Origin of the sequence: Pseudomonas sp. PS1(2021) (genome assembly GCF_020405165.1) — a bacterium.
Classification (GTDB): Bacteria; Pseudomonadota; Gammaproteobacteria; order Pseudomonadales; family Pseudomonadaceae; genus Pseudomonas; species Pseudomonas aeruginosa.
This window is the reverse complement of sequence record NZ_CP084484.1, coordinates 7,075,569-7,185,732: the sequence shown is the minus strand read 5'-3', so window position 1 is coordinate 7,185,732 and position 110,164 is coordinate 7,075,569. Positions and strand designations below refer to the sequence as shown.

113 protein-coding genes, 3 pseudogenes and 1 riboswitch (2 of these 117 only partly in view) are annotated in these 110,164 nt (G+C 67.7%); of the genes and pseudogenes, 59 read left to right on the top strand and 57 right to left on the bottom strand.

The genetic code is table 11. The annotated features are described in order from the left end of the window. Positions 1 to 549, top strand: partial view of a CDF family cation-efflux transporter FieF gene (gene fieF, locus LE197_RS34065; protein WP_003093118.1) — the 3' portion only. Its footprint begins 348 nt before the window's first position; only the last 549 of its 897 coding nucleotides appear in the window; its start codon lies off the left edge, out of view; its stop codon occupies positions 547 to 549. Here the strand turns inward: fieF and LE197_RS34060 are convergent. After that, entirely contained in the window at positions 542 to 1,225 is a 684-nt protein-coding gene (locus tag LE197_RS34060) for a DUF6515 family protein (protein WP_196752366.1), read from the bottom strand. The two genes, fieF and LE197_RS34060, sit on opposite strands and share 8 nt — an antisense overlap. 447 nt (positions 1,226 to 1,672) lie before the next feature. On the opposite strand from LE197_RS34060, the gene LE197_RS34055 reads away from it, so the two are divergent. From LE197_RS34055 to LE197_RS34045, 3 genes are all read left to right on the top strand, one after another. Continuing rightward, the gene (locus tag LE197_RS34055; RefSeq protein WP_073666591.1) at positions 1,673 to 2,182 is read left to right on the top strand and encodes an Lrp/AsnC family transcriptional regulator; all 510 of its coding nucleotides are present in this window, start codon (positions 1,673 to 1,675) and stop codon (positions 2,180 to 2,182) included. Positions 2,183 to 2,383: 201 nt separating this feature from the next. Then, entirely contained in the window at positions 2,384 to 2,593 is a 210-nt protein-coding gene (locus LE197_RS34050; protein WP_003093125.1) for a DUF2788 domain-containing protein, read from the top strand. Between the two features lie 100 nt (positions 2,594 to 2,693). Continuing rightward, entirely contained in the window at positions 2,694 to 3,086 is a 393-nt protein-coding gene (locus LE197_RS34045) for a globin (RefSeq protein WP_003093127.1), read from the top strand. A 33-nt stretch (positions 3,087 to 3,119) separates the two neighbouring features. Here the strand turns inward: LE197_RS34045 and LE197_RS34040 are convergent, their stop codons facing one another. Further along, positions 3,120 to 3,689: a pseudouridine synthase gene (locus LE197_RS34040; protein ID WP_003114324.1), complete on the bottom strand. Its 570-nt coding sequence runs from the start codon at positions 3,687 to 3,689 to the stop codon at positions 3,120 to 3,122. A gap of 138 nt (positions 3,690 to 3,827) precedes the next feature. Here LE197_RS34040 and LE197_RS34035 point away from each other — a divergent pair, with 138 nt between their 5' ends. Further along, positions 3,828 to 4,913 carry an MBL fold metallo-hydrolase gene (locus tag LE197_RS34035; RefSeq protein WP_023097235.1) on the top strand — a complete coding sequence of 362 codons (1,086 nt, stop codon included), beginning with the start codon at positions 3,828 to 3,830 and terminating at the stop codon, positions 4,911 to 4,913. Here the strand turns inward: LE197_RS34035 and LE197_RS34030 are convergent. From LE197_RS34030 to ladS, 6 genes are all read right to left on the bottom strand, one after another. Then, the gene (locus LE197_RS34030) at positions 4,871 to 5,437 is read right to left on the bottom strand and encodes an SEC-C metal-binding domain-containing protein (protein ID WP_003161869.1); all 567 of its coding nucleotides are present in this window, start codon (positions 5,435 to 5,437) and stop codon (positions 4,871 to 4,873) included. The genes LE197_RS34035 and LE197_RS34030 overlap by 43 nt on opposite strands. Positions 5,438 to 5,587: 150 nt before the next feature. Then, positions 5,588 to 7,087 carry an AMP nucleosidase gene (amn, locus tag LE197_RS34025; RefSeq protein WP_003119204.1) on the bottom strand — a complete coding sequence of 500 codons (1,500 nt, stop codon included), beginning with the start codon at positions 7,085 to 7,087 and terminating at the stop codon, positions 5,588 to 5,590. Positions 7,088 to 7,141: 54 nt separating this feature from the next. Beyond that, positions 7,142 to 7,573 carry a PaaI family thioesterase gene (locus LE197_RS34020; protein WP_003093139.1) on the bottom strand — a complete coding sequence of 144 codons (432 nt, stop codon included), beginning with the start codon at positions 7,571 to 7,573 and terminating at the stop codon, positions 7,142 to 7,144. A gap of 11 nt (positions 7,574 to 7,584) precedes the next feature. After that, positions 7,585 to 9,234 (bottom strand): acyl-CoA dehydrogenase family protein, encoded by a 1,650-nt coding sequence (locus LE197_RS34015; protein WP_003119203.1) that lies wholly within the window; start codon positions 9,232 to 9,234, stop codon positions 7,585 to 7,587. Next, positions 9,231 to 9,878: a TetR/AcrR family transcriptional regulator gene (locus LE197_RS34010; protein WP_226033801.1), complete on the bottom strand. Its 648-nt coding sequence runs from the start codon at positions 9,876 to 9,878 to the stop codon at positions 9,231 to 9,233. The genes LE197_RS34015 and LE197_RS34010 overlap by 4 nt, the downstream gene beginning before the upstream one ends. A gap of 105 nt (positions 9,879 to 9,983) precedes the next feature. Beyond that, the gene (gene ladS, locus LE197_RS34005; protein ID WP_073666592.1) at positions 9,984 to 12,371 is read right to left on the bottom strand and encodes a hybrid sensor histidine kinase/response regulator LadS; all 2,388 of its coding nucleotides are present in this window, start codon (positions 12,369 to 12,371) and stop codon (positions 9,984 to 9,986) included. A 210-nt stretch (positions 12,372 to 12,581) separates the two neighbouring features. On the opposite strand from ladS, the gene LE197_RS34000 reads away from it, so the two are divergent. The 4 genes from LE197_RS34000 to LE197_RS33985 all read left to right on the top strand — a co-directional run bounded on the left by LE197_RS34000 (position 12,582) and on the right by LE197_RS33985 (position 16,097). After that, positions 12,582 to 13,379, top strand: a complete 798-nt coding sequence (locus LE197_RS34000) for a hydroxymethylpyrimidine/phosphomethylpyrimidine kinase (protein WP_003100335.1) — start codon at positions 12,582 to 12,584, stop codon at positions 13,377 to 13,379. A 10-nt stretch (positions 13,380 to 13,389) separates the two neighbouring features. Next, on the top strand, positions 13,390 to 14,019 hold the full coding sequence (gene thiE / locus LE197_RS33995; protein ID WP_073666593.1) for a thiamine phosphate synthase: 630 nt from the start codon (positions 13,390 to 13,392) through the stop codon (positions 14,017 to 14,019). Between the two features lie 37 nt (positions 14,020 to 14,056). After that, positions 14,057 to 15,340 (top strand): glutamate-1-semialdehyde 2,1-aminomutase, encoded by a 1,284-nt coding sequence (hemL, locus tag LE197_RS33990; RefSeq protein WP_003093150.1) that lies wholly within the window; start codon positions 14,057 to 14,059, stop codon positions 15,338 to 15,340. 208 nt (positions 15,341 to 15,548) lie between these two features. Next, positions 15,549 to 16,097: a tetratricopeptide repeat protein gene (locus tag LE197_RS33985; RefSeq protein ID WP_003093155.1), complete on the top strand. Its 549-nt coding sequence runs from the start codon at positions 15,549 to 15,551 to the stop codon at positions 16,095 to 16,097. Positions 16,098 to 16,112: 15 nt separating this feature from the next. Here LE197_RS33985 and LE197_RS33980 read toward each other — a convergent pair whose 3' ends face one another. Continuing rightward, positions 16,113 to 16,445, bottom strand: coding sequence for a DUF1820 family protein (locus LE197_RS33980; protein ID WP_003093157.1), 333 nt, complete (start codon positions 16,443 to 16,445; stop codon positions 16,113 to 16,115). A 128-nt stretch (positions 16,446 to 16,573) separates the two neighbouring features. On the opposite strand from LE197_RS33980, the gene miaB reads away from it, so the two are divergent. The 5 genes from miaB to lnt all read left to right on the top strand — a co-directional run bounded on the left by miaB (position 16,574) and on the right by lnt (position 22,134). Beyond that, the gene (miaB, locus tag LE197_RS33975; protein ID WP_003093158.1) at positions 16,574 to 17,914 is read left to right on the top strand and encodes a tRNA (N6-isopentenyl adenosine(37)-C2)-methylthiotransferase MiaB; all 1,341 of its coding nucleotides are present in this window, start codon (positions 16,574 to 16,576) and stop codon (positions 17,912 to 17,914) included. A gap of 168 nt (positions 17,915 to 18,082) precedes the next feature. After that, positions 18,083 to 19,105, top strand: a complete 1,023-nt coding sequence (locus LE197_RS33970) for a PhoH family protein (protein ID WP_023111381.1) — start codon at positions 18,083 to 18,085, stop codon at positions 19,103 to 19,105. Further along, positions 19,095 to 19,577: an rRNA maturation RNase YbeY gene (ybeY, locus tag LE197_RS33965; protein WP_003093160.1), complete on the top strand. Its 483-nt coding sequence runs from the start codon at positions 19,095 to 19,097 to the stop codon at positions 19,575 to 19,577. The genes LE197_RS33970 and ybeY overlap by 11 nt, the downstream gene beginning before the upstream one ends. Continuing rightward, on the top strand, positions 19,574 to 20,413 hold the full coding sequence (locus LE197_RS33960; protein ID WP_003093161.1) for an HlyC/CorC family transporter: 840 nt from the start codon (positions 19,574 to 19,576) through the stop codon (positions 20,411 to 20,413). Before ybeY ends, LE197_RS33960 begins: the two co-directional genes overlap by 4 nt. Positions 20,414 to 20,598: 185 nt before the next feature. Continuing rightward, a complete protein-coding gene (gene lnt, locus LE197_RS33955; protein ID WP_003118259.1) occupies positions 20,599 to 22,134 on the top strand; it encodes an apolipoprotein N-acyltransferase in 1,536 nt (511 codons plus the stop codon). Positions 22,135 to 22,183: 49 nt separating this feature from the next. On the opposite strand, the gene LE197_RS33950 is transcribed toward lnt, so the two are convergent. After that, positions 22,184 to 22,945: a YdcF family protein gene (locus tag LE197_RS33950; protein ID WP_003093163.1), complete on the bottom strand. Its 762-nt coding sequence runs from the start codon at positions 22,943 to 22,945 to the stop codon at positions 22,184 to 22,186. Positions 22,946 to 23,017: 72 nt separating this feature from the next. Further along, positions 23,018 to 23,449 (bottom strand): hypothetical protein, encoded by a 432-nt coding sequence (locus tag LE197_RS33945; RefSeq protein WP_003161864.1) that lies wholly within the window; start codon positions 23,447 to 23,449, stop codon positions 23,018 to 23,020. A gap of 170 nt (positions 23,450 to 23,619) precedes the next feature. Here LE197_RS33945 and leuS point away from each other — a divergent pair, with 170 nt between their 5' ends. The 4 genes from leuS (at position 23,620) to arfA (ending at position 28,250) form a co-directional block, all read left to right on the top strand. Further along, the gene (gene leuS / locus LE197_RS33940; RefSeq protein WP_003100324.1) at positions 23,620 to 26,241 is read left to right on the top strand and encodes a leucine--tRNA ligase; all 2,622 of its coding nucleotides are present in this window, start codon (positions 23,620 to 23,622) and stop codon (positions 26,239 to 26,241) included. 66 nt (positions 26,242 to 26,307) lie between these two features. After that, positions 26,308 to 26,931: an LPS assembly lipoprotein LptE gene (gene lptE, locus LE197_RS33935; protein WP_003100322.1), complete on the top strand. Its 624-nt coding sequence runs from the start codon at positions 26,308 to 26,310 to the stop codon at positions 26,929 to 26,931. A gap of 37 nt (positions 26,932 to 26,968) precedes the next feature. Further along, positions 26,969 to 28,006 carry a DNA polymerase III subunit delta gene (gene holA / locus LE197_RS33930; RefSeq protein WP_003093168.1) on the top strand — a complete coding sequence of 346 codons (1,038 nt, stop codon included), beginning with the start codon at positions 26,969 to 26,971 and terminating at the stop codon, positions 28,004 to 28,006. 91 nt (positions 28,007 to 28,097) lie between these two features. Beyond that, positions 28,098 to 28,250, top strand: a complete 153-nt coding sequence (gene arfA, locus LE197_RS33925; RefSeq protein ID WP_003093169.1) for an alternative ribosome-rescue factor A — start codon at positions 28,098 to 28,100, stop codon at positions 28,248 to 28,250. 229 nt (positions 28,251 to 28,479) lie between these two features. Here arfA and LE197_RS33920 read toward each other — a convergent pair whose 3' ends face one another. Next, positions 28,480 to 28,689, bottom strand: coding sequence for a hypothetical protein (locus LE197_RS33920; protein ID WP_021205373.1), 210 nt, complete (start codon positions 28,687 to 28,689; stop codon positions 28,480 to 28,482). A gap of 136 nt (positions 28,690 to 28,825) precedes the next feature. Between LE197_RS33920 and LE197_RS33915 the strand changes: the two genes are divergently transcribed. Beyond that, the gene (locus tag LE197_RS33915; protein WP_003100318.1) at positions 28,826 to 30,172 is read left to right on the top strand and encodes a lytic murein transglycosylase; all 1,347 of its coding nucleotides are present in this window, start codon (positions 28,826 to 28,828) and stop codon (positions 30,170 to 30,172) included. A gap of 109 nt (positions 30,173 to 30,281) precedes the next feature. On the opposite strand, the pseudogene LE197_RS33910 reads toward LE197_RS33915, so the two are convergent. After that, a pseudogene (locus LE197_RS33910) lies at positions 30,282 to 31,171 on the bottom strand (alpha/beta fold hydrolase). A gap of 105 nt (positions 31,172 to 31,276) precedes the next feature. On the opposite strand from LE197_RS33910, the gene LE197_RS33905 reads away from it, so the two are divergent. Then, positions 31,277 to 32,170: a LysR family transcriptional regulator gene (locus LE197_RS33905; protein WP_003119197.1), complete on the top strand. Its 894-nt coding sequence runs from the start codon at positions 31,277 to 31,279 to the stop codon at positions 32,168 to 32,170. Between the two features lie 145 nt (positions 32,171 to 32,315). On the opposite strand, the gene lipA is transcribed toward LE197_RS33905, so the two are convergent. The 12 genes from lipA to LE197_RS33845 form a co-directional block, all read right to left on the bottom strand. Next, entirely contained in the window at positions 32,316 to 33,299 is a 984-nt protein-coding gene (gene lipA, locus LE197_RS33900; protein ID WP_003119196.1) for a lipoyl synthase, read from the bottom strand. Then, positions 33,296 to 33,949, bottom strand: a complete 654-nt coding sequence (lipB, locus tag LE197_RS33895) for a lipoyl(octanoyl) transferase LipB (RefSeq protein WP_003093177.1) — start codon at positions 33,947 to 33,949, stop codon at positions 33,296 to 33,298. The genes lipA and lipB overlap by 4 nt, the downstream gene beginning before the upstream one ends. Next, complete coding sequence (locus LE197_RS33890) at positions 33,949 to 34,230, bottom strand: DUF493 domain-containing protein (protein ID WP_003100311.1); 282 nt, start codon at positions 34,228 to 34,230, stop codon at positions 33,949 to 33,951. Before LE197_RS33890 ends, lipB begins: the two co-directional genes overlap by 1 nt. A gap of 70 nt (positions 34,231 to 34,300) precedes the next feature. Beyond that, positions 34,301 to 35,461, bottom strand: coding sequence for a D-alanyl-D-alanine carboxypeptidase family protein (locus tag LE197_RS33885; RefSeq protein WP_003093182.1), 1,161 nt, complete (start codon positions 35,459 to 35,461; stop codon positions 34,301 to 34,303). A gap of 65 nt (positions 35,462 to 35,526) precedes the next feature. Continuing rightward, entirely contained in the window at positions 35,527 to 36,555 is a 1,029-nt protein-coding gene (gene rlpA, locus LE197_RS33880; protein WP_003100310.1) for a septal ring lytic transglycosylase RlpA, read from the bottom strand. Next, positions 36,552 to 37,574, bottom strand: a complete 1,023-nt coding sequence (gene mltB / locus LE197_RS33875; protein ID WP_003132500.1) for a lytic murein transglycosylase B — start codon at positions 37,572 to 37,574, stop codon at positions 36,552 to 36,554. Before mltB ends, rlpA begins: the two co-directional genes overlap by 4 nt. 8 nt (positions 37,575 to 37,582) lie before the next feature. Continuing rightward, the gene (gene rodA / locus LE197_RS33870; protein ID WP_003114090.1) at positions 37,583 to 38,686 is read right to left on the bottom strand and encodes a rod shape-determining protein RodA; all 1,104 of its coding nucleotides are present in this window, start codon (positions 38,684 to 38,686) and stop codon (positions 37,583 to 37,585) included. Between the two features lie 31 nt (positions 38,687 to 38,717). Further along, a complete protein-coding gene (gene mrdA / locus LE197_RS33865; RefSeq protein WP_003093191.1) occupies positions 38,718 to 40,658 on the bottom strand; it encodes a penicillin-binding protein 2 in 1,941 nt (646 codons plus the stop codon). A 12-nt stretch (positions 40,659 to 40,670) separates the two neighbouring features. After that, complete coding sequence (gene rlmH, locus LE197_RS33860; RefSeq protein ID WP_003093193.1) at positions 40,671 to 41,138, bottom strand: 23S rRNA (pseudouridine(1915)-N(3))-methyltransferase RlmH; 468 nt, start codon at positions 41,136 to 41,138, stop codon at positions 40,671 to 40,673. A 7-nt stretch (positions 41,139 to 41,145) separates the two neighbouring features. After that, positions 41,146 to 41,502 (bottom strand): ribosome silencing factor, encoded by a 357-nt coding sequence (gene rsfS, locus LE197_RS33855; RefSeq protein WP_003100305.1) that lies wholly within the window; start codon positions 41,500 to 41,502, stop codon positions 41,146 to 41,148. Positions 41,503 to 41,524: 22 nt separating this feature from the next. Then, entirely contained in the window at positions 41,525 to 42,169 is a 645-nt protein-coding gene (gene nadD, locus LE197_RS33850; RefSeq protein WP_003093199.1) for a nicotinate-nucleotide adenylyltransferase, read from the bottom strand. Then, complete coding sequence (locus LE197_RS33845) at positions 42,169 to 43,434, bottom strand: glutamate-5-semialdehyde dehydrogenase (protein WP_003100303.1); 1,266 nt, start codon at positions 43,432 to 43,434, stop codon at positions 42,169 to 42,171. The genes nadD and LE197_RS33845 overlap by 1 nt, the downstream gene beginning before the upstream one ends. 297 nt (positions 43,435 to 43,731) lie before the next feature. On the opposite strand from LE197_RS33845, the gene LE197_RS33840 reads away from it, so the two are divergent. Next, positions 43,732 to 44,955 (top strand): alpha/beta fold hydrolase, encoded by a 1,224-nt coding sequence (locus LE197_RS33840; RefSeq protein ID WP_004365840.1) that lies wholly within the window; start codon positions 43,732 to 43,734, stop codon positions 44,953 to 44,955. A 7-nt stretch (positions 44,956 to 44,962) separates the two neighbouring features. On the opposite strand, the gene LE197_RS33835 is transcribed toward LE197_RS33840, so the two are convergent. Next, positions 44,963 to 45,820, bottom strand: coding sequence for a class I SAM-dependent methyltransferase (locus tag LE197_RS33835; RefSeq protein ID WP_003093206.1), 858 nt, complete (start codon positions 45,818 to 45,820; stop codon positions 44,963 to 44,965). A gap of 63 nt (positions 45,821 to 45,883) precedes the next feature. On the opposite strand from LE197_RS33835, the gene LE197_RS33830 reads away from it, so the two are divergent. Beyond that, on the top strand, positions 45,884 to 46,603 hold the full coding sequence (locus LE197_RS33830; protein ID WP_073666595.1) for a DNA-3-methyladenine glycosylase: 720 nt from the start codon (positions 45,884 to 45,886) through the stop codon (positions 46,601 to 46,603). Continuing rightward, positions 46,600 to 47,913, top strand: a complete 1,314-nt coding sequence (locus LE197_RS33825) for a bifunctional DedA family/phosphatase PAP2 family protein (RefSeq protein WP_003100297.1) — start codon at positions 46,600 to 46,602, stop codon at positions 47,911 to 47,913. Before LE197_RS33830 ends, LE197_RS33825 begins: the two co-directional genes overlap by 4 nt. 10 nt (positions 47,914 to 47,923) lie before the next feature. Here LE197_RS33825 and LE197_RS33820 read toward each other — a convergent pair whose 3' ends face one another. Genes LE197_RS33820 through LE197_RS33810 form a run of 3 tightly spaced genes read right to left on the bottom strand, consistent with a single transcriptional unit; the run spans position 47,924 to position 49,609 of the window. After that, positions 47,924 to 48,517, bottom strand: coding sequence for an LON peptidase substrate-binding domain-containing protein (locus LE197_RS33820; protein ID WP_003093212.1), 594 nt, complete (start codon positions 48,515 to 48,517; stop codon positions 47,924 to 47,926). Positions 48,518 to 48,536: 19 nt separating this feature from the next. Next, a complete protein-coding gene (locus LE197_RS33815) occupies positions 48,537 to 49,247 on the bottom strand; it encodes an LrgB family protein (protein WP_003093214.1) in 711 nt (236 codons plus the stop codon). After that, positions 49,247 to 49,609, bottom strand: coding sequence for a CidA/LrgA family protein (locus LE197_RS33810; protein ID WP_003100294.1), 363 nt, complete (start codon positions 49,607 to 49,609; stop codon positions 49,247 to 49,249). The genes LE197_RS33815 and LE197_RS33810 overlap by 1 nt, the downstream gene beginning before the upstream one ends. Before the next feature lie 193 nt (positions 49,610 to 49,802). Here LE197_RS33810 and LE197_RS33805 point away from each other — a divergent pair, with 193 nt between their 5' ends. The 3 genes from LE197_RS33805 (at position 49,803) to LE197_RS33795 (ending at position 52,875) form a co-directional block, all read left to right on the top strand. Further along, on the top strand, positions 49,803 to 50,258 hold the full coding sequence (locus tag LE197_RS33805) for a MaoC family dehydratase (protein WP_003093220.1): 456 nt from the start codon (positions 49,803 to 49,805) through the stop codon (positions 50,256 to 50,258). Between the two features lie 189 nt (positions 50,259 to 50,447). Then, a complete protein-coding gene (locus tag LE197_RS33800; RefSeq protein WP_196752404.1) occupies positions 50,448 to 52,187 on the top strand; it encodes a C13 family peptidase in 1,740 nt (579 codons plus the stop codon). Positions 52,188 to 52,233: 46 nt separating this feature from the next. Further along, complete coding sequence (locus tag LE197_RS33795) at positions 52,234 to 52,875, top strand: oxidoreductase (RefSeq protein WP_003100290.1); 642 nt, start codon at positions 52,234 to 52,236, stop codon at positions 52,873 to 52,875. A 19-nt stretch (positions 52,876 to 52,894) separates the two neighbouring features. On the opposite strand, the gene LE197_RS33790 is transcribed toward LE197_RS33795, so the two are convergent. The 4 genes from LE197_RS33790 to eatR form a co-directional block, all read right to left on the bottom strand. Beyond that, positions 52,895 to 53,188, bottom strand: coding sequence for a YceK/YidQ family lipoprotein (locus LE197_RS33790; RefSeq protein WP_023094415.1), 294 nt, complete (start codon positions 53,186 to 53,188; stop codon positions 52,895 to 52,897). After that, positions 53,172 to 53,801, bottom strand: coding sequence for a flavin prenyltransferase UbiX (gene ubiX, locus LE197_RS33785; RefSeq protein WP_003093227.1), 630 nt, complete (start codon positions 53,799 to 53,801; stop codon positions 53,172 to 53,174). Before ubiX ends, LE197_RS33790 begins: the two co-directional genes overlap by 17 nt. An 8-nt stretch (positions 53,802 to 53,809) precedes the next feature. Further along, the gene (gene mpl / locus LE197_RS33780; protein WP_003124067.1) at positions 53,810 to 55,165 is read right to left on the bottom strand and encodes a UDP-N-acetylmuramate:L-alanyl-gamma-D-glutamyl-meso-diaminopimelate ligase; all 1,356 of its coding nucleotides are present in this window, start codon (positions 55,163 to 55,165) and stop codon (positions 53,810 to 53,812) included. Between the two features lie 157 nt (positions 55,166 to 55,322). Next, positions 55,323 to 57,254 carry a sigma-54-dependent transcriptional regulator EatR gene (eatR, locus tag LE197_RS33775; protein WP_003119186.1) on the bottom strand — a complete coding sequence of 644 codons (1,932 nt, stop codon included), beginning with the start codon at positions 57,252 to 57,254 and terminating at the stop codon, positions 55,323 to 55,325. A 338-nt stretch (positions 57,255 to 57,592) separates the two neighbouring features. Here eatR and LE197_RS33770 point away from each other — a divergent pair, with 338 nt between their 5' ends. The 6 genes and pseudogenes from LE197_RS33770 to LE197_RS33745 all read left to right on the top strand — a co-directional run bounded on the left by LE197_RS33770 (position 57,593) and on the right by LE197_RS33745 (position 64,623). Then, positions 57,593 to 59,113, top strand: coding sequence for an aldehyde dehydrogenase family protein (locus LE197_RS33770; protein WP_003118247.1), 1,521 nt, complete (start codon positions 57,593 to 57,595; stop codon positions 59,111 to 59,113). A 209-nt stretch (positions 59,114 to 59,322) separates the two neighbouring features. Beyond that, positions 59,323 to 60,771 (top strand): ethanolamine permease, encoded by a 1,449-nt coding sequence (gene eat, locus LE197_RS33765; RefSeq protein WP_046638732.1) that lies wholly within the window; start codon positions 59,323 to 59,325, stop codon positions 60,769 to 60,771. A 58-nt stretch (positions 60,772 to 60,829) separates the two neighbouring features. Continuing rightward, positions 60,830 to 62,224 (top strand): annotated as a pseudogene (locus LE197_RS33760) (ethanolamine ammonia-lyase subunit EutB). Positions 62,225 to 62,234: 10 nt separating this feature from the next. Further along, entirely contained in the window at positions 62,235 to 63,056 is an 822-nt protein-coding gene (gene eutC, locus LE197_RS33755) for an ethanolamine ammonia-lyase subunit EutC (RefSeq protein ID WP_003114907.1), read from the top strand. Positions 63,057 to 63,218: 162 nt separating this feature from the next. After that, on the top strand, positions 63,219 to 63,680 hold the full coding sequence (locus LE197_RS33750) for a GNAT family N-acetyltransferase (RefSeq protein WP_003093235.1): 462 nt from the start codon (positions 63,219 to 63,221) through the stop codon (positions 63,678 to 63,680). Positions 63,681 to 63,729: 49 nt separating this feature from the next. Beyond that, on the top strand, positions 63,730 to 64,623 hold the full coding sequence (locus LE197_RS33745) for a substrate-binding periplasmic protein (protein ID WP_003102782.1): 894 nt from the start codon (positions 63,730 to 63,732) through the stop codon (positions 64,621 to 64,623). Here LE197_RS33745 and LE197_RS33740 read toward each other — a convergent pair. Then, positions 64,516 to 66,099 (bottom strand): protein kinase, encoded by a 1,584-nt coding sequence (locus LE197_RS33740; RefSeq protein ID WP_073668932.1) that lies wholly within the window; start codon positions 66,097 to 66,099, stop codon positions 64,516 to 64,518. The genes LE197_RS33745 and LE197_RS33740 overlap by 108 nt on opposite strands. Before the next feature lie 192 nt (positions 66,100 to 66,291). Between LE197_RS33740 and LE197_RS33735 the strand changes: the two genes are divergently transcribed. The 3 genes from LE197_RS33735 to ppa all read left to right on the top strand — a co-directional run bounded on the left by LE197_RS33735 (position 66,292) and on the right by ppa (position 68,397). Continuing rightward, complete coding sequence (locus LE197_RS33735) at positions 66,292 to 66,957, top strand: DedA family protein (RefSeq protein WP_003093241.1); 666 nt, start codon at positions 66,292 to 66,294, stop codon at positions 66,955 to 66,957. A 2-nt stretch (positions 66,958 to 66,959) separates the two neighbouring features. Beyond that, the gene (locus tag LE197_RS33730; RefSeq protein WP_003093244.1) at positions 66,960 to 67,790 is read left to right on the top strand and encodes a zinc-dependent peptidase; all 831 of its coding nucleotides are present in this window, start codon (positions 66,960 to 66,962) and stop codon (positions 67,788 to 67,790) included. Positions 67,791 to 67,869: 79 nt separating this feature from the next. Beyond that, a complete protein-coding gene (gene ppa / locus LE197_RS33725; RefSeq protein WP_003093248.1) occupies positions 67,870 to 68,397 on the top strand; it encodes an inorganic diphosphatase in 528 nt (175 codons plus the stop codon). 91 nt (positions 68,398 to 68,488) lie between these two features. Here the strand turns inward: ppa and LE197_RS33720 are convergent, their stop codons facing one another. Further along, positions 68,489 to 69,205: a response regulator transcription factor gene (locus LE197_RS33720; protein WP_003093250.1), complete on the bottom strand. Its 717-nt coding sequence runs from the start codon at positions 69,203 to 69,205 to the stop codon at positions 68,489 to 68,491. A gap of 194 nt (positions 69,206 to 69,399) precedes the next feature. Between LE197_RS33720 and mucE the strand changes: the two genes are divergently transcribed. From mucE to LE197_RS33680, 8 genes are all read left to right on the top strand, one after another. Next, a complete protein-coding gene (gene mucE / locus LE197_RS33715) occupies positions 69,400 to 69,669 on the top strand; it encodes a mucoid induction factor MucE (RefSeq protein WP_003093256.1) in 270 nt (89 codons plus the stop codon). A 346-nt stretch (positions 69,670 to 70,015) separates the two neighbouring features. Continuing rightward, positions 70,016 to 70,705 carry an aquaporin Z gene (aqpZ, locus tag LE197_RS33710; RefSeq protein ID WP_003102790.1) on the top strand — a complete coding sequence of 230 codons (690 nt, stop codon included), beginning with the start codon at positions 70,016 to 70,018 and terminating at the stop codon, positions 70,703 to 70,705. Between the two features lie 165 nt (positions 70,706 to 70,870). Further along, complete coding sequence (locus tag LE197_RS33705) at positions 70,871 to 71,872, top strand: FecR domain-containing protein (RefSeq protein WP_003110517.1); 1,002 nt, start codon at positions 70,871 to 70,873, stop codon at positions 71,870 to 71,872. 18 nt (positions 71,873 to 71,890) lie between these two features. Next, positions 71,891 to 74,191 carry a CHASE2 domain-containing protein gene (locus tag LE197_RS33700; RefSeq protein ID WP_023102854.1) on the top strand — a complete coding sequence of 767 codons (2,301 nt, stop codon included), beginning with the start codon at positions 71,891 to 71,893 and terminating at the stop codon, positions 74,189 to 74,191. Between the two features lie 404 nt (positions 74,192 to 74,595). Then, entirely contained in the window at positions 74,596 to 75,522 is a 927-nt protein-coding gene (locus LE197_RS33695) for an ABC transporter ATP-binding protein (RefSeq protein WP_003137646.1), read from the top strand. After that, positions 75,519 to 76,253, top strand: a complete 735-nt coding sequence (locus LE197_RS33690; protein WP_003093267.1) for an ABC transporter permease — start codon at positions 75,519 to 75,521, stop codon at positions 76,251 to 76,253. The genes LE197_RS33695 and LE197_RS33690 overlap by 4 nt, the downstream gene beginning before the upstream one ends. Positions 76,254 to 76,262: 9 nt before the next feature. Continuing rightward, positions 76,263 to 78,065 carry a GldG family protein gene (locus LE197_RS33685; RefSeq protein ID WP_048520790.1) on the top strand — a complete coding sequence of 601 codons (1,803 nt, stop codon included), beginning with the start codon at positions 76,263 to 76,265 and terminating at the stop codon, positions 78,063 to 78,065. A gap of 1 nt (position 78,066) precedes the next feature. Continuing rightward, complete coding sequence (locus LE197_RS33680) at positions 78,067 to 79,074, top strand: DUF4340 domain-containing protein (protein ID WP_112302782.1); 1,008 nt, start codon at positions 78,067 to 78,069, stop codon at positions 79,072 to 79,074. Positions 79,075 to 79,305: 231 nt separating this feature from the next. Here the strand turns inward: LE197_RS33680 and LE197_RS33675 are convergent, their stop codons facing one another. After that, positions 79,306 to 80,475, bottom strand: coding sequence for a mandelate racemase/muconate lactonizing enzyme family protein (locus LE197_RS33675; RefSeq protein WP_003121961.1), 1,170 nt, complete (start codon positions 80,473 to 80,475; stop codon positions 79,306 to 79,308). 157 nt (positions 80,476 to 80,632) lie between these two features. On the opposite strand from LE197_RS33675, the gene LE197_RS33670 reads away from it, so the two are divergent. From LE197_RS33670 to dxs, 3 genes are all read left to right on the top strand, one after another. Next, on the top strand, positions 80,633 to 80,875 hold the full coding sequence (locus tag LE197_RS33670; RefSeq protein ID WP_003093283.1) for an exodeoxyribonuclease VII small subunit: 243 nt from the start codon (positions 80,633 to 80,635) through the stop codon (positions 80,873 to 80,875). Next, entirely contained in the window at positions 80,872 to 81,759 is an 888-nt protein-coding gene (locus LE197_RS33665) for a polyprenyl synthetase family protein (protein ID WP_003093289.1), read from the top strand. The genes LE197_RS33670 and LE197_RS33665 overlap by 4 nt, the downstream gene beginning before the upstream one ends. Positions 81,760 to 81,867: 108 nt before the next feature. Continuing rightward, entirely contained in the window at positions 81,868 to 83,751 is a 1,884-nt protein-coding gene (dxs, locus tag LE197_RS33660) for a 1-deoxy-D-xylulose-5-phosphate synthase (protein ID WP_112302781.1), read from the top strand. Positions 83,752 to 83,874: 123 nt separating this feature from the next. On the opposite strand, the gene LE197_RS33655 is transcribed toward dxs, so the two are convergent. The 13 genes from LE197_RS33655 to nrdR form a co-directional block, all read right to left on the bottom strand. Next, positions 83,875 to 84,672, bottom strand: coding sequence for a cobalamin-binding protein (locus LE197_RS33655; RefSeq protein WP_003132405.1), 798 nt, complete (start codon positions 84,670 to 84,672; stop codon positions 83,875 to 83,877). After that, on the bottom strand, positions 84,672 to 85,091 hold the full coding sequence (locus tag LE197_RS33650) for a hypothetical protein (protein ID WP_003093296.1): 420 nt from the start codon (positions 85,089 to 85,091) through the stop codon (positions 84,672 to 84,674). The genes LE197_RS33655 and LE197_RS33650 overlap by 1 nt, the downstream gene beginning before the upstream one ends. Further along, positions 85,088 to 85,705, bottom strand: coding sequence for a GTP cyclohydrolase II (ribA, locus tag LE197_RS33645; protein ID WP_003110510.1), 618 nt, complete (start codon positions 85,703 to 85,705; stop codon positions 85,088 to 85,090). The genes LE197_RS33650 and ribA overlap by 4 nt, the downstream gene beginning before the upstream one ends. 130 nt (positions 85,706 to 85,835) lie before the next feature. Next, positions 85,836 to 86,480 carry a TIGR02281 family clan AA aspartic protease gene (locus LE197_RS33640; RefSeq protein ID WP_003102820.1) on the bottom strand — a complete coding sequence of 215 codons (645 nt, stop codon included), beginning with the start codon at positions 86,478 to 86,480 and terminating at the stop codon, positions 85,836 to 85,838. Positions 86,481 to 86,482: 2 nt separating this feature from the next. Continuing rightward, positions 86,483 to 87,229: a substrate-binding periplasmic protein gene (locus LE197_RS33635; protein WP_003102821.1), complete on the bottom strand. Its 747-nt coding sequence runs from the start codon at positions 87,227 to 87,229 to the stop codon at positions 86,483 to 86,485. 8 nt (positions 87,230 to 87,237) lie between these two features. Then, positions 87,238 to 87,753: a phosphatidylglycerophosphatase A gene (locus LE197_RS33630; RefSeq protein WP_003093304.1), complete on the bottom strand. Its 516-nt coding sequence runs from the start codon at positions 87,751 to 87,753 to the stop codon at positions 87,238 to 87,240. After that, positions 87,746 to 88,714, bottom strand: coding sequence for a thiamine-phosphate kinase (gene thiL, locus LE197_RS33625; protein WP_003113052.1), 969 nt, complete (start codon positions 88,712 to 88,714; stop codon positions 87,746 to 87,748). Before thiL ends, LE197_RS33630 begins: the two co-directional genes overlap by 8 nt. Before the next feature lie 18 nt (positions 88,715 to 88,732). After that, a complete protein-coding gene (gene nusB / locus LE197_RS33620) occupies positions 88,733 to 89,212 on the bottom strand; it encodes a transcription antitermination factor NusB (RefSeq protein ID WP_003093308.1) in 480 nt (159 codons plus the stop codon). Beyond that, positions 89,209 to 89,685: a 6,7-dimethyl-8-ribityllumazine synthase gene (ribE, locus tag LE197_RS33615; protein ID WP_003093311.1), complete on the bottom strand. Its 477-nt coding sequence runs from the start codon at positions 89,683 to 89,685 to the stop codon at positions 89,209 to 89,211. The genes nusB and ribE overlap by 4 nt, the downstream gene beginning before the upstream one ends. 117 nt (positions 89,686 to 89,802) lie before the next feature. Further along, positions 89,803 to 90,900, bottom strand: a complete 1,098-nt coding sequence (ribBA, locus tag LE197_RS33610) for a bifunctional 3,4-dihydroxy-2-butanone-4-phosphate synthase/GTP cyclohydrolase II (RefSeq protein ID WP_003093313.1) — start codon at positions 90,898 to 90,900, stop codon at positions 89,803 to 89,805. 26 nt (positions 90,901 to 90,926) lie between these two features. Beyond that, positions 90,927 to 91,586 (bottom strand): riboflavin synthase, encoded by a 660-nt coding sequence (locus LE197_RS33605; RefSeq protein WP_003093316.1) that lies wholly within the window; start codon positions 91,584 to 91,586, stop codon positions 90,927 to 90,929. 183 nt (positions 91,587 to 91,769) lie between these two features. Then, positions 91,770 to 91,932: riboswitch (FMN riboswitch) on the bottom strand. A gap of 81 nt (positions 91,933 to 92,013) precedes the next feature. Next, on the bottom strand, positions 92,014 to 93,135 hold the full coding sequence (ribD, locus tag LE197_RS33600; RefSeq protein ID WP_003107179.1) for a bifunctional diaminohydroxyphosphoribosylaminopyrimidine deaminase/5-amino-6-(5-phosphoribosylamino)uracil reductase RibD: 1,122 nt from the start codon (positions 93,133 to 93,135) through the stop codon (positions 92,014 to 92,016). After that, positions 93,132 to 93,596, bottom strand: a complete 465-nt coding sequence (nrdR, locus tag LE197_RS33595; RefSeq protein WP_003107181.1) for a transcriptional regulator NrdR — start codon at positions 93,594 to 93,596, stop codon at positions 93,132 to 93,134. Before nrdR ends, ribD begins: the two co-directional genes overlap by 4 nt. 185 nt (positions 93,597 to 93,781) lie before the next feature. Between nrdR and LE197_RS33590 the strand changes: the two genes are divergently transcribed. The 3 genes from LE197_RS33590 (at position 93,782) to trxA (ending at position 95,852) form a co-directional block, all read left to right on the top strand. Further along, a complete protein-coding gene (locus tag LE197_RS33590; protein ID WP_003113050.1) occupies positions 93,782 to 94,252 on the top strand; it encodes a YbaY family lipoprotein in 471 nt (156 codons plus the stop codon). Then, on the top strand, positions 94,249 to 94,911 hold the full coding sequence (locus LE197_RS33585) for a class I SAM-dependent methyltransferase (protein ID WP_003119123.1): 663 nt from the start codon (positions 94,249 to 94,251) through the stop codon (positions 94,909 to 94,911). Before LE197_RS33590 ends, LE197_RS33585 begins: the two co-directional genes overlap by 4 nt. 71 nt (positions 94,912 to 94,982) lie before the next feature. Then, complete coding sequence (trxA, locus tag LE197_RS33580; RefSeq protein ID WP_196752400.1) at positions 94,983 to 95,852, top strand: thioredoxin; 870 nt, start codon at positions 94,983 to 94,985, stop codon at positions 95,850 to 95,852. A 24-nt stretch (positions 95,853 to 95,876) separates the two neighbouring features. On the opposite strand, the gene LE197_RS33575 is transcribed toward trxA, so the two are convergent. After that, a complete protein-coding gene (locus LE197_RS33575; RefSeq protein ID WP_196752399.1) occupies positions 95,877 to 96,233 on the bottom strand; it encodes a hypothetical protein in 357 nt (118 codons plus the stop codon). Positions 96,234 to 96,365: 132 nt separating this feature from the next. On the opposite strand from LE197_RS33575, the gene LE197_RS33570 reads away from it, so the two are divergent. The 6 genes from LE197_RS33570 to LE197_RS33545 all read left to right on the top strand — a co-directional run bounded on the left by LE197_RS33570 (position 96,366) and on the right by LE197_RS33545 (position 100,839). After that, positions 96,366 to 96,956, top strand: a complete 591-nt coding sequence (locus LE197_RS33570; RefSeq protein WP_034077296.1) for a DUF2796 domain-containing protein — start codon at positions 96,366 to 96,368, stop codon at positions 96,954 to 96,956. An 88-nt stretch (positions 96,957 to 97,044) separates the two neighbouring features. Next, positions 97,045 to 97,749, top strand: coding sequence for an ABC transporter ATP-binding protein (locus LE197_RS33565; protein ID WP_003093325.1), 705 nt, complete (start codon positions 97,045 to 97,047; stop codon positions 97,747 to 97,749). Positions 97,750 to 97,751: 2 nt separating this feature from the next. Then, positions 97,752 to 99,017 carry an ABC transporter permease gene (locus LE197_RS33560; protein WP_004355513.1) on the top strand — a complete coding sequence of 422 codons (1,266 nt, stop codon included), beginning with the start codon at positions 97,752 to 97,754 and terminating at the stop codon, positions 99,015 to 99,017. 17 nt (positions 99,018 to 99,034) lie between these two features. Beyond that, positions 99,035 to 99,553 carry a DUF3299 domain-containing protein gene (locus tag LE197_RS33555; protein ID WP_003137628.1) on the top strand — a complete coding sequence of 173 codons (519 nt, stop codon included), beginning with the start codon at positions 99,035 to 99,037 and terminating at the stop codon, positions 99,551 to 99,553. A 147-nt stretch (positions 99,554 to 99,700) separates the two neighbouring features. Beyond that, complete coding sequence (oprG, locus tag LE197_RS33550; protein ID WP_003093337.1) at positions 99,701 to 100,399, top strand: outer membrane protein OprG; 699 nt, start codon at positions 99,701 to 99,703, stop codon at positions 100,397 to 100,399. 83 nt (positions 100,400 to 100,482) lie between these two features. Beyond that, on the top strand, positions 100,483 to 100,839 hold the full coding sequence (locus LE197_RS33545) for a SirB2 family protein (RefSeq protein WP_226033800.1): 357 nt from the start codon (positions 100,483 to 100,485) through the stop codon (positions 100,837 to 100,839). Here LE197_RS33545 and LE197_RS33540 read toward each other — a convergent pair whose 3' ends face one another. The 6 genes from LE197_RS33540 to LE197_RS33515 form a co-directional block, all read right to left on the bottom strand. Beyond that, positions 100,840 to 101,769 (bottom strand): NAD-dependent epimerase/dehydratase family protein, encoded by a 930-nt coding sequence (locus LE197_RS33540; RefSeq protein WP_003093339.1) that lies wholly within the window; start codon positions 101,767 to 101,769, stop codon positions 100,840 to 100,842. After that, positions 101,762 to 102,646, bottom strand: coding sequence for a dTDP-4-dehydrorhamnose reductase (locus tag LE197_RS33535; RefSeq protein ID WP_003113045.1), 885 nt, complete (start codon positions 102,644 to 102,646; stop codon positions 101,762 to 101,764). The genes LE197_RS33540 and LE197_RS33535 overlap by 8 nt, the downstream gene beginning before the upstream one ends. 268 nt (positions 102,647 to 102,914) lie before the next feature. Next, positions 102,915 to 103,865, bottom strand: coding sequence for a transcriptional regulator FeaR (feaR, locus tag LE197_RS33530; protein ID WP_003093343.1), 951 nt, complete (start codon positions 103,863 to 103,865; stop codon positions 102,915 to 102,917). 160 nt (positions 103,866 to 104,025) lie between these two features. Beyond that, positions 104,026 to 104,604 (bottom strand): DUF3156 family protein, encoded by a 579-nt coding sequence (locus LE197_RS33525; protein WP_003132379.1) that lies wholly within the window; start codon positions 104,602 to 104,604, stop codon positions 104,026 to 104,028. Beyond that, positions 104,579 to 106,069: an APC family permease gene (locus LE197_RS33520; RefSeq protein ID WP_017001906.1), complete on the bottom strand. Its 1,491-nt coding sequence runs from the start codon at positions 106,067 to 106,069 to the stop codon at positions 104,579 to 104,581. The genes LE197_RS33525 and LE197_RS33520 overlap by 26 nt, the downstream gene beginning before the upstream one ends. A gap of 168 nt (positions 106,070 to 106,237) precedes the next feature. Further along, positions 106,238 to 107,725, bottom strand: coding sequence for an aldehyde dehydrogenase family protein (locus LE197_RS33515; protein WP_023119498.1), 1,488 nt, complete (start codon positions 107,723 to 107,725; stop codon positions 106,238 to 106,240). 228 nt (positions 107,726 to 107,953) lie between these two features. Between LE197_RS33515 and LE197_RS33510 the strand changes: the two genes are divergently transcribed. Next, positions 107,954 to 108,622: a helix-turn-helix transcriptional regulator gene (locus tag LE197_RS33510; protein WP_014602497.1), complete on the top strand. Its 669-nt coding sequence runs from the start codon at positions 107,954 to 107,956 to the stop codon at positions 108,620 to 108,622. Here the strand turns inward: LE197_RS33510 and LE197_RS33505 are convergent. After that, a pseudogene (locus LE197_RS33505) lies at positions 108,619 to 108,915 on the bottom strand (hypothetical protein); the annotation flags it as partial. The gene LE197_RS33510 and the pseudogene LE197_RS33505 overlap by 4 nt on opposite strands. Before the next feature lie 132 nt (positions 108,916 to 109,047). Between LE197_RS33505 and LE197_RS33500 the strand changes: the two are divergent. The 3 genes from LE197_RS33500 to LE197_RS33490 all read left to right on the top strand — a co-directional run. Further along, positions 109,048 to 109,422 (top strand): hypothetical protein, encoded by a 375-nt coding sequence (locus LE197_RS33500; protein ID WP_073666640.1) that lies wholly within the window; start codon positions 109,048 to 109,050, stop codon positions 109,420 to 109,422. Next, a complete protein-coding gene (locus LE197_RS33495) occupies positions 109,419 to 109,625 on the top strand; it encodes a helix-turn-helix transcriptional regulator (protein ID WP_003093358.1) in 207 nt (68 codons plus the stop codon). Before LE197_RS33500 ends, LE197_RS33495 begins: the two co-directional genes overlap by 4 nt. Before the next feature lie 209 nt (positions 109,626 to 109,834). Further along, a protein-coding gene (locus LE197_RS33490) for a non-ribosomal peptide synthetase (RefSeq protein WP_073666641.1) crosses the window boundary here: on the top strand, positions 109,835 to 110,164 show its beginning. Its footprint extends 2,646 nt past the window's final position; the window shows 330 of its 2,976 coding nt (coding positions 1-330); it begins with the start codon at positions 109,835 to 109,837; its stop codon lies off the right edge, out of view.

Genomic DNA, 110,164 nt, shown 5'->3' with positions numbered 1-110,164 from the left:
ACCTGGGGCATCGCGGTGATGCTGCTGTCGCTGCTGCTCACGGCCCTTCTCCTAGCCTTCCAGACCCACGTCATCCGCCGCACCGGTTCCACCGCGATACGCGCCGACTCGCTGCACTACCGCTCGGACCTGCTGCTCAACGCCAGCATCCTCGTGGCACTGCTCCTGGCCCGCTACGGCTGGCCACAGAGCGACGGCCTGTTCGGCCTGGGCATCGCCCTGTACATCCTCTGGAGCGCCCTGCAGATCGCTCGCGAGTCGGTGTCGATCCTGATGGACCGGGAACTGCCTACCGACATCAGCGAGCGCATGCGCGAACTCGCCTGCAGCGTGCCGGGAGTGCTCGGCGCGCACGACGTGCGCACGCGGATCTCCGGCAACCACTGGTTCGTCCAGTTGCACCTCGAGCTGCCCGGCGAGCTGAGCCTGTCGGTGGCCCACGCCCTGACCGACCGCGCAGTGCTGGCGATCAAGCGCGAATACCCGAAGGCCGAGGTGCTGATCCATGCCGACCCGCAGGAAGTGGTCGGCAAGGAAACCGTCAGTTGACGCTGTAGCCGCGCCCGCTCAGGCAGGCGGCCATGGCCCGGCGGTAGCCGTTGGCGGCCTCGGCGGCCGGCGCGTAGGTCGCCCCCGCCGGGTCGAAGCCGCTCTCGCCCACCGCCCAGCGGTGGCACTCGTAGCGGTCGCGGCCCTGCTGGTCGGGCCCCTGGCCGCGCGCGGGGTAGGCCACCACGTCGTAGCTGGCGGCCGGCCCGCTGACCGGATAAACGGGTCCCGCTGCCCGCGGCGGCGGGCTGACCACTTCGTACTCGCGGGTGTCGGCATGCCACAGGTAGTAAGTGCCGGCGGCAAGGAAGTACAGCACGCTGCCCAGCCAGACCTGCTCCGCATAGGGCGGCAGGCTGCGGACGCGCACCCCGCGGGGCGGCACGACCAGCACATAGCGCGGGCCGTCGGGTCGGTACCAGTAGCCGTCGTCGAAGAAATACTCGCCGCCGCGATAGGGCACCCGCAGGTGTCCGCGCGGCAAGGCCTCCACCACCCGGCCCGGACGCCAGTCGGGATGCGGTCCCCAACTGCCGCCATGCGCTTCGCCGCGGCCAGGTCCCGGTTGTCCGTGGGCAACACCGCGCTCGCCGCCGGCTCCACCGCGTCCCCCTCGGCCGTCGTCGGCCTGCGCCTGGACGCACAGGCTCAGCGAGAGAGCGCCCACCCCGAGCATTCGCCACCATCCACCGTTCATCGTCTGCCTCGCCCCGGGCCTGGTCGCCCGGCCACGTTCGAATGATCCCGGGAACGACTTTCCGCCGTTTTCCGCCAAGGGTGGGTAAACGCCGGGTAAAGAATGGGTAAAAGCGCGGCACGGGCCGGATCGCGGGCAAAGAAAAAGGGAGGCCCGTCGACCTCCCTTCTGGGGTAACTGTCCTGGCTCGGCGCTGTTGGCGACGGCTCACCTCACTCCACCTTCTGGGCGGTGTGCAACCCGGAGGCCGGCGCAACCCTGTAGGGTCGGCGGCCACGGCTGGCCTGATTGGGCGAGCCGTGATGGACGAGATGTCCGGGCCGTGAATCTGGGTAAAAGAATACGTCGCCAGGCGCGACCAATGATTGCTAATATTGCTCACCAGAACCTTGATTGCGCAATAAATCACTCAAATTCACCTTGCCGATGGCAATCAACCTGAAAGAAATCCTCGCCATGAACAAACTCGACCGCTACGACCTGCGTATCCTCGAAGAACTCCAGCGCGACGCACGCATCTCCAACCAGGAACTGGCAGAACGGATAGGCCTGTCGCCATCGCCCTGTTCGCGACGGGTCAAGCAGCTCGAGGACGACGGCTACATCGTCCGCCAGGTAGCCTTGCTGGACCGCAAGAAGCTCGGCCTGAGCCTCACCGCCTTCGTCCTCATAGGCATGGACCGACACACCCCGGAACGCTTCGAACATTTTCAGGAAGTCATCGGCAAATGCCCGGAAGTGCTGGAGTGCAGCCTGGTCACCGGGATGGACGCGGACTACCAGTTGAAGATCGTGGTGCCGGACATGGACCATTACCAGAAACTCCTGCTGGGTACCCTGACGCGCATCGAGGGGGTCTCCAGCGTGCGCTCCAGCTTCGTCCTCAACCAGGTGCTGGCGAGTACCGAACTGCCGCTGGAGCACCTGCGCGATTGATCGTAGCGAGACCTGGGACATGACACGGAACAGGCGGCATGCCGTATAATCGGCAGCCTGTTTCAGTTGTCATGCCCGCGTGGCCCCCGCATATAAAGAGCAGCCTGCTCGTAGAACGATAAACGCCTTGCCCGCCCCCCATGGCACGCTCCGTCCGACCGCGAGCCGGACTTCGTTTGCTTGAAAATCCGGAGGTTGCCAATGGATCCCGAACTGTTCGAAGAGTGGATGATGACCGGTCTGGTGACCGTGCTTATCCTGTTCATGGCTTTCATCGTGTGGGACCTGGCGAAGAAGTCGAAAGCCGGCAAGTTCGGAACCCTGATCCTGTTCTTCGCCCTCGGCCTGGGCGTACTGGGCTTCATCATCAAGGGCCTGGTCATCGGCAGCCTCGAAGGCGCGGGCATGTAACCCCGGCGCCACGCGCGTCATCCAACCACTCGTAATCATCCGCCGGCCCCGGCCAACGGGGCCGGCTCGCCTTGCCATTGCCTAGAACAAGGGAGTCGCCATGAACGCCGCCGACCGCGTCATGCAGAGTTATGGACGCTGCTGTGCCAGCACCGGATTCTTCGATGATTTCTACCGGCATTTCCTTGCCAGTTCCCCGCAGATTCGCGCCAAGTTCGCCACCACCGACATGACTGCGCAGAAACACCTGCTGCGTGCCGGGATCATGAACCTGGTGATGTACGCCCGCGGCATGTCCGACAGCAAGCTGCGCGCCCTCGGCGCCAGCCATTCGCGCGCCGCGCTGGATATCCGCCCGGAACTCTACGACCTGTGGCTGGACGCCCTGCTGATGGCGGTCGCCGAGCACGACCGCGACTGCGACGCCGAGACCCGCGACGCCTGGCGCGACGTGATGGGTCGTGGCATCGCCGTGATCAAGTCGTACTACTGATCGTTCCGCGCCCGCTGGACGACGCCCCTCTCGTCAGTCCAGCCGCGCCGGCACTTCCCGCCATTCCCCGAGGCCCAGGCCATCCAGGCTCCAGGGGCCGATCCGCACCCGCACCAGCCGCAGCGTCGGCAAGCCCACCGCCGCCGTCATCCGCCGCACCTGGCGATTGCGCCCCTCGCGGATCACCAGTTCCAGCCAGTGGGTCGGCACCGACTTGCGAAAACGCACCGGCGGCACCCGCTCCCACAACGTCGGCTCATCCAGCAGACGCGCCTCGGCGGGCAGCGTCGGGCCGTCGTTGAGCGTCACGCCCTCGCGCAGGCGCCGCAATTGCTCCTCGTCCGGCGTACCTTCGACCTGCACCCAGTAGGTCTTCGGCAGCTTGTGCCGGGGGTCGGCGATGCGCGCCTGCAGGCGACCGTCGTTGGTCAGCAGCAACAGGCCCTCGCTGTCGCGGTCCAGGCGCCCGGCCGGATACACGCCCGGCACCGGGATGAAGTCCTTGAGGGTCGAACGCCCTTGCTCGTCGTTGAACTGGGTCAGTACGTCGAACGGCTTGTTGAACAGCAGCAGCTTCGGCTCGCTCGGCGGCGCCTTGGCCACCCGGCGTGGCGCAGGGCGGACGGGATGACGCGGGGAAGGACGCGGGGGACGGGACATGACTGGAAACGAGTTGGCTTGATCGGGGTACCGGGCGGCATGCTAGGTTGTCCGAGAGCCTGACCGCAAGAGCATCCCCTCATGCCCTCCCTGCGTCCCACCTGGCTGATCAGCCTGCTGACCCTGGCCGGCTGCGCTGGCAGCGCCTATCAGGGTCCGCCTTCGGACCATTTCGACGGCGAACGTTTCCGCAATATCCAGCCGACCGCGCACAAGAGCCTGCGCGACCTGCTCAAGTGGCAGTGGAACCGCCCGCCGCAACGCCCGTGGGTCGCCCTGCCGCCGACGGCAACGCCGCCAAGGGTGAACGAGCGCGCCCGCGGCGAAGAACTGCGGGTCACCTACATCAACCACGCCACCCTGCTGATCCAGCACCGCGGCCTGAACATCCTCACCGACCCGGTCTGGTCGCAACGGGTCAGCCCGCTCGCCTTCATCGGCCCGAAGCGCCACCATCCGCCCGGGTTGACGCTCGACCAGTTGCCACCGATCGACCTGGTGCTTGTGAGCCACAACCACTACGACCACCTCGACCTGGAAACCCTGCGCCAGCTCCACCGGCGCTGGCCGACGGCCAAGGTGGTCAGCGGCCTGGGCAACGCCGGGCTGATCCGCCAGACAGGTTTCGCCGACGTCGTGGAGATCGACTGGTGGCAGGCCGTGCCGCTGGGCGCTGGCCTGACGCTGCATGGCGTACCGGTGCAGCACTGGTCGTCGCGCACCCGCAGCGACACCAACCGCACGCTCTGGCTCGGCTTCGTCATCGACTCGCCGGACGGCCCGCTGCTGTTTCCCGGCGATACCGGGCTCGGCCCGGAGTTCGGGCTGATCCACCAGCGCTTCGGGGCGATGCGTTTCGCCGCCCTGCCGATCGGCGCCTACGAGCCGCGCTGGTTCATGCGCGACCACCACATGAATCCCGACGACGCGGTGCAGGCCCATCGCACGCTGCAGGCGCAGACCAGCATGGCCATCCACTTCGGTACCTTCAATCTCACCGACGAACAGCAGGACGACCCGCCCAAGGCGCTCCAGGCGGCGCTGCGCAGCCAAGGCGTGGACCCGGCGACCTTCGGCACGCCGAAACCCGGCGAGCAGTGGCGCGTCGCACCGCGCAACGTCGCTCAGGAGGCCGGGGCCACCAGGCGGGAGCAGCAGTTGCGGTAGCGCTTGCCGCTGCCGCACGGACAAGCCTGGTCGCCACGGCCGCCCAGGGCCAGCCAGCTTTCCAGGCGCGCGGCCATCCCGGCCAGGCGCTCGCGGGCCTCGTCGTCCAGGCCGGCGCGGGCCAGTTGGCGCCGCAGGCCGAGGTAGTCTTCCAGCAGGACATCGCGGCTGAGCGCCTGGTACTGGTCGGCCAGCGGCACGCCTTCGTAGCGCCGCTGCGGGTCGGCCAGGAAAGCGATGGCGCCCGCCTGCGGCAGGACATTCCACAGGTTGCCGCGCGGATCGCGCCAGCAAGCGCTGAAACGCGCGCGCAGGGCCAAGCCACGCCATTCTTCCAGGATCCAGCCATCGACCCGCTCGCCGCCGAGGGCCTCGACCGCCCGCCCGACCGAGAACCACGGTTCGCCGGCCAGGCTTTCCGGCATCGGCAACGGCGCTGCCACTTCCGGCGCGGCATCGGGCACCAGGCGGCGGGCGAAGCGACGGAGCGGGTTGCTGAGATGAGTGGGGGCGCTGAACGGCATGGGGCTCACATCGATGGCAGGCGTGGTCGTTCCGACCGGCAGAAGGCGCCGCGGTTCCACGCAGGGCGAAGGGCCATCATTGTAGGGCCTCGGCGCCGCGAGGCGTAGAAGCGCGCCGAGGTTTCCGCACGGAAACCGCGGCGCGTCCGATCAACGGAACGGCGGCTCGTCGAAACTTCGCAGCTTGCGCGAGTGCAGCGAGTTGAGCTGGCTGCGCAACAGGTCGAGGGCGGCGATGCCGATCCGCAGGTGCTGGTTCACCGCGCGCTCGTAGAAGGCGTTGGCCGAGCCGGGCAGCTTGATCTCGCTGTGCAGCGGCTTGTCCGAGACGCACAGCAACGTGCCGTAGGGCACCCGCAGGCGGTAGCCCTGGGCGGCGATGGTGCCGCTCTCCATGTCCACCGCGATGGCCCGCGCCAGGTTGATCAGTGGCCGCTCCTGGGCCCAGCGCAGCTCCCAGTTGCGGTCGTCGTAGGTGAGCACGGTGCCGGTGCGCAAGCGTCGCTTGAGCGACTCGCCGCGCTCGCCGGTGACTTCGGCGGCGGCTTCCTGCAAGGCGACCTGGACTTCGGCCAGCGCCGGGATCGGGATGTGCGGCGGCAGCGCGCGGTCGAGGATGCCGTCGCGGCGCATGTAGGCGTGCGCCAGTACGTAGTCGCCGATGGTCTGCGACTGCCGCAGGCCGCCGCAGTGGCCGATCATCAGCCAGCAATGCGGACGCAACACCGCCAGGTGGTCAGTGATGTTCTTCGCGTTGGACGGGCCGACCCCGATGTTGACCAGGGTGATGCCGTCGCCATCGGCGGCGATCAGGTGGTAGGCCGGCATCTGGTAGCGGTGCCAGACCACCCCGGCGACGATGGCGTTGGCCTCGCCTTCGTCCATCCCGCGTTCGATGATCACGTTGCCCGGCAGGACCATGCGCACGAAGCGCGGGTCCTCGCGCAGGCGGGTCAGGCCGAGGCGGATGAACTGGTCGACGTAGCGGTGGTAGTTGGTCAGCAGGATCCACGGCTGCACGTGGCGCCAGTCGCTGCCGGTGTAGTGCACCAGGCGGCGCAGGGAGAAGTCCACCCGCGCGGCGTCGAACAGCGCCAGCGGCAACTGGTCGGCGCGTTCCCATTCGTAGAGGCCGTCGGCGATGTCGTCGGAAGCGGCGGACAGGTCGGTGCTGGGGAACACCCGCGCCAGCTCGGCGGCGGTCACCCCGGAGCCGGCCAGCTCGTCGCCCTGCTCGACCACGTAGGGATAGGGGATGTCCTGTTGGCTCGGGCCGACCTGCACCTGCACGGTGAAATCGTCCATCAGCGGACGCAACTGTTCCAGCAGGTACTTGCGGAAGGCGTCGGGGTGGGTGACGGTGACGCTGTATTCGCCCGGCACCTGGACCTTGGCGTAGGCGCGGGTGGTGGACGGCACCTCGCCCTGGCAGCGGTAGCCGATGCGCAGTTGCGGGTAGTGGAAGTTCTGCCGCTCGGCCTCGCTTGGCTCGATGCGCTCCTTGATGTAGCGCTTGAGCGCCTGGCTCAGCGCCGCGGTGGCCTGGCGGTGCAGCTCGGCAAGACGGTCGACGGCCTCCTCGGCCGTGCGGGCGACGACGAACCCGTCGTCGGAATCGATACTCATGGTGGGCTTCCTGTCGGTTCGCATGGAAAACATCTTGCCTGTACCGACAGGAAAACACAGCGCTTTTCTCCCGTTACCTCATTCGGCCAGCGCCACCACCGCCATGGTCACGGTGGCCTTGCTGAACAGGTGCCGCCGACCGTCCCGCTCGGCGAACACCTCGGCCTCGACCACCGTCACCTGGCGCCCGGCCTTGAGCACCTCGGCGCGACACAACAGGCGCTGGCAAAGCGCCGGGCGCAACAGGTTGAGCTTGAACTCCAGGGTCAGCACCGTCTGCCCCTCCTCCACCAGGGTCGCGGCGGCGGCCCCGGCGGCATGGTCGGCCAGGGTCGCCTGGACCCCGGCATGGATGAAGCCGTTCTGCTGGGCGTGGCGGGGCAGGATGTCCAGCCCCGCTTCGACCCAACCCGGCCCGCAGTCCAGCGGACGGATGCCGAGGTCGCCGACGAAACTGGCCGCGGCGAAGCCCTGCTCGACCAGCTCCCGGTAGCGCGGATGCGCCTGCATCGCGACGCGCCTCAGGCCAGGTGCGGGGTGGCGCGAGCCAACAGCGCCTCGACCTCGACGCCGCGCGGCAGGGTGCCGTAGACCCGCCCGCCGTCCCCCAGGCGACTGCCGATGAAGGCGTCGGACACCGCGGAGTTGCCGGCTTCCAGCAACAGCTTGGCCTGCAGGGCGATCGCCACGTCCTCGGTGAGCTGGCGGGCGCGGTACTGGATGTCGGCGGTGTCGGCGAAGGCCGCCTTGAGGTTGCCGATGTGCGCGGCGAGACGGGCGTCGCCATGGCCGTCGCCCAGTTCGGCGAACAACGCGTCGAGCACCCCCGGCTCCTTCGACAGGGCACGCAGCACGTCCAGGCACTGCACGTTGCCGGAACCTTCCCAGATCGAGTTCACCGGGGCCTCGCGGTACAGCCGCGGCAGGATGGTTTCCTCGACGTAGCCGGCACCGCCCATGCATTCGGAGGCTTCGTTGATCATCGCCGGGGCACGCTTGCAGATCCAGTACTTGCCCACCGCGGTGACCAGGCGGGCGAACTTCTCCTCCTGCTCGTCGTGGCCACGGTCCAGGGCATGCCCCATGCGCAGGGTCAGGGCCAGCGCCGCCTCGCTTTCCAGGGCCAGGTCGGCGAGCACGTTCTGCATCAGCGGTTGCTCGGCCAGCACCCGCCCGCCGACCTTGCGGTAGGCACAGTGGTGGGCGGCCTGGGTCAACGCCTGACGCATCAGTGCGCTGGAGCCGATCATGCAGTCGAAGCGGGTCATGGCGACCATCTCGATGATGGTCGGCACGCCACGGCCCTCTTCGCCGACCATCCAGGCCAGGGCGCCGCGATACTCGATTTCGCTGGAGGCGTTCGACCAGTTGCCCAGCTTGTCCTTCAGGCGCTGGATGTAGAACTGGTTGCGGCTGCCGTCCGGCCGGTGGCGCGGCAGCAGAAAGCAGGTCAGGCCCTTGTCGGTGTAGGCCAGGGTGAGGAAGGCGTCGCACATCGGCGCCGAGCAGAACCACTTGTGCCCGACCAGTTCGTAGGCCTGCCCCGGCCCGGGAATCCCCACCGGGTAGGCCCGCGTGGTATTGGCCCGGACGTCGGTGCCGCCCTGCTTCTCGGTCATCGCCATGCCGATGGTGACGCCCGCCTTCTGCTCCATCGGCACGTTGCGCGGGTCGTACTCGCGGGAGAGGATCTTCGGCAGCCATTTCTCGGCCAGGTCCGCCTGCAGGCGAATCGCTGGCACGCTGGCGTAGGTCATGGTCAACGGGCAACCGGTGCCGGCCTCCGCCTGGCTGTGCAGGTAGGACAGCCCGGCCCGCGCCACCTGGGCGCCGGGGCGCGGGTCGGTCCAGGGCAGCGAGGGCAGTTCGTGTTCGATGGCGGCGCGCATCAGCTCGTGGTAGGCGGGGTGGAACTCCACCAGGTCGACGCGGTTGCCGTAGCGGTCGTGGCTATGGAACTCCGGCTTGTGCTGGTTGGCCAGGAAGCCGGCCGCCATCAGCGGGCCGCCGGCCAGCTCGCCGTAGCGCTGCAGGCGCTCCTCGGCCCAGCCGCCCTGGTAGCGACGCACCCACTCCTGGAGAGGCAGGTCGAGGCGGTAGAGGTTGGCACCATCCAGCGACGGTACCTGGTTGGTCACTTCGTGGGTTTCGGCGTACTGGTGCAGGTTCATGAGGGTTCCTCGCAGACAGGCGCGCCCACCGCGCGCAGGCAGAAGTTCACCAGAGCCGTACTCACCGGCTCCAGACTCGGTTCCGACTGGCCGCTGTCGCGAGCGGCGCGCGCCGGGGGAGACAAGGGGCCGACCAGCGCCTCGGCGATGGCCCCGACCAGGCAGGCCGCGGCAAGCGGCACCAGGGAAAGCTGGAATGCGCCACTGCGCCGGCCCTCCTCGAGCAGTTCGACGAACAGTGCGGCGTAGGCCTCGCGATAGCGCAGGCGCTGCTCGTCGACTTCAGGATCCACCGGCTCGGCGATCAGGGCGAAGGCCAGCCGCTGGCTGCTCCAGGCGCGCGCGGCAAAGCGCCGCAAGCCCTCGGCCAGGCGCCAGGCGGGCGCGCCGGGACCGCGCAGGACCACGGCCAGGGCATCGACCTCACGCTGGCTGGCGCGGCGGAAGATTTCCGCCGCCAGCTCGCCCTTGCCCCGGAAGTGGCGGTACAGGCTGCCGGTGGCGATCCCCGCGTCGTCGGCCAGGGCCTGCATGGTCAGCGCGGCGAAACCGCCCTCCGCGACACGCCGCAGGCCTAGCTGGAGGATACGCTCGCGCAGCGCGGAATCGCGTTGCAGGCGGCGTTCGGTGACACGATAGACCATGACTGAATCCGGATTCACTTTTTCCCAGTGAATCACGCTTCAGGCTTTGCCTAAAGAGACATACAGGTCGCGCAGGCCGGCATTTCAGCCAGCCGCGGAAAGGCTTCAGGCGGACTTGGTGACGATCGGCTGGCACAGCAGCCAATCGTGCAGCAGGGTCTGCAACTCTTCGAACTTGACCGGCTTGGCCATGTAGTCGCTCATGCCCGCCGCCAGGCAGCGCTCGCGATCGCCGCTGTGGCTGTGGGCGGTCAACGCCAGCACCGGCAGTTCCGCGCAGCCGGGCAGCGCGCGGATCGCCCGACAGGTGGCGAAGCCGTCCATCACCGGCATCTGGCAGTCGAGCAGTACGCCGTCCGGCCGCTCGCACGCCAGCAACTCCAGGGCCTCGCTGCCGTTGTCGGCGGTGCGCACCCGGTAGCCGAGCTTGAGCAGCATGCCGCGAGTCACCAACTGGTTGATGGCGTTGTCCTCCACCACCAGCACCGTGCACTCCTCGGGACGCCGCACCGCCTGCCCGCCGGCGCGCCGCGGCGGCGGCGCCAGGCCCTGGGCCGGCTGGGTCAGTTGCAGGCGCAGGAGGAAGCGGCTGCCCTGCCCCGGCCGGGACTCGTGGGTCAGCTCGCCGCCAAGCAGTTCCACCAGCTTGCGGCACAGCGCCAGGCCGATGCCGAGGCCTCCGTAGCCACGGGTCAACGAGCTGTCGGCCTGGACGAAACGCTGGTAGAGGTCGCTGCCGGCGGCCATGTCGAAACCGATGCCGGTGTCGATCACTTCCACCCGCAGCGCCACCCCGTCATGGGTACGCCCGGCGGCGACGCGCAGGGTCACGCTGCCCCTGGCGGTGAACTTGATCGCGTTGTCGACCAGGTAGCCCAGCGCCTGGGCCAGCTTGCCGGCATCACCTTCGAGGGTGTCCGGCAGGCTGTCGTCCAGTTGCAGGGCGAAGCGCAGGCCCTTCTCCTCGGCGCGCGGCGCGTACTGCGCGCGCAGGCTGTCGAACAGGCCGCGCAGGCTGAACGGCTCGCGGCGCGGGTAGAGCTTGCCGGCCTGCAGTTCGATGAGGGCGAGGATGTCGTTGACCATCCGCATCATGTCCCGCGCCGAACCGGCGGCGGTGCGCTGGTACTCGGCGAGTTCGACGTCCATCGGCACCGTCTGCATCAGCTCCAGCGAACCGATCACCCCGCTCATCGGGGTGCGCAGTTCGTGGGTGACGGTGGCGAGGAACTCGTCCTTCAGGCGGTTGCTGTTGGCCAGTTCCTGGTTCAGCGCTTCCAGCTTGCGGCTGGACTCCTGGAGGATTCGCGCGCGCTCCTCCTTCATTGCGTTGATCCGGTCGGCCAGTGCCAGCGACAGCAAGCCCACCTCCAGCGCCGAACCGATCTGGCTGGCATACATGGTGAGGAACATGTTCGGCAGGTAGCCGAGGACCATCAGGGTGTTGACGATGCCGCCGAGAAGGAAGGCGGTCCAGGCGATGATGAAATAGCGCGCCACGCGCATGCCGCGCAGCCAGGCGAGGATGCCGGCGGCGAAGATCAGGCCGGTGAAGGCCAGCGCCAGGTAGGTGGCCAGGCGCAGGGCCACGGCGTAGCTCATGGTCAGCGCCATCAGCATGACCAGCGCGCCGACCGCCATCAGCGCCAGCAGGCCGCGGTCGACCCACACGCTGTGGTCGCGGGTATGCAGGAAGCTGCGCGCGAACTGGCAGCCGAACAGCGCCGCCGAACCGATCAGGAATGGCGTGGCGGCGTTCGCCCACCAGGGGCTGTCGGGCCAGAAGTACTCGATGCCGGCGCCGTTCACCGAGACCTGGTAGAGCCCGAACGAAGCGATATAGAGGATGTAGTAGAGATAGCTGGTATCGCGGACGCTGAGGAAGATGAACAGGTTGTAGATCAGCATCACCAGCAGCACGCCATAGATGATGCCGAGCACATAGATGCGTTCGGGCTGCTCCTCCAGGTAGGCCTTGGGCGACCACAGGGTCAGCGGCGCCTGGATCGACCCCTGGCTTTCCAGCCGCAGGTAGACACGCTGCGGCTTGTTCGGCTCGAGGCCGAGTTCGAACAGGTAGTTGTTCTGCCGGATCGGCCGACTGGCGAACGGCAATGTGTCGCCGGTGCGCTGGGCGAGGCGGTAGCCGCCCTGGCCATCGGGCAGGTAGAGGTCGAGCTTGTCCAGCGGCGGATAGGCCAGCTCCAGCAGCCAGGTGCGCGGATCACTGGAGGCGACCGGCCGGTAGTCCAGGTCCAGGCGCAACCAGAACACCGAGCGCGAATAGCCGGCATTGAGCACGTCCTTGTCATGGCGGCGGAAGCTGCTGTCGATGGCCCGCGAGGTGATGTCGTTGATATCGGCGCTACCGCGCACGTCCTCGAACACGTCGATGGACTGCCCCAGCGGCAGGCGCTCGACCTGCTCGTTGAAGCTCACCGCACCCGCCAGGCACGGCAACGCAATAAGAAAGAGAATCAGCCAGTGCCGCATGATGCCCCGCAGTGCTCCTCGAACGGACCGGGAGCCCCACCTCCCTCGTCATGGTCCGCCCTTGGCGAGCGTTGTATGAATATTCGCCGAACTTTAGCACACGCCACGCCACGTCAGGCCCGGGACGTGTCACGCAGGGCCCGGGCGCGGCGCCCGAAAGGTCGTCCGCGCAGCCGCCACGAAGCGCTTTTAGTGGTAAGCTCACGCGCCATGAAAACACCGACTTCCCGCCCCGTAGTGCTCTGCCTGTCCGGTCACGACCCCAGTGGTGGCGCCGGACTGCAAGCCGACATCGAAGCCCTGCTCGCCCAGGGCTGCCACGCCGCCCCGGCGGTCACCGCGCTGACCGTGCAGGACACCGTCAACGTCAGCGACTTCCGCGTCCTCGACCGCGAGTGGGTGCTGGCCCAGGCCAACGCCGTACTCGCCGACCTGCCCGTCGCGGCGGTCAAGCTGGGTATGCTCGGTTCGCTGGAGATGGTCGACACGGTGGCCGAGATCCTCGCCGCCCACCCGCACTTGCCGGTGGTCTGCGATCCGGTGCTGCGCGCCGGCGGCGGCGGTGCGTTGGGCAAGGGCGACGTCGGCTTCGCCATGCGCGAGCGGCTGCTGCCGCGCGCCACCATCGCCACGCCGAACCTGCCGGAAGCGCGCCTGCTCGCCGACCTGCCCGAGGGCAGCGCCGACCAGTGCGCCGAGCGCCTGCTGGAACACTGCGAGCACCTGTTGATCACCGGCGGACACGGCGACGAAAGCGAAGTGCACAATCGCCTGTACAGCCGCGACGGCAGCCGCCGCACCTTCACCTGCCAGCGCCTGCCCGGCAGCTACCATGGCTCCGGCTGCACCCTGGCCAGCGCCCTGGCCGGTCGCATCGCCCTCGGCGAAGCGCTGCACGGCGCCGTGCAGAGCGCCCTCGACTACACCTGGCGGACCCTGCGCGACGCCGAGAGTCCGGGCCACGGCCAATACGTGCCGCGCCGCCTGCCCACCGACTTCTGTCACTGAGAGCCAGCCGATGAAACTGCGCGGCCTGTACGCCATCACCGATAGCCAGCTACTGGACGACGGCCGCCTGCTGCCCTACGTCGAAGCCGCGCTCCGCGGCGGCGCGCGCCTGCTGCAATACCGCGACAAATCCAGCGACCAGGCGCGGCGCCTGCGCGAGGCGGAAAGCCTGCGCGAACTCTGCGAACGCCACGGCGCGCAGTTGATCGTCAACGACGACGCCGAACTCGCCGCGCGCCTGGGCGTCGGCCTGCACCTCGGCCAGACCGACGGTTCGCTGTCGGCGGCGCGCGCCCTGCTCGGCCGCCAGGCGGTCATCGGCGCCACCTGCCACGCCCAACTGGAACTGGCCGAGCAGGCGGTGGCCGAGGGCGCCAGCTACGTCGCCTTCGGCCGCTTCTTCAATTCCAGCACCAAACCCGGCGCCCCCGCCGCCAGCGTCGAACTGCTCGACCAGGCCCGGCCGCGCCTGCACCTGCCGATCACCGCCATCGGCGGCATCAGCCTCGACACCGCGCCCGGCCTGATCGCCCGCGGCGTCGATCTGGTCGCCGTGATCCATGCGCTGTTCGCCGCCGCGTCCGCCGCCGAGGTGGAACGCCGCGCCCGCGCCTTCAGCGCCCTGTTCGAACCTGCCTGACGCCTCCGCGCCTCGCCCGAGAGATAGAGAGCTAGCCATGTCCCGTTCCGAAACGCTGTTCAACAACGCCCAGAAACACATTCCCGGCGGGGTCAACTCCCCGGTGCGCGCCTTCAAGAGCGTCGGCGGCACCCCGCTGTTCTTCAAGCACGCCGAAGGCGCCTATGTACTGGACGAGGACGACAAGCGCTACGTGGACTATGTCGGCTCCTGGGGCCCGATGATCCTCGGCCACAGCCATCCGGACGTGCTCGACGCGGTGCGCCGGCAACTCGACCACGGCCTGTCCTATGGCGCGCCGACCGCGCTGGAAGTGGAAATGGCCGACCTGGTCTGCTCCATGGTGCCGTCGATGGAGATGGTGCGCATGGTCAGCTCCGGCACCGAGGCGACCATGAGCGCCATCCGTCTGGCCCGCGGCTACACCGGGCGCGACAGCATCATCAAGTTCGAAGGCTGCTACCACGGTCACTCCGACAGCCTGCTGGTGAAGGCCGGCTCCGGCGCCCTGACCTTCGGCGTGCCGAACTCCCCGGGCGTTCCGGCGGCCTTCGCCAAGCACACCCTGACCCTGCCGTTCAACGACATCGAGGCGGTGCGCAAGACCCTGGGCGAAGTCGGCAAGGAGGTCGCCTGCATCATCGTCGAGCCGGTTGCCGGCAACATGAACTGTGTGCCGCCGGCGCCGGGCTTCCTCGAAGGCCTGCGCGAAGCCTGCGACGAACACGGCGTGGTGCTGATCTTCGACGAAGTGATGACCGGCTTCCGTGTCGCCCTCGGCGGCGCCCAGGCCTACTACGGGGTCACCCCGGACCTGTCGACCTTCGGCAAGATCATCGGCGGCGGCATGCCGGTGGGCGCCTTCGGCGGCAAGCGCGAGATCATGCAGCAGATTTCCCCGCTGGGCCCGGTCTACCAGGCCGGCACGCTCTCGGGCAACCCGCTGGCGATGGCCGCTGGGCTGACCACCCTGCGCCTGATCAGCCGCCCCGGTTTCCACGACGAACTGACCGCCTACACCACGCGCATGCTCGACGGCCTGCAACAGCGCGCGGATGCCGCCGGCATCCCCTTCGTCACCACCCAGGCGGGCGGCATGTTCGGCCTGTACTTCAGCGGCGCCGACGCCATCGTCACCTTCGAGGACGTGATGGCCAGCGACGTCGAACGCTTCAAGCGCTTCTTCCACCTGATGCTCGACGGTGGCGTGTACCTTGCGCCTAGCGCCTTCGAGGCCGGCTTCACCTCCATCGCCCATGGCGACAAGGAGCTGGAAATCACGCTGAACGCCGCCGAAAAAGCCTTCGCCGCGCTGAAATGATCCTCTTCGCGGCGCCCTTCCCGGGCGCCGCCCTCCTCCCCGCCGGAAGCCCTTCTTAGCCGAAATGCATAAACGCGCCGACAAAGTTCCCGAAAAGACAGTAAAGACTTTGTAAGGAGGCGTCGGCTTATTTCATAATGTGAGGGTCAGCGCATTTCGTTGGCCGGGCAGCCCTTGCCCGCCCCGATCCAGGAGGTGTCTTCCCCTCATGTTCCGTACCGGCCGCACCCTCGCCCTGGGTTGCCTGTTGATCCTCCAGCCGCTGCTCGCGCAGGCGGGAGGCAACTCGTTGCTGATTCCAGCGACCGGCCGCTGCGCGCTGAACACCGTTCCCGAAGAATTGCAGCAGGCGCTCGCCGCCTGCCAGCAGGTCGCCAATGGCGGCGACGCCGAGGCGCAATACGAACTGGGCGAATTCTTCTACGACGGCGAGCGCATCCCGCGCGACCTCCAGGCCGCCCTCAACTGGTTCGAGAAAGCCTCGCTACAGGGCCATGCCCAGGCCCAGTACCACCTCGGCACCATGTTCTTCCGTGGCGAAGGGGTTCCGGCGAACAACGTACAGGCCTACATCGTGCTGAAGATGGCAGCGGTGAACGGCGCCGAGGACGCCCTGGACAGCGCCGACCTGGTAGCCGAGCAGATGAACCGCGACGAACTGGACATCGCCACCCGGGTGCTGGGGCAGATCTTCCGCAACTACCTGATCGAACTGCAGACTGCCGGCGGCGTCACGCCCTTCGCGCCGCTGCCCTGACGTCCCTTTCGCGAATCAGTCGCTCTTGCCGGGCATCGGCATGGGGAACGGCATGACGTTGCCTGCGCCCTTGGCCTCGCTGATCTTCGGCGTACCCAGGCGCTCGACCTCGTCGATGCGGACGATCGCGTGCATCGGCACGAAGCTGCGCAGAACGCCTTCGAACTGCGCCTTGAGCTTCTCCTCGCTGGGGTCCACCACCACCTGGGTGCGCTCGCCGAAGACGAACTCCTCGATTTCCAGGAAGCCCCACAGATCGCTCTGGTAGATCTGCTTGGCATACATCTCGAAGACCTGGCCCTGGTTGAGGAAAATCACCTTGTAGATGGGGTTTTCGCGCTTGTTCATGGCGGGGAAAGCAATGCCGGAAAATGAAGGGCGCGAATCATAGCACAGCCTTTCGGCCAGCAACGCTAGGAACCGGGGGCCCCGCCCTCTATAATGCGCGGTCCTTTTCGAACTGTCCGACGAAGCGCATGGCCAAGAAGCTTTTCATCGAAACCCACGGCTGCCAGATGAACGAGTACGACTCGTCGCGAATGGCGGACCTGCTCGGTGAACACCAAGCCCTCGAGGTGACCGAAAACGCCGCCGAGGCCGACGTCATCCTGCTCAATACCTGCTCGATCCGCGAGAAGGCCCAGGAAAAGGTGTTTTCCAAGCTCGGCATGTGGCGCGAGCTGAAGCAGCAGAATCCCGACCTGGTGATCGGCGTCGGCGGCTGCGTGGCCAGCCAGGAAGGCGCCGCGATCCGTGAGCGCGCGCCCTATGTCGACGTGGTCTTCGGCCCGCAGACCCTGCACCGCCTGCCGGAAATGATCGACGCCGCGCGCAGCACGCGCAAGCCGCAGGTCGACGTGTCCTTCCCGGAAATCGAGAAATTCGACCGCCTGCCGGAACCGCGGGTCGATGGCCCCACCGCCTTCGTCTCGGTGATGGAAGGCTGCAGCAAGTACTGCAGCTTCTGCGTGGTGCCCTACACCCGCGGCGAGGAAGTCAGCCGACCATTCGACGACGTGATCGCCGAAGTGATCCACCTGGCCGAGAACGGCGTCCGCGAAGTCACCCTGCTGGGACAGAACGTCAACGGCTTCCGCGGCCTGACCCACGATGGCCGCCTGGCCGACTTCGCCGAACTGCTGCGGGTGGTCGCCGCCGTCGACGGTATCGAGCGCATCCGCTATACCACCTCGCACCCGCTGGAATTCTCCGACGCGCTGATCCAGGCCCACGCCGAGGTGCCGGAGCTGGTGAAATTCATCCACCTGCCGGTGCAGTCGGGCTCCGACCGCGTGCTGGCGGCGATGAAGCGCAACCATACCGTGCTGGAATACAAGTCGCGTATCCGCAAGCTGAAGGCCGCGGTACCGGACATCTGCATCAGCTCCGACTTCATCGTCGGTTTCCCCGGCGAAACCGAGAAGGACTTCGAGCAGACCATGAAGCTGGTGGAGGACGTCGGCTTCGACTTCTCCTTCTCCTTCATCTACAGCGCGCGGCCCGGCACGCCCGCCGCCGACCTCGCCGACGACCTGCCGGAAGAAGTGAAGAAACAGCGCCTGCAGATCCTCCAGAGCCGCATCCACCAGCAAGGCTACGAGATCAGCCGGCGCATGGTCGGCAGCACCCAGCGGATCCTGGTCACCGACTTCTCGAAGAAGGACCCAGGCATGCTCCAGGGGCGCACCGAGAACAACCGGATCGTCAACTTCCGCTGCGACAATCCACGCCTGATCGGCCAGTTCGCCCAGGTGCACATCGACGACGCGCTGCCGCACTCGCTGCGCGGCACCCTGATCGACAGCACCCTGCATTGAGGCCGACGACCGTACGGCGGGCTCGCTGAACCTTCCCGCCGCCACGGTGCACCAACGTTTCAGCGGGAACCGGGAAAGCGCCGCCGCGATACGGCAACTTTGCGCGACGATATCCAGCGGTTATTCTCTTCCCTATCAATCAGCCACTGGCGAGTACGACAGAACACCTTGAACGCCCCCCAGGAACTTCATCGCTTTATCCTCGAGCCGTTCGACGCCCGCAGCTTCGCGACACTTTGCGGGCAGTTCGACGAGCATCTCCACCAGATCGAGAAACGCCTCGACATCGAGATCCGCAACCGCGGCAACCAGTTCGAACTGGCCGGCGAACCGCGCCGGACCAAGGTTGCCGAACGCCTGCTGCAGCGTCTCTACCGCGAGGCGCAGAACGGCACCGATCTCACCCCCGACACCGTGCACCTGTACCTGCAGGAGTCCGGCCTGGAAGACCTCGAGGAATTGCAGAGCGCGCCGCAGGTCACCCTGAAGTCGCGCAAGGCGCACATCCGCCCGCGCGGCGCCAACCAGCAGCGCTACGTCAAGGCGATCCTCGACCACGACATCAACTTCGGCATCGGCCCGGCCGGCACCGGCAAGACCTATCTCGCCGTGGCCTGCGCCGTCGACGCCCTGGAGCGCGAGCAGATCCGCCGCATCCTGCTGGTGCGCCCGGCGGTCGAGGCCGGCGAGAAGCTCGGTTTCCTTCCCGGCGACCTGTCGCAGAAGATCGACCCCTACCTGCGCCCGCTCTACGACGCGCTCTACGAGATGCTCGGCTTCGAACACGTGGCCAAGCTGATCGAGCGCAACGTCATCGAGGTCGCGCCGCTGGCCTACATGCGCGGGCGCACGCTGAACAACAGCTTCATCATCCTCGACGAGAGCCAGAACACCACAGTCGAGCAGATGAAGATGTTCCTCACCCGGATCGGCTTCGGCTCCACCGCGGTGATCACCGGCGACGTCACCCAGGTCGACCTGCCCCGCGGCACCCGCTCCGGCCTCAAGCACGTGATCGAGGTCCTGCAGGACGTCCCCGGCATCAGCTTCACCCACTTCAAGCCCAAGGATGTGGTCCGCCACCCGCTGGTGCAGCGTATCGTCGAAGCCTACGAGCGTCACGAGAGCCGCCAGCAAAGCCAGGTGCGGCCGGTCGAGGGAACGGGCAAGGGCGGTCACGATGCCGCTTGAGCTCGACCTGCAGGTCGCCAGCGCCGCCCCGGACCTGCCCTCCGAAGCGCAGTTCCGCGCCTGGTGCGAACTGGCCCTGCGCCAGCGTCCGGAGTCGGAGCTGACCATCCGCCTGGTGGACGAGGCCGAAGGCCTGGAACTGAACAGCACCTACCGGCACAAGGACTACGCGACCAACGTGCTGTCCTTCCCCGCCGATGTCCCGGACGAGCTTCTCGATATCCCGCTGCTCGGCGACCTGGTGATCTGCGCCCCGGTGGTCGCCCGCGAAGCCCTGGAACAGCGCAAGCCGTTGCAGGCCCACTGGGCCCACCTGGTGATCCACGGCTGCCTGCACCTGCTCGGCTACGACCACATCGACGACGCCGAAGCGGAAGAAATGGAAACACTGGAACGTGAATTGCTGGCGGAACTGGGTCATCCCGATCCGTACGCCTGCGACGACGAAGAGCCACCGAGCAAGGAAAAATGAGCGAAGACCGATCGAGCAACGGGCACAAGTCCTGGCTGGACAAGATCACCCAGGCTTTTGCCCACGAGCCGAGAAACCGCCAGGAGCTCCTCGAGCTGCTGCGCGATGCCCACGACAACAAGCTGCTGGACAGCGAGGCGCTGTCCATCGTCGAGGGGGCGATCCAGGTCGCCGACCTGCAGGTGCGCGACATCATGGTGCCGCGCTCGCAGATGATGAGCATCCGCTCGACCCAGACGCCGAAGGAATTCCTTCCGGCCATCATCGAAGCCGCCCACTCGCGCTACCCGGTGGTCGGCGAAAGCCTCGACGACGTCATGGGCGTACTGCTGGCCAAGGACCTCCTGCCACTGATCCTGCACAACGACGAGCGTCCCTTCGACATCAAGGAACTGCTGCGTCCGGCTACCTTCGTCCCCGAATCCAAGCGCCTCAACGTGCTGCTCCGCGAATTCCGCGCCAACCGCAACCACATGGCCATCGTCATCGACGAATACGGCGGCGTGGCCGGCCTGGTGACCATCGAGGACGTGCTGGAACAGATCGTCGGTGATATCGAGGACGAGCACGACGTCGAGGAGGACAGCTACATCAAGCCGCTGCCCAGCGGCGATTTCATCGTCAAGGCGCTGACCCCCGTGGACGCCTTCAACGACTTCTTCGGCTCGGAATTCTCTGACGAGGAATTCGATACCGTGGGCGGCCTGGTGATGAGCGCCTTCGGTCACCTGCCCAAGCGCAACGAAGTGGTCGAGCTGGGCGAGTTCCGTTTCCGCGTACTCAACGCCGACAGCCGCCGCGTCCATCTGCTGCGCCTGTCTCCCCTGCAGAACTGAGCGCGCCCCCTCCGCCGCGGCGGAGGGGGCATCTTCCCGCGCCGTCCTTCTGGCGTCTCGCCAGCCCCTCCTTTACTCTTGCGCCTTGCGCCAGACTCCCCTGTCGCCGCGGACGTTGCCGTCCGGCAGTCGAAGGCGGCCCCGGTCTGCGCAGTCGGACATTGAACAGGCTCTAAGGACATTCGATGCGTTGGATTTCTCGTCCCGGCTGGCCCGGACACCTGCTGGCACTCGCCGCAGGCGCGCTCACACCCCTGGCCCTGGCGCCCTTCGACTACTGGCCGCTGGCGATCCTCTCGATCGCCCTGCTCTATCTCGGCTTGCGCGGCCTTCCCGGCAAGTCCGCCCTGTGGCGCGGCTGGTGGTACGGTTTCGGCGCGTTCGGCGCCGGCACCAGCTGGATCTACGTCAGTATCCATGACTACGGCGCCGCCTCGGTGCCGCTGGCAAGCCTCCTCATGCTCGGCTTCACCGCCGGCGTCGCCTTCTTCTTCGCCCTGCCGGCCTGGCTGTGGGCGCGCTGCCTGCGCCGCGACAACGCGCCGCTGGGCGACGCCCTGGCGTTCGCCGCCCTGTGGCTGGCACTGGAGCTGTTCCGCAGTTGGTTCCTTACCGGTTTCCCCTGGCTCTACGCCGGCTATAGCCAGTTGCAGGGACCGCTGGCCGGGCTGGTACCGGTGGGCGGCGTATGGCTGTCCTCCTTCGTCATCGCCCTCAGCGCGGCCCTGCTGGTGAACCTGCCGCGCCTCTTCCCGCACGGTGCCAGCCTGCTTCTGGGGCTGGTCCTGCTGCTCGGCCCGTGGGCGGCCGGCCTCTATCTCAAGGGCCACGCCTGGACCCATTCGGCCGGCGAACCGCTGAGGGTAGTGGCGATCCAGGGCAACATCGCCCAGGAGCTGAAATGGGACCCGAATCAGGTCCGCGCGCAACTCGACCTCTACCGCGACCTGAGCCTGCCGCAGCAGGACGTCGACCTGATCGTCTGGCCGGAAACCGCGGTGCCGATTCTCCAGGACATGGCCAGCGGCTACCTCGGCGCCATGGGCCAGGTCGCCGACGAGAAGAACGCCGCGCTGATCACCGGGGTCCCGGTGCGTGAACGTCTCGCCGACGGCAAGAGTCGCTACTTCAACGGCATCACCGTGGTCGGCGAAGGCGCGGGCACCTACCTCAAGCAGAAGCTGGTGCCGTTCGGCGAGTACGTGCCGCTGCAGGACCTGCTGCGCGGCCTGATCGCCTTCTTCGACCTGCCGATGTCCGACTTCGCTCGCGGTCCGGCCGACCAGCCGCTGCTCAAGGCCAAGGGCTACCAGATCGCCCCGTACATCTGCTACGAAGTGGTCTACCCGGAGTTCGCCGCCGCGCTCGCGGCGCAGAGCCAGGTGTTGCTGACAGTGAGCAACGACACCTGGTTCGGCACTTCCATAGGCCCTTTGCAGCACCTGCAGATGGCACAGATGCGCGCCCTGGAAAGCGGTCGCTGGATGATCCGCGCGACCAACAACGGCGTCACCGGCCTGATCGATCCCTATGGCCGGATCGTCCGGCAGATCCCGCAGTTCCAGCAGGGCATCCTGCGCGGCGAGGTGATTCCCATGCAGGGCCTGACGCCCTATCTGCAATACCGCGTCTGGCCGCTGGCCGGGTTGGCCGGCGTGCTGCTGCTATGGGCTCTGCTCGGCCGCCAGTTGCGTCCGCAGGAGCGACGCCTGTTCGGCTGAAACCAGCCCCTCCTGGAAAGACCGGCGCCCCTGCGGCGCCGGTTGCGTCTCAGCGGTAGAACAGGCGATAGCCGACCAGGCCGATCGCCTCGTTCAGCAGCATGCCGCTCTGCCAGAAGGCCTGCGCTTCCGGCAGCCAGCCGCCGAAGGGCCGCAGGTTGGCCCCGCCGAGGAAGCCGACCGGCGCCGGGATCACCTCGAACCCCTGGCGCTCGAAGCTCCAGCGTGCCCGCTGCATGTGCCAGGCCTGGGTCACCAGCACCACCCGGCGCACGCCGGCCTCGCGCAACTGCGGGGCGCTCAGGGTGGCGTTTTCCCAGGTGGTACGGCTGAGACCTTCCTGCCAGCGCGTCGGCACGCCGAAGTCCTGCAACAGGGCATTGGCCATCAGCGCCGCCTCGCTGGGCGGGCGTCCGTAATGCAACCCGCCGCTGATCAGTACCGGCAGCGCCGAGGTCTTGGCCAGCCGCGCGGCATAGCGCAGCCGCTCGGCCGCCAGCAGGCTCGGCGCATCGTCGCCCCAGGCTGGGTCGTTGGTCTGCCGGCCGGCACCGAGGATGACGATGGCGTCGGCGCGCTGCGCCAGGCCCGGCAGATCCTCCGCCAGCAGGGCCGGTTCGCTTTCGAGCCAGCGCCCCATCCACTCCACGCTGAGCGGCATGCTCATCAGCCACAGACCGAAGAACCCGCAGACACCGCACAGCCGCGCCAGCCTCGGTCGGCTGGTGCGCCACCAGAAAGCGAAAAACAGCAGCAGCAACAGGCCGCCCGGCGGCAGCAGAAGTTGCTTGAAGAAATAACGGATCGGCATCGCCCCCTCCCTGTCGGAAGAGGCAATCTAAAGGATTGCGCGACGCCTGGCGAAACTTCCCGGAAAGAGACCCTAGCGGCCGTTGCCCGAACGGAACAGTTGCGAGCCGCAATGGCCGCACGGCAACACGCCATGCCCCTTGCTCCACTGCACCGGCGCACCGCAGAGCGCACAGAGCAGTTGCCGCTGTTTCAACGAGACGTGGCGACGGGGCGCCGGCGGTTGCGGCCGGGGCGGCCGGGGTGTCCTGCCGGTCTGGCGCTCGAGCAGCGCCAGCTCCTCGGCGGCCGCATGCCAGCCGCGCAACCAGTGCAGGTCCTGGTCGAGATAGGCGCGTATCAGCCCCATCTCCGCTTCGCTCAAACCACGCAACTCAAGCTCCGTGGGATGCTCGTCACGCAGGCGCTCGGCCGTATCCGCTTCATCCAGAGCCAGGGCGAGACGCTGCAGCAGCCTCTCGTACAGCCCACCTCCCGTCACACTCGCGCGTTGCAGCTCAGCCATCGAACACCTCTGAAGGTACCACTGGGCAGCCAGCCATCGACGGCCCATAGGGCAAGCTTAGCGTTCCCGTTCGGCTGAACCGCCCCCGGCGACAAACGGCGCGGGCTATCGACAGGAGTGGGGGTCATGTATGCTACGAGGCTTTCGAACAGTCACGTCTAAGTAGCGCCATGCACGAGCAATATCAGCCACTCGAGATCGAAACCCAGGCCCAGAACTACTGGAAAGAACACCAGTCCTTCCTCGTCAGGGAGCTACCCGACAAGGAGAAGTTCTACTGCCTGTCGATGTTCCCGTATCCGAGCGGCAAGCTGCACATGGGCCACGTGCGCAACTACACCATCGGCGACGTGATCAGCCGCTACCACCGCATGCAGGGCCGCAACGTGCTGCAGCCGATGGGCTGGGACGCGTTCGGCATGCCGGCGGAAAACGCCGCGATGAAGAACAACGTCGCCCCGGCGGCCTGGACCTACGACAACATCGCCTACATGAAGTCGCAGTTGGACAGCCTCGGCCTGGCGATCGACTGGAGCCGCGAGGTCACCACCTGCAAGCCGGACTACTACCGCTGGGAGCAGTGGCTGTTCACCCGCCTGTTCGAAAAAGGGGTGATCTACCGCAAGAACGGCACGGTCAATTGGGATCCGGTCGACCAGACCGTACTCGCCAACGAGCAGGTGATCGACGGGCGCGGCTGGCGCTCCGGCGCGCTGATCGAGAAGCGCGAGATCCCGATGTACTACTTCAAGATCACCGCCTACGCCGAGGAACTGCTGGAGAGCCTCGACAACCTGCCCGGCTGGCCGGAGCAGGTGAAGACCATGCAGCGCAACTGGATCGGCAAGTCGCGCGGGATGGAGATCGGCTTCCCCTACGACCAGGCCTCCATCGGCCACGCCGGCCAACTGAAGGTGTTCACCACCCGTCCGGACACCCTGATGGGCGCCACCTACGTCGCCGTCGCCGCCGAACACCCGCTGGCCACCCAGGCAGCGCAGAACGACCCGCAGTTGCAGGCGTTCATCGACGAATGCAAGCGCGGCGGCGTCGCCGAGGCCGACATCGCCACCCAGGAGAAGAAAGGCATGGCCACTTCCCTGTTCGTCGAACACCCGCTGACCGGCGACAAGCTGCCGGTATGGGTCGCCAACTACGTGCTGATGAACTACGGCGAAGGCGCGGTGATGGCGGTGCCCGGCCATGACGAGCGCGACTTCGAGTTCGCCAACAAGTACGGCCTGCCGATCCGCCAGGTGATCGCCAAGGTCGAGGGCGACAACGACTTCGAGTCCAGCGTCTGGAAGGAGTGGTACGGCGCCAAGGACGAGTCCGTGCTCACCGTCAACTCCGGCAAGTACGACAACCTCGGCTACCAGGCCGCCTTCGACGCCATCGGCGCCGACCTCGAGGCCAAGGGCCTGGGCCAGGCGCGCACCCAGTTCCGCCTGCGCGACTGGGGCATCAGCCGCCAGCGCTACTGGGGCTGCCCGATCCCGATCATCCACTGCGAGGCTTGCGGCGACGTCCCGGTGCCGGCCGACCAGTTGCCGGTGGTGCTGCCGGAAGACGTGGTACCGGACGGCTCCGGTTCGCCGCTGGCGAAGATGCCGGAATTCTACGAATGCAACTGCCCGAAATGCGGCCAGCCGGCCAAGCGCGAAACCGACACCATGGACACCTTCGTCGAGTCGTCCTGGTATTTCGCCCGCTACGCCTGCCCGCAGTTCGAAGGCGGCATGCTGGACAGGAAGGCGGCCGACTACTGGCTGCCGGTCGACCAGTACATCGGCGGCATCGAGCACGCCATCCTGCACCTGCTCTATGCGCGCTTCTTCCACAAGCTGATGCGCGACGAAGGCCTGGTCGGCAGCGACGAACCGTTCAAGAACCTGCTGACCCAGGGCATGGTGGTCGCCGATACCTACTACCGGACCACCGCCAACGGCGGCAAGGACTGGTTCAACCCGGCCGACGTCGAGGTCGAGCGTGACGCCAAGGCCAAGGTCGTCGGCGCGCGGCTGAAGAGCGACGGCCAGCCGGTCGAGATCGGCGGCACCGAGAAGATGTCGAAGTCGAAGAACAACGGCGTCGACCCGCAATCGATGATCGACCAGTACGGTGCCGATACCTGCCGCCTGTTCATGATGTTCGCCTCGCCGCCGGACATGAGCCTGGAGTGGTCGGACGCCGGCGTCGAGGGCGCCAACCGCTTCCTCCGCCGCGTCTGGCGCCTGGCTCACGCCCACGTCAGCGCCGGCCTCCCCGGCGCGCTGGACGTCGCCGCCCTGAGCGACGCGCAGAAGCAGGTCCGCCGCGCCATCCACCTGGCGATCAGGCAGGCCAGCCAGGATGTCGGCCAGCACCACAAGTTCAACACCGCCATCGCCGCGGTGATGACCCTGATGAACGTGCTGGAGAAGGCGCCTAACCAGGACGCCCAGGACCGCGCCCTGATCCAGGAAGGCCTGGAAACCGTGGTCCTGCTGCTGGCGCCCATCACTCCGCACATCTGCCACGTGCTCTGGGGCCAGCTCGGCCATGCCGAAGCGGTGATCGATGCGCGCTGGCCGAGCGTCGACGAGAGCGCACTGGTGCAGGACACCCTGCAACTGGTGGTGCAGGTCAACGGCAAGCTGCGCGGACACATCGACGTGGCCGCCAGCGCCAGCCGCGAGGATGTCGAGGCCGCCGCGCGCGCCAACGAGAACGTGCTGCGTTTCACCGAAGGCCTGAGCATCCGCAAGGTCATCGTGGTACCGGGCAAACTGGTCAACATCGTCGCCAACTGATACGCGATTCCATTGGACGCCCCCGGCCATCCGGGGGCGCTGATCAACAGGAGTGAGGGAAGCTTGATGAAACGTATCCTGACCAGCGCCGCGCTGATCGGTATGACCACCCTGCTGGCCGCCTGCGGCTTCCAACTGCGCGGCCTGGGCGATGCGCAATTCGCGCTCAAGGAAATCGACGTGTCCGCGCGCAACGCCTACGGCCCGACCGTGCGCGAACTGAAGGAAACCCTGGAAAACAGCGGCGTGAAGGTCACCAGCAACGCGCCCTACCACCTGGTGCTGGTCCGCGAGGACAACCAGCAGCGCACCGTCAGCTACACCGGTTCCGCGCGCGGCGCGGAGTTCGAGCTGACCAACACGATCAACTACGAGATCGTCGGCGCCAACGACCTGGTCCTGATGAGCAACCAGGTACAGGTGCAGAAGGTCTACGTGCACGACGAAAACAACCTGATCGGTTCCGACCAGGAAGCCGCGCAGCTGCGCAGCGAGATGCGGCGCGACCTGATCCAGCAGTTGTCCATGCGCCTCCAGGCGCTGACCCCGGCGCAACTCGACGAAGCCCAGCGCCAGGCAGAAGCCAAGGCCAAGGCGGAAGCCGAAGCCCTGCGCGCCGCCGACGAGGCGGAGCGCCAGCGCCGCGCCGCCGAGCCGCAGCAGTCGCCGATCGAGTTCCCCACCCCGTGATGCCCCGGGGCCGGTTTCGCCGGCCCCGTCTTCTCCTATGAAGCTGACTCCCGCGCAACTCGCCAAGCACCTCCAGGGCCCCCTGGCGCCCGTCTATGTCGTCAGCGGCGATGAACCGCTGCTCTGCCAGGAAGCCTGCGATGCCATTCGCCAGGCCTGCCGCGAGCGCGACTTCGGCGAGCGCCAGGTATTCAATGCCGAAGCCAACTTCGATTGGGGCTTGCTGCTGGAGGCCGGCGCCAGCCTGTCGCTGTTCGCCGAGAAGCGCCTGATCGAACTGCGCCTGCCCTCCGGCAAGCCCGGCGACAAAGGCGCGGCGATTCTCCAGGAATACCTGCAACGGCCGCCGGAAGACACCGTGCTCCTGCTCAGTCTGCCCAAGCTCGATGGCAGCACGCAGAAGACCAAGTGGGCCAAGGCCCTGATCGATGGCAACGCCGCGCAGTTCATCCAGGTCTGGCCGGTCGACGTCCACCAGTTGCCGCAGTGGATTCGCCAGCGCCTGTCCCAGGCCGGCCTGTCCGCCAGCCCCGAAGCCCTGGAGCTGATCGCCGCGCGCGTGGAAGGCAACCTGCTCGCCGCCGCCCAGGAAATCGAAAAGCTCAAGCTGCTCGCCGAGGGCAACCAGATCGACGCCGCCACCGTACAGGCCGCGGTCGCCGACAGCGCACGCTTCGATGTCTTCGGCCTGATCGACGCTGCCCTTGGCGGTGAAGCGGCCCACGCCCTGCGCATCCTGGAAGGACTGCGCGGCGAAGGCATCGAGCCGCCGGTGATCCTCTGGGGCCTGGCCCGCGAGATCCGCCTGCTGGCTGGCCTGTCCCAGCAATACGGCCAGGGCATCCCGCTGGAGAAAGCCTTCGCCCAGGCGCGTCCGCCGGTCTGGGACAAGCGCCGTCCGCTGCTGACCCGTGCCCTGCAACGCCACTCCAGCAGCCGCTGGAACCAGATGCTGAGGGATGCCCAGTTGATCGACGCGCAGATCAAGGGACAGGCACCCGGCAGCCCCTGGAGCGGTCTCTCGCTTCTCGCCCTGAGCCTCGCCGGCCAGCGCCTCGGCCTGCCGGCAGCCTGAAGGCGCAACCGGCACTGGACAATCCGCGGCGACAGGCAGATGATGCGCGCGCTGGCGAGCGCCAGCCCGATCACCTTCGAGGACCTATGCCATGGCAAAGAAAAGCAAGCGGCCGAACAAGGCCAAATCCCTGGTCGCCCAGCCACTGTTCCGCAGCCGCCAGGAACAGGCGAAGAAAGGCAAAGGCAGCTACCGCCGCGAAGCCTCCCGTAACTGGGAGGCTTCTTTCGTTATGGCGGCCTGAAACAGCCGCTGGTCCATCCTCCCGCAACGCCCTCCTCACCCACGCGCCCCGCCTACCCCGCCCGAAGCCCGTCGACAAGACCAACCCCACCGCCAGCCTGCCGCCCATGGGCACACTATCGTCGGCGCGCAAGCCCTGGCCCCATCGGGTTGGGCGAAAAGCCAATGGTTCCTCCATCATGATCCGCGGCCTCGACATCCCGCGCGGCCGACTGGCAACCCTCTGGCCATTACAGCGCACGAACCAGGCTCGGGCGTTCGATGCCGACGCCGAAGCGGGTAGCCATGTCGCGCAGAACGAAGGCCAGGAAGAAGAAGTCGAAGGCCTCGAGCATGCCGCGCGCCCCGTCGCCGATCCCGACTCGGGTGCGCCGCGAGGCTTCGACAGGCGGCGGAGCGATACGGACGAAACCATTGGCCGCCCGACAGTGACCGAACATATGGCGAACGATATCCACCGCGCCGATGGAACCACATTGACGAACCCGGGGCCCCGCCGGCGCGTCCAACGACGGCAGACGCGTCCTGGCCGGCGTGCTAAGGTGGCCCGTCCCGAGGACCCTGCTGAGGAGAGCAATGCGTAACCCCGAACGATCCGCCCTGCTGAAGGTGAGCGGGCTGCTGGGCAGCACCGTCGTCGCCATGGGGCTTGGCCTCTCCAGCGCGTGCGCGCAGAAGAATCCGACAGTCGAATACAACCAGCCTGCCGCTCCCCAGCAGACCAAGGCGCCCTTCTCCGGCGCCGGCCCGGCCGCCTCGGTGCCCGCTGGCGCGCCGAACGAGGCCCAGCCTGGGCAAAGCTTCGAACAGTGGCGCGACGCCTTCCGTCAACAGGCGCTGGCCGGTGGAATCGATGCGCAGACCTTCGATCGCGCCTTCGCCGGCGTCCAGCCCGATCCCGCCGTGGTCGAAGCAGACCGCAGCCAGCCGGAATTCACCCGACCGGTATGGAAGTACCTGGAAGGCGCCCTCGATCCGCTGCGCGTTCGCCAGGGCCAGGCGCGCCTGGCGCAGCATGCGCGCATCCTCGGCGAAGTCGACGCGCGCTATGCGGTGGATGCGGATGCGGTGGTGGCGATCTGGGGCATGGAGAGCAACTACGGTTCGCACATGGGCAACAAGAACGTGATCCGCTCCCTGGCGACCCTCGCCTATGAAGGACGCCGCCCGGAATTCGCCCACGCCCAGTTGCTCGCCGCCCTGAAGATTCTCCAGCACGGCGACGTTCCGGCCTCCTTCATGATCGGCTCCTGGGCCGGCGCCATGGGCCAGACCCAGTTCATCCCGACCACCTACAACCAGTATGCCGTGGACTTCGACGGCGACGGCAAGCGTGACATCTGGGGCTCGCCCGGCGACGCCCTGGCCTCCACCGCCAACTACCTGAAAGCCTCCGGCTGGATCGCCGGACAACCCTGGGGTTTCGAAGTCCGCCTGCCGGCAGGCTTCGACTATTCCCTGGCGGAACTCACCATCCGCAAGCCCCTGGGCGAATGGCAAGGGATGGGCGTACAAGGCGTCAACGGCGGCCCCCTGCCCTCCGGACTCTCCGGCGAACAGGCCTCGCTGCTGCTGCCGGCCGGGCACCGCGGCCCGGCCTTCCTGGTGCTGCACAACTTCCGCGCCATCCTCAAGTACAACAACTCCAGCGCCTACGCCCTGGCCGTCGGCCTGCTCGCCGACAGCTTCAAGGGCGGCGGCCGGATAGTCGGCGCCTGGCCGCTGGAGGATGTTCCGCTGAGCCGCTCGCAGCGCATCGAGCTGCAACGGCAACTGGCCGCCCGCGGACACGATCCGGGCGCGGTGGATGGCATCATCGGCGCCAATACGCGCAAGGCGATCCGCGCCTGCCAGCAGGAGTTCGGCTGGCCGGCGGACGGCTATCCGACCCCGGCGCTGCTCGACCGCCTGCGGACGCCATAGGGCCACCGGCGGAGCTTACGACCCTACGTCCGCCGCGACCGCTCGCGGCACACCGGTTCGTAGGGCGGATAACGCCATGGGCGTTATCCGCCGCTGCGGTGTCCAGGACCTAGTCATCCGCGCAGAACCGCAGGATAGCGTCCGCCACCTGGGCGGCCGCCTCGCGCTGCGGAAAATGGCCGACGCTCTCCAGCACCAGCCGCTGGTAGCGCCCGCTGAAGTAGTGCTCGCGTCCGCGGGAGCCGTCGGGGTGGGTGCAGGCATCCGCGCCGCCGTGCAGCACCAGGGTCGGCAGCGCCAGGCGCGGTGCCGGGAGCAAGCGCTGTTCCGCCGCCCCGTAGCGCGGCTCCCCGCGACGAAGCCCCAGCGATGCCGGTAATAGTGCAGCACCACGGCCACCCAGTCCGGCCCGGAGAAGGCCTGGGCGGCCTCCTGGAAATCGCGCTCGGCATACCATCCCGGCGGCGACCAGGTGTCCCACATCTGCCGGGCGAACGCCTCGCCCTCCTCGCGCAGCGCGCGCTCTCCGCGTGGCGTAGCCATGAACCACTGGTACCAGAAGCTACGGGCCTGCGGCAGGGAAAGAACTTGCTGCGGATCGTTGCTGGCGTACCCCACCGAGAGCATCACCAGGTGCGAGGCGCCGCCCTCGCGCAGTCCGCAGGCACTAGCCACCGCGCGAGCCCCCCAGTCATGGCCGACCAGCAGGGGACGTTGCAATGCCAGGCTGTCGATGAATGCCAGCAGATCGCAAGCCAGAGCCGCCAGTTGCCCGCTGCGCGGAGTAGACGCATCGCGGAAGCGGGTCGGGGCGAATCCCCGGAGGGCTGGTGCCAGCACCCGATAGCCGGCGTCCGCCAGGGACTCCGCCAGGTCTTTCCAGGTATGCGGGCTGTCCGGCCAACCGTGCAACAAGACGGCGCTGCGCGCCCCCTGCGGATTCCACTCCAGGTAGGCGATATCCAGGACATCGGCGGAAACGAAGGCATAGCGGCTCATCGGACCTCTCCAAGAGAAAGAAGGGACATCCTAGGACGCTTGCCAAGGGTGATTCATGAATAGTTAGCGTCTACTATTCATGAAACGAGATGAATGGAAGACCTCATGGAGCTTGCCGTCCCCACCTCCCAATCCCTGGATATCGTGTTGTTGCGTACCTTTCTCGAAGTGGTCGACAGCGGCGGTTTCGCCCTCGCCGCGGACAATCTCGCGCTCACCCCCTCCGCAGTCAGCGGGCATATCAAGCGCCTGGAACAGACAGCCGGCGTCAGCCTGCTCAGCCGCACCACTCGCCGCCTGGAGCTGACCCAGGCGGGCGAGACGCTCTACGCCTATGCCCGCAACATCGTCGAGCTGGAGCGCGAGGCCCGCGCCAGGCTGCACGGCACGCCGATCCGCGACCGCCTGCGCATCGGCGCTTCGGAGGACTTCGCCAGCGCCTGGCTGCCACGCGTCCTGCAACGCTTTCGCCGCTGGCACCCCGAAGCATCCATCGAACTCAAGGTCGGTATCACCACCGACCTGCTCCGCCAGCAGGCCCAGGGGCGCACCGACGTGGTGTTCGGCAAGCAGTGCCGGCGGGTAGGAGACGACGGCGAACTGCTCTGGGAGGAACCGCTGGTCTGGGCCGCGGCGACCGCGATCGAGCTGCCCGCGGGCGAACCGCTGCCGCTGGCGCTGTTCCCCGAACCCTGCGTCTACCGCGAAGCGGCGATTACAGCCCTCGGCGCCGCTGCGCGTCCCTGGCGCCTGGTGTTCGAGAGCGCCAGCATGGCCGGCTGCCTGTCCGCCGCGCTGGCCGGTTTCGCCGTGACGGTGGTGGCGCGCAGCCAGATGCGCGAGGGGCTACGCGAACTGGGCCCGGAACAGGGTTTTCCGACGCTGCCGGAGGCGCGTTTCTACGCCTTCTCGCGCCAACCCAGCCTGGCGGCCGATGCACTGATCGAGGCGGTGCGGCAGCTCGGCCAGCGCAGTCGCTTCGTTACCGCACAGGGATGAGAGCAAACGGTACTCACCTACGCGCCGGCGGATAACCGCAAGCGGTTGTTCGTCCTACGTCCGAAGAGGCTTCGTGGCTGCCCAATGAAAAACGCCGCGTCCCTGTGCAGGGACGCGGCGTCGGAAGGCATTGGCGCGGCGTAGATCAGCCGATCTTGTTGCCGTGCGCCTGCTGGTCGGCATGGTAGGACGAACGCACCAGCGGGCCGGACGCGACGTTCTTGAAGCCCATCTTCTCGCCTTCCTCGGCGAACCAGGCGAAGGTGTCCGGATGCACGAAGCGCTGCACCGGCAGGTGGTTGCGCGACGGCTGCAGGTACTGGCCGAGGGTCAGCATGTCGATGTCGTGCTCGCGCATCCGCTGCATGACCTCGATGACCTCGTCGTCGGTCTCGCCCAGGCCGAGCATCAGCCCGGACTTGGTCGGTACGTGCGGAACCATCTGCTTGAACTTCTGCAGCAGGTCCAGCGACCACTCGAAGTCCGAGCCCGGCCGCGAGGAGCGGTACAGGCGCGGTACCGTCTCCAGGTTATGGTTGAACACGTCCGGCGGCTCGTTGGCGGTGATCTCCAGGGCGATGTCCATGCGACCGCGATAGTCGGGCACCAGGGTTTCCAGCTGGATCCCCGGCGACAGCTTGCGGATCTCGCGCAGGCAGTCGGCGAAGTGCTGGGCGCCGCCGTCGCGCAGGTCGTCGCGGTCCACCGAGGTGATCACCACGTACTTCAGCCGCAGGTCGGCGATGGCGATGGCCAGGTTGGTCGGCTCGTCGACGTCCAGCGGCTTCGGCCGGCCATGACCGACGTCGCAGAACGGGCAGCGTCGGGTGCAGATATCGCCCATGATCATGAAGGTCGCGGTGCCGCCGGAGAAGCACTCGCCCAGGTTCGGGCAGGACGCCTCTTCGCAGACGCTGTGCAGCTTGTGCTTGCGCAGCAGTTGCTTGATGCGGTCGACCTCGGGGGAAACCGGGATGCGCACGCGGATCCAGTCGGGTTTCTTCGGCAGTTCCTCGGTGGGAATGATCTTCACCGGAATCCGCGCGACCTTTTCCGCGCCGCGCAGCTTCACGCCGACTTCCACCTTGCCCGGCTTGGCTTCTCCGGACTTCTCCACAACAGTGCTCATGTCAGTTCGATCCCGCCCGTAAGGGTCTTCTGTTCAGCGTAGCCAAGGCGTGAGACGAGCTCAGCGCGCAATCGGGTACACACCTCGGCAAAATCCACCGGCCCAACCAGGTCGCGCAGTTGGGTCATGGGCATCCCGGCGTAGCCGCAGGGATTGATTCGTTGGAACGGTCGCAGGTCCATGTCCAGGTTCAGCGCCAGGCCATGGAAGGAACAGCCGTTGCGGATGCGCAGGCCGAGGGAGGCGATCTTCGCCCCGTCGACGTAGACACCCGGCGCGTCCGGCTTGGCCACGGCCTGCACGTCATAGGACGCCAGCAGGCCGATCAGGCTCTGCTCGATCCGGCTGACCAGCTCGCGCACGCCCAGTCCCAGGCGGCGGACATCGAGCAGCAGGTAGGTGACCAACTGGCCGGGGCCGTGGTAGGTCACCTGGCCGCCGCGATCTACCTGGATCACCGGGATGTCGCCGGGGAACAGCACATGCTCCGCCTTGCCGGCCTGCCCCTGGGTGAAGACCGCAGGGTGCTGCAACAGCCAGGCTTCGTCCATTACCGATTTGTCGCGTTCGGCAACGAAGCGCTGCATGGCATGCCAGGTCGGTTCGTAGGGAACCTCGCCGAGCTCACGGAAGCCCAGCTCGAGTCCCATCAGAGCACCATGTGCACGCGTCCGGTCGCGCGCAGGTCGTTATGGATGGCTTGCAGTTGGTCGACATCGGTGGCGGTGATCAGCACCTGCACCGAGAGGAATCGCCCCTTGCTGCTGTCACGGACCACCAGGGTCTCGACGTCGAGATCCGGCGCGTGGCGCTGGATGATTTCCACGACCAGGTCGGAGAAACCTTCGCCGGCGTCGCCGATCACCTTGATCGGATAACGCTCGCAGGGGAATTCGATTTTCGGGGGTTGAACGTCAGGGGTATCGGTCATGGCGGCGGCGGACCCGTGGTCCGCGGGGACGGGCGCCCGCTGGCCTCGTGAGCGGGCGGGCGCCGGTCGGTCAGTTGAACAAACCGTAGAAGAACAGGCGGATGCTATCCCACAGGCGGCGGAAGAAACCACCCTCCTCGACGGCGTTGAGGGCGACCAGGTCGGCGCTGCGGATGACCTTGTCGTCCAGCTTCACTTCCACCTTGCCGATCACCTGGCCCTGCTGGATCGGCGCCATCAGTTGCGGCTCCAGGACCATGCTGGCCTGCAGCTTCTGCATCTGGCCGCGCGGCAGGGTCATGGTCAGGTCTTCGGCGAGGCCGGCTTTCACTTCATGCTCGGAACCCTTCCAGACCAGGCCCTTGGTCAGCTCGGTGCCCTTCTTGTAGAAGTTGCGGCTTTCGAAGAAGCGGAAGCCATAGGTCAGCAGCTTCTGGGTCTCGGCGGCGCGGGCCTGCTCGCTGTTGGTGCCGAACACCACGGCGATCATGCGCTGGCCGTCGCGTACCGCGGAAGCCACCAGGCAGTAGCCGGCTTCGTCGGTGTGGCCGGTCTTCAGGCCGTCGACGGTCTTGTCGCGCCACAGCAGCAGGTTGCGGTTCGGCTGCTTGATGTTGTTCCAGAGGAATTCCTTCTGCGCGTAGATCGCGTAGTGGCTCGGCTCGCCGTAGATGATCGCGCGGGCCAGCACCGCCATGTCGCGGGCGGAGGAATAGTGGTCCGGGTTGGGCAGGCCGGTGGCGTCCATGAAGTGGGAGTTGGTCAGGCCCAGCTTCTGCGCGGTGGTGTTCATCATGTCGGCGAAGGCGTCTTCGCTGCCGGCGATATGCTCGGCCAGGGCGACGCTGGCGTCGTTGCCGGACTGGATGATGATGCCATGCAGCAGGTCGCTCACCGAGACCTGGCTGCCGACCTTGATGAACATCCGCGAACCGCCGGTGCGCCAGGCATGTTCGCTGACGGTGACCAGGTCGTTCTCGCCGATGCGGCCGGCCTCGATCTCCTTGGTGGCGATGTAGGCGGTCATCAGTTTGGTCAGGCTGGCCGGCGGCAGGCGCTGGTCGCCGTTGTTCTCGACCAGAACCTGGCCGCTCTCGCCGTCCATCAGGACGTACGACTTGGCGGCCAGTTGCGGCGGCGCCGGAACCATGGATTCAGCAGCCCAGCCAGCCGTAGGGGCGATGAACAGGACAAGCAGTGACAAGCGTTTCGCGATAGTGGTGATGTTCATCCGTCTCTCTGGTTCTACCAATGGTCAAACAATCCCTTGCGGGAATTCCCTGCGTGAGTAGGCGCTCAGTCGGGGCGTACCAGCGTCGGCTGGCCAAGGTTGGCCACGCGGATGCTGTCCTGGGTGCGGCTAACCTCGTCCGCCGAACCGATCGGTCCCAGCCGCACCCGGTGCAGAATCTGCTGGTTGCGCACGACCGAGCTGATAAACACCGGCGCAGCCGTCACGCCGCTCAGCTTGGCCTTCAGCAGCTCCGCCGCATCCGGGTTGGCGAAGGCGCCCACCTGGAGATACAGGCCATCGGCTGGTAATGAAGCGTTTTTTTTTGAGTCGATCTGCACCGGCAGCACGGCGGCCGCGTGCTGCGCCGGCGGCGGAGTGTAGGTCTCGATCGGCTGGGCCATCGCCACCGCCTGCGTCTGCGCCGCGGCGGGAGCGGCCTGGGCCACCGCCTGCTTGGGCTGCGCCAGGACCATCGGTGCCGGCCGGCCGCGCTGGGCCCACCACTGCACCGGGTCGATGCCTTCGACCTTGACCCGCGCGGTGCCGGTCTCGGCATAACCGAGCTTCTTCGCCGCGGCGAAGGACAGGTCGATGACCCGGTCGGAATAGAACGGGCCGCGGTCGTTGACGCGGACGATCACGCTCTTGCCGTTGTCCAGGTTGGTCACCCGCACATAGCTCGGCAACGGCAGGGTCTTGTGCGCGGCGGTCATGCCGTAGAGGTCGTAGGTCTCGCCGTTGGCGGTGGCCTGGCCGTGGAACTTGGTGCCGTACCAGGACGCGGTGCCGACCATCCGGTAGGCCCGCGCATCGTTCATCGGGTAGTAGGTCTTGCCCAGCACGGTGTAGGGGTTGGCCTTCACCGAACCGTTGTGCGGCATCGGTACCGCATCGGGGATCCGCGACACGTCGACGTCCCACCAGGGGGCGCCGTCGCGATGCGGACGGGAATAGTCGCCCGGCCCGGAAATGCCCGCCTGCCTGGCCGGCTGCTGGGGCGCCTTGCTGGAGCAACTGCTCAACAGCACGGCCGCCAGCCCGAGGCCGCAGACGGCGGGCAGGATCAGGGAGGAGCGGACACGCTTGCTCAATGGGCACCTCGCGCGCGGGCAATCTCGCCCGCCAGCTGATAAACCGCCATGGCATACATGGCGCTGCGATTATAGCGGGTGATCACGTAGAAGTTCGGCAAACCGACCCAATACTCGATGCCCTTGTCGCCGACGAAACGCATCGCCGTGACCTTCTGGTCGTCGCGCAGCGCATCGTGGGTGCGCCAGCCGCGGGCACGCAGCTCGCCCAGGCTCATGGTCGGGTCGACGCCCCTGGTCACCGCGCTCTCGGCGCTCTCGTCGTTGATCTCGGCCACCGAGACCACCGGCTCGCCGGTGACCCAGCCGTGCTGCTTGAAGTAGCTGGCGACGCTACCGATGGCGTCGGTCGGGTCGCTCCAGATATTGATGTGGCCATCGCCGTCGAAGTCCACCGCGTAGGCGCGGAAGCTGCTCGGCATGAATTGTGGCAGGCCCATGGCGCCGGCGTAGGAGCCGGTCAGGCTGAGCGGGTCGACCTGCTGTTCGCGGGCGAGCAGGAGGAACTCGCGCAACTCCTTGCGGAAGAAGTCGGCCCGCGGCGGGTAGTCGAAGCCGAGGGTGGACAGCGCGTCCATCACCCGGTAGCTGCCGGTGTTGCGGCCGAAGAAGGTTTCCACGCCGATGATCGAGACGATGATCTCGGCCGGCACGCCGTATTCCTTCTCCGCCCGCGCCAGGTCTTCGGCATGCTTGTTCCAGAAGTCGACGCCACGACTGATGCGCGCGTCGCTGATGAAGATCGGCCGGTATTCCTTCCACTGCTTGACCCGCTCGGCCGGGCGCGAGATCGCATCGAGGATCGACTGCTTGCGGTTCACGTCGCGGAACAGCCCCATCAGCTGCTCTCCGGCGAAGCCGTAGTCGCGGGTCATTTCGCTGACGAACTCGGCCACTTGCGGCGAGCCGTCGTAGTCCCCCGCCTGGGCCGCCCCGGACAGGCCAATGACGCCGGCTACGCCGACCCATTGGACGCCCCTGGCCGCCCATGTACGCAGTACTTGCATTGCGTTCTTCACTCTTGGTCTCAAACCTGGGCGATCCACTTCCGATGGGTATGGATCGACATCAGAACCCCGAACCCTGACAACAGGGTAACCAGCGAAGTTCCGCCATAACTAATGAAAGGCAGCGGTACCCCCACCACCGGCAACAACCCGCTCACCATACCGATATTCACGAAGACATAAACGAAAAACGTCATGGTGATGCCACCGGCCAGCAGTTTGCCGTAGAGCGTCTGCGCCTGGGCGGTGATCACCAGGCCACGACTGATCAGCAGCAGGTAGAGCACCAGCAGCAGGCAGACGCCGACCAGGCCGAACTCCTCGCCGAGGACCGCAATGATAAAGTCGGTGTGGCTTTCCGGCAAAAAATCCAGGTGCGACTGGGTGCCCAGCAGCCAGCCCTTGCCGAATACCCCGCCGGAACCGATGGCCGCCTTAGACTGGATGATGTTCCAGCCGGTGCCCAGCGGGTCGCTTTCCGGGTCGAGGAAGGTCAGCACCCGCTGTTTCTGGTAGTCGTGCATGATGAAGAACCACATCGCCACGGCGATCGGCACCGCCGCCGACACCGCGCCGACGATCCAGCGCCAGCGCAGGCCGCCGACGAACAGCACGAAGCCGCCGGAAGCGAGGATCAGCATGGCGGTGCCGAGGTCGGGTTGTTTCAGGATCAGCACGAACGGGGTGATGATGATCGCCAGGCTGATCACCATGTGCTTGAGCCCCGGCGGCAGGTTGCGCTTGGACAGGTACCAGGCCACCGTCATCGGCATCAGCAGCTTCATGAACTCCGAGGGCTGGAAGCGGATCACCCCGGGGATGTTGATCCAGCGCGTCGCCCCCTTGGCGTCGTGGCCGATCACGTCGACCACCACCAGCAGCGCGACCCCCACCAGGTAGCCCAGCGGCACCCAGCGGGCCATGAAGCGCGGCTCGATCTGGGCGATCACCACCATCATGCCCAGTCCCAGGCCGAACGAGGTGGCCTGCTTCATCAGCATGTCCCAGCTCTTGCCGCTCGCCGAATAGAGGACGAACAGGCCGGTGGCGCCGAGGATCAGCAACAGCAGCAGGAGAATCCCGTCGATGTGCAGGCGCTGCAGCAGGCTGGCGCGCCGGCGCATCACGTCTTCGTTGGACAGGGTGCGGTCGAAGTTACTGTTCAAGGGCGGGCGCCTCCGGCTCGGCTGCCGTGGGTTCGGGCTTGGCCACCGCCGCCGCGAGCGGCGCGACGGGTTCCGCGTATTCGGCCTTGAGCTTGCCGTGCTCGTCGAGCAGCCAGGCGTCCATCACCTGCTTGACCACCGGGGCGGCGACGCCGGAGCCGGACTCGCCGTTCTCCACCATCACCGCCACCGCGATCTGCGGGTTGTTGGCCGGCGCGAAGCCGACGAACAGGGCGTGGTCGCGGTGCCGCTCGAGCAGCTTGGAGCGGTCGTAGCGCTCGTTCTGCTTGATCGCCACCACCTGGGCGGTACCGCTCTTGCCGGCGATCAGGTAGGCCGAGGTGGCGCCGACCTTGCGCGCCGTGCCGCGGGCGCCATGCACCACCTGCTGCATGCCGTAGTCGACGCGGTCCCAGTTGGCCGGGTCGCGCAGCACGATGTCGGGCATCGGGTCGGGGTCGACCGGCGGCTGGCCGTCGATGGTCTTGGCCAGGTGCGGGCGGATCCAGTGGCCCTTGTTGGCCAGCAGCGCGGTCATCTGCGCCAGTTGGATCGGCGTCGCCTGCATGTAGCCCTGGCCGATGCCGAGGATCAGGGTCTCGCCCGGGTACCAGACCTGGCGGCGGGTCTTGCGCTTCCATTCGCGCGAGGGCATCAGCCCGTCGGCTTCGCCGAACATGTCCAGGGCGACTTTCTGGCCGAAACCGAAGCGACTCATGAAGGCGTGCAGGCGGTCGATCCCCAGCTTGTGCGCGAGGTCGTAGAAATAGGTGTCGTTGGACCGGTAGATCGCCGACTCCAGGCTCACCCAGCCATCGCCGTAGCGGTTCCAGTTACGGTACTTGTGGTCGTAGTTGGGCAACTGGTAGTAGCCGGGGTCGAAGACCCGCGAGGTCGGCGTGACCACCCCGGCGTCGAGGCCGGCCAGCGCCACCGCCGGCTTCACCGTCGAGCCCGGCGGATAGAGCCCGCGCAGGACGCGGTTGTACAGCGGCCGGTCGATGGAGTCACGCAGCTCGGCATAGGCCTTGAAGCTGATGCCGGTGACGAACAGGTTAGGGTCGTAGCTCGGCTGGCTGACCATCGCCAGCACGTCGCCGGTGGACGGCTGGATCGCCACGATGGCGCCCCGCCGCCCGGCCAGGGCGTTCTCGGCGGCCTCCTGCAGGCGGCTGTCGATGCTCAGGACGATGTCCTTGCCGGGAATCGGGTCGGTGCGCTTGAGCACCCGCAGCACCCGCCCGCGGGCGTTGGTCTCGACTTCCTCGTAGCCAACCGTGCCGTGCAACTCGCTCTCGTAGAAGCGCTCGATGCCGGTCTTGCCGATATGGTGGGTGCCGCTGTAGTTGATCGGGTCGAGGTTCTTCAGTTCCTGCTCGTTGATCCGCCCGACGTACCCGACCGAATGGGCAAAGTGCTCCTTCAGCGGGTAGTGGCGGACGAACTGGGTCGCCACGTCGACGCCCGGCAGGCGGAACTGGTTCACCGCGATGCGGGCGATCTGTTCCTCGTTGAGTTCGAACATGATGGGAACCGGCTCGAACGGACGCCGCCCCTGCTTCATGCGCTTCTCGAAGATGGCCCGGTCGTCCTCGGTCAGGCCGAGGATCTCCACCAGCGTGTCGAGGGTCTTCTGCAGGTCCTCGGTGCGTTCGCGGGTGATGGTCAGGCTGAAGCTCGGCCGGTTGTCGGCGATGATCACGCCGTTGCGGTCGAAGATGATCCCGCGGGTCGGCGGGATCGGCTGCACATGGACCCGGTTGTTCTCCGACAGCGTCGAATGGTACTCGTACTGGGTCACCTGCAGGTGGTACATGCGCGCCACCAGCACCAGGGTCAGCAAGACCACCGCCACCGCCCCGACGATGACGCGCCGACGCACCAGGCGGGCGTCTTTCTCGTGGTCTTTCAGGTGGATCGGCTGCGGCATCGGGACTGGGGACTATTTGTGGTAGGGGTGCCCGGACAATACGGTCCAGGCCCGGTAGATCTGCTCGCCGACCAGGATCCGCACCAACGGGTGCGGCAGCGTCAACGGCGACAGCGACCAGCGCTGCTCGCTGCGCGCGCAGACCTCCGGCGCCAGCCCTTCCGGGCCGCCGACCATGAGATTCACGGTGCGTGCGTCGAGACGCCAGCGATCCAGTTCGCGAGCCAGTTGCTCGGTGCTCCAGGGCCGACCTTCGACCTCCAGGGTCACCACCCGTTCCCCCGGCTGCACGCGCGCCAGCATGGCCTCGCCTTCCTGACGGATCAGGCGCGCCACGTCGGCGTTCTTGCCGCGGGTGTTGAGCGGGATCTCCACCAGTTCGAGGGACAGCTCGGCCGGCAGGCGCTTGACGTACTCCTGCCAACCTTCCTCGACCCAGCGAGGCATGCGCGAGCCAACCGCGATCAGGCGCAACCGCATGCCGGCGTCACTCTTCCGGCTGGTGCTGGGCGCGGCTCTGCTCGGCGCCCTGCCACAGGCGCTCCAGGTCGTAGAACTGGCGGGTCGCCGGGAGCATCACGTGGACCACCACGTCGCCCAGGTCGAGCAGCGCCCATTCGCCGGACTCCAGGCCTTCGCTGCCCAGGGGCTTGACGCCGTTTTCTTTGGCCTTGGTCAGGACGTTGTCGGCCAGCGACTTGACCTGGCGGCTGGAACTGCCGCAGGCGATCACCATGTAGTCGGTGACGCTGGTCTTGTCCCGCACATCGAGGGTCACGATGTCCTGGGCCTTGAGGTCTTCCAGGGCATCGATGGCCACTTGGACGAGTTGTTCGGTTTGCATTGAGTCGGTCTCTGTTTCTTTATCAGTGTGGCGCACGATACAGGTGGTGCGCCTCGATGTAGTTCAATACCGCGTCCGGCACCAGGAAACGCACGGAGCGCCCGGCACCCAGCAGCGCGCGGATCTGGGTGGCGGACACCGCCAGCGGCGTCTGCCAGACGAAGGTGATCTGTCCGCCCGGCCCTTTCAGGGCCTGCGGGTCGGCCACGCTCCGCGCCGCCAGCAGGTCGCGCAGCGACTCCGGCGGCTCGCTGTCGGCATCCGGACGCTGCAACACGACGATGTGGCAGTGATCCAGCAACGCCTCCCAGCGGTGCCACGTCGGCAAGCCGCAGAAGGCATCCCAGCCGATCAGCATGAACAACTGGTCGTCGGCCGCCAGCTCCGCCCGCACCGACTCCAGGGTGTCGATGGTGTAGGACGGCTTGTCGCGCTGCAGTTCGCGGGGATCGACCGTCAATCGCTCGACTCCCGCCACCGCCCGCTCGACCATCGCCAACCGCTGCGCGGCCGACACCTGCGGGGTTTCCCGGTGCGGCGGCCGCGCATTGGGCAGCAGGCGCAGTTCGTCGAGGGCGAACTGCTCGGCCATTTCCACGGCGCTGCGCATATGTCCGATATGCACGGGGTCGAAAGTGCCGCCGAACAGGCCGATACGTTTGCCCATCAGGTGCGCACGTGACCGTCGCCGAAGACGACGTACTTCTCGCTGGTCAGGCCTTCCAGGCCGACCGGGCCGCGGGCGTGCAGCTTGTCGGTGGAAATCCCGATCTCGGCGCCGAGGCCGTACTCGAAGCCGTCGGCGAAGCGGGTCGAGGCGTTGACCATCACCGAAGCGGAATCCACTTCGGCGAGGAAACGCCGCGCATCGCTGAAGTTCTCGGTAATGATCGCGTCGGTGTGCTGCGAGCCGTAGGTGTTGATGTGCTCGATCGCCGCGTCCAGCCCGTCGACGATGCGGATCGACAGGATCGGCGCGTTGTACTCGGTACGCCAGTCCTCCTCGGTAGCCTCCAGCACGTCTGCGCCGAGCAGCGCACGGGTCGCGGCGTCGCCGCGCAGTTCCACGCCCTTCTCGCGGTAGATCGTGGCCAGGGGCGGCAGCGCCCGCTCGGCGATACCGGCATGCACCAGCAGCGTCTCCATGGTGTTGCACGGCGCGTAGCGCTGGGTCTTGGCGTTGTCGGCGACGCGAATCGCCTTGTCCAGGTCGGCGGCGACATCGATGTAGACGTGGCAGATGCCGTCCAGGTGCTTGATCACCGGCACCTTGGCCTCGCGGCTGATGCGCTCGATCAGGCCCTTGCCGCCGCGCGGGACAATCACGTCGACGTATTCGGGCATGCTGATCAGCGCGCCGACCGCGGCGCGGTCGGTGGTTTCCACCACCTGCACGGCGGCGGCCGGCAGGCCGGCCTCGGCCAGGCCCTGCTGGATGCAGCGGGCGATCGCCTGGTTGGAGTGGATCGCCTCGGAGCCGCCGCGCAGGATGGTCGCGTTGCCGGACTTCAGGCACAGGCTGGCGGCGTCGATGGTCACGTTCGGCCGCGACTCGTAGATGATCCCGACCACGCCCAGCGGCACGCGCATCTTGCCGATCTGGATGCCCGAGGGCACGTAGCGCATGTCGCGGATCTCGCCGATCGGGTCGGGCAGCGTGGCGACCTGGCGCAGGCCCTCGATCATGTCGTCGATGCGCGCCGGGGTCAGCGCCAGGCGGTCCAGCATCGCCGGCTCCAGGCCATTGGCGCGGCCGGCGGCGAGGTCCTGCTCGTTGGCGTGGGACAACTCCGCGCGGGCGGCGTCCAGCGCATCGGCCGCGGCCAGCAGGGCGCGGTTCTTCTGCGCGGTGGCGGCGCGCGCGAGCAACCGCGAGGCGGCGCGGGCATCGCGGCCCAGGCGGCTCATATAGTCGAGGACGGACTCGGTCATGGTCTCGGCATCTGGCGTCAGGGAAATGCGCGATTATAGCGAGCCAGCCCCGGCGCGCCCAGCCGCAACAGCCGGTCGGTAGACAGTGCGTTCCGCGGCCCCCGGCGGTAACGCGGCGGCCCCGCTGCGCCTGGGCCTGTGCGCGAGACGGTGACACCCGGGCGCAGGCGCCGGCCGAAGGATAGGTAAACAAAATTGCTACCTCTGTTTACCTTCGAAGCGAGCCTGGCCACTGCCACCCACCGGCACCCGCTCGGCAGAACAACAATAACGACGCACACACCGCGGGGCCTCGCCATGCGCTACCGTACCGACTACAGCGCGCAGTCGCTAAGCAGCGAACCGGATATCCTCTTCCTAGACGGCTGGCAACTGCGCTACCAGGCCTTCGCCGCCCGCGCCGACGACCCGCGCCCGCCGGTGCTCCTGCTGGGCGGCGCCTTCCAGAGCTTCCGCTCGTTCACCGGCGAGGTCAGCGAACTGCTCGCCGAGCACCCGGTGATCCTGCTCGACCTGCCGAGCCAGGGCGGCAACCTGCAACTGGCGGCGGAACTGAGCCTGGAAGACCTCGCCGACCTGATCGCGGCCTTCGCCGAACAGCTCGGCCTGCCGCCGTTGATGCCCATCGGCCTGTCCTACGGCTCGGCCCTGGCCGCGCTGTTCGCCGCCCGCCATCCGCGCCGCTGCGCGCGCCTGCTACTGGCCGGCATCACCGCATTCGGCCGCCCCGGTGCGCGGCTGCTGCTGGAAGAAGCCCTGGCCCGGCTCGACGAGGGCGACCAGAGTGCCTTCGCCCACGGCGTACTGACCGGCCTGATCAACCCGCTACAGCTGGAACGTACCGGCGTCTCCCCGGTATTTCGCAAGGCCATGCTGCGCCAGTTGCAACGCCTGACCGCGGCGGAGATCGAACGCTACCGGCAGAATAGCCGGCGCCTGCTGGCCTTCGGCGGCTTCGAGCGGCACCCGACCTGCCCGACCCTGGTGCTCGCCGGCGAGTACGACCATTTCACCCAGCCCTGGGAACATGCGGTGTTCGCCCATGCCTGCGGGAACGCCGAGTTCGCCCTGATCCACGACGCCGACCATCTTGCCCAGTTCGAACGACGCGAGGCCTGCGCCCGGCTCTACGGCCCGTTCCTGCGCGGCGAGGCACTGCCGGAGCGCGCCGAGGGCAGCACGCGGATCCCGCGCACGCGCCTGCTCGGCCTGGAGCGACGCTTCGAGGTCCGCCATCGGCCAGCCCAGGGGCACGCTCGGCTGGAACATCCGCAGCTCGGCGTCTATGCGGCGGAACTGGTGGAACTCGGCTATTTCGGCGGGCGGCTGCACGCCGAGCTGCCCGAATCCCGCCCGCAACGCGGCTGGCGGTTGTGCTGCGACGGCCTGGCGGACTTGGACATCCTGCCCCTGCGCTCGACCGCCGGCGGCTTCGCCTTCATCTTCCCGCACTCCGATCCGGCGGCCAGCGCCGGACTGGCCGACCTCCTCGCCGCCTGGGAGCGAGCGGAGGTCGCCTGAGAGGCGGCTATGCCGTGCGGCTTTCGATCACCCGCACCAGGCTCGGCAGGCGTCCCTGCGGCAAGCCCAGGGCGGCGCCTTCGCGCTGCGGGTCGAGCACCAGGGTGGAGGCGAAGCCGCAGCGGGCGAAGGCCGCCTCGATTTCCGCGGCATTGCGGTAATGCAACGGATAGCTTCCCCGCGTCAGCCGCCCGATGATCCCCACTCCCCAGCGGATCTGCCGGTAGCGCGGGTGCTCGCGGAGATCGGGATAGAGGTCGGTCAGGTAGGTGCCCTGGGGGAAGCGTTTAAGTTCGGTCGCCAGGCGACTCCAGAAGGCCTCGATCACCGGGCGCTGGAAATAGTTCACCAACCCCTCGGTGATCACCACCAGCGGGCGCTCGCGATCGAGCCCGGCGAACAGCGCGGCAAGGCTGCGCTCGCCGTCCTCGGCGAGGATATCCACAGCCGCCACCGCGTGCTCCGGGCCCAGCCAACCCTGCTCGCGGAGCAACGCCGCTTTGCGCGCGGCCATCGGCGGCAGGTCGGCCTCCAGGTAGCGCAACTGTGGATAGCGTTGCCGGAAGCGTCGCCCACGCGGCGAGAGCCCGCAGGCCATTTCCACCACCTGGACCACTCCCTCGCGTTCGACGGCCTGGGTCAGGCGCGCGTCGATCATGAGGTGTCTTTGTAACAGGAAATCCTCGATGTTCAGTCCGAAACCGAGCTGCGCGCCCCAGTTGATCGGCGCGACGAAGCCGTGTACCCAGCGGCCGAAGACGGTGGCGAAGGCCGGTTCGGCGAGTCGATGGCGGAACCAGACGTACCCGGTGTAATGGGCGCTGGGCGTGATGTGGGCACTGTCGACACGCTCTCGTTCAACCATGATTCAGGCTCTTGTTGTTATCATTCGCCAGCCTATGACTGCCATGGTCCCAGCGACAATCCCATGTCCCGCGATCCCATCCTTAGTTTGCCCTGGCCCGACGCCCGGCCACTCCCCGACACCTTCTTCGACCGCGATGCGTTGCTGGTCGCCCGCGAGCTGCTGGGCAAGGTGATCCGCCATCGCCAGGGCAATCTCTGGCTGGCGGCGCGAATCATCGAGACCGAGGCCTACTACCTGGAGGAGAAAGGCAGCCATGCCTCGCTCGGCTACACCGAGAAGCGCAAGGCACTGTTCCTCGACGGCGGGCACATCTATATGTATTACGCGCGCGGCGGCGACTCGCTGAACTTCAGCACCGGCGGGCCGGGCAATGCGGTGCTGATCAAGTCCGGCCATCCCTGGCTGGATCGCATCAGCGACCACACGGCGCTGGAGCGGATGCAGAGCCTGAACCCGGACAGCCAGGGCCGGCCCCGCGAGATCGGCCGCCTGTGCGCCGGCCAGACCCTGCTGTGCAAGGCCATGGGGCTGAAGGTGCCGGAGTGGGACGCACAGCGCTTCGACCCGCAGCGACTGTTCGTCGACGATGTCGGCGAGCGCCCCAGCCAGGTGATCCAGGCCGCTCGGCTGGGCATTCCGAAGGGGCGCGACGAACACCTGCCGTACCGTTTCGTCGATGCCACCTTCGCCGCCTTCTGCACCCGCAACCCACTGCGCCGCGGCCAGGTCGCCGGGCGCGACTATCATCTACTCGGACATCAGGACCCGCACCTGCAATGAGTCTCGACAGCTTCAACGCCTGGATGGCCGCCAACCCCGAGTGGCTGGGGCTGGCCATCTTCCTCATCGCCTTCCTCGAATGCGCGGCCATCGTCGGTATCGTCCTCCCCGGCGTGGTGCTGCTGTTCGGCGTCGCGGTGATCGCCGGCAGCGGCGCCCTCGGCCTCGGCGAAACCCTGCTGCTGGCCTACGCCGGCGGGGTGCTGGGCGACCTCAGCTCGTACTGGATCGGCCGCCGCTTCCACCAGAACATCCGCCGCCTGCCCGGCCTGCGCAGCCATCCGCAGTGGATCACCGCCGCCGAGGTGTACTTCGAACGCTACGGTATCGCCAGCCTGCTGGTCGGCCGCTTCATCGGCGCCCTGCGACCGATGCTGCCGATGGTCGCCGGCATGCTCGACATGCCGTTCGGCCGTTTTCTCGGCGTTTCGCTGATCGCCGCCGCCGGCTGGGCGGTCGCCTACCTGTTGCCCGGCTGGGCCACCGGCGCAGCCCTGCGCCTGCCGTTGCCGGAAGGCTTCTGGAGCGAAGCCGGGATCGTCGCGGCCTGCCTGGCGGTGCTGGTCGGCGTGGTAGTCCAGGCCAGCCTGCGGCGCAAACGCTGGGCAACCGCTGTGGCGGCCGCGCTGAGCCTGGTCCTGCTGCTGGCGATGACCGTCGCCTGGCCGTACCTCCAGGACCTCGACCAGGGCCTGATGACGCTGGTCCAGGAGCATCGCAACGCCGACCTGAACCCGGTGATGGTGGTGGTCACCCGGCTCGGCGATTTCCGCACCCAGTTCATCGCCGGCGCGCTGCTCGGCGGTATCCTCCTGCTGACCCGGCAATGGCGTCCGGCCATCTTCGCCATCGGCACCCTGGTGGGTACCGCCCTGGCCAACCAGACCCTGAAGACCCTGTTCGCCCGCGCCCGCCCGGAAGTGCTGGCCGAACCGCTGAGCAGCTTCAGCTTCCCCAGCGGACACAGCTCGGCGTCCTTCGCCTTCTTCCTCACCCTGGGAGTCCTCGCCAGCCGCCAGCAACCGCCGCGCTGGCGCCTGACCTGGGTACTGCTGGCGGTGATCCCGTCGCTGAGCATCGCCCTGTCGCGGGTCTACCTTGGCGTGCACTGGCCGTCGGACATCGTCGCCGGCGCCCTGCTCGCCACTACGGTCTGCGCCGCCAGCCTGTGGCTGAGCCAGCGCCGCGAGTCGCTGCCGGCGCTGCCGCAACGGGTCTGGTGGCTGCTGTTGCCGGTCTGCGTGGCGACCCTGGCGATCGCCGCCGGCTGGGCCCTGCCGGAAGCCATTGCGCGCTACCGGCCGCTGTGAGGGTTGGCGCTCAGTCGATACCCAACTCGCCCTGCAGGTGCTCCAGCAGCACCTGGATCCGCGCCAGTTGCATCTGCGCGTCGGGCAGGGCGAGCAGTTCGAGCTTGCGTTCGGTATCGAACGGCAGCAGGTAGGCCAACTGGTTGGCCAGGTCCTGCTGGCCGCCGGGCTCGCCGCCCATCTCCAGCGCGGCCACCATCGGATGCTCGGCCAGCACGCTGAGCAACGCGGCGAGATCGTTGTGTTCGTAGGTCAGGGGTTGCTCCGGCAGGTCTTCGAACCACTCGATCTCGCCAACGCTGAGCTGGTCGGCCTGGACCTCCACCGACAGCACCTGGAAACGCCGACCGCCCTCCACGCGGATGCCCAGCAGGCCGTTCGGGCGCTGCTGCCAGTCGCGGACCGAGGCCTCGCAGCCGACCATCGCCAGGCGGCTCGGCGCTTCGCCGACCTCCCGCCCTTCGCCGATGGTCACCACGCCGAAACCGGTGCCCTGCTTCATGCAGCGGCTGATCATGTCCAGGTAGCGCGCCTCGAAGATCTGCAGGTCCAGGCGGCAACCGGGGAACAGCACGGCGTTGAGGGGAAACAACGGCAACTTCATCGCGACTCCTCGGGCATCGTCAGGCAACCAGCGCTACCGCCAACGGTAGCAGCACTGCGGTGGCAACGCCCATCAGGCTCATCGCCAGGGCGGCGAAGGCACCACACTCCTCGCCTTCCTGCAAGGCCCGCGAAGTGCCCACCGCGTGGGCCGTCATGCCCAGCGCCATGCCCTGCGCGGCGGGGTGCCGGACGCCGATGGCGCGCAGCAGCTCCGGCCCGAGGATCGCCCCGAGCACCCCGGTGATCAGTACGAACACGGCGGCCAGCGCCGCCACGCCGCCGATCTGGCTGGCCACCAGCATGGCGATCGGCGAGGTCACCGACTTCGGCGCCATGCTCATCAGCATCCGCGGCTCGGCACCGAACAGCCAGCCGAATGCGATGCCCAGCACCGTCGCCAACGTACCGGCGACCACCAGGGTCAGCAGGGTCGGCCAGAACAATTGGCGGATACGCCGCAGGTTGAGGAACAGCGGCACCGCCAGGGCCACCGTGGCGGGGCCGAGGAGAATGGTCAGGACCTTGGCGCTGGCACTGTATTCGTCGTAGTCGATGCCGCAAAGCAGCAGCACGCCGATCACCACCAGCATCGATACCAGCACCGGCTGCAGGAACACCCAGCGGGTCCGTTCATAGGCGGCCAGGGCCAACTGGTAGGCGCCCAGGGTCACGCCGACGCCGAACAGCGGATGGTGGATCACCGCCTCGAGGGCGGCCTGCCAGGCCATCAGGACTCCTCCCGGCGACGTTGCTGGCGATCGATGAGCTTCTGCATCATCCAGCCGGCGAACAGGAACGACAGCACCAGCGACAGTACCAGCGCGCCGACGATGGCCCAGAAGTCGGCGGCGATCTCCCGCGCATAGGCCATCACCCCGACCGCCGCCGGCACCAGCAGCAGCGGCAGGTAGCGCAGCAACGAGCCGGCCGCCTCGTTGACCGGCTTGCCGACCTCGCCACGCGCCAGGAAATAACCGAACAGCAGCACCAGGCCGATGATCGGACCGGGCAGCATGGGCAACAACAGAACGTTCAGACCTGTGCCGAGCAACTGGAACAGCACCAGCCAGGTCAGACCACGAAGCAACATGGGCACCTCCAGCAAGGGCCGACCATTATGCCCAGCCCGCCGGGACATTGGCACGCTCCTCGCCTATCCATCAGTCGCAGTCGCGGCACCGCATGACGCGATATTCGCCAGGCCGATGGTTTCTTGACCCGGTCGCCAACGCGTGCTGATCTTCCTGCACCATGAGAACAACAGCCATCCTCCCGGAGGACTTATGCCATTCGTACCCGTAGCAGCGCTCAAGGACTATGTCGGCAAGGATCTCGGCCATTCCGAATGGCTCACCATCGACCAGGAGCGGGTCGACCAGTTCGCCGAATGCACCGGCGACCACCAGTTCATCCACGTCGATCCGGAGAAGGCGGCGAAGACGCCCTTCGGCGGCACCATCGCCCACGGTTTCCTGTCCCTGTCGCTGATCCCGAAGCTGATGGAAGGCCTGCTGGTGCTTCCCGAAGGACTGAAGATGGCGGTCAACTACGGCCTCGATACGGTGCGCTTCATCCAGCCGGTGCGGGTCGGCTCGCGGGTCCGCCTGGGCCTGACCCTACTCGACGTCAACGAGAAGAATCCCGGCCAGTGGCTGATCAAGGCGCGCGCCACCCTGGAGATCGAAGGCCAGGAGAAACCCGCCTACATCGCCGAGACCCTCAGCCTCTGCTTCGTCTGAGCCCGCCCCAGCGAGCGCTGCCGTTCGCTTGACGGCCAGGCGCCTTCGCGCCCCTCTCCCCCTTCCAAAAGCCCCCGCTCGCGGGGGCGCTCTGGGCCGGCAGGGAAATACCCTACTGCCAGGCAACGATTTTTCCGCCACACTGTCTCCCCTCCACCCTCGGACCGAACCACTCATCGGGAACGCCGCATGCTTCGCCCCGCCAGGTCTCTCTCGCTCTGCTCCGCCCTGGTCATCCTGCTCGCCGCCTGTGGCGAGGGCGAACCGCTGCTCCCGGCCGATGCGCGCCTGCCGGACGGCGCGCGCTATCGCGGCGAGCTGGTGGACGGGCGCCTGGAAGGCCAGGGCCGGCTGGACTACGACAACGGCGCCTGGTACGCCGGCCGCTTCGAGCATGGCCTGCTGCACGGCCATGGCACCTGGCAGGGCGCCGACGGCAGCCGCTACAGCGGTGGCTTCGCGGCCGGCCTGTTCGACGGTCAGGGACGCCTGGCGATGGCCGATGGCAGCGTCTACCAGGGCGGTTTCCGCCAGGGCCTGTTCGATGGCGAAGGCAGCCTGGAACAACAGGGCACTCGCTACCGCGGCGGTTTCCGCAAGGGCCTGTACAGCGGCCAGGGCACGCTGGACGGCAGCGATGGCAGCCGCTACCAGGGCAGCTTCCGCCAGGGCCGCCTGGAAGGCGAAGGCAGCTTCAGCGACAGCCAGGGCAACCAGTACGCCGGTACCTTCCGCGACGGGCAACTGAACGGCAAGGGGCGCTGGAGCGGGCCCGATGGCGACCGCTACGTCGGCCAGTTCAAGGACAACCAGTTCCATGGCCAGGGGCGCTACGAAAGCGCCAGCGGCGATGTCTGGATCGGCCGCTTCAGCGAAGGCGCGCTGAACGGCCCCGGCGAGCTTCTCGGCGCCGACGGCAGCCGCTACCGCGGCGGTTTCCAGTTCTGGCGCTTCCATGGCCAGGGCCTGCTCGAACAACTGGACGGCACCCGCTACGAAGGCGGCTTCGCCGCCGGCGCCTATGCCGGCCAAGGCACCCTGGACCGCGCCGACGGCAGCCGTGAGCAGGGACTCTGGGCCGACGGCAAGCGCATCCGCGACGCCGCCGGCAAGGCCCTGCCCGACACTCTGGAAATCGGCCTGTTGGCCCAGGGTCGCCTGCTCGACGAAGAACTGCGCAAGATCCCGGCCTCGACGCCGGCCAGCGAACTCTATGCCCTGAGCCTGGGCGGCGATGGCCGCCAGGGCGTGTTCCTGCGCGAGGCCGATTACGCCGGCGACCTGCTCGGCCAGCGTTTCGCCGCTCGTGGCGTGATTCGCCTGGTCAACCACCGCGACCACTTCGGCGACCGCCCGCTGGCTAGCCGGGAAAGCCTGTCCCGCGCCGTGCGCACCCTGGCCGAACGCAGCGGGCCGGAAGACCTGGTCTTCATCTACCTGACCAGCCACGGCTCCAGCGACCACCAGTTGGCCCTGGACATGCCCGGCCTGAACCTCGGCGACCTGCCGGCCGCGGAACTGGCCGAACTGCTCGCGCCGCTGCGCCAGCGCGACAAGGTGCTGGTGGTATCGGCCTGCTACAGCGGGGGCTTCATCCCGCCGCTGAAAGACGAACGTACCCTGATCCTGACCGCCGCGCGTGCCGACCGGGTCTCGTTCGGCTGTTCCGACGACGCCGACTTCACCTATTTCGGCCGCGCCTTGCTGGCCAATGCGCTGAACCGCACCGACGATCTGTCCAAAGCGTTCGAACTGGCGAAAGAGGAAGTGCGTCAAAGGGAGAAGGAGGAAGGTTTCGAAGCTTCGGAACCGCAAGCCTGGTTACCGGAACGCGTGCTCGCGCACTGGCGGACGCTGCGGGGGCAGCAAGCCGAGCGCGCGCTCGCGTCCCGGGAAGGAAAAACCGGCGAGGGCGCGGCGGGCAAATAGATACGCCGCGCACTACGCTCATTGGTGTGGAAGGGGAGAAACACACATGCACTCGACGCCCAAGCGCGTTCTGCTCGCCGGCGCGACCGGTCTTACCGGCGAGCACCTGTTGGATCGGATATTGAGCGAGCCGACCCTGGCCAAGGTCATCGCCCCTGCCCGCAAGGCGCTGGCCGAGCATCCGCGGCTGGACAACCCGGTCGGCCCGCTGGCCGAGCTGCTGCCGCAACTCGACGGCAGCATCGATACCGCCTTCTGCTGCCTCGGCACCACGATCAAGGAAGCCGGCTCGGAGGAGGCCTTCCGCGCGGTCGATTTCGACCTGCCGCTGGCGGTGGGCAAGCGCGCGCTGGAGATGGGCGCCCGGCATTACCTGGTGGTCAGCGCCCTGGGCGCCGACGCCAAGTCGTCGATCTTCTACAACCGGGTCAAGGGCGAACTGGAGCAGGCCCTGCAGGAACAGGGCTGGCCACAACTGACCATCGCCCGGCCATCGCTGCTGTTCGGCCCGCGCGAGGAATTCCGCCTGGCCGAGATCCTCGCTGCGCCGATCGCCCGCATCCTTCCCGGCAAGTACCACGGCATCGAGGCCTGCGACCTGGCCCGCGCGCTCTGGCGCCTGGCGCTGGAGGAAGGCAAGGGCGTGCGCTTCGTCGAGTCCGACGAACTGCGCAAGCTGGGGAAATGAGCCTGGGGCGGGTCCCGCCCTACATGCCGCCGCTGACGCCGAGGTTGAGGCCGATGGCGGTGGCCAGCGAGAACGGCAGCAACAGGGTGTCCAGCAGCGCGCTGCCCGGCAGGTCGAGCCCCGGATGGGCCGGCGCCTCCGCGCCGAAGCGTTCCATGGGGCAGCAGCCGCCGTGCAGGCTGTACCAATCCAGCCGGGTGCCGGCGTAGACCACCGGCGCCCCTGGCTTGGCCGCATCCAGGGTGCGCACGGTGGCGCAACCGCCCAACTGCACCGCCAGGACCAGCAGCAGCACCCTACTCGTCGCTGACAAGGTGCTGTTCCCCCCAGCGCGGCAGCATGTCCTGGGGAATCCCCAGGGTGTTGAGGATTCGCGCGACGACGAAGTCCACCAGGTCCTCCACCGATTGCGGCTGGTGGTAGAAGCCCGGCGCCGCCGGCAGGATCACCGCGCCGAGGTTGGACAGCTTGAGCATGTTTTCCAGGTGGATACTGGAGAACGGCGCCTCGCGCGGCACCAGCACCAGCGGCCGGCGCTCCTTCAGGGCGACATCGGCGGCGCGCTCGATGAGGTTGTTGCAGGCCCCCGTGGCGACCGCCGACAGGGTGCCGGTGGAACAAGGGCAGATCACCATGGCATTGGGCGCGCTGGAGCCGGAGGCCGGCGGCGCCATCCAGTCGTTCTGGCCGAACACGCGGATCTGTCCGGCGGCGGCACCGCAATATTCGGTGAGGAAGGCCTGCATCGCCTGCGGCTTGGCCGGCAAGGCCACGTCGGTCTCGGTGGCCATCACCAGTTGCGCGGCCTTGGAGATCAGGAAGTGCACCTCGCGCTCTTCCTGCACCAGGCAATCGAGCAAGCGCAGGCCGTACTGGGCGCCGGAGGCGCCGGTCATCGCCAGGGTAATGCGTTCCGGACCGCTCATCGCGCCCCTCACTCGGCCAGCGCCGCGGCCAGCTTGCCGTGCAAGCCGCCGAAGCCGCCGTTGCTCATGATCACCACTTGCGCGCCGGGCCTGGCCTGCTGGCGCACCTGCTCGATGATCGCCTCCAGGGTATCGCAGACCTGCGACGGTATCGCGCATTGCGCGGCGGTGGCGGCCAGGTCCCAGCCCAGGTTCGGCGGCGCGTACCAGAGCACCTGGTCGGCCTGGCGCACGCTGTCCGGCAGGCCGTCGCGATGAGCGCCGAGCTTCATCGAGTTGGAACGCGGCTCGACGATGGCGATCACCTGGGTATCGGCGCCAACCTGCTTGCGCAGGCCGTCGAGGGTGGTGGCGATGGCGGTCGGATGGTGGGCGAAGTCGTCGTAGAGGGTCACGCCCCGGACCTCCGCGACCTTCTCCATGCGCCGCTTGACGTTGCGGAACTCGCTGAGTGCCGCCGCGCCCTGGCTGGGCACCACGCCGACATGGCGCGCCGCCGCCAGGCTGGCGAGGGCGTTGGCGACGTTGTGCAGGCCGGTCAGCGGCCAGTCCACCTCGCCCTGGACGATGCCGTCGAACAGCACCTCGAAGCGCGAGCCGTCCTCGGCGAGCAGGCGCGCCTGCCACTGGCCGCCTTCGCCGGTGGTCTGCACCGGGGTCCAGCAGCCCATCCCGAGTACGCGCTCCAGGGCTTTCTCGGCGCTCGGGCGAATGATCAGGCCCTCGCCCGGCACGGTGCGCACCAGATGGTGGAACTGCCGCTCGATGGCCGCGAGGTCGGGGAAGATATCCGCGTGGTCGAATTCCAGGTTGTTCAGGATCGCCGTGCGCGGGCGGTAATGGACGAACTTCGAGCGCTTGTCGAAGAAGGCGCTGTCGTACTCGTCGGCCTCGACCACGAAGAACGGCGTACCGCCCAGGCGCGCCGAAACCCCGAAGTTCTGCGGCACCCCGCCGATCAGGAAGCCCGGGCTCATACCGGCGTGCTCCAGGACCCAGGCGAGCATGCTGGTGGTGGTGGTCTTGCCGTGGGTACCGGCCACCGCCAGCACCCAGCGTCCTTGCAGCACGTGGTCGGCCAGCCACTGCGGGCCGGAAACGTAGGGCAGGCCCTTGTTCAGGACATGCTCCACCGCCGGATTGCCGCGCGACAGGGCGTTGCCGATCACTACCAGGTCCGGCGCCGGCTCCAGGTGGGCCGGATCGTAGCCCTGCATCAACTCGATGCCCTGGGCTTGCAGCTGGGTGCTCATGGGGGGGTAGACGTTGGCGTCGGAACCGGTCACCCGGTGGCCCAGTTCCTTGGCCAGCACGGCCAGCGAGCCCATGAAGGTCCCGCAGATGCCGAGTACGTGGATGTGCATGCAGACTCCTGCAGATCAAGCCGTCGAAGGCGCTGTGAATGGGCGGCAGATTAGCACAGCGGAGGCGCCGGCCGCCCGGCGTCGCGGCATCAGACGACGCGGCGTCGGCGGGGTTCCCACCGGCCTCGCGGCGGCCCGCCTGGAGCCGTCCCGCCCGTCAGGCCTGGCCGCGCACCAGGCCGTGCCGGCGCAGCTTGCGATACAGGGTGTTGCGGCTGATCCCCAGTTGCTCGGCCACCCGGCTCACGTGCCAGCGCTGGCCGTCCAGCGCCGCCAGCAACGCGGCTCGCTCGGCGTCGTCCAGGCTGTTGCCCGCGGCCGGGGCGGGCGCCGCTGCGGCGGGCGGCAGCGCCGCCAGGGCCTGGCGGATATCCGCGGGCAGGTCGCGCAGGCCGACCCGGCCGTCCTCGCAGAGTGCCACCAGGGTCCGCAGCACCGTGCGCATCTGCCGGACGTTGCCCGGCCAGCGGTAGGCCAGCAGGCCCTGGCGAACCTCGCCGTCGAGCTGGATGCGCTGGCCCCTGGCTTCCTCGGCCAGCAGGTAGTCCAGCAACTCCTCGCGGTCGCTGCGCTCGCGCAGCGGCGGCAGGCTCACGACCATGCCATTGAGGCGGTAGTAGAGATCCTCGCGGAAGCGTCCATCGGCGACCAGCCCGGCCAGGTCGCGGTGGGTAGCGCTGATCAGGCGCACGTCGACATCCTCCGGCTCGCCGCCCAGCGGTACTACCCGGCGCTCTTCCAGCACCCGCAGCAGGCGGGTCTGCAAGGCCAGCGGCATGTCGCCGATCTCGTCGAGGAACAGGGTGCCGCCGTCGGCCTGCTGCAACTTGCCGCGCATGCCCTCCTTGCGCGCGCCGGTGAAGCTGCCGCCGCGATAACCGAACAGTTCGCTCTCGATCAGGGTTTCCGGGATCGCCGCGCAGTTCAGCGCGACGAACGCCTGTTCCGCGCGCGGGCCGGCCAGGTGCACGGCCTTGGCGAAGGCCTCCTTGCCGGAACCGGTCTCGCCGTTGAGCAGCAGCGGCACGTCGCGCGCGTAGACCTTCAGCGCCCGGCGGAAATCGGCGGCCAGCTCGGCGTCGCCCAGGCACAGGCCGGGCGCGGCAGGCGCCGGCTTCGCTGCCGTGGGCACCGCCAGGGCCTGGGGTATCGCCCGCGGCGCGCCGCGCAGCATGGCGTACAGGGTCCGTCCCTCGCGGGTGCGCAGCGGCCAGCTGGCGCTGGGTTGCGGCGAGGCGCGACCGAGCAGGTCGTCGAGACGGCAATCGAAGAAGGTCTCCACCGGCTGGCCGAGCAGGCGCTGGCGCGGACAACCGAGCAGGTTCAGCGCGCTCTGGTTCACCGCGCGGATCCGCCCGTCTTCCTCGAAGGCCAGCAGCCCTTCGCTGAACAGGCCGACATAGTCGCCCTGGACATGGAAGCGCAGTAGCCAGGAGCCCTCGAAGCGACGGAGGAAATAGCAGCCCTCGATGATCTTCGCCGACAGGTTGACCAGCGCCATGGTGTGGAACTGGCTCTGCCGCGAGACTTCCTGGCGCGCCGAAGACACGTCGAGCACCGCCATCAGCTCGCCCTGCGGATCGAACACCGGGCTCGCCGAGCAGGTCAGGCCGGTGTGGCGGCTACGGAAGTGCTCTTCCTGCTGGATGGTCAGGGCCTGCCGCTCGACCACGCAGGTGCCGATGCCGTTGGTGCCTTCGCAGGGCTCGCTCCAGTCGGCGCCGAGCCAGAGGCCGGCGTGTTCGAAGGTCTGGCGCTGGGCGTCGGCGTTGACGCAATTGAGGATCACCCCGCGGGCATCGGTGAGCAGTACCGCGTGGTCGTTGCCGGAAAGCTGCTGGTAGAGGCTGTGCATCTCGCCATCGGCGATCTCCAGCACCTGTTGCAGGCGCTCGCGGCGTTCGAGCATGCGCGCGTGCTCCAGCACCATCGGCGCCATCGGCTGGCCGGGATCGAGATGGTGCTGTTCCAGGCAGCGCAGCCAGGAGCGGGCGATGGACGGATCGGTCGCAGGGCCGCCCGGCGGGATCTTGCCCTGGGCGACGGTCAGCACTTGCCGCGCGTGGCGGCTCATGGAACTGGCAGGCATTGTTATGGTTCTCCGCGAGGGACGGGCCGTCTCTTGCCTGGGCGCGGTGGATCGGTCCGCGACTCTCCGGACGGCTATCGGTGCAGCATCCAACAGGCCGGGGCGCAATGCAACGACGGACTGACCGATGAGTCATGCGCTGCGCCGAAAACGGTACAGAGTGTCACTCACGAGCGTCCCGCCCGCGTGACAGGGAGCGTTCGCAAGCTCCCCTGCGAAACCTCCAGGACGCTCTACTCCGGGCCTTTCGCCACTCTGGCCCGGCCCTTGCTCCAGGCTTACGACAAGCGCGACAGCGCGTCCTCCCCTAATAAGCACAAGAGCCAGGAGATACCATCATGCGTTACGCCCATCCCGGTAGCGAAGGCGCCATCGTTTCCTTCAAGGCCCGCTACGGCAACTACATCGGCGGCGAGTTCGTGCCTCCGGTCAAGGGCCAGTACTTCACCAACACCTCGCCGGTGAACGGCCAGCCGATCGCCGAGTTCCCCCGTTCCACCGCCGAGGACATCGACAAGGCCCTCGACGCCGCCCACGCCGCCGCCGACGCCTGGGGCCGCACCTCGGTGCAGGAGCGCTCGAACATCCTGCTGAAGATCGCCGACCGCATCGAGCAGAACCTGGAACTGCTCGCCGTCACCGAGACCTGGGACAACGGCAAGGCCGTGCGCGAGACCCTCAACGCCGACATCCCCCTGGCCGCCGACCACTTCCGCTACTTCGCCGGCTGCATCCGCGCCCAGGAAGGCTCCGCTGCCGAGATCAACGACAGCACCGTGGCCTACCACATCCACGAGCCCTTGGGCGTGGTCGGGCAGATCATCCCGTGGAACTTCCCGCTGCTGATGGCCGCCTGGAAGCTGGCCCCGGCGCTGGCCGCCGGCAACTGCGTGGTGCTCAAGCCGGCCGAGCAGACCCCGCTGGGCATCTGCGTGCTGCTGGAACTCATCGGCGACCTGCTGCCGCCGGGCGTGCTCAACGTCGTCCAGGGCTTCGGCAGGGAGGCCGGCGAGGCCCTGGCCACCAGCAAGCGCATCGCCAAGATCGCCTTCACCGGTTCCACCCCGGTCGGCTCGCACATCCTCAAGTGCGCGGCGGAGAACATCATTCCCTCCACCGTCGAGCTGGGCGGCAAGAGCCCGAACATCTATTTCGAAGACATCATGCAGGCCGAGCCGGCGTTCATCGAGAAGGCCGCCGAGGGCCTGGTGCTGGCCTTCTTCAACCAGGGCGAGGTGTGCACCTGCCCGTCCCGCGCGCTGGTCCAGGAGTCGATCTACCCGGCGTTCATGGAAGAGGTGCTGAAAAAGGTCAGGGCGATCAAGCGCGGCGACCCGCTGGACACCGAGACCATGGTCGGCGCCCAGGCTTCCCAGCAGCAGTACGAGAAGATCCTCTCCTACCTCGACATCGCCCAGCAGGAAGGCGCCGAGCTGCTCGCCGGCGGCAGCGTCGAGAAGCTCGAAGGCAACCTGGCCAGCGGCTACTACATCCAGCCGACCCTGCTCAAGGGGCACAACGGCATGCGCGTGTTCCAGGAGGAAATCTTCGGCCCGGTGGTCGGCGTCACCACCTTCAAGGACGAAGCCGAGGCCCTGGCCATCGCCAACGACACCGAGTACGGCCTCGGCGCCGGCCTCTGGACCCGCGACATCAACCGCGCCTACCGCATGGGCCGCGGGATCAAGGCCGGTCGCGTGTGGACCAACTGCTACCACCTGTACCCGGCCCACGCCGCGTTCGGCGGCTACAAGAAGTCCGGCGTCGGTCGCGAGACGCACAAGATGATGCTCGACCACTACCAGCAGACCAAGAACCTGCTGGTGAGCTACGACATCAACCCGCTGGGCTTCTTCTAGTAGGACCCCGGACCGGCCGCGACCGCTCTTTCCCGGAGCGGTCGCGCCGGCTCGTGAAACACGCCGCCGAGGCTGACGGCGGCGCCCCTTCCACCTCCTCGCCAGGCCGATTGCAGAGCGGCTGGCATAGCTATTGCCTGCGTTCACCACGTACAGCACACCACCGGGAAAACCGGGGTCGATAACAACAAGATTGAGGTGAAAAACCCATGTCCCTCGAACAAACCGGCCATGCGCCCGCAACTTCCGGGGTCGACTTCGAAAGCGTCGACGCCGACTACTTCCAACACCGTCAACTGAAGAAAGGCGCCGCCGGCTGGGTCCTGCTGGTCGGGCTCGGCGTCGCCTACGTGATCTCCGGCGACTACGCCGGCTGGAACTTCGGCCTGGCCCAGGGCGGCTGGGGCGGGATGTTCCTCGCCACCCTGCTGATGGCCACCATGTACCTGTGCATGTGCTTCTCGCTCGCCGAGCTGTCTTCGATGATCCCTACCGCCGGCGGCGGCTACGGCTTCGCCCGCAGCGCCTTCGGGCCCTGGGGCGGCTTCCTCACCGGCACCGCGATCCTCATCGAATACGCTATCGCCCCGGCGGCCATCGCCTGCTTCATCGGCGCCTACTGCGAGTCGCTGTTCGGCGTCGGCGGCTGGCTGATCTACCTGGTGTTCTACGTCGTATTCATCGGCATCCACATCCTCGGCGCCGGCGAGGCGCTGAAGCTGATGTTCGTCATCACCGCGGTGGCGGCCATCGCCCTCGGCGTGTTCATTGTCGCAATGGTTCCGCACTTCGACTCGGCCAACCTGTTCAACATCCCGCAGACCGCGGCGACCGGCGCCAGCAGCTTCCTGCCGTTCGGCTATGTCGGGGTCTGGGCGGCGATCCCCTACGCGATCTGGTTCTTCCTCGCCGTCGAAGGCGTGCCGCTGGCCGCCGAGGAAACCAAGAACCCCAAGCGCGACCTGCCGCGCGGACTGATCGGCGCCATGTTGGTGCTTCTCGCCTTCGCCGCACTGATTCTGGTCGTCGGTCCCGGGGCCGCCGGAGCCAAGGAGCTGATGGGTTCGGGCAATCCCCTGGTGGAAGCGCTGGAGTCGGCCTACAAGGGTTCGACCTGGATGAGCCAGTTCGTCAACCTGGTCGGCCTGGCCGGGCTGATCGCCAGCTTCTTCTCGATCATCTATGCCTACTCGCGACAGATCTTCGCCCTCTCCCGCGCCGGCTACCTGCCGCGCAGCCTCTCGCTGACCAACCGCAAGAAGGCGCCGGTACTGGCCCTGGTGGTGCCGGGGGTGATCGGCTTCGGCCTGTCGCTGACCGGCCAGGGTGACCTGCTGATCCTGGTCGCGGTGTTCGGCGCGACCATCTCCTACGTGCTGATGATGGCCGCGCACATCACCCTGCGCATCCGCCGCCCGGACATGCAGCGCCCCTACCGCACCCCTGGCGGCATCCTCACCTCCGGCGTAGCCCTGGCGCTGGCCTGCGTCGCGGTGGTCGCCGGCTTCCTGGTCGACCCGCGGGTCGTGGTCGGCGCGGTGGCGATCTACGCTGTACTGATCGGCTACTTCGCCCTGTACAGTCGGCATCACCTGGTGTCCGGCACCCCGGAAGAAGAGTTCGCCGCGATCCAGGCGGCGGAACAGGACCTGCGCTGAGAGCGACAACGACAAAGCCCGGCCCGCCGCATGGCGAGGCCGGGCACTGGAGACACACATGGCACGTTTCACCCATAGCGTCGGCGGCGAAACCTACCGCTTCGACAGCCTCAAGGACGTGATGGCCAAGGCCAGCCCCGCGCGCTCCGGCGATTTCCTCGCCGGCGTCGCGGCGAGCAACGACGGCGAGCGGGTCGCCGCGCAGATGGCCCTGGCCGACATCCCGCTCAAACACTTCCTCGACGAGGCGCTGATTCCCTACGAGGACGACGAGGTCACCCGCCTGATCATCGACACCCACCAGCGCGACGCCTTCGCCCCGGTGTCCCATCTCACCGTCGGCGGCTTCCGCGACTGGCTGCTCGGCGACGCCGCCGACGAGGCCAGCCTGCGCGCCCTGGCTCCGGGCCTGACGCCGGAAATGGCAGCGGCGGTATCGAAGATCATGCGTGTCCAGGACCTGGTCCTGGTGGCGCAGAAGATCCGCGTGGTCACCCGCTTCCGCAACACCCTCGGCCTTCGCGGCCGGCTCTCCACCCGCCTGCAACCGAACCACCCGACCGACGACCCGGCCGGAATCGCCGCGAGCATCCTCGACGGCCTGCTGTTCGGCAATGGCGACGCGATGCTCGGGATCAATCCTGCCACCGACAGCATGGCCTCGATCTGCGCCCTGCTGGAGATGCTCGACGCGATCATCCAGCGCTACGAGATTCCCACCCAGGCCTGCGTGCTGACCCACGTCACCAGCTCCATCGAGGCGATCAACCGCGGCGTGCCGCTGGACCTGGTGTTCCAGTCGATCGCCGGCACCGAGGCGGCCAATGCCAGCTTCGGCATCAGCCTGAAGATCCTCTAGGAAGGCTACGAGGCTGGGCTCAGCCAGAAGCGCGGCACCCTAGGCAACAACCTGATGTACTTCGAGACCGGCCAGGGCAGCGCGCTCTCGGCCAACGCCCACCACGGCGTCGACCAGCAGACCTGCGAGACCCGCGCCTATGCGGTGGCTCGTCACTTCAAGCCGTTCCTGGTGAACACCGTGGTCGGCTTCATCGGTCCCGAGTACCTGTACAACGGCAAGCAGATCATCCGCGCCGGCCTGGAAGACCACTTCTGCGGCAAGCTGCTCGGCGTGCCGATGGGTTGCGACATCTGCTACACCAACCATGCCGAGGCCGACCAGGACGACATGGACATGCTCCTGACCCTGCTGGGCGTCGCCGGGATCAACTTCATCATGGGCATTCCCGGCTCCGACGACGTGATGCTCAACTACCAGACCACCTCCTTCCACGACGCCCTCTATGCGCGCCAGACGCTGGGCCTGAAGCCGGCGCCGGAATTCGAGGACTGGTTGCAGCGGATGGGAATCTTCACCCAGGCCGACGGGCGCATCCGCTTCGGTGACGAGTTACCGCCGGCGTTCCGCCAGGCCCTGGCGCAACTGGCCTGAGGAGATGCCGATGAACGACAAGCACCTGCCCGACGCCAGCGCCGAGAACCCCTGGCTGCCGCTGCGCCAGCTGACCCCCGCGCGGATCGCCCTGGGCCGCACCGGCACCAGCCTGCCGACCCGCCCGCAACTGGACTTCCAGTACGCCCACGCCCAGGCGCGCGACGCCGTGCACCTGCCCTTCGACCATGCGGCCATCAGCGACGGCCTGCGCCAGCGCGGCCGCGACAGCCTGCTGCTGCACAGCGCCGCCGCCGACCGCCACGTCTACCTGCAACGCCCGGACCTCGGCCGGCGCCTCGACGAGGCCTCGGTGCAACGCCTGCGCGAACACGCCGCCGGCTACGACGGGCAGATCGACCTGGCCATCGTGGTCGCCGACGGCCTCTCCGCGCTGGCCGTGCAGCGTCACACCCTGCCCTTCCTCGAACGCCTGGAGGAACAGGCGCTGGCCGAAGGCTGGTCGCTGTCGCCGGTGGTCCTGGTGGAACAGGGACGGGTGGCGGTGGCCGACGAGATCGGTGAATTGCTGCGGGCGAAGATGAGCGTGATCCTGATCGGCGAGCGTCCCGGCCTCAGCTCGCCGGACAGCCTCGGCCTGTACTTCACCTGGGCCCCGCGGGTCGGCCTCACCGACGCCTATCGCAACTGCATCTCCAACGTCCGCCTGGAAGGCCTCAGCTACGGCATGGCCGCGCACCGCCTGCTCTACCTGATGCGCGAGGCCTGCCGGCGGCAGCTTTCCGGGGTCAACCTGAAGGACGAGGCGGAGGTCCAGGCGCTGGACGGCGAGGCTCCGCGCACCGGCAACTTCCTCCTGGCGAGGGACTGAGCCTCCCGGCCGAAGGATGGGCCGGCGCGCGTCGCCCCTCCTTCGGCCGATTCAAACGTTCGCTTGGATTGCGCTTTCCAGGGAGATTGGGCAGCATCGAAGCGTTGCTGGCATGCAGCCTGCATCGTCCCGGCAGCCCCTTCCCGCAATGCGAGGCCCGTCATGCGAATCGTGCAAGCCACCCTCGAACACCTCGACCTGCTGGCGCCGCTGTTCGTCAAGTACCGCGAATTCTACGGCATGCTCTCCTACCCCGAGTCCTCGCGGAAATTCCTCGAGAAACGCCTGCGCCGCAAGGAATCGGTGATCTACCTGGCGCTGGCCGACGAAGAAGACCGCCTGCTCGGTTTCTGCCAGCTCTATCCGAGCTTCTCCTCGCTGTCGCTCAAGCGCGTCTGGATCCTCAACGACATCTACGTCGCCGAGGAGGCACGCCGGCAACTGGTCGCCGACCACCTGCTGCAACACGCCAAGCAGATGGCCCGGGAAACCCATGCGGTGCGCATGCGTGTCTCCACCAGCGTCGACAACGAGGTAGCGCAGAAAGTCTACGAGTCGATCGGCTTCCGCGAAGACCAGGAGTTCAAGAACTACACCCTGCCGATCAGCGACGAACTAAGCTGAAGACAAAGGCACGGCACTTCCCAACCGATCGCTCAGAGCAGAGGCATCCATGGGTTCGCGCACCTGGCACTGGCCCGGCGTCCTGCTCGGCCTGCTCCTCGCCACGGCCGGCGCGCAGGCCGACACCCTGCGCGTGGCGACCCTCGACTGGGCGCCCTACGTCGGCCCCGACCTGCCGGGCAAGGGCCTCGCCAGCCGCATCCTCGACGAAGCCCTGGCCCTCGACGGGCACCGCGCCGAACTGGTGTTCCTGCCCTGGCAACGTGCCCTGAAGGAAGCCGCCGAGGGGCGCTTCGACGCTCTCATGCCGGCCTACCTGTCGCCCGAGCGGCGCGAACTGTTCCACGCCACCATCCCCCTGCTCGACTCGCAACTGGGCTTCTTCCGCCAGCGCGAGCGCCTGCTGCCGGTCAATCCCGCGCATCTGGAAAGCCTGCGTCCGTACCGCATCGGCGTGGTCCGCGGCTACGTCAACCGGGAGGATTTCGACGCCGACCGCAGCCTGACCAAGGACGCGGTGACCAACGACTGGCAGAACCTCGAGAAGCTCCTGCGCGGGCGTATCGACCTGGCCGTGGTCGATCGCTACACCGGCTACCACCTGCTGGCGCGCAACGTGCCGGCGCTGAAGGATCGCCTGGTGTTCATCGAACCGCCGCTGGAGGTCAAGCCGCTCTATGTACTGGTGCCGAAAAGACACGCCCGCGGCGCCGCCCTTGCCGCCAGCCTCGACCGCAACCTGCGCCTGATGCGTCGCAGCGGCCGGCTGGAACAACTGATCGCCGAAGCACACCTCGAACGCAGCGGGCAGACCCGCACGCTGGCCGTCGATCCGTTAACCGGCCAGGCCGACCAGCAGCGCAGCCCCGGCCAGGAGCAGGACCAGGGCCAGCACGCCCCGTTGCAACCGGCGTGGCGCGAAGACCCGCTGGGGATGCGCTAGCGGCTTCTGCAAGGCCAGCCAGAATTCCGACAACGCTTCGAAGCGCCCCTCCGGACGCGGCGCCAGGGCCCGCGCCAATACCCCATCCCAGCCGACCGGCAGGTCCGCCTGACGCTCGCCCAGGGGCTCGTAGCGGCATCCGCCGTCGCTCTCCGGGCAGGCGATCGACGGCCAGCGACCACAGAGCAGCCAATAGAACAGCGCCGCCAGGGCGAACTGGTCGGCCCGGCCATCGAGCGCCTCGCCGCGACGCAACTCCGGCGCCAGCGGCACGCTGTCCGCAGGCAGCGCCTGGCGCGCCACCCCCGGCAGGATCGCCGCCGCCTCGGGGAGGAACAGCAGGCGCCCGCCCTCGTCCAGCAGGATCTGCCGCGGCGCCAGCCACAAGCCCTGTACGCCGCGCCGCTGCAAGGCGCGAACCGCATCGATAAGTTGCTCCAGGAGGACCAGCGCGCATTGCGGTTCCAGCGGCAGGTGCGCTGGCGCCCAATCCAGCAGGCTGCGCATCGGCCAGCGCGGCGGAGCGAACAACTGGAAGGCATGACGACGCAACCGGGGCGACGACAATACTCGCGGCAGGCTCTCCGCACGGCAGCGCCGCAATGCCCATTCGCGCTGCCAGAACGCTTCGTCGGCATCGACCGCCGCGAGCAGCAGCAACGCCTCGCGTCCTTGCTCGTCGCAGGCGCGGAATAGCCGCCCGGGCGGGCCGAACGCGCAAGCTGCCTGCAAGGTCCAGCCATCCACGCAGTCGCCGGGGCACGCCGCGCCCAGCGCTGGCCAGCCGGTATGCCGTGGCGCCGCCGGGGCGCGCTCGAGCGCCCCCGGCAAGACCAGCGCCACCGCCCCCGGCGCATGCAGCAACGGCTGCAGCACGCCCTCCAGGCGCCCCGTGGCCAGCCCCGCACAACGCTCTCCGAGGGCGCGCAGGTCGGCCACTTCGAGCAGCGGCTGGGGCGCCAGCAACAAGGGCTCGCCGGCCACCTGGGCCAGGTTGTGCTGGACCAGCGCCAGCTCCGCGCTGCTACCCAGCGGCTGGCCGCTCCCTCCCAGGCGCTGCGGGCTGCCCTGGCGATAACGCAGCAGGCCGACGGCGCCGCACTGGAGAAAGTGCACGCCTCCGGCATGGACCAGCAGCAACCCCGCCGCCAGCTCGAGCACGCCCGGCTCGCCTTCGCGGCGCCGGCGATAGAGCTGCATGTTCAGCGAAGCCAGGACCTGCCGCGCCGCCTGCGCTTCCGGCCAACCCTCGGGGGTACAGGCGTAGTCGGCGAACAGGGCGTCGAGATGGCCTTCGATGGCCTGCACCACGTTGGCGCAACCGCGTCCCCAGAGCAGCGCCAGGAGAAACGCCGGAGCCCGTCCGGGGCGAGGCGCGAGCCATTCGGCGCGAACCCGCGCGGCCTGCCCCGGGAGGTCGCGCCCGGCGCCCAGGGCGAGACTGAGCGGTGGCTGGGCAAAAGGCTGGAGTGTCATCGCACGCCCTTCCCTGCTAGAAATTTCTCCTGTTCTTGCAGACTTTATGCCGACCAATTTCGGAAAAATTACCGAAACATCCTGCAATCAGTGGTTTTGCCGGGATCGCGACAAACAGCCCCCCACCCATCCGGACGCCCCCTATAATGGCGGCCCTCTGCCGCTCAACGCGTTGTCTCCGCAGGTTGCTCAATGGACTTCAACCCAATCGATCTGATTCTCCACCTGGATACCTACCTGGCCATGCTGGTCAGCAACTATGGCGTCTGGATCTACGCCATCCTGTTCCTGGTGATCTTCTGTGAAACCGGCCTGGTGGTGACTCCGTTCCTCCCCGGCGACTCGCTGCTGTTCATCGCCGGCGCCATCTGCGCCACCGGCGGCATGGACCCATGGCTGCTCGGCGGGCTGCTGATGGTCGCGGCGATCACCGGCGACAGCACCAACTACGTGATCGGCCGGACCCTCGGCAAGCGGCTGTTCAGCAACCCCGACTCGAAGGTATTCCGCCGCGACTACCTCGACCGCACCCATGAGTTCTACGAACGCCACGGCGGCAAGACCGTGACCCTGGCGCGTTTCCTGCCCATCGTGCGGACCTTCGCGCCCTTCGTCGCCGGCATGGCGAAGATGCACTACCCGCGCTTCGTCATGTTCAGCGTGGTGGGCACCGTGGCCTGGGTCGGCGGCCTGGTGACCCTGGGCTACTTCTTCGGCAACGTGCCGTTCATCAAGAAGAACCTGTCGCTGCTGGTGATCGGCATCATCCTGCTGTCGCTGCTGCCGATGATCCTCGGCTTCATTCGCCATCGCCTGCAGGCGAGCGCCGCCAAACAGGCCAAGGCCCAGAGCGACTGAGCATGTGGTCGTTCCGCGCCTGGCGGCGCCGGCGCCTGCTGGCACGCCACCCGGTGGCCGAAGAGCTCTGGCAGCGGGTACGCCGGCACCTGCCGATCCTCGACGGCCTGGACGCCGACGAGGACCGCCGCCTGCGCGAGCGGGCCGTGCTGTTTCTCGCCGACAAGCACCTGACCGCACTCGCCGGCGTCGATCTCGACGACTTCGGCCGCCTGCTGCTGGCGGCGCAGGCGCAACTGCCGCTGTTGCACCTGCCGGAGCTGAACTGGTACCAGGGCTTCCACGAACTGGTGCTGTATCCCGACGATTTCGTCAGCCCGCAGAAACACCGCGACGCCAGCGGCGTAGTCCATGAGTTCGACGACGAACGCAGCGGCGAGACGTCCCTGCAAGGGCCGGTGGTCCTGGCCTGGCCCGGCGTCGTCGGCGGGGGTGGCTGGGATGCCTACAACCTGGTGATCCACGAACTGGCGCACAAGCTGGACATGCTCAACGGCGACGCCAACGGCCTGCCGCCGCTGCACGCCGGCATGCGCATCGGCGACTGGGCGAGCGCCATGCAGGCCGCCTACGACGAGATGAACGCCCTGCTCGACCGCGACCCCGACGCGCAGACCGCCATCGACCCCTATGCGGCGGAAGATCCGGCGGAGTTCTTCGCCGTTACCAGCGAGTATTTCTTCACCGCCCCGGATCTCCTCCACGAGGCCTATCCGGCGGTATACCGGCAGCTCCAGTTGTTCTACCGCCAGGACCCGCTGCAACGCCTGCGCCGCCTGCAGGCCGAGCATCCGGACTACCGCGAGGCGGCGGGCGACACGACTAACGGCTGAATGCCGGTACATGGCATCGACAACCGAATATGCCTATAATCGCGGCCTCTTTTTTGGCCAGAAACCTCTGGAGTCACCCATGAGCTACAGCAAGATCCCGGCCGGCAAGGACCTGCCGAACGACATCTACGTCGCTATCGAGATTCCGGCCAACCATGCGCCGATCAAGTACGAGATCGACAAGGACACCGACTGCCTGTTCGTCGACCGTTTCATGGCCACCCCGATGTTCTACCCGGCCAACTACGGCTTCATCCCGAACACTCTGGCCGACGACGGCGACCCGCTGGACGTGCTGGTGGTGACCCCCTATCCGGTCGCTCCCGGTTCGGTGATCCGCGCGCGCCCGGTTGGCGTCCTGCACATGACCGACGAGGCAGGCGGCGACGCCAAGCTGATCGCCGTGCCGCACGACAAGCTGAGCGTCCTGTACAAGGACGTGAAGGAATACACCGACCTGCCGGCCCTGCTGCTGGAACAGATCAAGCACTTCTTCGAGAACTACAAGGATCTCGAGAAAGGCAAGTGGGTCAAGGTCGAAGGCTGGGGCAACGCCGACGCCGCCCGCGCCGAGATCACCAAGGCCGTGGCCGCGTTCCAGAAGTAAGCGCGCCTCGCCGAAAAGAAGCCCCGCAGCCGCGGGGCTTTTTCATTCTCCCTCGCCGACCGCCAAGGTCGGTCTCGCCACCCCGCTCCGCTCAGTCGACCGTCGCCACGCTCTCCAACCGATATCCGTAGCCGTAGATGGTCAGCAACTGCCAACCGCGCTCGGCGGTCAGGCCAAGCTTGTTGCGCAGGCGATAGATGTGGGTATCCAGCGGCCGCGAGGACAACACTTCCTCGTGGGGCCAGAAGCGCTCGTAGAGATATTCCCGCGACAACGGCCGTCCCAGGTTGGCGAACAGGCAGCGGGCCAGGCGGTATTCGCGTTCGGTCAGGCTGATCGGCGCGCCGGCCCGGGTCACGGTCAGCTCGGCATCGTCGAAACTGAGGTCGTTGAAAGTCTGCACCTCATGCTGCGCGGGACGCGTTCCCCCGTGGCGACGCAGCACGGCGGCTACCCGCGCCTTCAGTTCGTTGGGCCGGAACGGCTTGCTGACATAGTCGTCGGCGCCGCTGTTCAACGCCTGCACGATGTCCTGTTCGGCGTCACGGCTGGTCAGCATGATCGCCGGCGGCGGCGCATCCAGATGCTCGCGGCTCCAGCGCAGCAATTGCAGGCCGCTGAGGTCCGGCAACTGCCAGTCGAGGATCAGCAGGTCGAAGGTTTCCCGCTTGAGCTGCTTGAGCAGGTCCTCGCCACGGGCGAAACGGTGCACCGTCCAGGCCTGTTCGCCCTGCGCGGGTATCTGCTGCAAGGTCTGCTCGACCCGGTCCAGTTCGGCCGACTCGTCGTCCAGTATCGCGACACGCATAAAAGCTGGTCCTGTTCAATCGGGCTAACGCCCCTTTTTCGCTCCAGGAACGGCGAATTACGTACAAATCTGAAGAATTGTGACGAATCTCTCTGGTCGCGACCAGCCCTTGATAGCCTGATTCCAAATAGCCATTAAGCGGGACGAAGAGCCCGCGAGCCAGCGCCAGCCTGACCTATCAAGGAGTCGTAGCCATGGGTTTCCGGCCAGTTAGCCAACGTTTGCGTGACATCAACCTGCAGGCCCTCGGCAAGTTTTCCTGCCTTGCCCTGGTCCTCGGCCTGGAATCGGTAAGCCATCCGGCCGGCCCGGTCCAGGCCCCGTCGTTCAGCCAGGGCACCGCCAGCCCGTCCTTCGCTACTCCGCTCGGCCTCGACGGCCCGGCCCGCGCCAGGGCCGAGATGTGGAACGTCGGCCTGTCCGGCGCCGTCAGCGTGCGTGACGAGTTGCGCTGGGTGTTTTGAACGCGACGAATCTGAAATAGCGCGGAAGAATCTGAAGAAATATGGCAAATCTCACAGCAGACAAATCGCGCTTGGTAGATTTCCAACCGCTGAGTAGGCCAAGGAGCAAATGGATTGCTCCGACACAGGGATGTGTAAACCCGCTCCGGCGGGCCGTGGAACGAGACCACTCGAACCACAGTCAGGGGTCGGTAACGGACGATCGCCCCAGGCAACCGAGCCAATCCCCCCAGGGCTGGCTTCGACACACGGATGTGTCATCTCCCCTTCCTTGTTCGAATCATCCCCTCCCGCTATCCGGACGCCTCGATCCGCGTCCCATCCTGGATCTGAAAAGGACCTCATCATGAAGCAATACGGAGCAGAGTTCTTCGGCACCTTCTGGCTGGTATTGGGCGGCTGCGGCAGCGCAGTACTCGCTGCCGGCGTACCGGAACTGGGAATCGGCTACCTCGGCGTGGCCCTGGCGTTCGGCCTCAGCGTGCTGACCATGGCCTATGCCATCGGTCCGATCTCCGGCGCCCACCTGAACCCCGCGGTATCGGTAGGCCTGTGGGTCGGCGGGCGCTTCCCGGCCAGCCAACTGCTGCCCTATGTCGTCGCCCAGGTCCTCGGTGGCCTCGCCGCCGGCGGCGTGCTGTACCTGATCGCCAGCGGCAAGGCCGGCTTCGACCTGGCCGCCGGCTTCGCCTCCAACGGCTACGGCGAACACTCGCCGGGCGGCTACTCGTTGCAAGCCGCGCTGGTCAGCGAAGTGGTACTTACCGGCATGTTCCTGCTGATCATCCTCGGCGCCACCTCCAAGCGCGCGCCGCAGGGCTTCGCGCCGATCGCCATCGGCCTGACCCTGACCCTGATCCACCTGATCAGCATCCCGGTCACCAACACCTCGGTGAACCCGGCGCGCAGCACCGCGGTCGCCCTGTACGTCGGCGACTGGGCGGTTTCCCAGCTGTGGCTGTTCTGGGTCGCGCCGATTCTCGGTGCGGTACTCGGCGCCCTGGCCTATCGCCTGATCGGCGACAAGAACGACTGAACCGAAGCGCCTGGCCCAACCGCCAGGCGCTGCGGCCGAGGAAACGACAAGGGAGCCTGCGGGCTCCCGATGTCGTTGCAAGGATTGCGAAACCGGCGCCCGATCAGGCAGATTGCAGCCTGACCGGACCGCCAGCGATACCTGACCCGCCGCCCAGTGAAGCCTATGACAGCCCTCGCCCTTACTTCCCGATCCCTCTTTCCGGCTTGCGCCGCCCTGGCGCTGGGCGGACTGTTGACGCTGCTCGCCGGCTCCGTCGCGGCCGCGCCGGCCAAGACGAAACGGCCGCCGTTCATCGAGCAGGGCGAAACGTGCCTGCCCCAGCCGCTCCCCGCCAGCGTGCTCTATCTCGCCGGCGACGCCTGGAAGCTCGACGCCAAGGGCAACCAGACGCCCCTGGAAGAAGGCATGGACATCGACGAACTGGAAGGCGTCAAGACCTCTCCGACCGCCTTCGTCAGCCTGCTGCTCGGCGACGGCAGCCGCATCGTCCTGCCCTCCAGTTCGGAAGTCACCCTGCACCTCGACGAGGACACCGGCATTCCGCAGATCGCCCTGCGCGCGGGGCAGGTCGAGTCCTATGTCCTGAAGAGAAAGAGCGATCACGACCGCTTCCAGGTGCTGACCCCGGTCGGCGTACTGGGCGTGCGCGGTACCCACTTCCGCGCCCGCACCGAAGACGGCCAGGCGCTGACCGAAGTGCTCGACGGGCGCGTCGCGGTGAACCGCGAGCTGACCAGCGACGACCTGCCGCTCAACGGCAGGCGCCCGGCCCGCAAGGCGGCGCAGGCCGAGCCGGACGAGGACGTGCTGGTCGACGCCCGCCGCGGCCTGAAGGTCAAGCCGCAGGGCAAGCTGACGCCGGTGGACCTGCTACCCGCCCCGCAATTGCGCGGCCAGGGCGGCGAGCACGGCGAGTCGCCGGTTTGGAAGCTCTATCTTGCCCCGCTGCACGGCGCCAAGCGCTACCGTGCCCAGGTAGCCAGCGATCCGGACTTCCTGCGCATCCAGCAGGAACGTTTCTCGAGCACCCCGGAAGTCAGTTTCAGCGGACTCAAGGCGGCCTTCTACCACGTCCGCCTCTCGGCCTTCGACAACGACGGACTGGAGGGCGAGACCAGCGTATACGACATTCTCTACTACCCGCGAGGCGGCAGTGCCCGATAGGGCGCCGGGGCCTCGCCGATGAAGGCGCTCGACCGCCAGGACGAGCCCAGCCAGGCGCAGCGGCTGTTCCGCGGCCTGGTGCGCGAATGGCTGCTGGTCAGCCTGCTGCTCCTTCCGCTCACCGCCCTGCTTTCGCTGAGCAGCGGCCTGCCGCTGAACAACCTGCTCTACGACCGCCTGCGCAACCTCGCCCCGCTGGCCGTCGATCCGCGCATCCTCGTCGTCGCCATCGACGACCGTAGCCTGGAAAGCCTCGGTCGCTGGCCCTGGCCGCGCAGCGTCCACGCCGAGCTGCTGGATCGCCTGGCCGCCGCCGGCGCACGCAGCGTACTGCTCGACGTGATCTTCAGCGAACCCTCCTCCAATCCGGACAGCGACCGCCAGTTGGCAAGATCGCTGTGCCGGGCCGGCAACGTCCTCCTGCCACTGCTGCGCGAAAGCGTGCCGCGCTACGGCGAACCGCCACGGGAGATACCGCCGACCGCGCCGCTGGCCGGCTGCGCCGCCGGCATCGGGCATATCAACGTCGAAGCGGACAGCGACGGCACGGTGCGCAGCGTCTACCTGCGCGAAGGACCGCTCGGCCAGCCGCGCCCGCTGCTCGCCTGGCAAGCATTCGCCGATGCCGGCGCCATGCCCATGCCCGGCCTCGACGACATGCGCAACCTGCCCGGCTGGCAGCGTGACCACGCCATCCGCATTCCCTTCATCGGTGCCGACGCGGGCTTCCCCAGCGTGCCCTACGTCAGCGTGTTGCGCGGCGAGGTGCCAGACAGCCTGCTGCGCGACCGCCTGGTCCTGGTCGGCGCCACCGCGCCGGGCCTCGGCGACCGCTATGTCACCCCGCTGTCGGCCAGCCTCGGCACCACGCCGGGGGTGGAGATCCAGGCCAACATTCTCAACGGCCTGTTGCAGCAGCGCACCGCCGTCGACCTGCAACCCTGGCTCGCCGCCCTGCTCTCCGCCGCCAGCGTAGCGCTGCTGCTCGGCCTGATGCTGTTCCGCTCGCGCCACGCCTTGCTCCTCACCCTGGCCTGCGCGGCCCTGGCCCTGGGTCTTTCCTGGGCGCTGCTGCTCAACGGCTGGTGGTGGTCGCCGCTGGCCAGCCTGGTCGGCCTGCTGCTGGCCTACCTGATCTGGAGCTGGCGCCGGCTGAACGCGGTGCTCGCCTACTTCGGCTGGGAACTGGCGCGTCTCGACCGCGAGCCCAAGGTGCTGCCCGAGCGGGCCAGCCCCCCGCGCGCCGGCAACGATCCATTGCAGAACCGCATCGCCGCCCTGGAGCAGGCGGTCAGCCGCACCCGCGACAGCCGGCGGTTCATGGCCGACGGCCTGGAAGGCCTGCCGGTGGCGACCCTGATCTGCGACCCGCAGGGGCAGATCCTGCTGGCCAACCGCAAGGCACGCGACCTGTTCGGCGGCGAGCTGCGCGGCGCCGAACTGCGCCAGCGCCTGGCCGGACTCGGCCATCCGAGCCTCGCCGGTGGCGCCCGCCCAACGCTGGAAACCCTGGAAGCCATCGAGTTCCGCGACCACCGGGAACGCGACCTGCGCCTCGACCTGGCGCGCCTGCTGCCGGTCGAAAGCGAAACCGCCATCGGCTGGCTGGTGAGCCTGATCGACCTGAGCGCCGAACGCGATGCCGAGCGCCAGCGCGCCACCCTCCTGCGCTTCCTCTCCCATGACCTGCGCGCGCCGCACTCGGCGATCCTCGCCCTGCTCGACGTCCGCCCCGCCGAGGACGAAGCCGGCCAGCAGGTCTACCGACAGATAGAGCAGCAGGTCCGTCGCGCCCTGGGCCTGACCGACGCCTTCGTGCAACTGGCCAAGGCCGAGTCCGACGCCTACCGCTTCGAAGCGTGCATGTTCACCATGTTGGCGATGGACGCCGCCGACCAGCTCTGGCCCCTCGCGCAACAGAAAGACATCGACCTGCGGCGCGACTGGGACGACGAGCAGGAACCGATGGTCTGGGCCGACCCCGGCCTGCTCACGCGCGCGCTGTTCAACCTGCTGGAGAATGCGGTCAAGTACAGCCCGGCGGGGACCGTCGTCAGCCTGAGCATCCGCCTCGAAGGCGACTGGCTGAGCTGCCGGATCGTCGATCAGGGCAAAGGTATCGCGGCCGCCGAACTACCGCGCCTGTTCAGCCAGTACCAGCGCTTCGCTTCCGCCGAGGGCAGCGCCGGCCTGGGCCTGGGGCTGGCCATGGTCAAGACGGTGATCGACCGGCACGGCGGCAGGATCGGTTGCCAGAGCCAGGTTGGCCAGGGCACCACTTTCGAGATTCGCCTTCCGCTGCTGAAAGGCGAGGAATAACCGCTACTGGCGGAAGTCGGGTCTTCCTCCAACTTGCATTGGTCTCGAAGTTCGGAAGATCCAGGCGGCCGGGCTATTCCGCTTCCCGTCTGTCGAAACGGCAACTGCCTTCCCTCGTGAAACTCCGCAGGGGGAATCGACTCGTCCCCAACATAGGCACCAGCGAGCGCGACATGGCCGCGTTCCCACAGCGGAACCAAGGCGCTGCGCCAGCTACAGGGCTGCCCTGGAAGTCTCAATAACTTCCATCTTTTAACGATAGTTCGTAGGAAGTTTCCCAACAATATAAGTAACTAATCTCAAAAAGAGCCCACTGGAAAAACCAGCCAATAACTCCCGGTAATCTACCGCGCTCATGCGATCCCCTACGCATAACAGCAAACGGCTCAACTTCCAGTGAAACCATGATCGACATAGACAGACTGAGCAAACGCTTTTCCGGCCGGACGGTGGTAAACGACTTGAGCTTCCGCATCGACCGGGGAGAGATCGTCGGTCTCCTCGGCCCAAACGGAGCGGGCAAGTCGACCACCCTGAAGATGCTTTCCGGCTTCCTCGCGCCGAGCGCCGGCAGCATACGCATCTTCGGCTTCGACATGCAGGACAAGGCGCGCCAGGCGCAGAAGCTGATCGGCTACCTGCCGGAGAACGCTCCCAGCTACGGAGAAATGACGGTCGAGGGCTTTCTCGCCTTCGTCGCGTCCATCCGCGACTACAGCGGACGGGAAAAACGTCGGCGCATCGACAGCGCCATGGACTGCATGGAGCTGCGGGATGAGCGCAGGAGCATCATCGAAACCCTGTCCAAGGGCTTCAAGCGTCGCGTCGCGCTGGCCCAGGCGATCCTCCACGATCCCGAGCTGCTCCTGCTCGACGAGCCCACCGACGGCCTCGACCCGAACCAGAAGCACCAGGTCCGGCAACTGGTGAAGAACCTCTCGGAAAGCAAGATCGTGGTGATTTCCACGCACATCCTCGAGGAAGTCTCGTTCATGTGCAGCCGCGCCCTGGTGATCAACGGCGGCCGCTTGCTGGCCGACAACACCCCGGGCGAACTCAGGACCCGCAGCCGCTACCACCATGCCGTCAGCCTCAGCATCGAAGCACCGGTAGACCCGCTGGCCATCGCCATGCTCCCCGGCGTCGCCGGTATAGAAGGATGCCCCGACCGGGCCGGCACCCTGACCATCCTGGCCCGCCCCGGCGCGCAGATCCTTCCCGCGCTCAACCGCCTGATCCACGGCAGCGGCTGGCGGGTATCCGGGGTGCGTACCGAACACGGCCAACTGGAAGAAGTGTTCCGCCAACTGACCCGAGAAACCCCCGCATGACCGCCATCGGCACCATTTTTAGACGCGAGCTGGGCAGCTATTTCGCCACGCCGCTCGCCTATGTGTTCACCCTGATCTTCCTCGTCCTCTCTGGCGTGGCCACCTTCTACCTGGGCGACTTCTTCGAGCGCGGCCAGGCCGACCTGGCGCCGTTCTTTTCCAGCCTGCCCTGGCTCTACCTCCTGCTGATCCCCGCGCTGGCCATGCGCCTGTGGGCCGAGGAGCGCAAGTCCGGCTCCATCGAGATGCTGATGACCCTGCCCGTCTCCCGCGCCACCCTGGTCACCGGCAAGTTCCTGGCGGCCTGGTTCTGCGCCGGGCTGGCGTTGCTGCTGACCTTCCCGATGCCGCTGACGGTGAACTACCTCGGCTCGCCCGACAACGGCGCGATCATCGCCGGCTACCTGGCCGGCTGGCTGCTGTCCGGCGGCTACCTGGCCATCGGATCCTGCATGTCGGCGCTGGCGAAGAACCAGATCATCGCCTTTGCCCTGACCGTTCTCGTCTGCCTGCTGTTCGTCGGCGCCGGCACTCCCCACGTACAACAGGCGCTCTCCGGCTGGCTTCCGCAATGGCTGCTGGACGGCATTGCCTCGCTGAGCGTGCTGGTCCGTTTCGAGGCGCTCGGCCGGGGCGTGCTCGACGTCCGCGACCTGGCCTACTTCTGCAGCCTGATCGTCGCCTGGCTGGTCGCCACCACCATCGTCATCGACCTGAAAAAGGCAGCGTAGGAAACATCCATGAAACGAACCCTGTACTCGGGCGTCGGCCTGCTGCTGGTCGGCCTGCTGTTCCTCGCTTTCAACCTGCTGTCCAGCCTGCTGCTGCGCGACCAGCAGTTCGACCTCACCCAGCAGAAGCTCTACACCTTCAGCGCCGGCACCCAGGAAGTCCTCGACAGTCTCGACGAACCGCTCAACCTCTACCTGTTCTTTTCGAAAAGCCGCGCCAGTGACCTGCCCGCCCTGCGCAACTACGCCCGCCGCGTCGAGGAAGTGCTGGACCTCTATGCACGGCGGAGCCATGGCAATGTCCGATTGTTCGTGATCGATCCCCTGCCATTCTCCGACGACGAGGACCGTGCCGCGCGCTTCGGCCTGCAGGCGCCGCCCATCGGCCCGAATGGCGAAGCCATCTACTTTGGCCTGGCGGCCACCAACCCGACCGACGGCCTCCAGGTGATCCCGTTCTTCTCGCCGGAAGAAGAGCCGCTTCTGGAATACGATCTCAGCCGCCTGGTCCAGGCACTCGCACAGCGGGAACGCACGGTAGTCGGCCTGATGAGCTCGCTGCCGATGGCCGGGCAGGCGCCCACCGACGGGCAGCCGGGCAGCAGGCCCTGGGCGGTGATGGACAAGCTCTACCAACAGTTCGACATCCGCACCCTGGGGCTCGCTTCGACGGAAATCCCCGCCGAAGTCTCGGTGTTGATGCTGGTGCACCCCAGGCAATTGTCCGAACAGACCCAATACGCCATCGACCAGTTCGTCCTGCGCGGCGGCAAGCTGCTGGCCTTCGTCGACCCTCTGAGTCTCGCCGATGCAGACGGCGGGAAAAGCTCCGACCTGGCCCCGTTGCTGCGTTCCTGGGGCGTCCAGTTGCGGCCGGATACCCTGCTGGCGGATGCCTCGTTCGCCATGATCAAGCCCAACGCCGAACGTCGCCCGGAGCGCAATCCGACCTGGCTGCACCTCCCCGGCGACACGTTCCCCCACGACAACGTGCTGACCACCGGCCTGGAAAGCCTCAACCTCGCCAGCGTCGGCCTGCTCGAACCTCTCGGCGGAGCCTCGACGCGCTTCATTCCGTTGCTGCACAGCTCGGCGCACAGCATGCCGCTGTCGCTGGAGCGCTTCCGCCAATCCTCGACGGAGCAGCTCAACGCCACCCTGGTCCCGACCGGAGAACACTACGTGCTGGCCGCCAAGGTCGAGGGGCCGGCGACGAGTGCCTTCCCCGCGGACCGCGGGAAGCAAGGCGAAGGCCTGAGCGACAGCGCGAACATCCATGTGCTGTTGGTCGCCGATACGGACCTGCTGAGCAATCCGCTCTGGCTCCAGGAACAGCCCGGCCACAACGAGCCGCAGGTATGGGCGGACAACGACCTGTTCGTCGGCAATGCCCTCGACTATCTCTCCGGTTCGGACGCGCTGATCGACCTACGCTCGCGAGGCCATACGAAGCGCCCGTTCACCCGCGTGGAAGCGCTCCGACGCGAAGCCGGGATGCGCGCCCAGGAACAGCTCAACGCGCTGCAGCAGAGCCTCAACGACACCGACAAGAACCTGCGCACCTTGCAGCAATCGATGGACGCCGGCGACCAGGAGGTGACTCCGGAAATGGAAGCGACGCTGCGCCGCTTCATCGATGACAAATTGCGCATCCGCCAGCAACTGCGTCAATTGCAGTTCCAGCTGAATGCCGATGTCGAGCGCCTGGCGGAACAGGTGAAACTGGCCAATACGGTCCTGCTGCCGGCGCTCCTCACCCTGCTCCTCCTGCTGCATTGGAGCTGGCGCAGCATGCGCCGGAGGAGGGGCTGACATGCGCCTGGGTAGCATAGCGGGACTCGCTCTCGCCCTGGCGCTGTTCGCCGGAACCTTGGGCTGGCTCCACGAACGGCAGCAACCGCCCGCGCAACCGCCTGCGAGCCGCGCCTGGCTGCCAGGGCTGAAACCGCACCAGGTGACCGCGCTGTGCATCGCCACCCCCGGCCAACCGACGATCCGCGCCAGGCGCGATGGCAAGGACTGGACGCTCGCCAGCAAGGACGGCTATCCCGCCTCGGGGGAAACCATCCGGCAGCTGTTGCGCAGCCTGGCCGACGCGCGCCTGCTGGAGGAAAAGAGCGCCTCGCCGGAAAACCGCGAACGCATGGGACTCTCCGACCAGGGCAAGGGCCAGGCCAGCCGGATCACCCTGGAGCGCGGCGACGCGCCGCCGCTGGTCCTATTGCTGGGCAAGCGCACCTCGCAGGGCGGGCAGTTGGTCAGGCAGGCCGACGATGAGGGGGCCTGGCTGATCGACCGAACGGTCGGCCTGCCGGTCAACGACCTGGCCCTGCTCGACCCTCGGTTGACCGACCTGCCATTCGAACAGTTGCGCGAGCTGACCCTGTCCTATGGCAACGGTGTACGGCTGAACATTTCCCGAGCCAGCGAAAAGGACGATGGCATCCGCCTGCGACAGTTCCCATCCAGGCCACAGTTGATGGGCGAGGCGGAAGCCGAGCAGGCCGCACGCCTGTTCGCTGCGCTCAGGCTGCTGGAGGTCGCGCCGGCCAAGGCCTCGCGGCAAAAACCGCTGCTGACCTTCACGCTCAAGAGTTTCGCCGGCGGCACGCTGCAGGGCCAGCTTCTGGAACTGGAGCGCCAGTACTGGTTGCAACTGACCGACAGCAAGGGCTTCGCCGACGGGCAGGTCTCAGCCATCAAGGGTTGGCGCTACCGCGTGGAGGGTCTGAGTCCGGATACCGCTCCCGCGCCCCAGCTACCCAAGGCGTCGCCGGTGAAGAAAAGCAAGCCGGCCAAGCCCTCGTCGCCCAAGTGCTGAGCGCTCTCGCCAGGCGCCGCTCGCAGCCGGCGAAATAGAGCCCCGCGGGATGCTGGGCAGGACCGGCCGAGTTTGCTAGAGTAGCGCCTCCTTCACGAGCCCTCGGCTCGTCGATGCAGAATTCCTAAGGCAGGCGCGGCTTATCAGAAGTAAGCCAACCCCACCCCAGAAAAGCCAGCCACAAGCCGGCTTTTTTAATGCCTCCGCACAACCCCAGCCAATCACCGTTCTCTAGGCCTCCAGAAGCTTGCGGAACAGCCCGGCAAGTGTCGCCTGGCGCTCGAAGCCGATACCAGGCGATTGTGGCAATCCCGCCAATCCCGAGGAAAACGGCAGGGCACCGGCGAAATCGTCGAATGGCCGGAAAGCCGACGGCGTAGCCTCGGCCCAACCCAGGCGCAGGGCCGCCACCAGGTGCAGGCTGAACAGGTAGCCGGCGTGCGGGCGGAAGGCCGCGCGCGGCCAACCCCGGGCGCACAGGTGGTCGAGTATCGCCAGGTAGCCCGGCAGGCCATAGCAATGCACGGGGTCGAACACCAGCACGTCGCGCTCCCGCCGCAAGCCGCCATAGAGATCCAGCAAGCGAGCCTCGGCCAGGGAGAACAAGGCCTCGCCGGCACCGATGGGCCCCGGATAGATATCCGCCACTTCGGCCTGGGTAGGGAAATCGTGGGGGTCGCAGATGTCCTCGAACCACCACAACCCCAGCGGCGCCAGGGCTTTCGCTGCGTCGACCGCGCCCTCCGCGTCGTAGCGGTTCATCGCGTCGACCGCCAGCCGCGAAGCGTCGCCGAGAACCCGCAGCGCCCTGTCGATACGGCGCCGGTCCTGGTCCAGCCCGGCCGCGCCGATCTTGATCTTGGCGTGGGTGTAGCCGAGATCGACGAAGCGCCGCAGTTCCTCTTCCAGGCGTCCCAGGTCGTCGTGCGGATAGGGGTAGCCGCCGCCGGCGTAGACCGGTACGCGCTGCGGATAGTCTTCCGCCAGCCCCAGGCGTCGCGCCAGGAAGCGATGCAGCGGCAGGCCGGCGGCCTTGGCCGCGGCATCCCACAGCGCCATGTCCAGGGCGCCCACCGCGACGCAGCGTTCGCCGTGGCCGCCGGGCTTCTCGTCGCGCATCATCAGGTCCCAGGCACGCAACGGATCGATGCCACTGCCGTCGTCGCTCGCCAGGCTGTCCGCCGGAGCCCCCAGCAGGCGCGGGGCGAAACGCTCGCGGATCAGCCCGCCCTGGGCGTAGCGCCCTACCGAGGCGTGGCCGTAGCCGACCACACGCCGACCGTCGCGCACGGTATCGGTGAGCACCGCCACCAGGCTGGTGCTCAAACCACCGGTGGCAGCCGCCACGCCGGCGTAACGGGAAAGGGGAATACTGCGTTCCCGGACCTCCTGGATGCGCATCGCCTGTCGGCTCCTCCTCGCTGGACCTCTCTCCACCTTAGCCAAGGCCGCCGCCATGGTCGTCCCGATCGGTCGTAGCGACCTTCCGCCGATTTGCCCGGCCCCCGCCCCTCTGCTAGTGTCGCGGGGTTTTGTACACCTCGCCGAGACTCCCCCGATGGCCCGCAAGAAAACCCTCGATTTCGAACAGTCCCTCACCGAGCTGCAAACCCTGGTGGAACGCCTGGAAAGCGGCGAGCTGTCGCTGGAAGAGTCGCTGGGCGCCTTCGAGCAGGGCATCCGCCTGACCCGCGAATGCCAGACGTCGCTGAGCCAGGCCGAACAGAAGGTACAGATCCTCCTCGAACGCGACGGCGAGCTCAGCGAAGCGCCGTTCGATGCGGAAGGCGACGAGGCATGATCGCGGCCTACCAGGCGCGCTGCCAGGCGCGCGTCGATGCCGCCCTGGACGCCCTGTTCGTCGCTCCCCGCGAAGAACTGCAACGCCTCTACGAGGCCATGCGCTACAGCGTGATGAACGGTGGCAAGCGGGTTCGCCCGCTGCTCGCCTACGCCGCCTGCGAGGCCCTCGGCGGAGCGCCGCAGCGCGCCGACGCCGCGGCCTGCGCGGTGGAGCTGATCCATGCCTACTCGCTGGTCCACGACGACCTGCCGGCGATGGACGACGACGACCTGCGCCGTGGCCAGCCGACCACCCACCGGGCCTTCGACGAAGCCACCGCGATCCTCGCCGCCGACGGCTTGCAGGCGCTGGCCTTCGAAGTGCTCGCCGACACCCGGCGCAATCCGCAGGAACATGCCGTCTGTCTGGAAATGCTCACCCGCCTGGCGCGCGCCGCAGGCTCCGCCGGCATGGTCGGCGGCCAGGCGATCGACCTCGGCTCGGTCGGCGTGGCCCTCGACCAGGCGGCTCTGGAAGTCATGCACCGGCACAAGACCGGCGCGCTGATCGAAGCCAGCGTGCGCCTCGGCGCCCTCGCCAGCGGTCGCGCCGAGCCCGCCGCGCTGGCCGCCCTGGAGCGCTACGCCGAAGCGATCGGCCTGGCCTTCCAGGTGCAGGACGACATCCTCGACGTGGAAAGCGACACCGCCACCCTCGGCAAGACCCAGGGCAAGGACCAGGCGCACAACAAGCCGACCTATCCCGCCCTGCTCGGCCTGGAGGCCGCCAAAGGCTATGCCCTGGAGCTGCGCGACCTGGCCCTGGCCGCCCTCGACGGTTTTCCGCCGAGCGCCGACCCGCTGCGCCAACTGGCCCGCTACATCGTCGAGCGACGCAACTGACCGACGGGTCGTCGGAAGTCCCCGGCAAAGGTAGGGGCTCCCTTGCTTGGGCGCGGCCGGTGCATCAGGTAAACTGCTGGCCTCTCCGGATTGCATAACGACAGCCTGATGCCCAAGACGCTCCATGAGATTCCCCGCGAGCGCCCCGCCACGCCCCTGCTCGACCGCGCCTCTTCGCCGGCCGAACTGCGCCGGCTGGGCGAGGCGGACCTGGAAACCCTGGCCGACGAGCTGCGCCAGTACCTGCTGTATACCGTCGGCCAGACCGGCGGTCATTTCGGCGCCGGCCTCGGCGTGGTCGAGCTGACCATCGCCCTGCATTACGTCTTCGACACTCCGGACGACCGCCTGGTCTGGGACGTCGGCCACCAGGCCTATCCGCACAAGATCCTCACCGAACGCCGCGAGCTGATGGGCACCCTGCGCCAGAAGAACGGCCTGGCGGCCTTCCCGCGCCGCGCAGAGAGCGAGTACGACACCTTCGGCGTCGGCCACTCCAGCACCTCCATCAGCGCCGCCCTGGGCATGGCCATCGCCGCCCGCCTGCAAGGCAAGGAGCGTAAGTCGGTGGCCGTGATCGGCGACGGTGCGCTGACCGCCGGCATGGCCTTCGAGGCACTCAACCACGCCTCGGAAGTCGACGCCGACATGCTGGTGATCCTCAACGACAACGACATGTCGATCTCGCACAACGTCGGCGGGCTCTCCAACTACCTGGCGAAGATCCTCTCCAGCCGCACCTATAGCAGCATGCGCGAGGGCAGCAAGAAGGTGCTCTCGCGCCTGCCCGGGGCCTGGGAGATCGCCCGGCGCACCGAGGAATACGCCAAGGGCATGCTGGTCCCCGGCACCCTGTTCGAGGAGCTCGGCTGGAACTACATAGGCCCGATCGACGGCCACGACCTGCCGACCCTGGTGGCTACCCTGCGCAACATGCGCGACATGAAGGGCCCGCAGTTCCTCCATGTGGTGACCAAGAAAGGCAAGGGCTTCGCCCCGGCCGAACTGGATCCGATCGGCTACCACGCGATCACCAAGCTGGAAGCTCCCGGCAGTGCGCCGAAGAAGACCGGCGGACCCAAGTATTCCAGCGTCTTCGGCCAGTGGCTGTGCGACATGGCCGCCCAGGACGCGCGCCTGCTCGGCATCACCCCGGCGATGAAGGAAGGTTCCGACCTGGTGGCCTTCAGCGAACGCTACCCGGAACGCTACTTCGACGTCGCCATCGCCGAACAGCATGCCGTGACCCTGGCCGCCGGCATGGCCTGCGAGGGCATGAAGCCGGTGGTAGCGATCTACTCGACCTTCCTCCAGCGCGCCTACGACCAGTTGATCCATGACGTCGCCGTGCAGCACCTCGACGTGCTGTTCGCCATCGACCGCGCCGGCCTGGTCGGCGAGGACGGCCCGACCCACGCCGGTAGCTTCGACATCTCCTACCTGCGCTGCATCCCCGGCATGCTGGTGATGACCCCCAGCGACGAGGACGAGCTGCGCAAGCTGCTCACCACCGGCTACCTGTTCGATGGCCCGGCCGCGGTGCGCTATCCGCGCGGCAGCGGCCCCAACCATCCGATCGATCCGGACCTGCAACCGGTGGAGATCGGCAAGGCCGTGGTCCGTCGGCGCGGCGGCAGGGTCGCACTGCTGGTCTTCGGCGTGCAGTTGGCGGAGGCGATGAAGGTCGCCGAAAGCCTCGACGCCACGGTCGTCGACATGCGTTTCGTCAAACCCCTCGACGAAGCCCTGGTACGCGAACTGGCGGGCAGCCACGAACTGCTGGTGACCATCGAGGAAAACGCCGTGATGGGCGGCGCCGGCTCGGCGGTCGGCGAGTTCCTCGCCAGCGAGGGCCTCGAAGTCCCGCTGCTGCAACTGGGCCTGCCCGACTACTACGTCGAACACGCCAAGCCCAGCGAGATGCTCGCCGAATGCGGCCTGGATGCCGCGGGCATCGAAAAGGCGGTACGCCAGCGTCTCGACCGGCAATAGCGCCAAACCCAGCGACAACGGCGGATAACCGCGTTGCGGTTATTCGCCCTACCCCCCAATTGCCCGTAGGGCGAATAACGCCACCGGCGTTATTCGCCGGTACAGCGCGATACCGGCAAGCATTCAGCGCGCCCCGGCGAGCGAGCGGCAGAGTTTCTCGGTCGCCGCCAGCATGGCGAAGCTCGGCCGCTCAAGGTTCTTGTCTTCGATCCGGTACAGCTGTCCGCGCCGCGTCGCCGCCAGCGCCGGCCATTGCCGCCAGAGTTCGAGCTGGGCGTGACTGCCGGCGACGATGACCGCCGGATCGCGCGCCAGAACCGCCTCGACGCTGACCTGCGGCGCCGGCTGCGGCAGGTCGCCGAACAGGTTCTCGGCACCGCAGACGCGCAGCGCATCGCTGATCACCTGGCGTCCGCCAATGGTGTACAGCGGCCGGTCCCAGACCTGGTAGAACACCTTCAGCGGCTTGTCCCGCCGGTAGCGCTCGGCCAGGCGCCGCATGCCTTCGCGGAACCTGGTCGACAGCCGCTGGCCGGCCTCGGCCTCGCCCAATGCCTCGCCCAGCGCAGCCAGTTGCAGGGCCAGTTCGTCGAGGCTGTGCGGTTCGGCGATGAAGAGGGCGATGCCGAAGTCCCGCAGACGCTGCAACTGCGCCTCGGGCACGCTGCCGGGCCAGACCAGGATCAGATCGGGCTGCAGTTCCAGCAGGCGTTCGAGATTGACCTGGCCGTAGCGGCCGACGGAAGGCAGGTCGCCAATCGCCGCCGGACGCTCGCCACCATCCAGCACGCCGACCAGGCGGCGCGCGGCGCCGAGTTCGAGGACGCTGTCGGTCAGCGAAGGCGCCAGGCTGACCACCCGCTGCGCCGCCCCGGCGGAAAGGCTGAGGAGCAGGCAGGCGAGCAGCCAGAACGAGCGCATCAACCGAGTTGACGCGGAATACGGTAGAGCCAGAACAGCACCAGGCTGGTGATCCCGAGCAGGATCAGCGCAACGCCGTTGAGCCCGGCGAACACACCCGGCACGCCGATCCAGGCCGGCAGGCTGGCGCCGAACAGGGCCTTGCGGCGCACCTGCGCCAGACGGGTCCAGGCGGCGGCTTCCTCCGCCGTATCCAGCGCTTTCTGGGTGGCGATGAGACCACGCTTGTAGGCACCGAACAGCGGCAGGTTGACGAACATCGACAGCAGCGCGGCGATGAACAGCGGCATCGCCAGGCCATGGGGAAGGGGTTGCAGTTCGCCGAGGAAGAACTCGACCAGGATCAGCGGCAACAGCGCCAACGCCAGTTGCAACCACCAGGCACGTCCCAGCGCGCCGCGGGCTTGCTGGCGACTCACGTGGTTTCCGCCTCGCCCTGGTGCAGGCTGCCGAGCATGTGCCCGAGCTTGCCGGCCTTGGTCGCCAGGTAGCGCCTGTTGTGCTTGTTCAGGCCCTTTTGCAGCGGCACGCGCTCCGCCACGGTGATGGCGTAGCTTTCCAGCGCCTTGACCTTGCGCGGATTGTTGGTCATCAGGCGCAGGGAGGAGACGCCCAGGTGCGCGAGCATCGGCTGGCACATGGCGTAGTCGCGCTGGTCGGCGCCAAAACCCAGTTGCAGGTTCGCCTCGACGGTGTCGGCACCGCCATCCTGCAATTCATAGGCACGGATCTTGTTCAGCAGGCCGATGCCGCGACCTTCCTGGCGCAGGTAGAGGAGCACGCCGCGGCCCTCCTCGGCGATGGCGGCAAGCGCGCCTTCCAGCTGGAAACCGCAATCGCAGCGCAGGCTGAACAGCGCGTCGCCGGTCAGGCATTCGGAATGCAGGCGACCAAGCACCGGCGCGCCATCGGCGATGTCGCCCATGCTCAGGGCTACATGTTCCTTGCCGCTCTCCTCGTCGAGGAAACCATGCATGGTGAATTCGCCGAAGGGAGTCGGCAGTTTGGAGGCGGCGACGAACACGACGGACACCGGGGAACTCCTAGGGAAACGGAAGTCCGCCATTGTACCAGCAGCGTCCGGCGCCCGGTCAGCTCGAAATGCCGCAAATACCTATCGAGATGGACGATGAATAGAACCCCGGGTTATGAGCGAGCGACATTCAATGCTTGGCCTCGATAAGCAGCATTCCCTGTTCCTCGCGCCAACGCACCCGGTTGAGGAAACTCATGCCGAGCAGGGCTTCGGTCGGATAGCCACCCTCGATCACCGCCGCCTCGACACCCAGCAACTCGATACCGCCGATCTTCACCCGGTCCAGGGTCACCCGCCAGCCGCGCGAGGTTCCGCTGGCAGTGGAGGCGACCATCGGCTTGCCGTCCACCCGGTAATCGATACCCAGGCGGCGCGCCTCGTTCTCGTTCATGGCGATGCTGGTGGCGCCGGTATCCACCAGGAACTGCATGTTCTGCCCGTTCACCGAGCCAGCCACCCAATAGTGCCCGCCCGTACCGCGGGCTATGCTGAAGCTTTGCCGCTGCGGCGCCGAATAGCCTGCCTCGTTGTATTCGCGGCTCAGTTCGTAGGTGCGCTCGACGCCGTCGATCCGCAGCACCGCCTTGCGGCTGTCGGCGCTGACCACCTGGACGCCCTGCGGGCCGGTCTGGCCGACCCTGACCAGCTTGCGCTGGCCATCGACGTTGAGTACCGCCGCGCCGGGGAACAGGCCGACCACGAACACCTGGGGCGCGGCCAGCGAGGACAACGCGAGAGCGCTGGAAAACAGGGCGACGCACAGCCGCAGCATGATCACTCCTTGGGTGGCAGGATTGCCTTCAACGGCGCATAGGGCCAGTTCCAGCGGGCGAAGATCCGCTCCAGCTCGCCGCTGGCATGCAACTGCCGCATGCGCCGGTCGAACAGCGCCAGCAGCTCACGGCCCCTGGGGGAATCGGAGAAGCCAAGATACAGCGGCAACCGAGTGACGTCGGTGATGCGGTACTCAGCCGCCAGCGCTCCGGCCCCTGCGAGCATTTCCTCGAGTTCCGGACGCGAATCGATGAAATAGTCGACCCGGTGGTTGAGCAGCATCGGCAGCGCCGAGGTGCGGCGCTGCAACTCGCTGTGCGGGGTCAGGGTAGGGAAATAGCGGGCGAAGGCGTAGCCACGCATCCATGACAGGCGGAACCGGCTCAGGCCCTCCAGTGGCGGCGGCGGATTGTCTTTCAGGGAAAGCACGGCGATCGGATCGACGTCATAGGGCCAGCGAGGATAAAGCGCTTCGTCGATTTCCCCGCGGTAGGCGCCGACCCAGGCGTCGGCCTCGCCGCGCAGGACCAGGCCGACCGCCCGGGTATAGGGCTCGTTGGCGATCCGCAGGCGTACCCCGGCCGGCTCGTAGACGGCCCGCAGCAGGTCCCAGGCCACCCCGCGACCGTCCTCCTGGGTGTAGCGCGTCCAGGTTTCGCTGACCACGCGGATCTCGCCCACGGAGGGGGCGGCGGAAGCGACGCCGGGCAGCAGCCACAGGCAGCAGAACAGGACGAGCAGACGCATGGGAGGCCTCAGACCAGCCAGTGTACCCATCCCCAGACTAGACCCTGCATGACCAGCCAGGCGAATACCCCGGCCAGGACGTCGTCGAGCATGATCCCGACGCCGCCGTGCACGTTGCGGTCCACCCAACTGATCGGCCAGGGCTTGAGAATATCCACGATGCGGAACACGACGAAGCCGATCAGCAGCCACCACCAGCCCTCCGGCACCAGCCAGAGGGTTATCCACATGCCGACCATCTCGTCCCAGACGATGCCTTCGTGGTCGTGCACGCGCAGGTCGTCGGCGACCTTGCCGCACAGCCAGAAGCCGAACAGCATGGTCACTCCCAGCATCAGCCAGTAGCCCCAGTCCGGCAGCATCTGCCACAGCGGGATGAACGGGATGGCCACCAGCGACCCCCAGGTGCCCGGCGCCTTGGGCAGGGTGCCGGAGCCGAAGCCGAAGGCGAGGAAATGCCAGGGATTGCGCCAGACCGACGGCGGCACCGGCTGCGCCGGCGCCTGATCAGGATGCTCAGTCACGTTGGGTTCCGAAATGTTGGTAACCGGCCGCGGCCGGTATGAGTTCCTTTCCGTCGGCGTCGAGCAGGTGCACCCCCTGTCCCGCCTCGACCCGGCCGATGACGGCCATGGCCGGCCACGCGGCGCGAATCTCGCCAAGGTACTCAGGCGGCAGGGTGAAAACCAGCACGTAGTCGTCGCCGGCGGCCAGTTGCTGGCGCAAGGCTTCCTCGCCGGCGAGCAGGCCGCTCAACGCGGCGCTTGCCTGCAAGCGCTGGCATTCGACCAACAGGGCAACGCCGGAAGCGCGGGCGATATGCCCGCAGTCGGCGAGCAGCCCGTCGGAGATGTCCAGGGCGGCGCTGGCCTTGCCGCGCAGGGCGAGGCCCAGACCGAATTGCGGGGCCGGCGTCCAGTAGCGCGCCAGCAGCGGTTCGGCCACCTCGGCGGGCGCCGATCTTCGCTCCAGCACCAGTTCCAGCGCCGCTCCAGCCTCGCCGAGCGGGCCCCCGACGCAGAGCAGGTCGCCCGGGCGCGCACCGGCGCGGGTCAGCGCCTGGCCGGCCGGCACCCTGCCGAATACGGTCAGGGTCATGCTCAGCGGGCCGCGCGTGGTGTCGCCGCCGACCAGGGCCAGGCCGCACTGCCGGGCCATGGCGTCGAGGCCGCGGGCGAAGCCCTGCAACCACTCGGCGTCGGCCTGCGGCAAGGTCAGGGCCAGGGTGAAGGCCAGGGGCGCGGCGCCCATCGCCGCCAGGTCGCTGGCGGAGACCGCCAGGGCGCGCTGGGCAAGAAGGAAAGGGTCGCAACCGGCGGGAAAATGCACGCCTTCCACCAGGGTATCGGTGGAGACCGCCAGTTGTTCGCCGGCTGGCGGCGCCAGCAGGGCGCAGTCGTCGCCGATGCCGAGGGCCACGTCCGCCGCCGGCGCCGCGCAGGCGGCCGCGGCGAAGAAGCGGCGGATCAGCTCGAACTCACCCATGACGCCGCCGGCGCGGGATCAGCGCTTGCCGCCGCGCAGCTCGGCGGCGCGCAGGCGCGGCGCCAGCTTGTCGAGCACGCCGTTGACGAACTTGTGGCCGTCGGTGGCGCCGAAGGTCTTGGCCAGCTCGATGCCCTCGTTGATCACTACCTTGTAGGGCACGTCGATGCGGTTGCGCAGCTCGTAGGTGGACAGCCGCAGGATGGCCAGCTCGACCGGGTCGATCTCGGCCAGCGGGCGGTCCAGGCAGGGCTCGAAGGTGGAGTCCAGCTCGCTCTTCTGTCGCGGCACGCCGTGCAGGATCTCGTGGAAGTAGGCGCCGTCGACCTCGGAGAAGTCGTTGTCGGTGCGGAACTGCGCCTCGATCTCGTGCAGGGGCTGGCCGGCGATCTGCCAGGAGTACAGGGCCTGGACGGCCAGGCTGCGGGCCTTGCGGCGAGCGGCGGTCTTGCCTTTCGGCGGCTTGGCTGCCGGGTTGCCGCTGTCTTGATTGCTCACTTGGCCTCCAACTGCGCCAGCAGGCTGACCATTTCCAGGGCCGACAGCGCGGCTTCGGCGCCCTTGTTGCCGGCCTTGGTGCCGGAGCGCTCGATGGCCTGCTCGATGGAGTCGACGGTGAGGACGCCGAAGGCGACCGGGATACCGAACTGCAGGGACACCTGGGCCAGGCCCTTGGTGCACTCGCCAGCCACGTATTCGAAGTGCGGGGTGCCGCCACGGATCACCGCGCCGAGGGCGATGATGGCGTCGAAGCCGCCTTGCTGGGCGACCTTCTGGGTCACCAGCGGGATCTCGAAGGCACCCGGGGCGCGGATGATGGTGATCTCGCTTTCAGCCACGCCGTGGCGGACCAGGGCGTCGACGGCGCCGCTGACCAGGCTTTCCACGACGAAGCTGTTGAAGCGGCCGACCACCAGGGCGTAGCGGCCTTTGGGGGCAATGAAGGTACCTTCGATGGTCTTCAGGGTCATGAGCAGGTCTCATCTGTTAAAGAGCCGGGACGCCGTTGCGCCCCGAGCGAAAAGGGTCGAAAGGTCCGTCCAGCATAGCGCCCACCGCGATCTTGCACGCGGCGGGCGGGACAGGCCTTATTCGGCGGGCAGGTATTCTACAACTTCCAGGTCGAAACCGGATATCGCATTGAAGCGCATCGGCGCACTCAGCAGGCGCATCTTGCGCACGCCGAGGTCGCGCAGGATCTGCGAACCGGCACCGACGGTGCTGTAGGTGGTGGTGGCCTTGGGCGCCGGAGCCGGCGCCGAAGCGATCTCGCGGACATGGGCGAGCAGGTCGTCGCCGCCGATCTGGTGACCGAGCAGCAGCACCACGCCGCTGCCCGCCTCGGCGACCTTGGTCATCGCCGCGCGCAGGCTCCAGCGGCCCGGCTGGTTGACCTGCAGCAGGTCGCGCAGCGGGTCCATGTTATGCACGCGGACCAGGGTCGGCTCTTCCGCGCAGACCTTGCCGAGGGTCAGCGCCAGGTGCACGTCGCCCTCCACCGAGTCGCGGTAGGTGATCAGGTTGAAGTGGCCCAGTTCGCTGTCGAGCGGCTGCTCGGCGATGCGCTCGACGGTGCGCTCGTGGATCAGCCGGTAGTGGATCAGGTCGGCGATGGTGCCGATCTTGATCCCGTGCTCGGCGGCGAACGCCTCCAGTTCGGGCCGGCGAGCCATGCTGCCGTCGTCGTTCATCACCTCGCAGATCACCCCGGACGGCTCGAACCCGGCCATCCGCGCCAGGTCGCAGGCCGCCTCGGTGTGCCCGGCGCGAGCCAGGGTACCGCCCGGCTGGGCCATCAGCGGGAAGATGTGGCCGGGGCTGACGATGTCGGCGGCCACGGCGTTCTTCGCCGCCGCAGCCTGCACGGTGCGGGCGCGGTCCGCGGCGGAGATGCCGGTGGTGACGCCCTCGGCGGCCTCGATGGAGACAGTGAACTTGGTGCCGAAGCCGGAGCCGTTGCGCTGCACCATCAGCGGCAGGCCGAGGCGCTCGCAACGCTCGCGGGTCATCGGCATGCAGACCAGGCCGCGGGCATGCTTGACCATGAAGTTGATGTCTTCGGTGCGGACGCATTCGGCGGCCATGATCAGGTCGCCTTCGTTCTCGCGGTCCTCGTCATCCATCAGGATGACCATCTTGCCTTGGCGGATGTCTTCGATCAGTTCGTCGATCGTGTTGAGTGCCATGGGCACCCCCTTATGCAATTCGTGGGTTACTTGAGAAAACCGTTCTCGGCGAGAAACGCTTCGCTGATGCCGGAGGCGCTGGGCTCGGCGGCCTTGTCGCCAAGCAGCAGGCGCTCCAGGTAACGGGCCAGCAGGTCGACCTCGAGGTTGACCCGGCGTCCGGGCTGGTACTCGGCCATGATGGTTTCGCTGAGCGTATGCGGGACGATGGTCAGCTCGAACTCCGCGCCGTTCACCGCGTTCACCGTGAGGCTGGTGCCGTCGACGGTGATCGAGCCCTTGTGCGCGATGTACCTGGCCAGTTCGCGCGGGGCACGCACGGTGAACTGGATGGCGCGGGCGTTCTCCTCGCGCTTGAGCACCTCGCCGACGCCGTCGACGTGGCCGCTCACCAGGTGTCCGCCGAGGCGGGTGGTCGGCGTCAGGGCCTTTTCCAGGTTCACCCGGCTGCCCACCTTCAGGTGCTGGAAGGCGGTGCGCGCCAGGCTCTCGCGGCTGACGTCGGCCCAGAAGCCATCGCCGGGCAGTTCCACCGCGGTCAGGCAGACGCCGTTGACCGCGATGCTGTCGCCGAGCTTGACGTCGCCCAGGTCGAGCTTGCCGGTGGCGATGTAGACCCGCAGGTCGCCGCCCTTGGGCGTCATTGCGCGGACGCTGCCGATCGACTCGATTATGCCGGTGAACATGCGACCTCCCGTTTTTCCGCCGCACAGGCGCACAGCATGGCCGGCGCGACGCCGAGCGGCCTGCGTGCCATAGCGCGGGTATTCCAAGATGAAGACATATGACGAACTCCTGTTTCGTGAAAAACAGGGCTTTTTGGATCGAAGGGGATCTTGCGGGCGCACAGGGTACGCCCAGGCAGGCAATCCCGTTCTCTCTTTATCCGGACTATGACCGTCGGCCCCGGAATCGCACCGGGTCTGCTGACCTTGTCGTCCGGCGGTGGCCGGTCCGGCAAGCGCTCGCGGGCTAGGCGCCTTGCGCGCCATTACCGCCGGTGGGGACTTTCACCCCGCCCTGAGAACGTTACGGCCACCGAGATGGCCGTGTGGCGTTTTACCACAGTTGCGCCGCTTGTGCATCGTCCGCCGCGTCGCCGCGCAGCGAAGTTCAGGCGTCCCGCGGATGGGGCCGCGCGGTGACCAGCCAGTCGTCGCCCACCGCGCGGATGTCGTCGATCCGCAACTGCGCCGCATCGGCCATCCGCGCCAGCGGCCAGTCGAGCAAAGGGCGGGCGCTGGAGCCGAGGAACTTCGGCGCGACGAACAGCCGGTACTCATCCACCAGCCCCAGCCGGGCGAAGGCGCCGGCCAGACGCGGGCCGGCCTCCACCAGCACTTCGTTGGCGCCGCGCGCCGCCAGTTCCAGGAGCAGCTTGTGCAAATCGACGTGGCCCTCGGCGGAGGGCAGCGCCAGCAGTTCGTGGCCGGCGTCCTGGAAGCGTTCGCGCGCCGAGGCGGCGGCGCAGGTCGCCACCAGCGCCGGACCGGCCTGGTAGAACGCCGACTCCAGCGGCACCCGCAGGCGCCCGTCGACCAGCACCCGCAACGGCTGGCGAGCCGCGGCGAGCGCGGTAAGCTCGGCGTTCAGGCCCAGTTCGTCGGGGCGTACGTTGAGCCGCGCATCGTCTGCCAGCAGCGTATCGGCGCCGGACAACACCACGCTGGAGCGAGCGCGCAAGCGCTGCACCGCCGAACGCGCGGAGGGCCCGGTGATCCACTGGCTTTCCCCGCTGGCCATGGCGGTGCGCCCGTCCAGGCTCATCGCCAGCTTGACCCGGACGAACGGCAGGCCATGTTCCATGCGCTTGATGAAACCGATGTTGAGTTCTCGCGCCTCGGCTTCGAGGACGCCGCTCTGCACCGCGATGCCGGCCTGCATCAGACGCAGCAGGCCGCGACCGGCGACCTCGGGGTTGGGATCCTGCATCGCCGCGACCACCCGCGCCACCCCGGCGCCCACCAGCGCATCGGCGCACGGCGGGGTGCGGCCGAAGTGGCTGCAGGGCTCGAGGGTCACGTAGGCGGTGGCGCCGCGTGCATTCTCGCCGGCCTGGCGCAGGGCATGGACCTCGGCGTGCGGCTCGCCGGCGCGGACGTGCCAGCCCTCGCCGACCACCTGGCCGTCCTTGACCAGCACGCAGCCGACGCGCGGATTCGGATGGGTGGAGTACAGCCCCTGGCGCGCCAGTTCCAGGGCGCGGGCCATGTACAGCGGGTCGGCGGCGTTCATTCCTTGGCCGGCTCGCGGGCGAGGCGTTCGATCTCCTCGCGGAATTCGTTGAGGTCCTGGAAGCGCCGGTAGACCGAGGCGAAACGGATGTAGGCGACCTCGTCGAGCTTCTGCAGCTCGGCCATCACCAGTTCGCCCAGCACCCGCGACTTGATCTCGCGCTCGCCGGTGGCGCGCAACTGGTGCTTGATGTGGCCGATGGCCGCTTCCAGGCGCTCGACGCTGACCGGACGCTTCTCCAGGGCGCGCTGCATGCCGGCGCGCAGCTTGTCCTCGTCGAACGGCTGGCGGCTGCCGTCCTGCTTGATCAGGCGCGGCATGACCAGCTCGGCGGTCTCGAAGGTGGTGAAGCGTTCGCCGCAGGCCAGGCACTCGCGGCGCCGGCGCACCTGATCGCCCTCGGCGACCAGTCGCGAGTCAATCACTTTGGTGTCATGGGCACCGCAGAAGGGACAATGCATGGTGCTGATACAGGCGTAGCTGAAGGAAGCCGCATGGTAGCGCATCCGCGCCCGACCGAGCACCCGCAGAATCGACCGGCGCCGGCACGCTGGGAAAGGCGAGAGGAATCGGACGTTGCGGACTACGCGAAGCGCGACAAGAATCACACTTTGCGCTATACAAGCGCCGCCCGGATTCCACCGCTATGGAGCAGCCCATGACCCTGCGCCCGATCGCCCTGCTGGCCGTCCTTCTCCTCGCCGCTTGTTCCAGCGACAAGCCGAAGCCTGCGCCAACGCCGCAAGCTTCGCGCAGCGTGACCATGGTCGAGCCGGTGCTACCGGCCCACCTGCGCGAGCTGAGCGGAACGCTGAGCAGCATCCAGGGCAGCCTGCCACGCGGCAGCGAGGTGCAGATGGCACTGCTGGTGATCGACGAGCGCGACCGTCCACAGCGGCTGCTGGCCAGCGAGACGGTGCTGGCCACCGGCGAACTCATGCCCTTCCGCCTGCCGTTCAACCCCGAATCCTTCCCGCCGGCCGGTGGCGCGCTGCGCGTCGAACTGCACGCGCGGGTGATCCAGTCCGGCCAGTTGGCCTGGCGCCTGCATCCGTTGCGGATCGCCCAGCCGACCACCCAGTCCCTCGGCGAACTGCGCCTGGTACGCGCGCCGTGACGGCACCGCAAGCCCTGACCCAGGCGCTGGGCGAGCTGCTCGGCGACGCCCGGCTCAGCGCCACCGCGCTGCCCGGCACCGACCTGCGCCTGTGGCTGATCGACGCGCAGAACATGGACCGCCAGTTCAGCCCGGAGGAAACCCGCCGCATCCTCGAAGAGCCGCCGTACTGGTGCTTCTGCTGGGCCAGCGGGCTGGTCCTGGCGCGCTGGCTGGCGGAGCGCCCGCAGTGGGTCCGCGACAAGCGCGTGCTGGACTTCGGCAGCGGCTCCGGGGTGGCGGCGATCGCCGCGGCCCGCGCCGGCGCCGCCGAGGTGGTGGCTTGCGACCTGGATCCCCTGGCGCTGGCAGCGAGCCGGGCGAACGCCGAACTGAACGGAGTGGAGCTGAGCTATTCGGCGGACTTCTTCGCCGAGGACGATCGCTTCGACCTGATCCTGGTGGCCGACGTGCTCTACGACCGCGCCAACCTGCCGCTGCTCGACCAGTTCCTCAGCCGCGGCCGCCAGGCGCTGGTCGCCGACTCGCGGGTCCGTGACTTCCGTCATCCGCTGTACCGGCGCCTGGACGTGCTCGACGCCTGTACCTGGCCGGACCTCGCCGAGCCCGCCGAATTCCGCCTGGTCAGCCTGTATCACGCCGAACGCGGGCAAGCCTGAGGCACGGGCTTGTTTGCGCGCGGCGCGCCCCCACTTATAGTGGTCACCACCTTGCGTTTCCGAGAATCGACATGAGCGATACGCCCTACATCTTCGACGTCACCGGCGCCAACTTCGAGCAGCTGGTCATCGAGAACTCGTTCCACAAGCCGGTCCTGGTGGACTTCTGGGCCGACTGGTGCGCCCCGTGCAAGGCGCTGATGCCACTGCTGGCGCAGATCGCCGAGTCCTACCAGGGCGAATTGCTGCTGGCCAAGGTCAACTGCGACGTCGAGCAGGACATCGTGATGCGCTTCGGCATCCGCAGCCTGCCGACCGTGGTCCTGTTCAAGGATGGCCAGCCGGTCGACGGTTTCGCCGGCGCCCAGCCCGAATTGCAGATCCGCGCCCTGCTCGAACCCCATGTGAAAGCACCGGCGCTGCCCGACGAAGACCCGCTGGAAGTGGCCCAGGCGCTGTTCGCCGAAGGCCGCATCGGCGACGCCGAAGCGACCCTGAAAGCCCTGCTGGCGGAGAACAACGAGAACGCCGCGGCGCTGATCCTCTACGCCCGCTGCCTGGCCGAGCGCGGCGAACTGGAAGAGGCGCAGGCCATCCTCGACGCGGTGAAGAGCGACGAGCACAAGCAGGCCCTGGCCGGCGCCCGCGCGCAGCTGACCTTCCTGCGCCAGGCTGCCGACCTGCCCGACAGCGCAGAGCTGAAGAGCCGCCTGGCGGCCGATGCCGGCGACGACGAGGCAGCCTACCAGTTGGCCGTCCAGCAGCTCGCCCGGCAGCAGTACGAGGCGGCCCTGGACGGACTGCTCAAGCTGTTCCTGCGCAACCGCGGCTACCAGGACGACCTGCCGCGCAAGACCCTGGTGCAGGTCTTCGACCTGCTTGGCAACGACCACCCACTGGTCACCGCCTACCGCCGCAAGCTGTACCAGGCGCTCTACTGAGTCGCCGAGCCCCGTCCGCGGGGCTCAGTCCTCCAGCCAGACGAACACCTGGGTGCCGTCGACCACCTCGACCTTGACCCGGGCGTCGTGCCGCAGGCGCACCAGCAGTTGCTTGGCGGCGCCGGCATTGCCGCTGAACCCCTCCAACTCCGCCAGCAACTGCGGCCCCTCGATCCGCCCGCTGCCGCGCAGCAGGTCCTGGGCGATCTGCCATAGGCGATCCACCGGCGCTGCCGGCGCCGGCGCCCTGGCCGCCGCGACCTGCGGCTCGCCCAGCGGCGGCGGGGGCACGTGTTGCGCCAGCTGGCGCCAATCCTCGGCGTCCAGTTCCAGGGTCAGGTCCACCGGCCAGTCGCCGATGCTTCCGCGAATCCGCACCATCTCGTTTCTCCACAAGCGAATCGCGCCATGCTCCCACGTCGGCGCGTAGGGGCCAAATCGGCCAGGCTAGGCAGGCGGAAAAATTCGTTATAACGTAACAAACTCTTTTCCTTCCTTGCCGGAGTCCCGTTCATGCGCCCACTGCTGTTAGCCCTCGTCTTGCTGCCGTTCGCCGCCCAGGCCCATGACGACCACGACCATGACCACGCCCACGGCAGCCTGGGCAAGCACGAGCACGGCGTCGCCCAGTTGAACGTGGCGCTGGACGGCAAGACCCTCGAACTGGAGCTGGACAGCCCGGCGATGAACCTGGTCGGTTTCGAACACGCCGCCAGCACCGACGCGGACAAGGCCGCCGTGGCCAATGCCCGCGCGCAGCTGGAAAAACCGCTGGAGCTGTTCGCCCTGCCAGTCACCGCCGGCTGCTCGGTGGCCAGCCAGGAACTGCGGAGTCCGCTGTTCGGCGACAAGGCGCCGGCCCACGCGCACAAGGAGAAGGCAGGCCACGAACACGAACACGAACACGAACACGAACACGGTCATGCCGATATCCACGCCCATTACCAGCTCAGTTGCGAGAAGCCCGAGCTGCTCAAGCTGCTGACCCTCGCCGAGTTCTTCAAGCGCTTCCCCGCCACCCAGAAAATTCAGGTACAACTGATCGGTCCCGACGGCCAGAAAGGCGCCGACCTGGCTCCGGCCAGCGCCGAGCTGAAGCTGTAGGATCGTTCCGGAGGCGCCGCGAGGGATTCGGCGCGGCGCCCCTCCATCCATTCTCGAGGCTCCGGCGGAGCGTTCCGCCCCTACCCCCATGAGCGCACTGATCACCCTGACCAACCTCGGCTTCGCCTGGCCCGGCCAGGCGGAGTTGCTGGACATTCCCAGCTTCCATCTCGAACGCGGCGAGAGCCTGTTCCTCAAGGGGCCTTCCGGCAGCGGCAAGACCACCCTGCTCGGCCTCCTCGGCGGCGTGCAGAAGCCCGGCCGCGGCAGCATCCGCCTGCTCGGCGAGGACCTGGAAAAGCTGTCCGCCGCGCGCCGCGACCATTTCCGCGTCGACCACACCGGCTACATCTTCCAGCAGTTCAACCTGCTGCCATTCCTCTCGGTACGCGAGAACGTCGAGCTGCCCTGTCACTTTTCCGCGTTGCGCCGTCAGCGCGCCCGCGAACGCCACGGTAGCCCGGCGCAGGCCGCCAGCCATCTGCTCGGCCAGCTCGGCCTCGGCGGCGAACTGCACGAACGCCGCGCCGACAGCCTGTCCATCGGCCAGCAGCAGCGGGTCGCCGCCGCCCGCGCGCTGATCGGCCAGCCGGAGCTGGTGATCGCCGACGAGCCGACCTCGGCGCTCGACGCCGACAGCCGCGAGGCGTTTCTCCAGTTGCTCTTCGCCGAATGCCGCGAGGCCGGCGCCAGCCTGCTGTTCGTCAGCCACGACCAGAGCCTGGCCGGGCTGTTCGACCGCAGCCTGTCCCTTTCCGATCTCAACCGCGCCGCCCGGCCGGCAGGACTCTGAGCATGTATCTCTTCCGACTGGCACTGGCCAGCCTGGCCAACCGCCGCTTCACCGCCCTGCTGACGATCTTCGCCATCGCCCTCTCCGCCTGCCTGCTGCTGGCGGTGGAGCGGGTCCGCACCGAGGCCAAGGCCAGCTTCGCCAGTACCATCTCCGGAACCGACCTGATCGTCGGCGCGCGCTCCGGCTCGGTGAACCTGCTGCTCTACTCGGTATTCCGCATCGGCAACGCGACCAACAACATCCGCTGGGACAGCTACCGGCACTTCGCCGAAAACCCGCGGGTGAAGTGGGCGATCCCGATCTCCCTCGGCGACTCGCACCGCGGCTACCGGGTAATGGGTACCGATGCCGGCTATTTCGAGCACTACCGCTACGGCCGCGGCCAGGAACTGCAACTGGCCGAGGGCCGCGCCTTCGGCCAGGACCTGTTCGACGTAGTGCTCGGCGCCGAGGTGGCCGAAGCCCTGCACTACAGGCTCGGCGAGAAGATCGTGCTGGCCCATGGGGTGAGCACGGTGAGCCTGGTCAAGCACGACGACAAGCCGTTCACCGTGGTCGGCATCCTCCAGCGCACCGGTACCCCGGTGGACCGCACCCTGCACATATCCCTCGCCGGCATGGAGGCGCTGCACGTCGACTGGCGCAACGGGGTGCCGGCGATGGGCGCCGGGCGCGTCAGTGCCGAGCAGGCGCGGCACATGGACCTGCAACCACAGGCGATCACCGCGTTCCTGGTCGGCCTGAAGAGCAAGGTGGCGACCTTCGCCCTGCAACGCGAGGTCAACGACTATCCCGGCGAACCGCTAATGGCGATCCTCCCCGGTGTCGCCCTGCAGGAACTGTGGGGCCTGATGGGCACCGCCGAGAAGGCACTGTTCGTGGTCTCGCTGTTCGTCGTCCTCACCGGCCTGATCGGCATGCTCACGGCGATCCTCACCAGCCTCAACGAGCGCCGCCGGGAGATGGCCATCCTGCGCTCGGTGGGCGCGCGCCCCTGGCACATCTTCGGCCTGCTGCTGGCCGAGGCCTTCAGCCTGGCGCTGGCCGGCGTCGCCCTCGGCCTCTGCCTGCTCTACCTCGGCATCGCCGCCAGCCAGGGCTACGTCCAGGCCAACTACGGCATCTACCTGCCGCTGGCCTGGCCGAGCGACTATGAGTGGAGCCTGCTCGGGGCTATCCTGGCGGCCGCCGTGCTGATCGGCTGCGTGCCGGCCTGGCGCGCCTACCGCCAGTCCCTGGCCGATGGCCTGTCGATCCGCCTATGACCCGGAGATATTCCCCGATGCTGCGCTCCCTGACCGTCCTCCTGCTGGCTTTCGCCCTGCTCCTGGGCAGTGCCGTGGCGCGCGCCGCGCCGCGCGAACTGACCTGGTCGCAACTGATCCCGGCCGGCGCCCCGCCCGCCCCGGCGCCGCTGCCGATCCACGACCTCGCCAACGCCCTCAGCGAAGCCGGCCCGGCGGCCAGCCAGCAGAGCCCCAACGCCCCGGTGGTGAAGGCACTCGACGGCATCGAGGCCAAGCTGCCGGGCTACATCGTGCCGCTGGAAATCAGCGAGGCCGGGCTGGTCACCGAGTTCCTCCTGGTGCCCTACTACGGCGCCTGCATCCACGTACCGCCGCCGCCGTCGAACCAGATCGTCTACGTGAAGACCGCCAAGGGCGTGCAGATGGACGAGTTGTACCAGCCGTTCTGGGTCGAGGGCACCTTCAAGGTGGAGAACGCCAGCAGCGAGCTGGCGGCGGCCGGCTACCGCATGCAGGCGAGCAAGGTGACGCCCTACGAATACGAAGGTAGCTGAACGACATGCGACAATCCGCCGCGCCGTTTACGTTGCGGCGGTCACATTTGCTCCTAGGATTGATTGAGCTGTGTCAAGGAAGGCAACTGTTAGCTGGCTGACCATTAGCAGCACCAACACTTTCTAATACAAGGAATGGAGCTCATCATGCGTAAGTCCTGGCTTACCGCTTCCCTGCTGGCCCTCACCGTCGCCTCCCCGTTCGCCGCTGCGGATATTCAAGGACACAAGGCCGGTGACTTCATCATCCGTGGCGGCTTCGCCACCGTCGATCCCGACGACAGCAGTTCCGACATCAAGCTGGACGGCGCCAAGCAGCGCGGTACCAAGGCGACCGTCGACAGCGACACCCAGCTCGGCCTGACCTTCACCTACATGTTCGCCGACAAGTGGGGCGTGGAACTGGTCGCCGCCACTCCGTTCAACCACCAGGTCGACGTCAAGGGCCTCGGCCCGGGCCTGGACGGCAAGCTGGCCGACATCAAGCAACTGCCGCCGACCCTGCTGCTCCAGTACTACCCCATGGGCGGTACCAACAGCGCCTTCCAGCCCTACGGCGGCCTGGGCGTGAACTACACCACCTTCTTCGACGAAGACCTCGCCAGCAACCGCAAGGCGCAGGGTTTCAGCAGCATGAAGCTGCAGGACTCCTGGGGCCTGGCCGGCGAACTGGGCTTCGACTACATGCTCAACGAGCACGCGCTGTTCAACATGGCCGTCTGGTACATGGACATCGACACCAAGGCCAGCATCAACGGCCCGAGCGCCCTGGGCGTGAACAAGACCAAGGTCGACGTGGACGTCGATCCGTGGGTCTACATGATCGGTTTCGGCTACAAGTTCTGAGTCGTAGACTGTCGCGGGGCTTGCGCCCCCAACGGGAAAAGGCGCCTTCGGGCGCCTTTTTTCATCCTGCGGAAACGGACCCCATGTACCTCTGGCTGAAGACCCTGCACATCACCTTCGCCCTCAGCAGCTCCGCCCTGTTCGTCTGGCGCCTGGCCTGGAACTGGTCGGGGCGCAAGGCCAGCGGCATCCGCCGCTGGGGACCGCACCTGGTGGACACCCTGCTGCTGCTCAGCGCGCTCGGCCTGGTGCACCTGGCGATGCCCTGGCCGCTGCCGCTCTGGCTGCTGGCGAAGCTGGGGCTGTTGCTGGGCTACATCGTCTGCGCGGCGTTCGCCCTGCGGATGGCGCGGGGCCCCGGCAAGGGCCTGCTCAGCGTCCTCAGCCTCACCCTGCTGGGCGGGATCTTCTACCTGGCGCTGAACAAGCCCTGGTGGTGATCAGCGTCCGAGCAGGCGCGCCAGGCCCACGCCCATCGGCGTCGGCTGGTCGAAGCGGAAACGCCGCAGCAGGCGCTCGTTGTTCGCCCGCGAATGCCTGATGTCACCGGCTCGCGCGTCGGCGTGGGTCACCGGCGGCAGGCCACCGAGCACCTGGCCGATCTCTGCCAGCAACTGCTTCAGGCTGATGCTGCGATTCAGGCCGACGTTCACCGCCCCGGGCTCCACCGCCGTCGCCTCCAGCGCCTGGACCAGGAAATCGACCAGGTCGGCGACGTAGATGAAGTCGCGGGTCTGCTCGCCGTCGCCGAACACGGTGATCGGCGTCCCCTTCAGGGCGCGCTCGGTGAATATGCTGATCACCCCGGAATAGGGCGAGGACGGGTCCTGGCGCGGCCCGTAGACGTTGAAGAAGCGGAAGATCGCCGGCTCCAGCCCATGCTGGCGGCGATAGAAATCGAGGTAGTACTCGCTGGCCAGCTTGTCCGACGCGTAGGGCGTCAGCGGCGACTTCGGGGTGTCTTCGTCGATCGCCGTGCCTTCGCCGTTCTGCCCGTAGACCGCTGCGCTGGAAGCGAACACCACGCGCTTCACGCCCTGCTCGCGCATCGCTTCGCAGAGGTTCAGGGTGGCGATGAAATTGCTCTGGTGGGTGGCGACCGGGTCGTCCACCGAGGCCTGTACCGAGGCGACCGCGGCCAGGTGGGCGACCGCCGCGCAGCCCTTCAGGGCGGCCGCCAGGGTCGCCGCGTCGGCGGCGTCGCCTTCGAGCAGCTCTACCCGTTCGTCGTCCAGGGGCAGGTTGTCGCGCTTGCCGGTGGACAGGTTGTCCAGCACACGCACGCGGTAGCCGCGCGCCAGCAGCGCGTCGGTCAGGTGGGAGCCGATGAAACCGGCGCCGCCAGTGATCAGGATGGGGCGTTCAAACATGCCTGTAGTACCTGTCCAATAGAGCCGGCAAACCTGCGCGCCAGGCGCGCGGCTTGATGCCGAAGGTGTGGAGGATCTTCTTGCAGACCATCACCGCGTGCTGCGGCTCGTCGAGCGCGTCCGGGCGCGCGGCATGGGCCTCCGCCGAAGGCTCCTGGATCAGGTTGGAACGATAGGTACGCGCCTCGTTGAGGATCACCTGTCCCAGCGCCAGGGTGGTGGTCGCTTCCAGTCCGCCGTAGTGGTAGGTGCCCCACAGCGGCGCCTGGCAGTCGAGCTGCTTGAGCACCGAGAGCACCACCCGCGCGGCGTCGTCCACCGGCGTCGGGTTGCCGCGCCGGTCGTCGGCGAGGAACAGCGGCTGCGGTTGTTCGGCGCGGCTGAGGAAACGTCCCAGCAAGCCGTTCGGGCTTTCGTCCAGCAGCCAGCCGAAGCGGATCAGCACATGTCGCGGGCAGGCCGCGCGCACGCTCTGCTCCATGCGCCAGAGCGCCTGGCCACGCAGGCCCAGCGGAAGGGTCTCGTCCTTCTCGCTGTAGGCGGTGGCGCGGGCGCCGTCGAAGACCCGGTAGCTGGACGGCTGGACCAGCAGGATCTCGTAGTGCTGGCAGAGTTCCGCGAGGCGCTCGACGGCGCGCTCCTGGGCGCCCAGGCGCTCCGCCTCGACCTGCTCGGCCTGGAACCAGTCGTGGTAGAAGGCGAGGTTGATCACCGCGTCGGGGCGCGTTTCGTCCAGCAGGGTGGTGAGGCTGGCGGCATCCCAGCCCTGCTCGGGTGGTCTGGGCGCGAGGAAACCGATGTCTTCCTCCGCCCCTAGGCGGATCAGCGCCTGTCCAAGGGCATTACCGCCGCCCAAAAGCATCAGGCGCATTCGCATGGTGTAGGGGGGCACTCGAAATCTGATAGTGAATAGCGACGCGGCGCACGCCCCAAGGCAATGACATCCTGCGCCTCGCTGGCGACATGAAAGGTGCGGGCATCGGGTGCTGCTTGTCGCGGCAGGTACCCCGGACAGCGCCGCCGTTATTTTCATGCAACCTGACACGCCGCATTCTTGCTGTGCCTCCGGTGAAGCGTCAAGCATTCACCGGGCCAGCTCCGCCAGCGGCGCGGATCGGCGGGACGAATGGCAGCGCGCGGCGGCGTCAGGCCGGTAGCGCGCCGGCCCGATAGTCCTTGGGCGAAACCTCGAACTGCTTCTTGAACGCCCGGCTGAAATGCGCCGAGTCGCTGAAACCCCACTTGAAGGCGATGGAGGTGATCGATTCGCCGCGCAGCCGTGGGTTGCCGAGGTCGGCGGCGCTGCGGCTGAGGCGCTGGCGGAGAATGTAGCGGCAGACGCTGTCGCCCTGCTCCTCGAACAACCGGTACAACTGGCGCACCGAGATGCGCAGGCGGCCGGCGAGCATGTCCGGACTCAGGCGCGGCTCCTGCAGGGATTGCTCGATCAGGCGCTCCGCGTGCCGGCGCAGACTGTAGCCATAGAGCCCGGCCAGCGGTCCCTCCAATTCCTCGCCGGCGTGCTGTAGCGCCGGCCCGAGCAGGGCGATCAGCGCCTCCTGCAACGCCCCGCCCTCGTCCGCCACCGCCCACGGCTGCAGTTCTCCGGCGCACACCTGCTGCACCAGCAGGCCGAGCAGGCGACCGCTGGCGCAGTTCGGCGAGAGTTTGCCGAAGGCCCGCTGGCTGGGCGGCAGGTGCCGGCATACCTGGTCGCGGGAGAGATGGAACGAGGTGTGTTCGATGAGTCCGTGGGGAATGATCTCGCAGCCGCCCGCGGAGTCCATCAGCGCCATTTCCCCTGGCGCCAGCTCTATGCTGTCCCCACCCTGGCGCAGTTGCGCATGGCCGCTGCGCTGGACGACCAGGAAGCAGTGGCGGTCGTCGTCATGATCGGCATGGGTGGCCTGGCGGGCGATGCGCCCTGCGTTGGTGCGGATCTGCGCCAGCTCCAGGCCGCCGAGGTCCTGCCGCGAGATATCGCCGATGAACAGCGTCCGGTTCAGCGCGGGCTGCGACTCGAAGCGCCCGCAGACCTGGCGCAACGCCTGGTTCCAGGCTTCGAAGCTGTTGTGTGCGGAAGACAGGGTATGCACCGGGCACCTCCTGACGGCAACGGCCATCGTTATTGTTGTATGGCGCGGCAATTACCGAGCCACGCAGCGCTGCCGATATGATTAACATGTTATCGATATACCCACAAGCTAGCGCAAATGGACCGGCGGATACGCATCCGGGAGAGCCGGCAAGGGCCGTTCAGGCGGGAGAAAGCAGGCGCTGCAATTGGGCGAAGGCGCCCAGCAGGGCCAGGCGCTGCTCGGCGACCAGAGGGATGTAGCGGCGATAGGCGGGGAAGCGGTTGACCACCTCGCACGCCCCCAGGTGTTCCAGGCTCACGGTCCAGCCCCTGTCGTCGCGGCAGAGGCGCAAGCTCCGGAAGTCCAGCGGCATGAGTTGCTCCAGCAAGGCCCGGTCGCCCCCCTGCAAGGCCTCCCGCAACGGCTCGAGCCCGCTCCCGCTGCGCACCTTGCAAAGGATGCCGCGACGCCGCAAGCAACCGGCGTGACGCAGCTCCAGGCTGGCCGGCGGCCCCCCGGGCGCCGCCACGAACAGGCTGAACTCGGTGCTGACGATATGCATGAACAGGTGCGCCTGGACCCGCTCGCGAACCTCGAGGCTCAGCTCTTTCGTACGCAGCAAAAGCCTGCCGTCCTGCGCCTCGCCGTCGCACGCAGCCAGGTTGCGCCGCACCAGGGCCAGGGTGGCTCCGGGGCGATAGGCGGCTGGCCGCCAGTCGCGCCAGTGGCGCTCATACCAGCGCGCCCAGGCGGACATGCGCCTTCTCCCGCTGCTGCTGGTCCTCTTCGGCGAATTCCTTCTCCAGCACCTCTTCCACCGCCAGCGGACGGAACGGATTCACCCGCTGTACGCACAGGGTCCAGAACAGGGCGTAGGCGGCCGCCAGGCCGAGCATCAGGGCGAACGGCAGGTAGATGTCGGCGGGGTTCATACCCGGCGGCGTGATGTAGAACATCCCCAGCAGGATTCCGGCGCTGGAGAACAGCTGCGGCAACGGGAACAGCGGCGAGCGGTAGGCGCGCGGCAGGTCCGGGCGACGGATGCGCAGCAGCACCACGGAGAGGGTCACCAGCAGGTAGGCGGTGCCCCAGGCGCAGACCGCAGCCAGGACCAGGTGGATGATCCCTTCGCTGTCGCCGCCCAGCCACCAGGCGTGCAGGCAGGGAATCGCCGCTGCCACGGCGATGCACAGCAACGGTGTCTTGAAGCGCGGGTGCAGGTAGGTGAAGGCCTTCGGCAAGGCGCCATCCAGCGCCATCCCGTAGAGAATCCGCGGCAGGCCGGCCATCAGGGTGTTGATGGTGGCGGCCCCGGCGAACAGCAGGCCCACGCCCAGCCAGATGCGTCCGAACGGTCCCATCACCTGCTCGGCGAATCGCGGGATCGCCATCGGCGTCTCCAGCAGGTGCAGGCCGCCGCCGAGGTCGAGGTTTTCCACCTGCCGGCGCATCGCCGCGCCATAGAGGAACATGCAGCAGGCCACCCCGATCAACCCCAGGGCCATCGCCCGCGGCAGGGTCCGCGAAGCGTGGCGCACCTCCGGCGCCAGCGGCGTGACGAATTCGCAACCGACGAACATGAACATCGCCATGCCCACCAGCGACAGCAGGGTCGGCAGGTCGTCGCCGACCATCGAGGCCCCGAACCAGCCCTGCAACTCCACCGCGGGCAGGCGCAACAGGCCGGCCACGGCGAAGATCATCAGGGTGCTCCACATGCCGAAGGTGAGGATCACTTCGGCGCGACCGAAGGCGGTGATCCCCAGCGCATTCAGCAGGCCGAAGCAGAGCACCATACCGACGCCCACCAGCCAGGCGCCGCCGCCCGGCTCGGTGAGGGTATTCAGCGACTCGAAGTTGACCAGCGCCATGGTGCCGCTGAGCATGGTCTCGGCGGTGCCGGCGAACACATGGACGATCAGGTAGGCCGACAGCGTGCCGGTGATCGCGAAGAAGCGCCCGAGGCCGCACGACAGGTAGTCGTAGACCGAGCCACGGGTCGGCAGCAGGCAGGCGGCCTCGGCGAAGGTGGTGGACTGCGCCAGCATCAGCAGCAGCGCCACCAGCATCGCCACGGCGAAGGTTCCGCCGCCCAGGCCGAAGCCGGTGGTGGCGGTGAGGATCACCGGGCTGGCCATGATCAACCCGACCGAACTGGCCAGGGCGGTGGGGAAACCAACCCGCCCGCGGAGCAGGTGCTGGGTGAGTCTGGAGTTGGACATCGACGTATCCTCGACGGCAGCGTTGCTGTTGTTGTTCTTGCGTCAGGCCCTGCGGGACGCGCCGGCGTCCCGTACGCTCCGCCGGCAGGCGAAGCGTGTCGAACAAAAGGCTGCCGCGGAGGGCAGCGAAAGAGCCGAACGAATCGGCTCACCCCGATTTCATCGATATCAGTAGGCGATGCACACCGACTTGTTCTCGGTGTACGCCTCGATCGCCGCATGGCCCATCTCGCGACCGATGCCGGACTGCTTGAAGCCGCCGAACGGCATCGACGGGTCGAGCAGGTTGTGGGCGTTCACCCATACCGTGCCGGCCTTGATCCTGGGCACCAGGTCCATGACCTGGCGCAGGTCGTTGGACCAGATGCTCGCACCGAGCCCGTAGATGCTGTCGTTGGCCAGACGCACCGCTTCGTCGAGATCGTCGAAGGGCGTCGCCACCAGCACCGGCCCGAAGATTTCCTCGCGCACCACCTGCATCCCCGGGGTGACGTCGGCAAGGATCGTCGGCTGCACGTAGAACCCCGTCTCGCCCTGGCGCGCCCCGCCGCAGACCACGCTGGCGCCCTCAGCCACCCCGCTTTCGATCATCCCCAGCACCCGCTCCTGCTGCCTGGCCGAGACCAGCGGGTTGATCTGCGTGGTCGGATCCAGGCCGGGGCCGATGCTCAGGTCGCCGGCGATGGCCGCCAGGCGCTCCAGCACCTGGTCGAAACGCTTGCGCTGCACATAGAGGCGCGAACCAGCGGTGCAGACCTGCCCCTGGTTGAAGAAGACCGCGCCGGCGGAACCGGCGGCAGCCATGTCCAGGCTGGTGTCATCGAGGATGATCACCGGGGATTTGCCGCCGAGTTCGAGGGAAAAACGCGTCATGTTCTCCACCGCCGCATGCCCGATCAGCTTGCCCACCGGGGTCGAACCGGTGAACGCCAGCTTGTCGATGCCCGGGTGCGCCGCCAGTGCCGCGCCGGCCTCGGCGCCCGTGCCGGTGACGATGTTCACCACTCCTGGCGGAATCCCCGCCTCCAGGCACAACTGGCCGAGGCGCAGGGCGGTCAGCGGGGTTTCGTCGGCCGGCTTGAGGACCACGGTGCAGCCGCAGGCCAGGGCCGGGACGATCTTCCAGATCGCCATCAGCAAGGGGAAATTCCACGGCACGATGGCTCCGACCACGCCCACCGGCTCCGGCACCGTGTAGGCCCGGTAGCGCGCGCCTGGGACCGCGGCGATCGACAGGTCTAGGCTGCGGCCCTCGATCTTGGTCGCCCAGCCGGCCATGTAGCGGATGAACTCCACCGAGGCGCCGACCTCCAGGGCCCGCGACAGGTTGATCGACTTGCCGTTGTTCAGGGTTTCCAACTGCGCCAGTTGCTCGCCATGCGCCTCGACCCGTTCCGCCAGTCGCAGCAGCAGGCGCTCGCGATCGGCCGGGCGCTGGCCTGCCCAGCTGCCTTCGAACGCGCGCCGCGCGGCAGCGACTGCCCGGTCGACGTCTTCGGCGCCGGCGCGGGCCACGCGCGCCAGCTCGGCGCCGGTCGCCGGGTCGTACAGCGGCATGTCGGCGCCGGAACGCGCCGGCCCGGACTCACCGTCGATCAGCAGGCCATGGGGACTGCGCAAGAAGGCGCTGACGGACGGGTCGATGGCAATACTCATGTGTGCTCCTCGGCTTGGCGACGGCGCTGCGTCATGCATGCGCCTACTACCCGGGAATACTCTGGACCCGCCGCTCCCCCGCTCGCTTGCTCCAGCCTGCCGGGTTTCTTGCCGCTGCCTGCCAAGCCAGGCAGAGAGAGACAAGACGGCGCGCCGGGGCATGGACATTCTGCCCGGCAGGCGGGACAGTGGACGTCCCGCCGCCTCGTCCCACGGGAGTCCCGCGCCATGCCTTCGACCCTGTCGCCCGACCTCGGCCCGCGCTGCATGCAGGCCTTCACCCAGGTGGTGCCGGCCAGCCTGTGCGTGTTCTATCGCATCGACGAGGACTGTCGCGCACACGATTTCCAGCTCCTGCGGATGCCGGCCGGCATGCACCGCGACTACCTGCGCCACTACCGCGACTACGATCCGCTGCAGCCGCGCCACTGCCTGGCCAACGCTTCGCCGGTGGTGCCGCTGCGCCAGGGCATCGCCCACCAGCCCGCGGAGGACAGCGCGCTGTACCAGGGCTTCCTGCGACGCCACGGGATCTGCGACGTGGTCGAGGTGCTGGCGCATGCGCATCAGCGTCCGGTCGCGGCCCTGTCGTTGCTGCGCGACGCCCGCCTAGGGGCCTTCTCCGACCAGGAGCTGCGACAGTTGCGCGCCCTGCATGGCCTGATGGAGCTGGCGGCGCAGGCATGCGCCACGCCAACGGCCAGCGCCGAGCGCCTGCAAGGCCTGACACCGAGGGAACGGGAGATCGCCCTGCTGCTGCGCGACGGCGTCAGCAACAAATGCCTGGCGCAGTGCCTCGGACTCGGCCTGCCGACGGTGAAGACCCACCTGCTCAACCTGTTCCGCAAGACCGGCGCGCGCAGCCGCACCGAGCTGGTGAAGCGACTCTTCCTCTAGCCGCGCGCGGCCTGGGGGCTGCGCGCCTCCAGCCAGAAGAGGAACTGCCGCACCGCCAGCGGCTTGCCGCTCTCGTGCAGGCCGCGCAGGCGCTCGCGGTGGCGCCTGAAGGAAAAACCGGGAAATACCCAGGGCAGGTTCAACAGGTACCAGGCCAGGGCGCCGACATCGGCGAAGTGCAACACCTCCCAACCTTCGCCGCCTGCCACCGGCGGCAACTCCGCGGCCTCCAGTTGGGCGCGGGCGAAACCCAGGTTCCAGTGCGGTGCCTCCGGCGGCGGCGCCATTTCGCCATTCTCCCAGAGGCCGCCCGCTACCATCCCCGAGTCTACCCGCCAAGGCAAGTCCATGCAGATGTAAAGCTTGCTTGACAAAAAACAGCCTCCCGTCCAATGTAAAGCACCCTTTACACGGACGATTCAACCATGACCCACAAACGTTTCTTCCTCGAACTGCTTCTCGCGCTGGTCGCCTATGCCGCTGCCGTTCTGATCAGCGGCCAGTCGCTGGCGGGCACGGAACCGGGCGCCGGCCGGGTCTTCCTCGCCCTGCTGCCGGTGCCACCGATGGTCGCCCTGGCGCTGGTGGTGATCCGTTACCTGCGGCGCCTCGACGAAATGGCCCGGCGCATCCATCTCGAAGCCCTCGCCCTGGCCTTCGTCGGCACCGCCCTGCTCACCTTCACCTACGGTTTCCTCGAAACCACCGGCTTTCCGAAACTCTCGATGTTCTTCGTCTGGCCCCTGATGGGCGCGTTCTGGGTCATCGGCTGCGTCCTGGGACTGAGGCGCTACGCATGAGGAACCGCGTTCGCGAGTTGCGCGCGGAGCGCGGTTGGTCACAGGCGGAGCTGGCCGGAAAGCTGGAGGTATCGCGGCAGACGGTGAACGCCATCGAAACCGGCCGCTACGATCCAAGCCTGCCCTTGGCGTTCAAGCTCGCCCGGGTGTTCGGACTGGCCATAGAAGCGATCTTCGACGACCGGGAAGGCCAGTTGGACTGAGTCCGGTCCCGCTTCCGAAAACGTCCGGGGCGCCCCTGGCGACCCCGGCGGCAAGCCCCCCTTACCCTGTACCAAATGGCAGTTGCCGCATTTCCCCTCGGGGCTAGCCTTGGACCAGGCCTATCGCCAGCCTTCCCCCTGGTCCCCGCTCGATACGCTGAAAAACCACGGATAACGTCTTTTCCACCGGCAAGACAGGAGTCTCAGCCATGTCGAAAGATTCTGTTCTTGGCTTATTCAGGCAACACGCAGATACCCATCCCGAACGCCCCGCCCTCGTCGATCGCGAGCGCTCGTTCAGCTACCGCGAACTCGACCGGCTCAGCGACCGGCTGGCCGCCCACCTGGCCAGGCGCGGCGTCGCCCGGGGCGAGCTGCTGCCCCTGCTGGCCGAACGCTCGGCCGAACTGGTCATCGCCATCCTGGCGGCCGCCAAGTGCGCAGCGGCCTACGTACCGGTGGACCGTCGACAACCCGACAGGCGCAAGCAGGAAATCCTCCGCCAGTGCCAGGCCCCCGTGGTCCTCGCCACCCAGGCC

Coding starts and splice junctions, on each gene's coding strand:
- leuS (WP_003100324.1), top strand. CDS start 23,620: ATGCACGAGCAATATCAGCCACTCGAGATCGAAACCCAGGCCCAGAAC.
- LE197_RS33825 (WP_003100297.1), top strand. CDS start 46,600: ATGAGTCTCGACAGCTTCAACGCCTGGATGGCCGCCAACCCCGAGTGG.
- LE197_RS33950 (WP_003093163.1), bottom strand. CDS start 22,945: ATGCCGATCCGTTATTTCTTCAAGCAACTTCTGCTGCCGCCGGGCGGC.
- rlmH (WP_003093193.1), bottom strand. CDS start 41,138: ATGCGGTTGCGCCTGATCGCGGTTGGCTCGCGCATGCCTCGCTGGGTC.
- LE197_RS33770 (WP_003118247.1), top strand. CDS start 57,593: ATGCGTTACGCCCATCCCGGTAGCGAAGGCGCCATCGTTTCCTTCAAG.
- ppa (WP_003093248.1), top strand. CDS start 67,870: ATGAGCTACAGCAAGATCCCGGCCGGCAAGGACCTGCCGAACGACATC.
- lipA (WP_003119196.1), bottom strand. CDS start 33,299: ATGAGCACTGTTGTGGAGAAGTCCGGAGAAGCCAAGCCGGGCAAGGTG.
- LE197_RS33525 (WP_003132379.1), bottom strand. CDS start 104,604: ATGTCCGCCTGGGCGCGCTGGTATGAGCGCCACTGGCGCGACTGGCGG.
- lptE (WP_003100322.1), top strand. CDS start 26,308: ATGAAACGTATCCTGACCAGCGCCGCGCTGATCGGTATGACCACCCTG.
- LE197_RS34030 (WP_003161869.1), bottom strand. CDS start 5,437: ATGCCGTTCAGCGCCCCCACTCATCTCAGCAACCCGCTCCGTCGCTTC.
- mrdA (WP_003093191.1), bottom strand. CDS start 40,658: ATGCCGCAGCCGATCCACCTGAAAGACCACGAGAAAGACGCCCGCCTG.
- LE197_RS33945 (WP_003161864.1), bottom strand. CDS start 23,449: ATGGCTGAGCTGCAACGCGCGAGTGTGACGGGAGGTGGGCTGTACGAG.
- LE197_RS33555 (WP_003137628.1), top strand. CDS start 99,035: ATGCTGCGCTCCCTGACCGTCCTCCTGCTGGCTTTCGCCCTGCTCCTG.
- LE197_RS33830 (WP_073666595.1), top strand. CDS start 45,884: ATGTCCCGCGATCCCATCCTTAGTTTGCCCTGGCCCGACGCCCGGCCA.
- LE197_RS33670 (WP_003093283.1), top strand. CDS start 80,633: ATGGCCCGCAAGAAAACCCTCGATTTCGAACAGTCCCTCACCGAGCTG.
- LE197_RS33690 (WP_003093267.1), top strand. CDS start 75,519: ATGACCGCCATCGGCACCATTTTTAGACGCGAGCTGGGCAGCTATTTC.
- hemL (WP_003093150.1), top strand. CDS start 14,057: ATGTCCCGTTCCGAAACGCTGTTCAACAACGCCCAGAAACACATTCCC.
- mpl (WP_003124067.1), bottom strand. CDS start 55,165: ATGCACATCCACGTACTCGGCATCTGCGGGACCTTCATGGGCTCGCTG.
- miaB (WP_003093158.1), top strand. CDS start 16,574: ATGGCCAAGAAGCTTTTCATCGAAACCCACGGCTGCCAGATGAACGAG.
- lnt (WP_003118259.1), top strand. CDS start 20,599: ATGCGTTGGATTTCTCGTCCCGGCTGGCCCGGACACCTGCTGGCACTC.
- rsfS (WP_003100305.1), bottom strand. CDS start 41,502: ATGCAAACCGAACAACTCGTCCAAGTGGCCATCGATGCCCTGGAAGAC.
- LE197_RS33795 (WP_003100290.1), top strand. CDS start 52,234: ATGCACTCGACGCCCAAGCGCGTTCTGCTCGCCGGCGCGACCGGTCTT.
- LE197_RS33905 (WP_003119197.1), top strand. CDS start 31,277: ATGGAGCTTGCCGTCCCCACCTCCCAATCCCTGGATATCGTGTTGTTG.
- LE197_RS33980 (WP_003093157.1), bottom strand. CDS start 16,445: ATGAACAAGCGCGAAAACCCCATCTACAAGGTGATTTTCCTCAACCAG.
- LE197_RS33885 (WP_003093182.1), bottom strand. CDS start 35,461: ATGAACATCACCACTATCGCGAAACGCTTGTCACTGCTTGTCCTGTTC.
- LE197_RS33565 (WP_003093325.1), top strand. CDS start 97,045: ATGAGCGCACTGATCACCCTGACCAACCTCGGCTTCGCCTGGCCCGGC.
- LE197_RS33515 (WP_023119498.1), bottom strand. CDS start 107,725: ATGAGTATTGCCATCGACCCGTCCGTCAGCGCCTTCTTGCGCAGTCCC.
- LE197_RS33810 (WP_003100294.1), bottom strand. CDS start 49,609: ATGTTGCTTCGTGGTCTGACCTGGCTGGTGCTGTTCCAGTTGCTCGGC.
- LE197_RS33695 (WP_003137646.1), top strand. CDS start 74,596: ATGATCGACATAGACAGACTGAGCAAACGCTTTTCCGGCCGGACGGTG.
- LE197_RS33730 (WP_003093244.1), top strand. CDS start 66,960: ATGTGGTCGTTCCGCGCCTGGCGGCGCCGGCGCCTGCTGGCACGCCAC.
- LE197_RS33815 (WP_003093214.1), bottom strand. CDS start 49,247: ATGGCCTGGCAGGCCGCCCTCGAGGCGGTGATCCACCATCCGCTGTTC.
- LE197_RS33510 (WP_014602497.1), top strand. CDS start 107,954: ATGCCTTCGACCCTGTCGCCCGACCTCGGCCCGCGCTGCATGCAGGCC.
- LE197_RS34020 (WP_003093139.1), bottom strand. CDS start 7,573: ATGCAGGCGCATCCGCGCTACCGGGAGCTGGTCGAGCAGGGCTTCGCC.
- LE197_RS33495 (WP_003093358.1), top strand. CDS start 109,419: ATGAGGAACCGCGTTCGCGAGTTGCGCGCGGAGCGCGGTTGGTCACAG.
- holA (WP_003093168.1), top strand. CDS start 26,969: ATGAAGCTGACTCCCGCGCAACTCGCCAAGCACCTCCAGGGCCCCCTG.
- LE197_RS34000 (WP_003100335.1), top strand. CDS start 12,582: ATGAAAACACCGACTTCCCGCCCCGTAGTGCTCTGCCTGTCCGGTCAC.
- eatR (WP_003119186.1), bottom strand. CDS start 57,254: ATGCCTGCCAGTTCCATGAGCCGCCACGCGCGGCAAGTGCTGACCGTC.
- LE197_RS33820 (WP_003093212.1), bottom strand. CDS start 48,517: ATGAAGTTGCCGTTGTTTCCCCTCAACGCCGTGCTGTTCCCCGGTTGC.
- oprG (WP_003093337.1), top strand. CDS start 99,701: ATGCGTAAGTCCTGGCTTACCGCTTCCCTGCTGGCCCTCACCGTCGCC.
- LE197_RS33545 (WP_226033800.1), top strand. CDS start 100,483: ATGTACCTCTGGCTGAAGACCCTGCACATCACCTTCGCCCTCAGCAGC.
- LE197_RS33560 (WP_004355513.1), top strand. CDS start 97,752: ATGTATCTCTTCCGACTGGCACTGGCCAGCCTGGCCAACCGCCGCTTC.
- thiE (WP_073666593.1), top strand. CDS start 13,390: ATGAAACTGCGCGGCCTGTACGCCATCACCGATAGCCAGCTACTGGAC.
- LE197_RS33540 (WP_003093339.1), bottom strand. CDS start 101,769: ATGTTTGAACGCCCCATCCTGATCACTGGCGGCGCCGGTTTCATCGGC.
- LE197_RS33675 (WP_003121961.1), bottom strand. CDS start 80,475: ATGCGCATCCAGGAGGTCCGGGAACGCAGTATTCCCCTTTCCCGTTAC.
- LE197_RS33890 (WP_003100311.1), bottom strand. CDS start 34,230: ATGACCGATACCCCTGACGTTCAACCCCCGAAAATCGAATTCCCCTGC.
- arfA (WP_003093169.1), top strand. CDS start 28,098: ATGGCAAAGAAAAGCAAGCGGCCGAACAAGGCCAAATCCCTGGTCGCC.
- LE197_RS33915 (WP_003100318.1), top strand. CDS start 28,826: ATGCGTAACCCCGAACGATCCGCCCTGCTGAAGGTGAGCGGGCTGCTG.
- LE197_RS33740 (WP_073668932.1), bottom strand. CDS start 66,099: ATGACACTCCAGCCTTTTGCCCAGCCACCGCTCAGTCTCGCCCTGGGC.
- LE197_RS33840 (WP_004365840.1), top strand. CDS start 43,732: ATGCGCTACCGTACCGACTACAGCGCGCAGTCGCTAAGCAGCGAACCG.
- eat (WP_046638732.1), top strand. CDS start 59,323: ATGTCCCTCGAACAAACCGGCCATGCGCCCGCAACTTCCGGGGTCGAC.
- ubiX (WP_003093227.1), bottom strand. CDS start 53,801: ATGAGCGGTCCGGAACGCATTACCCTGGCGATGACCGGCGCCTCCGGC.
- LE197_RS33635 (WP_003102821.1), bottom strand. CDS start 87,229: ATGCGTCTGCTCGTCCTGTTCTGCTGCCTGTGGCTGCTGCCCGGCGTC.
- LE197_RS34055 (WP_073666591.1), top strand. CDS start 1,673: ATGGCAATCAACCTGAAAGAAATCCTCGCCATGAACAAACTCGACCGC.
- lipB (WP_003093177.1), bottom strand. CDS start 33,949: ATGGGACTCGAGCTGGGCTTCCGTGAGCTCGGCGAGGTTCCCTACGAA.
- amn (WP_003119204.1), bottom strand. CDS start 7,087: ATGCGAACCGACAGGAAGCCCACCATGAGTATCGATTCCGACGACGGG.
- LE197_RS34035 (WP_023097235.1), top strand. CDS start 3,828: ATGCCCTCCCTGCGTCCCACCTGGCTGATCAGCCTGCTGACCCTGGCC.
- LE197_RS33835 (WP_003093206.1), bottom strand. CDS start 45,820: ATGGTTGAACGAGAGCGTGTCGACAGTGCCCACATCACGCCCAGCGCC.
- LE197_RS33665 (WP_003093289.1), top strand. CDS start 80,872: ATGATCGCGGCCTACCAGGCGCGCTGCCAGGCGCGCGTCGATGCCGCC.
- LE197_RS33705 (WP_003110517.1), top strand. CDS start 70,871: ATGACAGCCCTCGCCCTTACTTCCCGATCCCTCTTTCCGGCTTGCGCC.
- eutC (WP_003114907.1), top strand. CDS start 62,235: ATGAACGACAAGCACCTGCCCGACGCCAGCGCCGAGAACCCCTGGCTG.
- LE197_RS33535 (WP_003113045.1), bottom strand. CDS start 102,646: ATGCGAATGCGCCTGATGCTTTTGGGCGGCGGTAATGCCCTTGGACAG.
- dxs (WP_112302781.1), top strand. CDS start 81,868: ATGCCCAAGACGCTCCATGAGATTCCCCGCGAGCGCCCCGCCACGCCC.
- LE197_RS33960 (WP_003093161.1), top strand. CDS start 19,574: ATGAGCGAAGACCGATCGAGCAACGGGCACAAGTCCTGGCTGGACAAG.
- nadD (WP_003093199.1), bottom strand. CDS start 42,169: ATGGGCAAACGTATCGGCCTGTTCGGCGGCACTTTCGACCCCGTGCAT.
- LE197_RS33805 (WP_003093220.1), top strand. CDS start 49,803: ATGCCATTCGTACCCGTAGCAGCGCTCAAGGACTATGTCGGCAAGGAT.
- rodA (WP_003114090.1), bottom strand. CDS start 38,686: ATGCGCCGGCGCGCCAGCCTGCTGCAGCGCCTGCACATCGACGGGATT.
- LE197_RS34010 (WP_226033801.1), bottom strand. CDS start 9,878: ATGGTCTATCGTGTCACCGAACGCCGCCTGCAACGCGATTCCGCGCTG.
- LE197_RS33570 (WP_034077296.1), top strand. CDS start 96,366: ATGCGCCCACTGCTGTTAGCCCTCGTCTTGCTGCCGTTCGCCGCCCAG.
- thiL (WP_003113052.1), bottom strand. CDS start 88,714: ATGGGTGAGTTCGAGCTGATCCGCCGCTTCTTCGCCGCGGCCGCCTGC.
- LE197_RS34060 (WP_196752366.1), bottom strand. CDS start 1,225: ATGCTCGGGGTGGGCGCTCTCTCGCTGAGCCTGTGCGTCCAGGCGCAG.
- LE197_RS34015 (WP_003119203.1), bottom strand. CDS start 9,234: ATGAACCTGCACCAGTACGCCGAAACCCACGAAGTGACCAACCAGGTA.
- mucE (WP_003093256.1), top strand. CDS start 69,400: ATGGGTTTCCGGCCAGTTAGCCAACGTTTGCGTGACATCAACCTGCAG.
- LE197_RS33655 (WP_003132405.1), bottom strand. CDS start 84,672: ATGCGCTCGTTCTGGCTGCTCGCCTGCCTGCTCCTCAGCCTTTCCGCC.
- LE197_RS33845 (WP_003100303.1), bottom strand. CDS start 43,434: ATGACCGAGTCCGTCCTCGACTATATGAGCCGCCTGGGCCGCGATGCC.
- LE197_RS33640 (WP_003102820.1), bottom strand. CDS start 86,480: ATGCTGCGGCTGTGCGTCGCCCTGTTTTCCAGCGCTCTCGCGTTGTCC.
- LE197_RS34050 (WP_003093125.1), top strand. CDS start 2,384: ATGGATCCCGAACTGTTCGAAGAGTGGATGATGACCGGTCTGGTGACC.
- LE197_RS33800 (WP_196752404.1), top strand. CDS start 50,448: ATGCTTCGCCCCGCCAGGTCTCTCTCGCTCTGCTCCGCCCTGGTCATC.
- LE197_RS33985 (WP_003093155.1), top strand. CDS start 15,549: ATGTTCCGTACCGGCCGCACCCTCGCCCTGGGTTGCCTGTTGATCCTC.
- LE197_RS33520 (WP_017001906.1), bottom strand. CDS start 106,069: ATGTCCAACTCCAGACTCACCCAGCACCTGCTCCGCGGGCGGGTTGGT.
- nrdR (WP_003107181.1), bottom strand. CDS start 93,596: ATGCATTGTCCCTTCTGCGGTGCCCATGACACCAAAGTGATTGACTCG.
- ribE (WP_003093311.1), bottom strand. CDS start 89,685: ATGACCCTGAAGACCATCGAAGGTACCTTCATTGCCCCCAAAGGCCGC.
- LE197_RS34045 (WP_003093127.1), top strand. CDS start 2,694: ATGAACGCCGCCGACCGCGTCATGCAGAGTTATGGACGCTGCTGTGCC.
- aqpZ (WP_003102790.1), top strand. CDS start 70,016: ATGAAGCAATACGGAGCAGAGTTCTTCGGCACCTTCTGGCTGGTATTG.
- LE197_RS33680 (WP_112302782.1), top strand. CDS start 78,067: ATGCGCCTGGGTAGCATAGCGGGACTCGCTCTCGCCCTGGCGCTGTTC.
- LE197_RS33500 (WP_073666640.1), top strand. CDS start 109,048: ATGACCCACAAACGTTTCTTCCTCGAACTGCTTCTCGCGCTGGTCGCC.
- LE197_RS33575 (WP_196752399.1), bottom strand. CDS start 96,233: ATGGTGCGGATTCGCGGAAGCATCGGCGACTGGCCGGTGGACCTGACC.
- ladS (WP_073666592.1), bottom strand. CDS start 12,371: ATGCGGCACTGGCTGATTCTCTTTCTTATTGCGTTGCCGTGCCTGGCG.
- LE197_RS33750 (WP_003093235.1), top strand. CDS start 63,219: ATGCGAATCGTGCAAGCCACCCTCGAACACCTCGACCTGCTGGCGCCG.
- LE197_RS33685 (WP_048520790.1), top strand. CDS start 76,263: ATGAAACGAACCCTGTACTCGGGCGTCGGCCTGCTGCTGGTCGGCCTG.
- LE197_RS33735 (WP_003093241.1), top strand. CDS start 66,292: ATGGACTTCAACCCAATCGATCTGATTCTCCACCTGGATACCTACCTG.
- LE197_RS33605 (WP_003093316.1), bottom strand. CDS start 91,586: ATGTTCACCGGCATAATCGAGTCGATCGGCAGCGTCCGCGCAATGACG.
- LE197_RS33590 (WP_003113050.1), top strand. CDS start 93,782: ATGGAGCAGCCCATGACCCTGCGCCCGATCGCCCTGCTGGCCGTCCTT.
- LE197_RS33920 (WP_021205373.1), bottom strand. CDS start 28,689: ATGTTCGGTCACTGTCGGGCGGCCAATGGTTTCGTCCGTATCGCTCCG.
- ribBA (WP_003093313.1), bottom strand. CDS start 90,900: ATGGCACTCAACACGATCGACGAACTGATCGAAGACATCCGCCAAGGC.
- LE197_RS33745 (WP_003102782.1), top strand. CDS start 63,730: ATGGGTTCGCGCACCTGGCACTGGCCCGGCGTCCTGCTCGGCCTGCTC.
- LE197_RS33720 (WP_003093250.1), bottom strand. CDS start 69,205: ATGCGTGTCGCGATACTGGACGACGAGTCGGCCGAACTGGACCGGGTC.
- LE197_RS33700 (WP_023102854.1), top strand. CDS start 71,891: ATGAAGGCGCTCGACCGCCAGGACGAGCCCAGCCAGGCGCAGCGGCTG.
- ybeY (WP_003093160.1), top strand. CDS start 19,095: ATGCCGCTTGAGCTCGACCTGCAGGTCGCCAGCGCCGCCCCGGACCTG.
- ribD (WP_003107179.1), bottom strand. CDS start 93,135: ATGAACGCCGCCGACCCGCTGTACATGGCCCGCGCCCTGGAACTGGCG.
- trxA (WP_196752400.1), top strand. CDS start 94,983: ATGAGCGATACGCCCTACATCTTCGACGTCACCGGCGCCAACTTCGAG.